The following is a 111,213-nucleotide window of genomic DNA, read 5'->3' on the forward strand; positions in this document are numbered from 1 at the left end:
GGTCACATCGGCACCGGAATCGAGTTCAGCGGCCACCGCTGGGAGGTCAAGGACTCCGGCGGGCAGCGGATCGGCCCGGGCGGCAACGCCTTCGCCGCGGCCGGCGTCCGGGTGGCCGGGGACGGACTGCGCCTCGCCGTGGCGGCCGACGATCGGGTCTGGCGATGCGCGGAGGTGCGGCTTGCCGAGCCGCTCGGCGCCGGCCGACACACGTCGATGTCGTGGGCCGGCTCGACCGGCCCGACCCGAACGTCGTGCTGGGCCTGTTCCTCTACGACGGGGACTCCCCGGAGGCCGCGCACCACGAGGTCGACATCGAGTTCTCCCGGTGGGGCGATCCCGGCGGCCGGGCCGGTTGATTCACCGTCCACCCCGGGGCGTCGCCCCCGCCGAGCCGGCCGAGATCATGGTCTCAGGTGTCCGGTTCGTCCCGTACGGAAGGTGCGGGGCCGCGCGAAGTCGGACATATTTGAGCTCATACGTCCGAACGGAGGAACCATGCCCACGGTTCTGGTGGCGGGCGACGACCGGGACGTGCGCGAGGTCGCCGTGTTCAAGTTGGAGCAGTCGGGCTATGAGGTCATCCTCGCCGAGGACGCGGCGACCGCCCTGGCGCAGGCCCGCAGCCGGCGGCCCGACCTGGCGGTCCTCGACGTGATGATGCCGCGGATGACGGGTCTGGACGTGTGCCGGGCACCGCGCGCCGAACCCGAGACCGCAGGCATCCGGGTCATCCTGCTCGCCGCCCGCGCCCAGGAGAGCGACGTGGAGGACGGCTTCACCGGGGGTGCCGACGACTACCTGACGAAGCCGTTCAGCCCACGGGAGCTGGGCCTGCCGGGTCCGGGCGGTACTCGCCGGGGCGAGCAGCTGACGGTTCCCGAGGCCGTCGTCGTCGACCGGTCGATGCTGGTCGTCGGCGTGACCGGCTCAGCGCCCCGGTCCGTCCGCTGCTGCTCGATCTGGTGGCGGCCGACGAACCGGATCCGCCCGTGATCGACCGGCTCGCGGCGCCGGACGACCGCACCTGGCGCGCCCTGGAACCGGCGGTGGCGTCGTTGCTCGGCGCACTACTGTCCCCGACCGTGGACTGGACCTTCGCCGTGCTGTTCCTGCTCGTCGCCGTCGGGTACGGGCTGGTGCTGTCGCTGGCGGCGCTGGCCGTGGAGGAGTTCTCGTTCCACCGCTACCGCCGCCCCCGCGACCTCATGACCGCGTTCGCCGCGGCGGTCGCGGAGAACCTCGGCCACCGGCAGCTCACCGCGCTGTGGCCGGTGCGCGGCATCCGCGACGCCGTCCGCGGCGGGAAGGCGACCTGGGGTGAGATGACGCGCGTCGGTTTCGGCACCACGCCCGATCACGGGGCGGGCGCAGTGGGGCCGGCGCCCCTCACCGGTTCGATCAGCGGAGCCGCGGAGGTGTGGACCGATGCAGCCCGACGCTGAGCGCCGCGTGCCGGTCGGCGACCGGGACGCGCTACTGGCGGAGTACGGCCTCTCCGAGCTGGCCGGCGAGCCGGACCTGCAGGCACTGGCGGACCTGGCGACACAGATCTGCGCGGTGCCCAACGCCGTGGTCAACCTGATCAGCGAGAGGTGGCAGCACCAGATCGGCGCCGTCGGGTTCACCCCGTCGATCTGCTCGCGCGAGGACTCGATGTGTGCGGTGAGCATGGTGGAGCCCGGCCTGGTCGCGGTTCCCGACGCGCGCCGCGATCCCCGGTTCGCCCGCAGCCCGTTCGTCACCGGCGATGTCGCGAACGTCCGGTTCTATGCAGCCAGCCAGCTCCGCGCCCCGTCCGGGCAGGTGCTGGGAACGCTGTGCGTGTTCGACGACGTCGTCCGCGGCCTCACCGACCAGCAGGCCCGCGGCCTCACCCAGCTCGCGCACCAGGTCGTCGACGTCCTCGAGCTGCGCCGGCGCACCCGGCTGCTGACCGCGGCCGTCGATGAGCTGACCAGGGCCCGCGCCGAGCTGCTGCGGTCCAACGCCGAGCTCACCGCATTCGCGGGGCAGGTCAGCCACGACCTGCGCAACCCGCTGGCCGGCCTGGCCGGGTTCCTCGAGCTGCTGGCCGATCATCCGGCGGTACGCGACGACCCGACCGCCTCCAACCACGTGAAGCGGGCGCTGGCCTCGTCCGGCCGGATGCACGAGCTGGTGGACGAGCTGCTCGCCTACGCCCGGCTGGGCGGCGGGTTGCGGCGGGTGCCGGTCGATCTGCGCGCGCTGCTGGCCGACATGGGCCAGGACTTTGCGGCCACCGGTCTCGCCGAGGGACTCGAGTCCGACGTCGGCCCGCTGCCGACCGTGCTCGCCGACCCCGTCCAGGTGCGTGCTCTCATGCAGAACCTGCTGGTCAACACGGTGCGGTTCCGGCGTCCGGACCGCACGCCCATGCTGCGCATCCGCGCGGAACGGGAGGGCGACCTCTGGCGGATCGAAGTGGCCGACAACGGCGTCGGGGTGCCGCCCGATCGGCGCGAGGACGCGTTCACACTGCTGACGCAGGTGCACGAGCTGGGCGCCGTGCCGGGCGGCAACGGGATCGGTCTGGCCACGTGCCGGCGGATCGTCAACGCCCACGGCGGCAGCATCGGCATCACCGACGGGATCGACGGTGGGGCCGCGGTGTGGTTCACGCTCCCCGACGGCGGCGAGGCCCTCAATGGTGCCCTCAATGGTGCGGCAGGGCCTGCAGGGCGATCATGACCACGCCGAGCGCGGCGGTCACGACGGCCGGGCCGAGCCTCCGCGGACGGGGGCCGGCCGGGTCACGTCGTCGGGGCCGCCTGCTGATCCGCCTGGGGCGTCGCGGCGACCGACCGCCCATGGCCGAGCACCTTCGCCTTGGCCAGCTCGTAGTCGTCCGCCGAGATCGCCCCGCGGTCACGCAGGTCGGCGAGCTTCGAGAGCTCGTCAGCGGTGCTGGCCGTTCCGGCCGACTCCCGGATGTAGCTGCGGAACGCCTGGTCGTTGCGCTCGGCCTGGGCCCGCGCGCGCTCGTTCATCGACCGGCCGCGCGCGATCAGATAGACCAGCGCACCCAGCCACGGGAACACGATGATGAACAGGGTCCACAAGGCCTTTCCCCAGCCGGACAGGTCGTGGTCCCGGAAGAGGTCGCTCAGGATCGCGATGAGCAGCCAGATCCAGGCGAACAGCAGCATGAACCAGAAGATCGACACCAGTACGTCCCACAGCGACATCGCCCACTCCTCCCACTGCAGGGGAGCCCGGAGGGCCCGCAGCCCGGGGGCAGCGTGCGCTCCCGGGCGGGACTATGCCTCACCCGCAACGGGTGACCGCCGGTTGCGCGAAGGCGCAGGCCGACCTCACCGCGACGCGGCCGGTAGACCGTGAGCGCGCGGCGTAGTTCGCCGGAGTCGATCCGGGTCCCACCCGGCCCCACCGCGGCGGGCCACGACGCTCAGTCGCCGCGTTCGCGGTGGTAGGCCTCCCACATGTGCTCGGCGAACCAGACGATCGCCGGGCCGTTGGCGTCGAGCCCGGGAAGCAGCCGGATCGACTCGTACGCGTCTTCCACACAGCGCACCAGCAGGTCGCGTTCCTGGTCCACGGTCGACTTCGTCTGCGTCGTTGTCGACATCCCACGCTCCTCAGGCTCGATCGCACGGTTGCGGTGGGAAGCCTGCCGGGCGGCCCGGACGCCGGGCGTCGGCCCGACGAGGCCAGAACGGCGCCGTGACTCGACCTGCGGAGTCGAGACGCCGGCCCCGTTCGTACCCATTTCCGGGTAGGCGGATCGCGCTGTCGCCCCCGTCGACACCAGCAGCGGCGCCCCCGTGGTGCACCCCGGCTCGTTCTGCGCGGGCGCCGGCACGGTCGGCGTCACCAGGAAGGAGACCGCGATGCGGTGCCAGACCGCCGAGGACGGGCGGTTGCGCCGGGCGAGCGGCTGATTGCGCGCGCTCGCGGCCTCAGCGGGCGCGGGCGCCGGCGGGCGGGAGCCGCCCGGCGCCGAACCAGTTCGCGGGCCGCGGGCCGCCCGGCCGCCCGCCCCGGGCCTCCAGCCGCCGGGTGACCTCGCGGCCGCCCTCGCCGGTCCGGGCCAGCGCAGACAGCGCCAGGTCGCGGTGCTTCGGCTCGTCGGTGCGCCGGAGGAAGCGCGACAGCTCGTGCGCCGCGGTCCGCGAGTCGCGCGCCGCGACCCACGCGGCCAGCTCGGCTTCGGCGACCTCCGCGCGCACCGCGGCCATCCGCACGCACACGTACTCGATGTCCTCGTCGGCGAGCTCGCCGACCAGCGGGGCGTGCACGCCCTGCTCGGTGAGCATCTGGTGGCAGGCCCACAGCCCGATCGGGGTCAACGACACCACCGTCGGGTCCGGGTCGTCGCGCTCGGCGAGCTCGGCGAGGTGGGCGTGGTCGAAGCTCTCCTCGAGCTCGACGGCGCCGAGCAGCTCCAGGGCGTCGAGCAGCGCGGTGACGTCGCGGCGCCACAGTCGCTGCTCGACGTCGCCGGCGAGGTCGTCGACCACGCAGCCGAACTGCTCGTTGACCGCCTCGCGGACCAGCCGGTGGAACAGCTCGACGGGCACCGGGCCGCCGGCTGCGGAGTACAGGTTCAGCCACAGCATCGGGAACGCGTCGCCCAGCGACATGCTGAACAGCGACGGCGACCCGAACACGTTGCTGCCGCCGAAGTGCTCGCCGAGACTGCCGAGGGCCTCGAACGCGCGGCGCCACAGCTCGATCGGGCGGTGCAGCAGGGGGGTGGCGCTCTTCACCGGCACGAGCCGGCGATGGACGATCCGGACGAGCCGGGCCTGCCGTGCCCAGTGCATCAACAGGGAGATCTCGGGCAGGTCGTCGGCCGTGCGGGCGCTGTCGCGGTAGAACTGGTCCAGACCCAGCGAGTCGGCGAGCGCGAGTGCGTCACGCAACCACAGCCGGCCGTCCTTCGTGAGCCGGCGCCCGGCACGGACCCAGCGGGTGAACGCGCGCAACTGGTCGAGCGCGACGCTGCCCTCCGCCGCGGCGACCAGCTCCGCGGCCGTCGGCAGCAGCACCGGTCCGAGCCCCGGGAACGTGTCGCGCTCCGCCTCGGCCCGCCGGGCCGCCTCCTCCCGCGTGATGAAGTCCAGGACGTCGCGGTCGATGTCCAGCTCGCCGGACCGGGCCTGCTCCAGGAACCGCTGCACGGCCAGCACGTCGCCCTTGTCGACGCCGTGGCGCATCATCTGCACGCCCCAGAACTTGCCGAGGTCGTAGTTGCGCTCGTCGGCCAGGGCGTCGAACAGCGCGGGCGTGCTGTCGTCGACCTGGGCGTGCAGCTCGACGACCGGCGCGGAGCGTGAGTCGAGGTGGTCGCGCTCGACCAGCAGGCCGATCAGCGCGTGTAGCGCGGCGGGGATCTCCGCCCAATCGGAGTCGGCCACGGCCACCGCCCGCGGGAACCAGACAGCCAGTGCGTCGGCGATGTGGGCTCGTGTCCAGTGTCCGAGCCGGCCGTCGACGCCGTGCTTGTAGTCGAGGGCGGCAGCGACGAGCGCGGGATCGACCTCGCGCCCGCGGCGCCGGGAACGGGCCAGCACGGCGTTCAGCAGTCGATCCCGGACGACGCTGTACTCCTCATGTTCATGAGGCGCGAAGACCAGGCGCATTCGTTCCACCTTGGCAGTCCGAAGATCGCGACTCGCACGCGGGGGCGGGTGAACCCCTTCCCAGGAGGGGACTGATCGTTCTAGCGTGCGTGTGTCCGTAGTCACATCGACGGGGCCGGCGCCGGTCGGCCACCACCGAGGAGGCCACCGTGCACCCGCACCGTCTGGAACAGCTCGTCGCATCGGTGCCCGCCACGATCGGCCGGGAGCAACGCGCGCGTCTCACGGCACATGCCGACGCGTCCGACAGCTGCCGGTGCCGCATCCAGGCCCTGCGCACGGAGCTGGAGCTGGCGCTCGACGGGCGCGAGGGCTCCGCGTCCGCGCTCGACCTGGCCTGCGAGCTCGACAAGCTCGAGCGCGTGCAACAGCGCGTCGACGGCTGGCTGACCGCGCTGGTCGAGGAGCTCACGCGCACCCCCTACGCCGTGGACTACGGCGACGGCGTCCCCGCCTGAGCTCCCCGTCACAGGCGCACGCCTGCCTCTGCACTCGATCGCGGTCGTCCCGGATTCTCCGAAGATCGCGCGCCTCGCCCGGCCGGGCCGGCCGGCGTCCACGCGCTGACCTGCACCGGCTTCCAGCGGCCGGCGGCCCACCCCGCCGGTGCCCGCTGAACTGGTCCAGGATGGGGGCGGCCGACGGACAGGCCGACATCGACGGAGGGGTCGCGCGTGCGCGCAGTGCAGGTGGTGCGGTTGGACGGGCCGGCGGCGGTCGAGGTGCACGACGTGCCCGAACCGGCCCGGGGTGAGAACGACGTGCTGATCGACGTCCGCGCAGCCGGGGCCAACTTCCCCGACGTGCTGCTGACCAAGGGCCTGTACCAGTACAAGCCCGAGCTGCCGTTCGTGCTGGGCTCCGAGCTGGCCGGAGTCGTCCGCGAGGCACCCGACGGTTCGGCGCTGCGCCCCGGCGACCGGGTCGCGGCCTTCTCGACCTACGGCGGGTACGCCGAGGTGGCCGCCGTGGACTCCGATCGGGTGCTGCCGCTGCCCGACCAGGTGTCGTTCACCGCGGGCGCATGCCTGCCGATGAACTACCTCACTGCCCACTTCGCGCTGCTGGTCCGGGGGCAGCTACGTGACGGGCAGACCGTCCTGGTGCAGGGAGCCGCTGGTGGCGTGGGAACGGCCGTCACCCAGCTCGCCCGGGCGCTCGGCGCCAGGGTGATCGCGGTGGTGTCCTCCGACGCCAAGGCGGAGGTGGCGAAGGCCGCCGGGGCACACGAGACCGTGGCCGTGGACGGCTTCAAGGACGCCGTCACGGAGCTCACCGGCGGCCGCGGGGTGGACCTCGTGGTGGATCCGGTCGGCGGTGATCGCTTCACCGACTCGCTGCGCAGCCTCGCCCCGTTCGGCCGGCTCCTCGTCGTCGGGTTCACCGCCGGGGACATCCCGACGGTGCGGGTGAACCGGCTACTCCTGGGCAACATCGACGTCGTCGGTGTGGCATGGGGTGGCTACGCGCTGGCGCGCCCGGGGTACGTGGCCCAGCAGTGGAACGAACTGCTGCCGCACCTGAGCGCCGGCAGACTCGATCCGCTGATCTCCGAGACGTTCCCGCTGGAGAAGGCCGCCGAGGCCCTCGCGCGGATCGACGAGCGCCGGGTCACCGGGAAGGTCGTGCTGGAGCCCTGAGCCCCGGCCAGGGGTGGTTTCCGGCTGTTTCCGCGCCGCCGGGGCGCGGGTACGGGCACGTAGCGGTGTCGCTCACCGATGACACCGCGCAGGATTTCTCCGGGACGGGAACACGGTGATCGCCTTCTTCTCCAGCCGGTCGGGCCGGCTCCTCGCGCTGCTCGTGGCCGCGCTGCTGGCGGGTGTCCTGATCCTGGGAACGGTCGTGTAGTCCCCACGCCGAAGGAGTGCCATGGATCCGACGACAGAGCCATCAACCGCCCGGGACCAGTCGGCGGGGCCGGACGCCGAGGCGTCGACGGCTACGGCCGCACCGTCCCCGACGGCGCAGCCGGACGCGCCTGGCGGAGAGGGCTCCGGGGGTGCTCGGAAGTCCAAGGGCGATCGGGGAGCCCGCGGGAAGCCGGGTGCGCGGAAGGCACAGGGAGAGCCGGACGCCAAGAGGGCCAAGGGCGCTCGCGGGGACCAGGGGGCCAGGAGCGGGCCGGGGTCGCGAGGCGGGCAGGACGCCGTAGAGGACCGGGGCGCACGTGGCGAGCGGGGTGACCCGGGTGAACCCGGCGCACGGGGCGAGCAAGGGCCACCGGGGGAACGCGGCCCCGCAGGGGAGCGCGGGCCGGCCGGGCCCGGCGGCGAGGCCGGACCGCCGGGAGCGCGTGGAGAGACAGGGCCGCGTGGAGCCGCCGGACTCACAGGGCTGCCCGGCGAGACCGGGCCGCGTGGTGAACCGGGCCTGCGTGGTGAACCGGGCCTGCGTGGCGAGCCGGGTCCGCCCGGTGAGCCGGGGCCGCGTGGTGAACGGGGTCCGCGCGGTGAACCGGGGCCGCCTGGTGAACCGGGGCCGCCTGGTGAACCGGGGCCGCGTGGTGAGCCCGGTCCGCGTGGTGAGCCCGGTCCCGCTGGTGGGCCGGGTCTACGTGGTGAGCCTGGCCCGGCTGGTGAGCCTGGCCCGCGTGGTGAGCCCGGGCCGGCGGGGCCGCCCGGCCCGGCCGGGCGACTGCTCGACGCCGGGGTGATCCTCGCCCCGTTGGTGTCCCTGCCCGCCACGCTCGTCAACACCGCGGTCAGCGTCGCCGACGCCGGGCTCGCCCTGCAGCGAAAGCTGTGGAGGATGGTGCTCCCCGGCTTCGGGTCGGGGGAGGCGGACCGGCGGAGCTGACCGGGCTCCGCAGCGTGCCGTCACCGACCCGTGTCGGTCGGTGACGGTGTTCGGCCGGTGCCGGCGCGGGTAATCGCTTTCGTGATCGCCTTCTTCTCCAGCCGGCTGGGCTGCCTGGGTTCGCTGCTCGTGTCGCTGCTGCTCACGGGTCTGCTGATCCTGCTGCTGTACCTGCTCTGACCGACGCCGGGGCCCGGTCCGGCCCGGGCCCCGGACAGCTCACGGTGACCGGGTTCGCTCGGCGTCGGCCGGTGTGCGTCGCGCGGCCCCGTTCGCCGCCGCCCCGCCCGGACGCGCGGCGACGTCGTCGGCGGACGCCGGCACCTCCTCCTCGGACAACGGCTTGACGTTGAGGAAGAAGTCGTCGCCGTACTTCTGCGTGCCGTAGTCGATGGCCTGCTCCACGGCCTGGACCTGGCGGTTCTCCCGATGCATGAGCGGGTCGTGGCGCAGATCCCTGGTCAAGGCGATGCACAGCAGCACCATGACCAATGCGAACGGAACCGCGGTGATGATCGTCAGGTTCTGGATGCCGGTGAGAGCTGTTCCCTGGCCCTCGCCGACCAGCAGCATGACGGCCGCGATCGCGCCCATCACCGTGCCCCAGAAGACCACGACACGGCGCGAGGGGTGGATCGAGCCGCGTTCGGAGAGCGTGCCCATGACCACCGACGCGGCGTCCGCACCGGACACGAAGAAGATCGCGATGAGCAGCATGGCGACGATCCCGAGGGCCGCTCCGATCGGGTAGGACTGCAGCACCCCGAACAGCTGGGCCTCGGTCGACTGCGACGCGAGGTCGGTGCCGCCGCGCTGGATGTTGATCGCCGCGCCACCGAAGATCGCGAACCAGATCAGGCTGACCGTGCTGGGGATGAGGATGACGCCGGCGACGAACTGCTTGATCGAGCGCCCTCGGCTGATCCGGGCGATGAACATCCCGACGAACGGCGTCCAGGAGATCCACCACGCCCAGTAGAAGACGGTCCAGCTCGACAGCCACGCCGCCATGGCGTCTCCACCGGTGGCAGCGGTCCGTCCGGCCATCTCCGCGAGGTCGGCGAGGTAGTCACCGATGGCCTTGGGCACCAGGTTGAGGATGAGGATCGTCGGCCCGGCCACGAAGACGAAGAAGGCGAGCAGCGCGGCCAACACCATGTTGATGTTCGACAGCCACTGGATGCCCTTGGCGACCCCGCTGACCGCGGACGCCACGAACGCGATGGTCAGCACCACGATGATGCTCACGAGGAGCATCGTCCCGGCCGTCTCGAGGAAGCCGCCCGCGACCAGCCCACCACCGATCTGCAGCGCGCCCAGGCCGAGGGACGCCGCCGATCCGAACAACGTCGCGAAGATCGCCATGATGTCGATGGCCCGGCCCAGCGGGCCCTCGGTGCGCCGCTCGCCGAACAGCGGCGTGAAGGCGGAGCTGATCAGCTGACGGCGACCGCGGCGGAAGGTGCTGTACGCGATCGCCAGCCCGACGACCGCGTAGATCGCCCACGGGTGCAGCGTCCAGTGGAACAGGGTGGTGGCCATCGCGGTGTCGAGCGCCGCATCCGACCCGGGCGGCACGGTGCCGGGGGGCGGACTCGTGAAGTGCGACAACGGTTCGGCGACACCGTAGAACATGAGCCCGATGCCCATGCCCGCGCTGAACATCATCGCGATCCAGGAGATGGTGCGGAACTCCGGCTGCTCCTCGTCGCGGCCCAGCGGGATCTTGCCGTAGCGGCTCAACGCCAGCCAGAGCGCGAACACGACGAAGCCGCTGGCGGCCAGCACGAAGAACCACCCGCCGGCGTTCATCACTCCGTTCAGCACGGCGGTGGAGACGGAGCTGAGCGAATCGGTCGCCAGGACACCCCAGGCGATGAACGCCACGACCAACGCCGCGGAGACGCCGAAGATCCAGCGGTCCACCGGGTTGCGCTGTTCGGCTGCTACGGGACCGGTCGTCCGTAGTTCCGGGCCCTCCGCCGGGTCCGGCCCGGCGGCGTCATGTCCCATTGAGTCGCGCATCGTCATCGCTGGCGGCATCCGGTGGGGTACGGAGCCTTCCTCCTCATCGGTCCCCGGGCGGGAAGCCGGAGCTGCCCGACCGATAGGTGTTCCCCTGGCGAGGCAACGATGCGCCGATGGGGGAAGCGGGTCAACCGGAAGCGACGAGGTCGGTACGGGTCGGTGACCTCGAGCTCAGATGGAGTGGGTCGACACCTGGATGGCGCGGGGTGGCCTCGATGCCGGCGCATGCCGTCCGCCCTCGCCTCCTCTACCCGGCCGGCATCCGACGCAGCTCAGGGAGCGTGCCAGCCCGCGTCGTCGACCCCGCCCGGGACCGGTGCCGCCGGGTCGTACGGGATCCGGGTGAAGACGAACGTCGCGAGGTTGAGCGCGACCGGGTCCAGCCGCAGCGTCTCGCCGGCGAAGTAGCCGTCGAGCCCGATCCAGGTGCCGTCCGGAGCGGGGCGGAAGCGGCTCGATCGGCCGGGGCGGCCGAGCCCGCCGAGGTGCAGCAGGCCGCCGGGGATCGCGCGCAGGACATAGGGCGACGGGCCCCAGAACCAGGGGCCGAGCACCTCCAGCGGTACCGGGGACGCGCTCGGCGCCCACGCGTCGACGACGCGCGGCTCGGCGGCGCGCAGATCGGCGAGCAGGCCCGCCGCCAGTCCACCGTCCAGGCCGCTGGTGGTGTTGGCCAGTGCCAGCGCACCCGTTCCCTCCTCCCGGTCGACCCAGAGCAGGGCGAGAAAGCCGGGCATCGAGCCACCGTGGCCGACGAGGACGGAGCCCTGGTCCGTGCGTTGCACCTGGACGCCGAGCCCGTAGGACACCCATCCGGGCTGGGCCGAGTCGATCCCGGCCGGGACCGTCATCTCCTCGACCGTGGCGGGCGAGAGCACCTCCCCGGTGTCCCCGAGGAGGAAGGCGGCGAGCCGGGCGAGATCGTCCGCCGTCGCCCACAGCTGCCCGGCCGGAGCCATCGCGACCGCGTCGTGCTCGGGTTCGACGTGGAGCACGTCGGCCCACGGATGCACCGCGAAGCCCTGCGCGGCCGCCCCGGACGGCCGGGTCGTGGTCCGGTGCATGCCCAGCGGGCCGAGCACCTCCTCGGTGACGACAGCGCCCCAGGAACGTCCGCGGGCCCGCGCGACCAGCTCCCCGAGCAGACCGAAGCCCAGGTTCGAGTAGTGGAACCGGCGCGCGGCGGGCAGCACGACATCGGACCGGGACAGCTCCAGGCCCGCCAGCGTCGTGCCGGGGGTGCGCTCCCACCACTGACCGGGGCTCTCCGCCCCGGCGCCGGCCAGGTGGGCGAGCAGCTGCCCGATCGTCCGGTCGCCCAGCGGGGTGCCCGGCAGGTGCTTGTCCAGCATGTCGTCGAGGTCGAGCAGGCCTTCGTCGCGCAGCCGCAGCACGGCGATCGCGGTGATCGTCTTGGTGATGGAGCCGATCCGGTACTGCACGTCACGATGGGGTTCGCAGACCTCGCCCCGCGCGGCCGACCACACCAGCTCGTCGTCCCGGACGACTCCGGCCACCAGCGACGGCACCCGCCCGTCGCGCTGCGCACGGGCGGTACGGGCGAGCAGGGTGCGGGCCGTGGCGGGGAGCAGCTCTGTCACGGGCCCCACGCTATCGCCGGGGTCCCGGCCCGGGTGCCCGCAGTCAGAACCTCGGCGGCGAGATGGTCTGCGGCCGCCCCACGAACGCCCCGCGCAGCTCGTTGAGCCAGTGCTCGAGCGGCCGGGCGTTCTCCCCGGTCGACGCGGCGACGTCGTCGGTCACCGTGTCGCACCCACCGTGGCGGATCCAGTCGTACAGCTCGAGCATGCCCTCGCAGTTCCACTCCGGGATGTGCTGCTCGCGCAGCGCGCGGCGGGTCTCCGCAGGAGGCTGGTCGTCGTAGTCGACCTCGCGGGCGAACACGCTCGAGATCCGGGCCGCGACCTCGTCGTAGCCGAGCGACTCCGGGCCGGTGACGACGTGGATCTCCCCGTCCTCGACGGCCGGATCCTCGGCGAGCAGGGCCCGGGCCGCCACCGCGCCGACGTCGCTGCTGGCCACGAAACCGACCCTGCCCTCACCCGCCGGGGCCGAGAGCAGACCGGCGTCGCGGATCGTGTCGGCCAGGTCCAGCAGGTTCTCCATGTACAGGTTCGGTGCGATGTAGGTGACGGGCAGCTCCGCCGCCTCGATGTGCTCGGCGATGAGCCGATGGTTGTGCATGAACCGGACCCTGCAGGACGGGTCGTCGAACCCGTCCCAGGCGAGCTTGACGATGTGCGGGCGGTGCCCGGCCGCGAGCAGCGCGTCGATGAACGTGGTCTCCAGCGCCACCTGCTCGGAGTGGGTCGGGCTCATCAGGAAGACCCGGTCGAACTGCTGCAGCACGACGGCGGGGGGCGGGTCGTCGAGCGTGCCGGTGATGTAGTCGGTGATCGACGGGAGCCCCTGTGCGCGGGCCGGGACCCGGACCATCGCGGTGCTCGGCGCACGCATGTCGGCCAGTTCCTCCACCACGTGGTGTCCGACGAACCCCGTTGCGCCGATGACCAGGATCACCGGAACCGCCCCCAGCCGTGCCAGCGTTCGATCTCCATCCAGCCGGTCACCCGCGGCCGGTCACGGATCTCGTAGACCTTGCCGGTGTAGTGCTGCGCGATCCGGTCGAGGACCGCCAGGTCCGCGTCGTCCAGCAGGGACATCGTGCCCTGCATGCTGACGTGGGTTCCCCAGTCCTGCTCGTCCAGCACGGTCAGCGAGACGCGTGGATCCCGGCGGATGTGGGACACCCGCCGGCGCTGCGCGTCCATGCTGACGACGATCCGGCCGTCGTCCCACAGGTACCAGGTGGGCACGGTGACCGGAGCGCCGTCGGACCGCACGGTCCCCATCACCGCCGGGTTGGGCCACTTGAGCATCTCGACGATCGGGTCGGGCAGCGGTGGCGGGGGCATGGGCTCAGCTCGGTACCTTCTGGCGGGCGCCCACGAACTGCTCGAGGATCGCCGCGCAGAACGCCGGCAGGTCGTAGGGCGAGCGGCTCGTGGTGAACTGGCCGTCGATGCAGACCTCCTCGTCGACGACCTCGCCGCCGGCGTTGCGGATGTCGGTCCACAGGCTCGGCCAGGAGGTCAGTCGGTGCCCGCGGACGGCCCCGACCTCGACCAGGCTCCACGGCCCGTGGCAGATCGCGGCGATCGGTTTGCCGCTCGCGACGAAGTCCCGGACGAAGCCCATGGCGTCGGTGTTGATCCGCAGCCCGTCGGGGTTCACGGTGCCGCCGGGCAGAAGCAGCGCGTCGTAGTCCTCGACGGACGCCTCCGCGACCAGCCCGTCGACCTGAAATGTGCCGGCCGGATCCTTGTCCCACTGTCGTGCCCAGATCTCGCCGGTCTGGACGGACAGCAGGTCGCTCTTCGCGCCTGCCCCGTAGAGCGCACCACGAGGCATCTCCAGTTCGACGCGCTCGACGCCGTTGGTGGCCAGAATCGCGATCCGCTTGCCTTCCAGGTCCTTCATGGTTCTCCTCCGGAGCCGGATGATCGGTCGTTCACGACCCTGGCCGGGGCTGCCCGCGCAGACGACACCCTGAGAGGTCGAACCGGTGCAGGGTGATCCGGCCCGGGGGAGCAGGGTCAGCCCTCGTCGTGGCCGCCGCGGATCGCGCGCTCCAGCAGTGGGGCCATTCGGTGCTCGACGAGCTTGCGCATGACCAGTGCGGTCGTGGTGCGTTCCACGCCCTCGGTGGCGAGCAGTTGCCCGGCGATCCGGTAGAGGTCGTCGGCGTCGCGGGCGACGACGTGCACCAGCAGGTCGGTCTGCCCGGACAGGCCGTGCACCTCGAGCACCTCCGGCACCCCGTCCAGCGCGGCGGCGACCTCGGTGAGCATCCGCTGGGTGACCTGGACGGTGACGAACGCCGTCAGCGGGTAGCCCAGCGCGGCCGGGTCGATGCGGCGCTCGAAGCTGGACAGGGCGCCGCGCTCCTCGAGCCGGGCCAGCCGGGCCTGCACCGTGTTGCGCGACAGCCCGACCCGTTCGGCGAGCGCGAGCACCGTGGCGCGGGGGCTCTCGGTGAGCGCGAGCAGTAACTGCGCGTCGACCGCGTCGACCTCACCGGTGTTGCGCACAATGCCCGTCCCTCCCGAGGTTGCCGATCGGATACTGAGCACTTTGCTCACTCTCGACGCCTCAACTTGTGCAGTGATGATCGTAATGGTGCAGTGACGCGGCAAGTTGCCAGCGTCGGTGCTTCCCGGAGGGTGATCAACATGACCAGTGCGGCCCTCGACCGCGAGAGCGCGAGGCTCGCGGTGCTGCGTGAGGTGGAGCAGCGGATCCTGTGGCTGTCCACGGCGATCATCGACCACGCCAACCGGGTGCGGCCGAACCCGACGGGGTTGAAGGTCGGCGGGCACCAGGCCTCGAGCGCGTCGATGGTGACGATCATGACCGCGTTGTGGTTCGAGCACCTGCGCGCGGGGGACCGGGTGTCGGTGAAGCCGCACGCGTCCCCGGTGCTGCACGCGATCAACTACCTGCTCGGTGAGCTGGACGAGTCGTACCTGACCACGCTGCGGTCCTTCGGCGGGCTGCAGTCCTACCCCTCACGGTCCAAGGACCCGGACCCGGTCGACTACTCGACCGGTTCGGTGGGCATCGGCGCCACCGCCCCGATCTGGGGGGCACTGGCGCGCCGCTACGTGGAGTCGACGGTCGGCGGTGCCGGCGCCGGCCGGCAGTACTCCCTGGTCGGTGACGCCGAACTGGACGAGGGCGCGTGCTGGGAGGCGATCCTCGACCCGATGGTGGGCGAGCTGGGGGAGGTCGTCTGGATCGTCGACCTCAACCGGCAGTCGCTGGACCGGGTCGTGCCCAACATCGGCGCCACCCGGCTGCAGGGCATGTTCGACGCCGCGGGCTGGCAGGTGCTCACGGTGAAGTACGGGCGGCTGTTGCGCGAGCTGTTCAGCCGGCCCGGCGGGGACGCGCTGCGCCGGCGCATCGACGACATGCAGAACCCGGAGTACCAGCGGCTGCTGCGCTGCACACCGGACCAGCTGCGGGAGCGGCTGCCGGGGGAGGACGCGTCGTTGCGGGCGCTGATCGACTCCCTCGACGACGCCACGCTGCACGGCGCCATCCGCAACCTCGGTGGGCACGACCTCGCCGCGCTCGGCGACGCGCTGCGCGCGATCGACGACACCCGGCCCACGGTGATCTTCGCCTACACGGTGAAGGGCTACGGGCTGGCCAGCGAGGGGCACCCGCAGAACCACTCGTCGCTGCTCAATGCCGACCAGTTCGCCGAGCTCGCCGCCCGGGTCGGGGCCGATGTCGGTGCCCCGTGGGCGGCCTTCCCGGCCGGCAGCGAGCCCGCCGAGCTGTGCACCGAGGTCGCGGCCCGGCTGCGCCGCGAACCGGTGACCGCGAACCCGGTGCCCGCGCTGCCCACCGACATCGGGCGTACGCCCTCGGGGAGGGCGACCACCCAGGCCGCACTCGGCCGCACTCTGCTGGACCTGACCCGGGAGGCGCCGGAGGCGGCGCGCCGGGTCGTGACGCTGTGCCCGGACGTGTCTTCGTCGACCAATCTCGGTGGCTGGGTGAACAAGGTCGGGGTGTGGTCGGCGGCGGAGCGGGTCGACTGGTTCGCCGACGACCCGGAGACGATCCTGCACTGGCGCGAGCGGCCCACCGGGCAGCATCTGGAGCTGGGGATCGCCGAGACGAACCTGGTCGGGCTGCTGGGCGAGCTCGGCGCGACCTGGAGCCGGTGGGGGCAGCCGCTGCTGCCGATCGGGGTGCTCTACGACCCGTTCGTCGAGCGCGCGCTGGAGCCCTGGTCGTTCGGGATCTACGCGGGCGGCCAGTCGATCCTGGTCGGCACCCCGTCCGGGGTCTCGCTCGCGCCCGAAGGCGGCGCGCACCAGTCGATCAGCACCCCGTCGGTCGGGCTGGAGCAGCCGGGCTGCATCAGCTACGAGCCGGCGTTCGCGATCGACGTGGAATGGACGCTGCTCGCCTCGCTCGCGCGGCTCGGCCGGCCCGACGGGTCCTCGGCCTACCTGCGGCTGTCCACCCGGCCGGTCGACCAGACCCTCGCCGCGGTGCCGGTCGATCCCGCGGCCCGGGAGCGGCGGCGCCGGCAGGTCGTGGCCGGGGCGTATCCGATCCGCCGCTGCGAGGGGCCGCCCGCGGTGACGATCGCCGCGATGGGCGCGGTGCTCCCGGAGGCGCTCGAGGCGGCCGAGCGGCTCACCGCGCTCGGCACCCCCGCGGACGTGGTGTGCGTGACCAGCGCCGGTCTGGTGTTCGAGGCGGTGCAGGCGCGGGCGGGCCGCGGGGAGGCGGACAGCTGGATCCTCGACGCCGCGTTCCCGGCCCGCCGGGCCGCGCCGATGGTCACCGTGCTCGACGGCCACCCGCACACGCTGGCGTTCCTCGCCGGGATCAACCAGGTGCGCAGCACCCACCTCGGGGTCTCCCGGTTCGGGCAGTCCGGCGATCTCGAGCAGGTCTACCGCTACCACGGCCTCGACACCGACAGCATCATCGGCGCCGCGCTGGACCTGGTCGACTAGCTAGCGGCCCCGGATGTCGCGGTTCGGGGTCGCCGTGTACACGCCGTGGCGAAGCGGCTGGTTGTTCACCTGGGTCTGGGCCGGATTCGCCGGGGACCCACCGCTGGGCGGCGGGGGATGCTCGGCCTGCACGTCCCAGGGGCTGCCGTCCGACGGCCTCGCCTCACCGGATTCGAGAGCCCTCAGTCGCTCCTGGAACACCTGGATGACGGGCAACCGGTGGGCGTGCTCCCGCTCGTACTCCAGGAGCGCGCGCAGTTGGTCGGCCGTCAGCATGCGGATCCGGTGCTTGAGGCCTTCCAGCGGCAGGTGATCGTAATCGGGAATCGGAAGCTGATCGCGGTCGATCATCCCCCGGGGTACCTCGACAGCGAGCCCCGAACCACCGGCCGGGGGACCGCCGCCCGCAGCTCCCCCGGCCGGCACGCGGGTTCAGCTCGGCGAGGCGGGCCCGCCGTTGTCCTCCCCGGGCCCGTCCTCCCCGGGCCCGTCCTCCCCGGGGTCGTTCCTGTCGTCCGCGTCGTCGTGGCCGGCGAGGAACCGCTCGACCTCCGCGGCCAGCTCCTCCGCGCTGGGCAGCTCGCCGCCGAGGCCGAGACTCGACCGCTCACCGCGACCGGCCGCGACCATGTCGTACTGGCGCTCCAGCGCCTGCACCACCTGCGCGACCTCGTCGGATCCGGCCACCTGTGCGGCGATCTCCGCCTCGGTGCGCTCGGCCGCCTGCGACAGCGACTCGGTCGGCAGGTAGAGCCCGCCCGCGAGGCCCGCGTGGTCGAGCAGGGTACGGGCGGCCTGCGGGTACTCCGCGCGGGCGAGGTAGTGCGGTACGTGCACCGCGAAGCCCATCGCGTCGTGACCGGCCTCGCCCAGCCGGAACTCCAGCACGGCCGCCGCGCTACCGGGCACCTCCGCCGTGGCGAACCACGCCTCGTGGCCCTCCGTCAGCTCCCGTCGCGTGCCGTGCGCGGTGACGCCGATCGGACGGGTGTGCGGCACCGCCATCGGGATCCCGGTCAGCGTGATCACCAGCCGGATCCCGAACCGGCGGACGATCTGCTCCAGGGCGGCCGCGAACCGTTCCCACTGGGTGTCGGGCTCCGGACCGGCCAGCAGCAGGTAGGGCGTGTCGCCGGTGTCGGTGACGGCGACGATCTCCAGCGTCGGCGCGTGGTAGGCGCCCCAGTGGTCGGACTCGAAGCGCAGCGGTGGGCGCCGGGAGCGGTAGTCGATCAGCTGGTCGGTGTCGAACCGCACGACCGGGGTCGCGTCACGACCCTCACGCAGTGCCTCCACGGCCAGCCGGCCGGCGTTGCCCGCGTCGACGAACCCGTCCAGCGCCACCAGTAGCACCGGGTCCGCCAGCTGCGGGGCGCCCGCCTCCACCCGGTAGAGCCCCTCGGGATCCAGCACCACAAACCTCCGGCCGTCGACGTTCCTCACGTGCACCCGTCCGGGCAACGTGAAACTCCACGCACAGCTTCCCGTTCCCTCCGGGAATCGCGCACCATGGTGATCCTATGGATGTGCAGCGTCGCCGGTGGGTCGTCTGGTCGGTCGGGCTGTTCGCCTACCTCATCGGCGTGATGCACCGGACCTCGTTCGGTGTGGCAGGTCTGGACGCTGCGGATCGCTTCGGCGCCGCCCCCGCGGCGCTGTCCGGCTTCGTCGTGCTGCAACTGCTGGTCTATGCCAGCCTCCAGGTGCCGGTGGGGGTGCTGCTCGATCGCTACGGTGCGCGGCGGCTGGTGATCGCCGGCGCACTGACGATGACCGCGGGACAGGTGCTGCTGGCGCTGGCCACGTCGCTGCCGCTGGCCATCGCCGCGCGGGTGCTCGTCGGCGTCGGCGATGCCCTGACCTTCATCAGCGTGCTCTCGGTGGTCACGGCGTGGTTCCCCACCCGGCAGGTGCCGCTGATGACACAGCTGACCGGCCTGCTCGGGCAGCTCGGCCAGGTGCTCAGTGCCGTCCCGCTCGCCGCGCTGCTGCACGGACCCGGTTGGACCCCGGCGTTCCTGTCGGCGGCGGGCATCGGGATCTTCGCCGCGGCCACCGTCGCCGCGGTGTTCCGCAACCGCCCACCCGGCGCCCCGGCGCCACCGCCGGCCCCGTCCCCGAGGGAGATCATCGACGGGCTGCGACTGTCCTGGTTCGAGCCCGGCACCCGGCTGGGCCTGTTCACGCACATGGGCACCCAGTTCTCGGGCATGGTGTTCGCGCTGCTCTGGGGTGTGCCGTACCTGGTCGCGGGCCAGGGGATGTCGTCCGGGGCGGCGAGCGCCCTGCTGACGTTGTTCGTCGCGGTCGGCGTGATCGCGGGGCCGCTGTTCGGGGAGTTCACCGCGCGGCACCCGATGCGCCGGTCCTGGCTGGTGATCGCGGTGATCGCGGTGACCGCGGCGTGCTGGACGTCCGTGCTGCTCATCCCGCCGCCCGCGCCGCGATGGCTGCTCGTGGTGCTCGTCGTCGTGCTCGCGCTCGGGCCGCCCGGCTCGATGATCGGCTTCGACTACGCCCGCACGTTCAACCCCGGGCACCGGCAGGGCACCGCGGTCGGCATCGTCAACGTCGGCGGGTTCACCGCCTCGCTGCTGGTCACGCTCGCGATCGGGGTGCTGCTCGGTGTCGCCGGCCCGGGTGGGGCCGGCAGCTACACCCCGGAGGCGTTCCGGGTGGCCTGGACGATCCAGTACGTGGTGTGGGCGATCGCGCTGGTCGGCGTCGTCGTCGCGCGCCGGCGGGCCCGGCGGAAGATGGCCGAGGAGGGCACGGTGGTGCCCCCGCTACGCGAGGCGCTGGCCGCCCGCCGGCGGGCCCGGCGCGACCGCGCCGGCACCGGGTCGCGCCGCCCCGGCTGACCCGGCCGGCTGCAAGTCGGGGCGGTGGGTTCGTGGACGGACCCGAACCCGGGTGGAGCAGCGGCACGCTCACGGCTCGTACCTGCGGCCCCGAGATGATCACTCGTTAGTGATAACCACTATCGTTACCGTAGTCATCAACGAGGGATCAGGGGGACCGGTGCGGATCGCGTTCGTCGGCAAGGGCGGCAGTGGCAAGACCACGATGGCGTCGCTGTTCACTCGCTACCTGGCCGAACTCGGTCACCCCGTCCTCGCGATCGACGCCGACATCAACCAGCACCTCGGCCAGGCTCTCGGCGCCGAGGGCGCGCCGCCGCGACCGCTGGGCGCGGACCTGGCCTGGCTCAAGGACCACCTGCGCGGCACCAACCCGCTCATCCCGTCGGCCGAGTCGATGATCAAGACGACGCCGCCCGGTCCCGGTTCCCGGCTCCTCGACCTCGACCCCGACGGTGAGCTGCTGCGCCGCTACGCCGGGACCGTCGGCACGATCCGCTACCTCGTCACCGGCGAGTTCGACGAGGACGACATCGGCGTGTCCTGCTACCACTCCAAGACCGGCGCGGTGGAGCTCTACCTCAACCACCTCATGGACGGCGCCGGCGAGTACGTGGTGGTCGACATGACCGCGGGCGCCGACGCGTTCGCCTCCGGGCTGTTCACCCGTTTCGACCTGACGGTGCTGGTCAGCGAGCCGACCCGGCGCGGGGTCGGCGTCTATCACCAGTACGCCGAGCACGCGGCCGGGCACGGCGTCGCGCTGCGGGTCCTCGGCAACAAGGTCTCCGACGCCGCCGACGCCGACTACCTGCGCGAGCAGGTGGGCGAGGCGCTGCTGGGCCTCCTCGGGCAGTCGGCATGGGTGCGCTCCGCCGAACGCGGCGAGCCCGCCCCGCTGTCGCGCCTGGAGCCGGAGAACCTGACCGTCCTCGGTTCCGTGCTGAGCGCCCTGGACTCCCGGCGGCGGGACTGGGCCGGCTACCACCGCAAGACCATCGAGTTCCACCTGCGCAACGCCGCCGCCTGGGGCAACCGGGCGGTGGGGGCCGATCTCGCCGCGCAGATCGCCCCCGACTTCGTGCCTGGTCCGGGCGTCCTCGCCCGCTGACCCGAATCCCAGCAAGATCGCAGGAGGTTCCATGTCCCTCGACGTCCCCACCGATGTCCTGGTCGCCGCCGAGCGCGGCGAGCTGGACGACGCGCAGTTCGTCGCCGTCGTCCGTGACTCGCTGCCCTACGCCTGGCAGGTGATCGGCGCCGCCGCCGAGGACCTGTCCGAGCGGCCGGCTGCCCCGTTCGGCGAGCACGAGGTCCCGCCGCCGGACGAGCAGGCCCGCGGGCAGCTGCTGCGCGCGCTGGCCAGCAACGCCATCCGTGGTGCGCTGGAGCGGCACTTCGGCGTGGTGCTGGCGTTCCAGAACTGCCACCGGGTCGCGGCGTTCAAGCCCGAGGCGGTCGACTCGACGATCTACCGCGAGTTCATCTCGCCGCGGGGTCAGGTCCTGAACCAGTCCCCGGAGCTGCGCGACTGCTGAGCTCGAGCTGACGGCGGCCCCGGTGCACGGCACCGGGGCCGCCGTCGTTCCCGCGGCTCGTGAGCGGCGGGGTGCTACTCGGCGAGCAGGCGGTAGATCGACTTACGGGCGTCGGCGAGGGTGGCGGTGGCCGCCTCGACCTGCGCGGGGGTGCCGGTGGCCATCACCTGCATCACCGCGGCGTGCAGCTGGCCCAGCTGCTCCCACAGCTCGGTGGCGTCGTCGTCGGCATCGCGGCCGACCGAGGCCCAGACCCGGTCCAGCTCGTCACGGTGTTCGGCGACGTAGCGCGTGCCCTCCTCGGTCAGGTGCACGATCCGGCGGCCGTCGCTCTGCTCGATGCGCACCAGGCCCTCGTCCTCGAGCTGGGAGAGCGTCGGGTACACCGAGCCCGGGCTGGGCCGCCACGCGCCACCGGAGCGCTCGGTGATCTCCTGGATGATCTCGTATCCGTGCCGCGGCTGCTCGGCGACCAGTGCCAGCACGGCCAGCCGGACGTCCCCGCGGGACGTGCGGCGGCCACGCCGGCTGCGGGGGCCGCCGAAGCCGCGGGGTGGGAACGGAGGCGGGAAGACGGGCCCGAAGCCCGGGCCGAAGCGGGGTCCGCGACGGCCGCGGCGGCCGGGGCCGCCGCGGGGGCCCGCATGCTCCTCGGGGCCGTTCTCCTCGCCCGCGGGCGGCCCGTCCGCCATCGCGGCGTGGGCGGCGGCATGCGGGCCCCGGTGGTGGCGGTGTCCGTGGTGGCCGCCGAAAGGCCGTCCGCCGAAGGCGGACCATCGCAGGTCCCATGCGGGATTCATGGCGTTCATGGTGGGTCTCCTTGACCGTCGTCTCGTGACGAGCCCCTTTCTCGATCGGCTCGCGTACCATCACGATATATCGGTAACGAGCGAACGCCAAGGGTCGGCGCAGCGGCGCCCGGACTCAGTTCTCGTGCCAGCGAGGGGAGGTGGTGCGGGGCGGGAGCAACCGGGCCGGCACCCGGACCAGGTGCGGCCCCCCTGACCGCAGCGCGCCGGCGAGCACCTCGGACAGTCCCTCGGTGATCGCCGGGACACCGGTCGCCGGCAGCCCGAACGACGCGGCGAGCGCCAGGAAGTCGGGCGTCACCAGGTCGACCCCGGCGCGCCGGGTCCCCGCCTGGTCCTGGTCGTAGCGCAGCATCCCGTAGCCGGCGTCGTCGACGACGAGCACGGTGACCGGCAGCCGTTCCTGCACCAGCGTGGCCAGCTCACCGAGCCCCATCATCAGCCCGCCGTCGCCGCACACCGCCAGCACCGGAGCCCCGGTCGCGGCCGCGCCGAGGGCGGCGGGCAGCCCGAACCCCAGGGTGCCCCAGCCGACCGGGTAGGCCAGCCCGCGCGGCACCGGGACCTCGGCGTATCCGCCGACCCAGTAACCGGCCACGGCCATGTCGCAGACGAGCATCGTGTCGCGGGTGCGGGCCGCCGCGACGGCGTCGAGCAGGCCGACGGCCTCGCCGGTCGCCCGGTCCGCCCGCAGCCGATCGAGGACCTGCGTGCGCAACCCCGGCCGGGCCCAGCCGGCCTGCTCGGGGACCCGGTCGAGCAGGCCGGCCAGGGCCTGGTCGAGCCCGCCGGTCACCGCGACGTCGGCGGTCCACTCCGGCGGATCGGCGGGCGCGACCGGGTCGACGGTCACGAGCCGGGGCGGGCGCGGCATCGTCCAGTTCCGGGTGTTCATGCCGTCGAGGTCGCCCCCGACGGCGAGCAGCACGTCCGCCGAGCCGATCAGCGCGGCGACCTCCGGCTCGTGCGGGGGGACGCCGAGTGCACCGGGGCAACCGCGGGCCTGATAGCTCGTCACCAGCGGCGCCCCCAGCCGGTCCGCCAGCGCGGCGAGCGGTCCGGCGGCGTCGACGGCCGCCCCACCCGCCCACGCCACGACGCGGGACCCGGCCAGGAGCGCGGCGGCGGCGTCGAGGTCGGCGGGCTCCGGGTCCACGCCGGCGGGCGTGGACGCGACGAACGTCCCCGGCGCGGTGTCCACCACGGCCAGGTGGCCGGGCCTGGAAACGGCCGGCGTCCCGGGACCGTCCTCCTCGCCGGGCCCGTGGGCGGGTGGGGACATGACGGCTTCCGCGCCGAGCACGTCGGCGGGCACGTCGACGTACACCGGCCCCCGCGGCTCCCTCAGCGCGCAGGCCGCCGCCGCCGCGACATCGCGCAGCGCCTCGGCCGGCGTGCGCGGGGTGAACACCGCCTTGGCCAGCGGGGTGAACAGCGCGGCCTGGTCGCGGGACTCGTGCAGCACGCCGCGCAGCCGCCCGGGCCGGCGCAGCGCCTGCGGAATCTCCGAGGCCACCAGCACGACGGGGGAGTGCGCGGCGGCGGCCTCGCCGAACGCGGCGACGGTGTTGGCGGCACCGGGCCCGGTGGTGACCACCGCGGCGCCGAGCCGCCCGGTGCGCCGCGCCCACCCGTCCGCGGCGTACACGGCGGCCTGCTCGTGGCGCACCACGACGGGCACCCGCTCCGGTTCGTGCCAGAACGCGAGGTTGTGCACGCCCGGCAGCCCGAACACGGTCGACGCGCCGTGCGCCGCGAGGGCATCGAGGACCTGTCCCGCCACGTTGCGTTCCGCCACGCCCGGAGACCCTACGGGCCGCTGGGCCGGTCCCGGCTGCGCAGCACGCGGGAGATTCCGAGCGCGGCGGTGCGCACGGCCGGCGCCAGTCGCGCGGTGTCCATCCGGTTGGCCCAGCCGGTGATCGACACGGCCGCGACGGCGAGCCCGTCGGCGTCGAGCACCGGGGCGGCCACGCACGCGATTCCGACCGCCGACTCCTCGTGCTCCTCGGCCACCCCGTTGCGGCGCACCGCGGCCAGTTCCTGGTCGAACAGCCCCGGGGCCACGACGGTCCGGGGCGTGCGCCGACGCAGCCCGGCCGCCAGCACCGCGGCCAGCCGCTCCGGCGGGCCGAACGCGAGCAGCGCCTTGCCGACCCCGGTGCAGTGGGCCGGCATCCGCCCGCCGATCCGGGACGCCACCGGTGGGCCGCGCCGGCCGTCCAGTTTCTGCAGGTAGACCACGTCGATGCCGTCGGGAACGGCGAGATGGACGGTCTCCAGGGTGGCTTCGAACAGGTCGGCGAGGAACGGCGCGGCGGCCTCGCGCAGTCCGCGTTGCAGCGGCGCGAGGGTACCGAGCTCGAACAGCCGCATGCCGAGCCGAACGCCCGTCGGAGTGCGCTCCACGACGTCCCACACGGCGAGCTCGCCGAGCAGCCGGTGCGCGGTCGCCTTCGGGATCCCGGTGCGCCGGCACAGTTCGGCGAGGCTCAGCTCCGCGTCGCCGGGCCGGAACGCGGTCAGCAGGGTCAGTGCTCGGCCGAGCACCGAGTTCGGGACGGTGTCCCGTTCAGTGGAACGCACGCGACCATCTTGGCGAGGTCGCGGAAGCGCCGTCCACTCCGGTCCCTGGCTCTCCCGCCACCGCGCTGGCAGGGTGGGCGATCATGCATCCGAACCGCGCCCGAGTCCTCGCCGCCGAGATCGACGCCGCACATCTCCGGCGCCGGCTCCTCGACGCCGATGCCGACGGTCGGGACCTTCCCGATCTCGCCGCGGCCTATGCCGTGCAACGCGAGCTGACCGCGCTGCGCACCGCCCGGGGTGCCCGCCGGATCGGCTGGAAGCTGGGCTACACCTCGGCGGCGATGCGCGAGCAGATGCGCGTCGACGCGCCGAACCTCGGGCCGCTGCTCGACTCCATGCTCGTCCCCGACGGCGGCGCGGTCCCGGCCCACCTCGTGCACCCGCGGGCGGAGCCGGAGATCGCGGTCCGGATCGGGGCCGACGGCGAGCCGGTCGAGGTGCGTGCCGCGCTGGAGATCGTCGACTCGGTCTGGCGGGACTACTGGTTCACCCTCGAGGCCAACACCGCCGACGGATCGTCGGCGGCCGGGGTGGTGCTCGGTCCGGTGCTGCCCGCCGACGGTCTCGATGTGCTGGCGGTGCAGGTGCGGCGCAACGGGGAGCCGGCCGGCCGGGGCAGCGGCGCGGCCGCGATGGGCCATCCGTTCACCGCGCTGCGCTGGCTGGCCGGCGAGCTGCCCCGGCGCGGTGAGCGGCTGTGTCCCGGCGACCTGGTGATCACCGGCGGGCTGACGGCGGCCGTCCCGATCGAGCCGGGTGACGAGATCGCGGCCGTGTTCGGTGACGGCACGGAGGTGCGGGTCCGCCGCCCGTGAGCGGGCACGCCGTTCGACAGCGCGGTCCGCCCACGGGTGGGGATCACGTACGTTTCGCTGGTCGGAACATCAGGGTTCCCCGCTGCCGTGGCGGCTGCCAGCCTCGATGACCATGAGCACCGTCGCCGCCATCGTCGGGCCGGGCAACATCGGCACCGACCTGCTGGCCAAGCTGCAGCGCAGCAGCGCGATCGAAGTCGCCTACATGGTGGGCGTCGTCGAGTCCGACGGCCTGGCCCGCGCCCGGGAACAGGGCATCGCCGCCAGCGCCGAGGGTGTGGACTGGCTGCTGCGCCAGGACCCGCTTCCGGAGATCGTCTTCGAGGCCACCTCGGCCAAGGCGCACCAGGCCAACGCGCCCCGCTACGCCGAGGCGGGCATCCAGGCCGTCGACCTGACCCCGGCCCATCTGGGCCCGATGGTCTGCCCGCCGGTGAACCTGCGCGACCACATCGCCGCCCCCAACGTCTCGATGATCACCTGTGGGGGGCAGGCCACCATCCCGATGGTGCACGCGGTCTCGCGGGTCACCCCGGTGCCCTACGCGGAGATCGTCGCCTCGGTGTCCAGCCGGTCCGCCGGACCGGGCACCCGCGCCAACATCGACGAGTTCACCCACACCACCGGCCAGGCCGTCGCCGAGGTCGGTGGCGCCGAGCGCGGCAAGGCGATCATCATCCTGAACCCGGTCGAGCCGCCGATGATCATGCGGGACACGGTGTTCTGCATGATCGGCCCGGACGCCGACCACGGCGCGATCACCCGCTCGATCCACGAGATGGTGGCCGAGGTGCAGCAGTACGTGCCCGGTTACACGCTGCGCGCCGAGCCGCAGTTCGACGATCCGCAGCCCTCGTGGGGCGGCAACGGCCGGGTTGCGGTGTTCCTGGAGGTCAAGGGCAACGGCGACTACCTGCCGGAGTACGCCGGCAACCTCGACATCATGACGGCCGCGGCCGCCCGCGTGGGCGAGCTGATGGCCCACGCCAAGCAGGGGGTCACGGCATGAGCGAGCGGATCATCAGCACCGGCAGGCCGGAGCTGCGCCACGACGTCCGGATCACCGACACGACGCTGCGCGACGGCAGCCACGCGATGGCGCACCAGTTCACCGAACAGCAGGTGCGCGACACCGTGCGGGCGCTGGACCAGGCCGGTGTCGAGGTCATCGAGGTGACCCACGGCGACGGCCTCGGCGGCTCGTCGTTCAACTACGGGTTCTCCCACACCGACGAGATGACGCTCATCGCCGCGGCCCGTGAGGAGGCCCGGCAGGCCAAGATCGCGGTGCTGCTGGTGCCGGGCATCGGCACGGTGGAGGATCTCAAGCGGGCCCGCGACGCCGGCGCGGACATGGTCCGGGTGGCCACGCACTGCACCGAGGCCGACGTCTCCCCGCAGCACTTCGCGGCTGCCCGCGAGCTGGGCATGGAGACCGTCGGGTTTCTCATGATGGCCCACCGCACGCCGCCGGAGAACCTCGCCAAGCAGGCCAGGATCATGGTCGACGCCGGCTGCCAGGCCCCGTACGTCACCGACTCCGCGGGCGCGCTGCTCATGCACGAGGCCAAGGCCCGGTTCGAGGCGCTGGTCGCCGAGGTCGGCGACGAGGCCTGGGTCGGCTACCACGGCCACCAGAACATGAGCATGGGTGTGGCGAACTCGGTGCTCGCCTACGAGGCGGGCGTGCGCTACATCGACGGGTCGCTGTGCGCGCTGGGCGCCGGGTCGGGCAACTCGCCGACCGAGGTGCTCGCCGCGGTGTTCGACCGGTTGAACATCGACACCGGCCTCGACGTGCTCGGGCTGCTCACCGCGGCCGAGGAGGTCGTCCGGCCGTACCTGCACCGCTGGCCGAAGATGGACCGCAACGCGATCGTCCAGGGCTGGGCCGGGGTCTACTCGAGCTTCCTGCTGCACGCCGAGCGGGCCGCCGAGCGGTACAAGGTGCCCGCCCACGAGATCCTCGCCCGCTGCGGCGAACTCGGCCTCGTCGGCGGGCAGGAAGACATGATCATCGATGTCGCGATCCAGCTCGCGGCGGAGCGGGAGCAGGGATCGTGAGCCGGCCGTTCTTCGGACACATCATCGACGGCGAGGAGGTCGAGTCGGCCGACGGTGCGCGGTTCGACTCGATCGACCCGTGGACCCGGGAGCCGTGGGCCGAGGTGGCCCTCGGTGGTGCGGCGGAGGCCGACCGCGCCGTCACCGCGGCGCGCCGCGCCTTCGACGAGGGCCCCTGGCCGCGGATGGGCTTCGCCGAGCGCGGGGCGCTGATCCACAGGCTGGCCGACCTCATCGAGGCGCACGCCGCCGAGCTCGCCCTGGCCGACTCCCGTGACATGGGCAAGCCGGTGGCCGACGCGAAGGGCAAGGACGTTCCGCGCACCGCGCAGAACTTCCGGTTCTTCGCCGACCACGCCCGGCTCGCGATGGCCGAGACGCTGCCGATGGACACCGGTCACCACGCCTACACCCGCTACGAGCCGGCCGGGGTGGTCGCGGCGATCGCACCGTGGAACTTCCCGCTGATGCTGGAGTCCTGGAAGGTCGCGCCCGCGCTGGCCTGGGGCAACACCGTCGTGCTCAAGCCGGCCGAGGACAGCCCGGCGAGCGCGACGATCCTGGCCCGGCTCGCGCTCGAGGCCGGCATCCCGCCCGGGGTGTTCAACGTGCTGCACGGCTACGGCCCCGAGTCCGCCGGCGCGGCACTGACCACCGACCCGCGGGTCGACCGGATCACGTTCACCGGCGAGTCCGGCACCGGTCGGATCATCACCGGCGAGGCGGCGAAGAACCTCACCCCGGTCAGCCTGGAGCTGGGCGGCAAGGGCGCCAACCTGGTGTTCGCCGACGCCGACCTGGACATCGCCGTCGACTGGTCGATCAAGGCGATCTTCACCAACGCCGGGCAGGTCTGTCTGGCGGGCAGCCGGCTCTACGTAGAGCGCACCGTCCTCGAGGAGTTCCTCGACCGGTTCGTCGCCGCGGCGGAGAAGCTGGTGATCGGTGACCCGCGCGATCCGGCCACCCAGATCGGCCCGCTCGCGTCGCAGACGCACTACGAGAAGGTGCGCGGCTACGTCGAGAACGCCGCGGGGAAGATGCTCACCGGCGGCCTGGGCGACGGGTGGGTGGTCAAGCCGACGGTGATCGTCGACGCTCCCGCCGACTCCGCCGTCCAGTGCGAGGAGATCTTCGGCCCGGTCGTCACCGTGACCCCGTTCGACACCGAGGCCGAAGCCGTGGCCGCGGCCAACGACTCGCCCTACGGGCTCAACGCGATGGTGTTCACCGAGAACCTGTCGCGGGCGCACCGGGTCGCGGCGCAGTTGCGGGCCGGCACGATCTGGACCAACTGCTTCTTCATCCGCGACCTGCGGGCGCCGTTCGGCGGGTTCGCCGACTCCGGGTGGGGCCGCGAGGGCGGCAACTTCAGCCGGGAGTTCTTCACCGAGCCCAAGGCCGTGGTGATGGCCATCGCGACGTGAGTCGTGCGCGGCCGGTGGTGCCGGCGGTACCACCGGCCGCGACCGGCCCATCGGCGTCCGGGGTCAGCGCGGGGCCCCGGAATTGATGCCGCAGCGCTGCTGGAGCTGCCCCGGCAGCCGCTGGCCGATCTCGATCAGCGCGGGCTCCTGGAGCCGCTGCGTGTACTCCTGGCTGCGGCCCAGCGAGGCCGGGTCGCCGCCGTTCGCCTCGAGGATCTCGAGCTGCAGGTCCGCGAGGCCGCTCAGCGTCTCGAAGTCGGCCCGCAGGTCCGTCGGCGCGGCGCCGACGACCTCCTGGTTGGTCCGGCGCACCGTGTCCGCGACGTTGCCGAACTCCTCGGCCGGCGCGCCACCGCTCTGGGCGAGGGTGGCCAGCACCTGCCCCGCATCCATGTTGGCCTTCACCGCCACGCAGAACGGGCTGCCCGCATCCGAGGCCGCGGACGTCGCGGCCGTGTCGGCCGACGGGTCGTCACTCTCGGTGGTCGATCCGCCGCACCCGGTCGCCGAGGCGAGCACGGCGGCGAGCAGTACGGCGCGCAGCTGCAGGCGCATCGGCGGATCTCCAGGTCATCGGGGGAGAGCGGACAGCTGAGGACCCTAGGGCAGCCCCCTGAGAGAGCTCCGCCACAGGTCCGGGAACAACCCGAGGCGCCGGTTCGTCCTATCGGTGAAGTCTGGGGCCGTGGACGAGACCGGAGGAGAGGACGGACATGCTGAAGGTGCTGGGAGTCCTGCTCGTCGTGTGGATCGCGTTCTCACTGATCGGCGCGGTCTTCGAGTTCCTGGCCTGGGCGGTGGTCGTCGGCGGGGTCGTGTTCCTCGGGGCGGCCGCCTACTCCGCGCTGACCAGCAGGTCCGGCCGGCGGGCGATCCGCTGAGCGGGAACGCGGGCGCCTGCGCCCGGGGTGAGGAGTGACGTGGCAGTGACGTTCAGCCCCCGCCGGCTCGCGGCGTTCCGCGCGCTGTGGCGGGCGATCATGCAGAGCCGCCGTCCCGGCGCGCCCGGTCTCGGGGACCGGCTGCGGGCACTGCCCCGGATGCTCGGCGGCGCGGTCAGCGGTCGCTACCCGGAGATGACCCGGGGGCGGCTGGCCCTGTTCGTGCTCGCCGTCGCCTACCTCGTCTCGCCGGTCGACATCGTGCCGGAGGCGGTGCTCGCCCTGCTCGGGCTGGCCGACGACGCCGTCGTCGCGCTCTGGCTCGGTGGCGCGTTCCTGGGCGAGACGCAGCGCTTCCTGGACTGGGAGCGGTCCCGGGCGATGATCGTCGAGCAGGCGCCACCGCTCTGACCCGGTTCTCCCTGCGGCGAACGCGTCGGTTGGCGGCTGCGGCCTCGCTGCCTAGCGTGGCCGCATGCCCATCGTCACCGTCCACCTCGTCGAGGGTCAGCACACCCTGGCACAGCACGAGCGGTTGCTGACCGAGCTCAGTGCCCGCTACGCACAGGTGCTCGACTCCCCGATCGAGCGGGTGCGGGCGCTGATCACGTTGCACGGGCCGCAGGAGTGGGCCACCGCGGGCGTGCCGGCGGCCGCCACGCCGGCCCCGGCGCCGTACTTCACCGCGTTGGTGCTGGAGGGCCGGCCGGTGGAGCAGCGGCAGCGGCTACTGGCGGAGTTCACCGACATCATCGTCGAGGTGCTGGGCGTCGAGCGGGGTGCCGTGCGGGGGCGGATCATCCGGATCGACCCGGAGGACTGGGGGATCGGCGGGGTGCCGGCCGGCGCGGCCCGACGGGCGGAGATCGAGGCCCGCGCGGGTCGTTCTGCGGGGGAGTCTCGCGTGCCATCATGAGGGGACCGGACCCGGGGGGTGGGGATGGTGCCCGACGCGGTCGCTCCGCGCTCGTCGTCCCCCCTCGAGGTGCGCGTGGGCCGACAGCGCTGGGTGGTGGCCCCCGGAGAGTCGGTCACGATCGGTCGCGACGCCGCGGACGGTGTGCAGATCGCGGACGAGCAGGTCTCCTGCCGGCACGCCGTCGTCGAGCCCACCGCCGCAGGGTGGCTGCTCGTCGACCACAGCCGCGGTGGGTTGTTCCTGGACGGGCGGCGGATGCAGCGGGTGCTCGTCACCGGGCCCACTGCCGTCTGCCTGGGCGATCCGGTGGAGGGTGTCCAGGTGTCGATGGCGCCGGTCCGGTTCCCGGGAACGGCCTCGCCGTCCCCGGCGGCGCCTCCGACCCACGCCCGCATGTCGGGGGTGCACCACCTCCCCGCGGCCCGCACGACGATCGGACGGCTGGCCGACAACGACGTCGTCGTCGACGACCTGCTCGTCTCCCGCCGGCACGCCCTCCTGTACCGCGGCGCCGCGGGTTGGCGGGTCCGGGACCTGGGCAGCGCCAACGGCACCTACGTCGGCGGGCGGGCCGTCACCGACGCCGCGATCGCCGACGGCGACCTGATCGGTATCGGGCACGCGCTGTTCCAGCTCACCGGCGATCGGCTCGTGGAGTACGTCGACAGCGGCGAGGTCGACATCGTGGCCCGCGACCTGGTCGTGACCCGCGGGGGCCGGCGGCTGCTCGACGCCGTCGGATTCCACCTGCCGGGCGGCTGGCTGCTGGCGGTGCTCGGCCCGAGCGGCTCGGGCAAGTCGACGCTGCTCGGCGCGCTGAGCGGGACCCGGCCGGCCGACTCGGGCGAGGTCCGCTACGGCGGGCGAGACCTCTGTGCCGACTACGACGAGCTGCGGCAGCGGATCGGGCTGGTGCCGCAGGACGACATCCTGCATCCGCAGCTGAGGGTGCGCCGCGCGCTGTCGCACGCGGCCCGGTTGCGTTTCCCCGCGGACGTCCCGGCCGCCGACCGGGATCGGCGCATCGAGGAGGTCCTCGCCGAGATCGGGCTGACCGAGCAGGCCCACCAGCGCATCGACAGCCTGTCGGGAGGCCAGCGCAAGCGGACGAGCGTGGCCCTCGAGCTGCTGACCCGGCCGTCGCTGCTGTTCCTCGACGAACCGACCTCCGGCCTCGACCCCGGCCTGGACAAGCAGGTGATGCAGAACCTGCGGGCACTCGCCGACGGCGGACGGACCGTCGTGGTCGTCACGCACAGCATCGCCAACCTCGACGTGTGCCACCGGTTGCTGGTCCTCGCCTCCGGCGGGCGGGTGGCCTACGACGGGCCCCCGGACGGCGCGCTGGGGTACTTCCAGGTGACCGACCTCGCCGACGTGTTCCTGCTCTTCGACCGCGAGGAGTCGGTCGACTGGACCGCCCGCTTCCGGAGATCGGAATTCCATCGGCGCGACCACCGCCGCGCCCCGCTGCGAGCGGTGCGGCCCGGGCCGGCGCGGTCGCCACCGAGGACCGGTTCGGCACTGACCCAGTACCGCGTCCTGTGCCGGCGGACGCTGGACGTCATGGTCGCGGACCGGGCGTACCTGGTCTTCCTCGCGCTCCTGCCGGTGCTGCTCAGCGGTCTGGCCCGTGCGGTGCCGAGCCCGACGGGGCTCTCCGCCCAGTCGGGCAGCCCCAAGCCGGGCCAGTTGCTGCTCGTGCTGGTCGTCGGCGGGGCGCTGATGGGGACGGCCAGCTCGATCCGGGAGCTGGTCAAGGAGCGGGCGATCTACCAGCGGGAGCGGGCGATCGGGCTGTCCGGTATCGCGTACCTCGGTGCGAAGCTCACCGTGCTGGGGCTCCTCACCGCCGTCCAGGCGGCCGTGTTCGCAGCGCTGGCCATGCTGGGCAGGCCGGGTCCCGACGACCCGGTGCTCCTCGCGTCGGGGAAACTGGAGGTCGCGGCGGCGGTGATCGCGGTGACCTGCTCGTCCATGGTGCTCGGGCTGGTCATCTCCGCCGCGATCAGCAACGCGGACCGGGGGATGCCGCTGCTCGTGCTGGTGGTCATGCTGCAGCTGGTCGTGTCGGGCGGGCTCTTTCCGCTCGAGGGCCGAGCAGGACTGGAGCAGCTGGCCTGGGCGGTGCCGGCCCGCTGGGCGTACGGGATGGGCACGGTCACCATCGGCCAGGTCCGGCTGCCGCCTTCCGACACCGACCCGTTGCTGCGGCACGAGCCGGTGACCCTGGTCGCGGATGCACTGGTGCTCGGCGGCCTGACACTCCTGCTGGTCCTGCTCGTCGGTCTGCTGCTGCGCCGCTTCGATCCGCCCCGGCGCCGCGCGGCCCGCTGAGCCCGGGTGTGGCGGTGAGGGGTGACCGGCGACGACCCCGCCCGGGAACCCGGACCCTCCGGCCCGCCGCCGATCACGTGGTCGGCGGCGCCGCCCTGCCGGGGCCCGCCGGCTGCCGCGATCCGTCAGGCGCGGGGGACGGCCGCCCCGGCCCGGCGCCCTGCGACGTGGTCTGCCGAGGAGCCCCGGCGGCGGTCGACGGGGGCGAAGGGGACTGCGGGTACATCCCCAGCACGTCGGCCGTCGCGGCCGGGCCGGGCGCGTGGTCCTGCTCGCCGGCGGTGGCCCTGGGCCGGGCGAGGACCTCGTTCGTGACCGGCCGGACGATCAGGAACTCCTGGACCGCGGCCGCAGCGGGCGCGACGACCGTGACCGCGCGGTCCGAGAACCCCGGCCACGTGGAACCCGTGTAGCGCGCCGACGGCCGTGGTGCCGGAGGACTCAGGGGGTTGCCGCAGGTGCATCGCACCCGCGGCATTCCGCGGTCGTCGATCAGCACGGCCGTGCCGGCCTGCAGCACCGACTGGGACTGCGTCGCGCGGCCGTCGGCGAATCCGTGGTTGGTGACGGCCGTGTCGGTGCGCAGGGCCACGGGGGTGAGGGTCCCGAGGAACTGCGGGATCCGAGAGGGCCCGATACCCGGCACCGCGGCCCACGCCGCGGCCCGGTCCGGATGCCGCTGCAGGAACATCGCCATGGCCGCGGTATCACAGGTGCTGGTCTGCGCACCGCTGTACAGACCTGCGGTGTCGCCGGTGACGGTCCCGCCCGGCGGTGTCGCCGGCGGGGACCGGGGCGCGCCGGTGCCGGTCGGACCGAAGGGGTTCTCCCCCGCGGCCTCGGCGGGTTCGGCGGTGACCGATGTCGCGCCGGCCGGGGCGGAGTGCAGGAGCAACGCGCCCATGGTGAGGCCGGTCCCGGCGAGGACGAGCAGCACGATGGCGAGCAGCGCCGGGCCCAGCCGGGCCCGGCGCCGCGACCCCGACGGTGCGACGGGCCGGGGCGGCTGCGCGGTGGCCGCGGCGGCCGCGGCGGCGAGCGCCCGGGAGACCATCGTCGGAGGGGCCTCGGTGGCCGCGGCCACCGCCCCGGGCAGCAGCGCGGTGCGGGCGGCCGCGGCCATCGCCCCCGCGCTGGGGTAGCGGGCCGCGGGATCCTTGGCCATGCCGCGCGCGACGACGGCGTCGAGGCTCTCCGGTAGGCCCGCGACCAGGGCGGACGGCCGTGGTGGGGCCAGGTTGAGGTGGGCGTGGATCATGGCCGGCAGCTCGTCGCCGTGGAACGGGGGGCTCCCGGTCAGCGCCTCGTGCAGCAGGCACGCCAGCGAGTACACGTCGACCCGGTGGTCGGACCGCGCGCCGAGGAGCCGCTCGGGCGCGAGGTAGTCCAGCGAGCCGATCATCGTGCCGGTGGCGGTCAGCGAGCCCCTGCCGTGGCCCACCGCGCCGGCGACGCCGAAGTCGACGAGGTAGCAGGGCCCGCTCGCCGCGTCACCGTCGAGCAGGACGTTGGACGGCTTGACGTCGCGATGGACCAGTCCCGCCGCGTGCGCGGCGTCCAACGCGGCCGCCACCTGGGAGACGACCTCGACCGCACGCTCCGGCGGGAGCGGCCCGCTCGCCGCCAGGACGGCGGCCAGGTCGGCGCCCTCGACGACTCGCATGTCCAGGTAGAGCCGTCCGTCGATCTCACCGAAGTCGTGGATCGGGATGACGTGGGCCTCGGTGAGCCGCGCCGTGAGCCGGCATTCCCGGAGGAACCGGGCCCGGAACCGGTCGTCGGTGACGAGTTCGGGCCGGAGCCGCTTCAGGGCGACGGTGCGCCGGTGGACCGTGTCGACGGCCCGGTACACCTCGCCCATGCCACCCCGGCCGATCAGCTCCTGCAGCTGGTACGGGCCGAAGACCTCTGGCGCCATGTAGTTGCCCCTCCAGACGGGACCGGCGCTCAGGGCGCCGACCAGTCGTGGACGGGGCAAGTCTGGTGCAGCCTTTCCGGTGGTGTCCAGGCTCGTGGCGAGGGCCGCGGGGCGGGTCGCCCCGCGGCCGATCCGCAGGCGTCCGGTCGGCCGAGGGTGCCGGCCGCGGAGTGGGCGAGCCCGCGCCCGTCACCAGGTGACGTCGAGGGTCTCCAGCCCGCGGAAGAAGTAGCTCGCGATGTAGGACGGCCGGTAGTCGTCGGTGAGCCGCAGCCCGGGCAGCCGTTGCACGAGCGTCTCGATGGCCACCCGGATCTCGGCGCGGGCCAGCGGCGCGCCCGGGCACACGTGCACGCCGGTGCCGAAGGCGAGGTGCTCGCGCACGTTGGGCCGGTCCAGGTCGACGGCGTCGGGGTCGGGGAAGACCGTCTCGTCACGGTTGCCGGAGCCGAACAGCAGCAGCAACGGGGCTCCGGCCGGGAGCGTGGTGTCCCCGAGCACGGTCTCCCGCGTGGTGATCCGGAACAGGCCGCGGTGCGGGGCGTCCCGGCGCAGGGCCTCCTCGGTGACCCGCGGGATCACCCGCGTCGGGTCGGCGACCACCCGGTCCCGGATGGCCTGGTCCTGCAGCATGACGAGCAAGGTGGAGGTGATCGCGTCGCGGGTGGTGTCGTAGCCGGCCACCCGGGCGGCACCGCGGATGACGTCGTGCGCGTAGGCATCGTCGTAGGCCGGGAACCCGTTGGCCCCGTGCACCAGGTCGGAGATCAGGTCGTCGCGCCGCTCGGCCCGGCGGGCGTCGATCAGGGCCTGGATGTAGTCGGTGTAGTCGCGCAGCCGGCGGGCGGCCTGGACCTTCGGTTCGACCGGGGCGAGCGGGTTCCACAGCAGCACGAAGTCGTTCGTCCAGGCCTGGATCCGCGCGGCGTCCTCCGCCGGGAAGCCGATGACGGCGTTGATCACGGTCTGGACGAACGGGTCGGCGTACTCCGAGACCAGATCCGCGGTACCGCCGGTGAACGCATCGATCAACTCGCCGGCCCGATGGCGCATCCGGGGCACCATCGCCCGCACCCGCGCCCCGGTGAACCCGGCGTCGAAGACCCGGCGCACCGGGGTGTGCGCCGGCTCGTCCTCGTTCACCAGGTATCCGGTCTCGGGGACGTGGCCTTCCAGTTCCGCGACGACCTCGGGCGGGTTGTCGTAGATCCTGGGCACGGCGATCGCGGAGGAGTAGGTCTCCGGGTCGTTGATCACCGTCAGCAGGTCCGCGTGCCGGGTGATCATGTACGCGCCGATCGACGGGCTGAGCGCGACCGGACGGCCGCGGGCCGCCCGGTAGAACAGGTGCGGGTCCTCCCGGTGAGGGGAGATCATCGGGTTGAAGTCGTGGTCCGGGTCGGCGGTGTCGACGGTGGTGTCGACGGTGGTGTCGACGGTGGTGTCCTCGACGGTCATGGGTCCTCCTCGGGCCGGTTCCCGTCGACGCTAGAAGTGATGCCGATCACGGTCGATCCGCTCCGCGCGGCCCGTTCGTCCGATTGGCGCGGACGCCCCCCGGGCTCAGTCCACGCTGCGCAGCGTCTCCGACGGGCTGGTCCCGTAGTGCTGCCGGTACGTGGCGGCGAACCGGCCCAGGTGCGTGAAGCCCCACCGGGCGGCCACCTCGGCGACCCCGCACCGTGCCGGGTCGGCCGCGACGAGATCGGCGTGCGCCCGGCGCAGCCGCACCTGGCGCAGGTAGGTCATCGGCGGCACCCCGACGTGGCGGGCGAAGCCCTCCTGCAGCGACCGCGCGCTCAACCCGACGCTGCGCGCGATGTCCACGACCGTGAACGGCGTCTGCGGCTCACCCTCCAGCAGGTCGACCGCCTTCCGGATCGCCGCCGGGGGAGGGCTCGGCGGGTCCGCGGCGAGCGTTGCCCGGTAGGGATGGTCGACCGCGTGGAGCAGCCCGGAGATCACCGCCTGGGCGAGCGGCCGCGCGACCAGGGGCCGAGCGAGGGGGCCGTCCGGGTCGCCGATCAGGGTCAGCAGTGAGCGCGCGAGGGTCCACCACTGCCGGCCGGCCCCGCGGCCGACGTCGAGGACCGGGGACAGCGCGACCGGGCCACGGACCGGGGCGTCGATCAGGTCGGCGAGCCCGGTCTCCACCGCCCGCCGGTCGATCTTCAGCCCGACGAGCTCGCCGCCGCCGGACCAGCCCTGCAGCGTCGAGCACCCGTCGGGCCGGTAGACCGCGGCGGTATCCGGGCACGCCAGTACCCGCTCCGAGCCGGTCCAGGTGTGCACCCGGCCGGCGAGCGGCACGTTGATCTCGTAGCTGGTCGCCAGCTCACCGGTCTCGATGCGTACCTCGCCGGCGTAGCCGAGGACCCCGATCGCGACCGGACCGAGTCCCGCTGCCGTCAGCGACATCCGGAACCGGCGGCGATCGTGCAGCACCGTCAGCCGGTGCGGGAAGTAGACCTCGCCGCAGAGCGCCCCGGCCTCCTCGGGGTCGCGGGTCTCGATCGAGATCCCCGGCATGCGGGTCCTCCCTGTCTGCGCGCGTGGCTAGAAGATGCCCCGCCGGGCGCCGACGTCAAGGGCCAGCGTGGAACCGTGCAGCGCGCCGGCCTGCGGGTCGAGCAGCAGCGTGACCGCCCAGGCGACCTCGGCCGGGGTGACGAGGCGGCCCAGCGGCGACTCGGCCGCGCGCTCGGCGAGGACCTGGTCGACCGGTATCCCGCGGCGCGCCGCGGCCTGCTCGGACAGGGCACGCAGCCGGGGCGTGTCGGCCGGTCCGGGGGCCACCAGGTGCGCGGTGATCCCGCGCGGCCCGTAGGCCACCGCGAGCTGGCGGACCAAGTTGGCCAGCCCGGCGTTCGTCACCCCGGCCGCACACGCGTACGGCGCGGGCTCCGAGCCGTAGTGCCCGCCGAGCGCGACGATCCGCGAGCCCGCGACCAGCCGGTCGTCCACCGCCCGGATCAGCCGCAGCAGCCCGCCGGCCTTGAGCGCGACGGCCCGGCCGAGGGCGTCGGGCTCGATCGACTCGACCGGGCCGGCGGCCGGGAGCCCGGCGGCCTGGACGACCATCCGGACCGGGCCGCCCCCGGCCCGGTCGACCGCCGCGGCGATCGCGGTCACCGCGTCGTCGGAGCCGATGTCGGCGGCGCAACCGGTGATCCCGGCGCCGCAGAGCGCGGGATCCTTCCGGGCCACCGCGACCACGCCCAGCCCGGCCGCCCGCAGCCGCGTGACGATCGCCGAACCCAGCGCCCCGGTCGCCCCGACGACGACGGCCAGCCCGGACCCGTTCGCCGAACCGGTCACGCGGCCTCCCGGTCCAGCTCCAGATGCTCGCGCACCGCGTCGAAGACCAGCTCCGGCCGGGCCAGGTCGAGCTGCAGGGCGATCATGCCCGCCTTCGCGGCGCCGGCGACGTTCCACGGCATGTCGTCGACGAACACGATCTCCGAGGGCGGCCGGTCGAGCTGCTCCAGGGCCATCTCGTAGGCCCGCGGGTCGGGCTTGAGGATGCCGGTCACCGAACCGTCGACGAGCACGTCGAGCTGACCGATGAACGGGTCCTGCGACATCGACCCGTCGCCGTGGAAGGCCTTCAGGTCGTTGGTCAGCGCGCCGATGCGCACCCCGGCGGCCTGGGCGTCGGAGATCAACGCCGCGGCCTCGGGCCGCATCATCGGCTCGCCCGGCAGGGTGTAGAGCGTGTGCATGAACTCCTGGATGGTCCAGTCCCGGCCGAGCGCGGCACCGATCTCGTCCGACCGCCGCGCCCAGTACTCGCGCTCGGTGATCTCCTCGCGGAGCATGGCGTCCCACAGCTCGTCCGGCTCCGGACCCAGGGGTCCGCGCCGTGCCACCACCGACCGCACGGCCGGCTCGAGCTCACCGTAGATCCCCATCATCTCCGAGCCGGAACGGAAGACCGTTCCGCCGAGGTCCAGCAGCAGCGCGCGTCGCATCGGTCTCCTGTGCTCTCGTCGTCGGCCCGGGCCGGCCGGCCCGGTGCCGTCTGCCGGCGGACCTCAGTGCTCGGGTTCGTGGGACACCAGCTGTGCAGCGATGACCACCGTGCACAGCAGCTCGCACCGGACGCACCAGCACAGGAAGTGCCGGTCGGCGCCCACCCAGAATTCCTGCACGAACGCGGCGGGATCGTCCAGCGCCGCGCCGCAGCCCGGGCAGAACGCCGCGCCGATCGGACCGGCCCGCCTGCTCACACCCACGACGGCACGGGGTCGCCGAACAACGCGAAGATCTCGTCCTTGATCGGGCTGTAGCGGATCGAGCTCTCCCGGGTCCACAGCTGCCGGAACTCCACCGCGGAGCCGAACTTGTCCTTCTCCATCGGTAGGTCGATCACGTCGTGCGGCTCGCGGAAGGTGCAGAGCGGGTCCTCGCCGTCCTCGACCCGGTCGATCTGCTCGGCGTAGAGCTTGCGCAGCAGCATCACCCCGAGATCGGACTTGCCGAGGTGCTCCTTGCTGCGGTCGGCGACGGCACCCTGGGTCACCCAGGCGACGATGTCCTGGCCGTCGACGTAGTCGCGCAGCCACTCGCCCTTCTCGTCGTAGAGCGGCACCTCGTAGACGGGGATCTCCGGCTGCGGCGGGGCGCCGCCCTCGGGTCGGTAGGTCTGGTACCAGACGTGCCAGGTGTTCTCGTCGTCCATCGGGACCCGGATCTGGAACGTCGCCAGCCCGGCCGCACCCACCCGGAGCATGTGCGGAAAGACCAGCGGGTGGCCGACCTTCCAGTCCTCGTCCTCCTCGGTGTGGCCCTCCAGCACGCGGCGCTTGAGGATGCCGTGCTCGAACACCTCGAAGGCCACCTTGACGTGCTTCTTGGTCACGACCGGGAGCGGCGTGTCCTTGCCGCCCAGCTCGCGCAGGAATGTCCCGTACCGCCCGTGCAGCCACTCGACGTGGTACGGGTCGACCGAGTTCTCCATGATCTGCAGGAAGTTGCAGGGCAGCTCGGCGTGCCCGATGTCGCGCCACGCGTCGTCCCAGACGAACAGGTCGTAGCGCGGCAGTTCCGGCGCGGGGGAGGGGCCGAGGTAGGCGAAGATCAGCCCGCCCAGCTCCTGCACCGGGTACGCGGTCGCCTTGATCCGGTCCTTGAAGGTGGAGTCGGCCGGCTCACCGGGCTGCTCGAGGCAGTTGCCCTCGGCGTCGAAGCGCCAGCCGTGGTACCCGCAGCGCAGGCCCTCCTGTTCGGTGCACCCCAGCCACAGCGCGGCCCGGCGGTGCGGGCACTGTTCGGCGAGCAGGCCGACGGTGCCGCTGCCGTCGCGGTAGAGCACCAGGTTCTCGCCGAGCAGCTTGCGCTTGACCGGGACCCGGGTGGCCATGTCGTGGGTGGCGATGGGCCACCAGTACCGGCGGAGCAGCTCACCCATGGGGGTGCCCGGGCCGACCTGGGTGAGGCGGCGGTTCTTCTCCACACTCAGCATGGCGCAGACGGTAGGAATACCGCAGCGGGGCGAGGAAGCGTGCTGTTCTCTCTGGCGAAACGGCCCACGCCGGTGGTCCACAGGACGCGTCCGCCTGGCCGGTGTGTTCGGCAGGGCGGAACGGTCCGCTTGCCGCCTGTGTGTGGCCGCTGTCACGGTCCCGTGAGCTGATCAGACCTGAGGAGGTCGCATGGCCACCGTCGTCCCTGTCGACGATTTCACCGGCGAGTGGTATCCGGGCTTCAAGCCCGAGCACATCGCCTCCCCCTACATCGTGGACGGCACCGGGCCCTTCACGAAGGAGGACGAGGACAAGTTCTGGTACCTCGACTTCCACTGGTCGCGCGGACTGACCCCGCTCGCCGCGTTCGCGTGGGGCCATGACGGCTACTGCTGGGGCACCCAGCACGCGGCCGAGGCCCTTCCACTGCCGCCCGGGCGCGGCATCACCTCGCGCTTCGCCGGCACCCACCTCTACGGCTCGGCGATCCCGGAGTCCGACCCGCGCGAGATCGGCGCCCGGGCGAACCGGTTGGGCACGAACCTGCCCCACTTCCTGCAGAACTACCAGCAGATCTGGGCGGCCGGGCGCGACGAGCTCGAGGCGACCTGGACCTACTTCCGCGGCATCGACCTCACCCAGGAGCCCACCAGCCGGCTCCCCGAGCTGCTCACGCAGGCGCGGCGCTACCACCAGCGCTCGATGGAGATCCACTTCGGGGTGATGTACCCGCTGCTGGTGAACTTCCTGGGCTTCTACGGGGCCTGCGCCGAGATGGGCATCGACACCAACCAGATCGGCAAGTTCCTCCAGGGTGAGGACACCAAGATCATGGAGACCGACCGCGAGCTGTACAAGCTCGCGATCAAGGCCCGCCAGGCCGGGCTGTCCGACGTGTTCGCCGACAACGAGCCCCCGCAGCTGCGGGAGGCGCTGTCGCGGCACGGCGGCTCGGCGTCGCAGTGGCTGACCGATTTCGACGACTTCCTGCAGATCTACGGTTACCGGCAGGAGGCGACCTGCGACGTCGGGCTGCCCAGCTGGATCGAGGACAACCAGATCCCGCTCGGCCTGATCAAGACGTTCCTGCTCAAGAAGGAGGACCACGACTTCGAGGCCGCCGCCCGCAACGCCATCGCCGAGCGGGAGGCCGCGATCGATGCGGCCCGCACCGGGCTGACCAAGGAGGAGCAGGCCGTCTTCGACGCCGGCCTCGCGTCCAACCAGGCCGCGAACTTCCCGTGGTGGCAGGACGACCACAACTACTACATCGACCTCAAGGTCATGCTCCCGCTGCGGTGGACCTGCCAGGAGCTGGCGAATCGCGTCGGGGCGGACCACAAGGACGACATGCTGTACCTGTTCTGGCCCGAGCTGCTCGACGTCGCGAACGGCAAGCCCTACAAGGGTGAGCTGTCCGGACTGGTGAAGGACCGCCGCCAGTACTTCGACCACTGGCAGGCCAAGCGCTCCGCGATGCCCAAGGTGATGGGCACGATCCCGGACGCGGTCGAGGACCCGGTGCTGATCGAGATCTTCGGGCTCAACCCGCAGGCGATCAAGGCGGTGCAGAACCCGGACGCGGCCAACGCGACCACGCTGTCCGGCGTCCCCGCGGCCAAGGGCGTCGCGACCGGCATCGCGCGGGTGCTGCAGAGCAGCGACGAGCTGCACCGGCTGGAGCCCGGCTCGATCCTGGTCTGCGAGTCCACCTCGCCGAACTGGACCCCGGCCTTCGGCAAGATCGCGGGCGCGGTGTGCGACGGTGGCGGCATGCTGTCGCACGCGGCCATCGTCGGCCGGGAGTACGGCATCCCGACGGTGACCGCCGTCGGCGTCGCCACGCTGGCCATCGCCGACGGCGACGAGATCGAGGTCGACGGCACCAACGGCAAGGTGACCATCCTGAAGAAGGCCGCCGAGCTGGCCGAAGCGGAGGCGGCCGCCCGGTGACCGGGCTTGTGAGGTCACCGTTCAACACGGCACGGCGCGGCGCGGAGGCGCCGAGCGTCAGCGAGGGGCTGAAGTGACGGGAGTACTGGTGGGAACCGACTCGATCGTCTGGGTTGACGAGGTCGATCCGGCCGCGGCGATGGCGGCGGCCGGATCCAAGATGGGCCGGCTCACCGAGCTGCACCGCGCCGGCGTCTCGGTGCCGCAGGGCTTCGCCGTGACGGTGGACGCCTACCGGCGCCACTGCACGGAGTCGGGCCTGGACGAGCGCATCGAGGAGGTGATCTCGTGGCTCGGCACCGACCCGTCCGACGCGGCCGTGGAGGACGCGTCGGTGAAGATCCGCGGGCTGTTCGAGACCACCCCGATGTCCGAGGCGCTGGCCGCGGAGATCACCGAGGCCTACGAGGAGCTGTGCCTGCGCTGTGTGGACGTCAACGTGCCCACCGCGGTGCGCTCGTCGGCCACCGGTGAGGACGCGGCCGACGCCAGCTTCGCCGGCATCTTCGACACCTATCTCGGGGTCTCGGGCGCAAACCGGGTGCTCGACGCCGTGCGGTCCTGCTGGGGGTCGCTGTTCACCGGCCGGGCGCTCGCGTACCGGCTGCGCAAGGGGATCAGCCACCACGCCATGCCGATCGCGGTGGGCGTCATCGAGCTCATCCACGCCCGGGCCTCCGGGGTGGCGTTCTCGGTGCACCCGGTGACCGGTAAGCCCGACCGGATCGTCATCGAGACGAGCTGGGGCTGGGGCGAGGCGATCGTGCAGGGCCTGGTCAACCCCGACCACGTCGAGGTGGGCAAGGCCGATGGACGGCTGCTCAAGTACGACGTCGCGCACAAGTCGGTGGTCTCGGCCTTCGACTTCGCCGACGGCCGGGTCACCGAGATCGAGATGCCGGCCAAGCTCGCCGACCGGCAGGTGCTCGACGAGGAGCAGGTCTCGGCGATCGCGGCGGCGGTGAAGGCGATCGAGGAGCACTACGGCTACCCGGTCGACGTGGAGTGGGTCATCTCCCGGCACCGCCGGGCCGGGGACCCGGTCTGCATCGTGCAGTCCCGCCCGGTGACGGTGACCGCCGACGAGTCGGAGAGGACCCCGGCGGCCTACGACCCGGTGGCGCTGGCGCAGAAGTTCGTGTTCAGCGGCAAACCGCTTCCCGGCCGGTAGCCCCCGTGCGTGGCGATGGCCGCTCGGGCGGCCATCGCCACGACCGGGTCAGTGGGTGGCCCAGGGGCCGACCCCGCGTACCCGGTCCACGGTGACCCGCACCACGTATCCCCCGGGCGCGTCGGGTGGCACCGGGAACTTCGCGTCGGGCCCGCCGTAGACCTTCGCCAGCCGCCGGAGCACGTCGGCGGCTCCGCCCTCCGTGACCGTGGCGCGGCCGTACAGGACCAGGTTGACCTGCATCCCGATGTCGTTGCGCGCCTCACCGTCGAGTGACAGTGCGATGCGCGGGTCGCGGCGCAGGTTCTCGGTCCGCCGGTCGTGCCCCAGGTGCGCCATGATCACGTCGTCGCCGTCCAGGCCGATCCACGTGGCACCGACCTGTGGGCTGCCGTCGGCGTTCAGGGTCGTGCAGTGCGCGAGCCTGCCCGAGTCGATGAGCTCTCGTGCAGTCTCCGGCAGGAGTCCCATCGGGACACGGTACGGCGGTCGCGAACTCGTTCCATCGGCCTTCCAGGGCGTCCCGGCCCACTGGCGGCCGTTCCTGGTAGACACGTCCCATGCGCGCGATCGTCCAGAATTCCGTCGGCGGGCCCGAGGTGCTGGAGCTCGGCGAGCGCCCGCTGCCGGAGCCGCTGCCCACCGAGGTCCGGGTGCGGGTCACCGCCGCGGGGGTGAACCCCGTGGACTGGAAGACCCGTTCCGGGGCCGGGATGGCCAAGGTGCTCGGCGGTCCACCGTTCACGGTCGGCTGGGACGTCGCCGGTGTCGTCGACGCGGTCGGGCCCGGGGTCACCCGCTTCGACGTCGGCGACCAGGTGTTCGGCATGCCGTGGTTCCCGCGGGAGGCGGCCGCCTACGCCGAGTACGTCACCGCGCCGTCGCGGCACTTCGCGCTCCGCCCGCCCGGCCTCGGTGACGTCGAGGCCGGCGCTCTGCCGCTGGCCGGACTGACGGCGTGGCAGTGCCTGGTCGACATCGCCGACGTGCAGCCGGGGCAGCGGGTGCTCATCCATGCGGCCGCGGGCGGGGTCGGGCACCTCGCCGTGCAGATCGCCAAGGCCCGGGGCGCGCACGTGATCGGAACGGCGTCGGCCGCCAAGCACGACCTGCTGGCCGGTCTCGGGGTCGACGAGGCCGTGGACTACCGCTCCACACCGTTCGAGAAGGCCGTCGGTCCGGTCGACGTCGTCTACGACCTGATCGGCGGTGACACCGCGCTGCGCTCGCTGGACCTGCTGCACCCGGACGGGCTGATGATCTGCCTGCCCTCGGCGGCGGCCGCCGACGCGATGGCGGCGGCGCGGGACCGGGGGCTGCACGCCACCGGGATGCTCGTGGAGCCGGACGGAGACGGGCTGGAGGACCTCGCCCGGCTGGTCACCGAGGGCCGGCTGAAGGTCCTGGTGGCCGAGACGTTCCCGCTGGAACGGGCCGCCGACGCGCACCGGGCCGGTGAGCAGGGGCGCACCAGCGGGAAGCTGGTCCTGACCGTCTGAACGCGAGTTTCCCGCATACCGGGAACATCGTTGTGGCGTCCACCACGCGTCCCTAGCGTCGCCGCGTGACCTACGCGGTGTGGTTCGACGACTACCGGCCCGCATTCGCGGGCCGGGTCGGGGGCAAGTGCGCGAGCCTGGGCGAGATGACCGGGGCCGGGCTGCCGGTCCCGCCCGGGTTCGCGATCACGACCGACGCCCACCGGGCGGCGTGCGCCGGCATGGAGCCGCGGCTGCGCGCCCTGTTGGCCGGTTGCGACCCGCAGGACACGGCCGGGCTGGCCGCCGCGAGTGCGCAGGCGCGGGCGCTGGTGGAGGAGTGCGGAGTGCCCGCCGACGTCCGCGCGCAGGTGCTGGCGGCCTACGCGGAGCTGGGGCGGCGGTGCGGGACGCCCGACGTGCCCGTGGCCGTGCGCTCGTCGGCGACCTGCGAGGACTCCCCGGAGGCCAGCTTCGCCGGTGAGCACGACACGTACCTGTGGGTCTGTGGCGCCGACGACGTGCTGACGGCGGTCTCGCGGTGCTGGTCGAGCCTGTTCACCGAGCGGGCGATCGCCTACCGGCAACGGATGGGGCTGGCCGAGGACGGCGCGGCGATGAGCGTCGCTGTCCAGAAGATGGTGCGGCCCACCGCGGCGGGTGTGGCCTTCACGCTCAACCCGCACGACGGCGACCGCAGCCAGATCGCGATCGACGCGTCCTGGGGCTTCGGCGAGGCGGTCGTCGCCGGTGAGGTCACGCCGGACAACTACCTGGTCGACAAGGTGCTCTTCGAGATCACTCGCCGCACCGTCTCGGACAAGACGACGGAGTATCGGCTCGCCGCGAACGGGCGGGGCGTCGAGCGGTGCCCGGTGCCCGACGAGCGGCGTACCGTGCCCTGCCTCGACGACGAGGAGATCACGGCCGTCGCCCGGCTGGCCCGGCGTGCGGAGAAGCACTACGGCCACCCGCAGGACGTCGAGTGGGCGGTCGACGCCGACCTGCCCGCGGGCGAGCGGGTGCTGATGCTGCAGAGCCGGCCCGAGACGGTCTGGAGCAAGCGCAGGCCCGCGTCCATCAGCGCCGGTGCCGCGTCCGGTTACGCGAGCATCGTGTCCACACTGGTCTCCCCGCTGCACGGCAGACGAACCTGAGCGGGCTGTCCCACGAGGAGGTGGGTATGAGCGAGGCACGCTTTCCCGGCCCGTTCGAGATCGAGACGCCCCCGGGCGCCGAGGGCTGGCAGGAGCTCTACGGCTACTCCGCGGTCTTCTCCGAGGATCGGCGCGAGTACGAGGACTCCATGTTCTGGTTCCACGACGGCGTGCACTGGCCCACCGTGCTCACCCCGTGGGACGCCACGTTCTTCGAGTACGCGATCGCGACGCTGTCGCAGTACAACACCCGGCACTACCTGATCCCGCCCGCGCTGGGCATCGACGCCCGGATCGTCAACGGCTACGGCTACCTCTCACCCGTCGGCGTCACCGACCCCGCCGAGATCGAGGCGCGCGTCCCGCACTTCCTGGAGCGCGCCGGGCACTACTTCTCCAACTGGGACGACCTCTACGACAAGTGGCTGGTCAAGATGCGCGCCCTGGTCGGGGAGATGGAGTCGATCCGCTTCGAGGCGCTGCCGGAGAAGGAGGAACTGGAGGTCATCACGGAGGGTCACGGCACCGGTGCCGGGCTGACCCTGATGACCTCGTACCACAAGGTCGTCGACCTCGGGTTCAAGCTCTGGCAGTACCACTTCGAGTTCCTCAACCTCGGCTACGCCGCGTACCTCGACTTCTTCGGCTTCTGCAAGCAGGCGTTCCCCTCCATCCCGGACCTGGCCATCGCGAAGATGGTCGCCGGCGTCGAGGTCGACCTGTTCCGGCCCGACGACGAGCTGAAGAAGCTGGCCCGCCTCGCCGTCGAGCTCGGTCTCGACGACGCGTTCGCCGATGCCGATCGTCCGGACGTGCTGGAGGAGCGGCTGCGCGGCTCGGACGAGGGCCGGCGGTGGCTGGCGGCCTGGGGCGAGGCGGCCGAGCCGTGGTTCAACTTCTCCACCGGATCCGGCTTCTACCACTCCGACCGCATCTGGATCGAGCACCGCGACATCCCGTTCGGCTTCATCCGCGACTACGCCGCGAAGCTGCGCGAGGGTGCCGACCTGGCCCGCCCGCTCGAGGAGATCCGCGCCGAGCGCGACCGGATCGTCTCGGAGTACTCCGAGCTGCTGGCCAGCGACGAGGACCGGGCGGCGTTCGCGGAGAAGATCGGTCTGGCCCGGGTGGTGTTCCCCTACGTGGAGAACCACAACTTCTACGTCGAACACTGGGCGCACTCGATCCTGTGGCGCAAGATGCGCCAGCTCGGGCGCGTGCTGGTGAAGGAGGGCTTCTGCGAGGCGGAGGACGACGTCTTCTACTTCAAACGCAACGAGATCCCGGACGCGCTGTGGGACATGTACCAGGCCTGGGCGGTGGGGGTGACGCCGCGCGGCCCGGCGTACTGGCCGAAGGAGATCGAGCGGCGTAGGGGGATCGTCGCGGCGCTCGAGCAGTGGTCGCCGCCGCCCGCGCTGGGTACACCGCCGGAGACGATCACCGAGCCGTTCACGATCATGCTCTGGGGCATCACGACCGAGAGCGTGGCCGGCTGGCTGTCGGCGGGGGAGACCGGCGACACCGGCGAGCTGACGGGCATGGCGGCCTCCCCCGGGGTGGTGGAGGGCCCGGCCCGGGTGATCTTCAGCCCGGCGCAGATCAACGAGGTGCAGGACGGAGAGGTCCTGGTCGCGCCGCTGACCGCGCCGAGCTGGGCGCCGATCTTCGGCAAGATCGGCGCGACGGTCACCGACGTGGGCGGGATGATGAGCCACGCGGCGATCGTGTGCCGCGAGTACGGGCTGCCCGCCGTCACGGGCACCGCGTTCGGCACGAAGCGGATCAAGACGGGACAGCGCATCCGGGTGGACGGCAACACCGGAACCGTCACCGTGCTGGACTGACCGCCCGACCGCCTGACCGGCCGGATCACGGGTGACGCCGTGTTCGCCGGCCGGATCGGCGGTGCCCGCCATGATCGCTAGTTCAGGGCCATGAGCCGCACATGTGCCGCTCATGTCCCTGAACCGATGAACACCCCGGTGGTGCCGTGGTGCCGTGGTGACGGTCATGTCCGGGCCCGGGCGGCGTGGCCGAGCCGCCGCGAGATCACCGTCGCCGCGTCGATCACCAGCGTGGTGTGCCGGCGGCGGGCGCCCTCGTCCTTGCGGCCGGTGGGCCAGGCGATGCTCAGGGCGGCGATGACCGTGCCGGTCGCGTCCCGGATGGGCGCGCCGACCGAGGTCAGGCCGCGACGGCTCTCCTCGTCGTTGCCCGCCCATCCGCGGGCCGCGACCTCGCGAAGCTGGGCGATCAGGACCTCGGGGTCGATCAGGGTCTGGCTGGTCAGCCGGACCAGTTCGCGCTGCTCGATCCGCGACCGCAGCTCGCTCTCCGGCAGGGCAGCGAGCAGCACCTTGCCGGTGGAGGTGCTGTGCGCGGGCAGCCGGGTGCCGACACGGGTGAAGATGCGCACGGTCTCCAGGCCCTCGAGGCGCTCGACGAAGACCACCTCGAGCCCGTCGAGGACGGCGATGTGGACGGTCTCGCGGGTGCTGTGCCGCAGCGAGGCCATCACCGGCAGCGCCGCCTCGTGCAGGTCCAGGTGCGGGGAGACGGCGGCGCCGAGCTCGTAGACCGCGAGGCCCAGCCGGTATCGGCCCCCGGTGGCCCCGCGGTCGAGCAACCGTTCGTCGGCGAGGGTGGCGAGCAGCCGGTGGACCGTGGACGTGCCCAGGCCCAGCCGCCGTGCCAGCTCGCTCACCCCCAGCTCCCGGTCGGTGTGCGAGAACTCCTTCAACAACCGCGCGGCGTTGCGCACCGAGGTCAACCGCTCACGGCGCCGGTCCGGGCTTCCCGTCATGCGGGAAGCATCTCTTGTTCCCGGTGACCGGCGCTACATACCGTCAGAGGGCCGCCGAGTGAGGAGACCACCACATGCTGACTGCCGAGCAGAACGACGAGCTCACCCAGGTCGAGGCCGGAACGCCGATGGGCGAGGTGCTGCGTCGCTACTGGTACCCGGTCGCGTTCACCCGCGAGCTGAACGAGTTCCCGGTCAAGCGCGTCGAGTTGCTCGGCGAGTTCTTCGCGCTGTGGCGCAGCCCGAGTGGTCGCCTCGGGATCGTCCCCGAGGCCTGCCCGCACCGGAAGGCGTCGCTGGCCTACGGCGTCGTCGAGGCCGACGGCATCCGCTGCCCGTACCACGGATGGGTCTTCGACGCCGACGGCGAGTGCACCGAGCAGCCGGCCGAGCGGGAGAACACCGCGTTCCAGAACCGGGTCAAGGCCCAGGCCGGCAAGGTCGAGGAGATGGGCGGTTTGATCTGGGCCTACATCGGCCCGATGCCCGCACCGGAGCTGCCGCGCTTCGACACCTACGTGATGGAGGGTTTCCGCGACATCGGCTGGGCGGACCTGCCCTGCAACTACGTGCAGATCATGGAGAACGCGGTCGACCCGCACCACGTCGAGTTCCTGCACGGCCGCTACTTCGAGTTCGTCGGCCGGCACGAGGGCTTCACCGCGCCCGCGTCGTTCGGCAAGGAGCACGTCAAGATCGGCTTCACCCCGTTCGAGTGGGGGATCATCAAGCGCCGGGTCCTCAAGGGGGCCTCGGAGGAGAACGACGACTGGAAGGTCGGCCACCCGCTCGTCTTCCCGTACAACATGCGCGTCGGCGGCGGCGGCATCCACCAGATGCAGATCCGGGTGCCGATCAATCGGACCACGACCCGGTTCATTCTCTACACCGTGCACTCGCCCGACGGCTACGAGCACGTCGAGCAGCCGGTGATCCCGGACTACGAGATCCCCGTGTACGACAAGGACGGCCGGCACGTCACCAACTACGTCGAGGGTCAGGACATCATGGCCTGGGTGACGCAGGGTGCGATCACCGACCGGACCACCGAGCACCTGGGCCGCTCCGACATCGGCATCGCGATGCTGCGGAAGATGTTCCGCGAGCAGATGGACGTCGTCGCCGACGGCGGCGACCCGCTCGGCACGATCCGCGAGCCGCACGAGCGCATCGACCTGCCGTGCGAGAAGGACAAGTTCCACGCGGGCGGCGCCCAGTTCGCGCTCGACTTCTGCGACATGGGCTCCACCCGGTTCTCGCCGATGCTGGACACCATCAAGAAGATCCACATCAGCGCGGCCGACAAGATCGCGGTCGAGAAGGCTGCGGCGGACTCGTGATCGGCCGGACCGCGGGGCCCGCGATGGTGGACCGGCGCTTCGCCGCCGACGCCGAGGCGCACCGTCGCGATGCCCCGCGGTTCTGCCCGCGCTGCGGGGGCGGCCTGGGGGGCGCCGGGATCGTGACGGAGTTCTGGGAGGCCGACGACCGGCGGTTCTACTGCTGGTGCGGCGGCTGCGGCTGGGCCGGCGAGGTCACGCCGTCCGGTCCGGGTGTGGTCGGGCACGAGCCGGAGCACTGAGGACGCAGGTGTCCGCTAGCCTCCGCGGCGTGGACGCCGAGGTCGCACTCCCGTGGGACGGCCTCATCGCCGTCGTCAAGCGGGACTGCCCGACGTGCCGGCTCGTCGAACCTGTGCTCGCGCAGCTCGGCCCGGGGCTCACCGTCTTCACCCAGGACGACCCGGCGTTCCCCGCCGGGATCGGCGACGTCCGCGACGACACGGCGCTCGACGTGAGCCTCGCCCTCGACATCGAGACGGTGCCGACGCTGCTCCGGTTCGTCGACGGGGTCGAGGCGGGCCGCACCGAGGGCTGGCTGCGCGGTGCGTGGGAGGAGCTCGCGGGCGTCGACGGGCTCGGCCCCGAGCTGCCCGAGTACCGGCCGGGCTGCGGTTCGCGCATCCATGACCCGGAGCTGGCCGACGAGCTGCTCGTCCGGGCGCGGGGCGGCACGCTGTCCTCGCGGCGGCTGGAGATCGCGGTACTCGAGGACGAGGCCGAGGCCATGTTCGACCGCGGCTGGTCCGACGGGCTCCCGGTCGTCGCCCCGACCCCGGCCCGGGTGCTGCGGATGCTCGAGGGCACCACCCGCGCACCCGACGAGGTGGTGGCCGTGGTGCCGCCCAACCTGGTCGAGGCGACCGTCGAGAAGGTCGCGATCAACGCCGTGCTGGCCGGTTGCCGCCCGGAGTACCTGCCCGTCGTACTGGCCGCCGTCGAGGCGGCGTGCACCGACGAGTTCAACGCGCACGGCCTGCTCGCGACGACCTGGGGCGCGGGTCCGGCGATCGTCGTGAACGGGCCGATCGCGCGTGAGATCGGGATGAACGCCGGCGGCAACGCGCTCGGCCAGGGCAACCGGGCCAACGCGACCATCGGTCGGGCCCTGCAACTGGTGATCCGCAACGTCGGCGGCGGGCGGCCCGGCGAGGTCGACCGCGCGACGACGGGCCACCCCGGGAAGATCGGCTTCTGCTTCGCCGAGGACGAGGCCGGCTCGCCGTGGGAGCCGCTGTCGGTGTCGCGGGGGGTCGCGCCCGGCACCTCCGCGGTGACGGTGTTCGCCGCCGAGGGCCCGCGCGGGCTCGCCGACCAGATCTCCCGGACTCCGGAGTCGCTCGCCCGGTCGCTCGCGGCGGGGCTGCGGTCGGTCGCGCACCCCAAGCTCCCGATGGCCTTCGACGCGACGCTCGTCGTCTGCCCGGAGCACGGCCGGGTGTTCGCCGAGGCCGGCTGGTCGCGCGACCGGCTCGCGTCCGAGCTCGCCGACCTGCTGGCCCTCGACCCGGCCGAGATCGAGCGCGGTGCCGGGGGCATCGAGGAGGGCCTGCCGGCCGGGGCGGCCACCGGCCCGGTGCCGAAGTTCCGGCCGGGCGGGCTCATGATCGTCTACGCGGGCGGTGGCGCCGGTATGTTCTCGACGGTGATCGGCGGCTGGGTCGGCGGGCCCGGCGGCAGCCAGCCGGTGACGAGGGAGATCCGACGATGACCCTGATCGTGCTCGACCCGACCGACGAGCGCGCCCCCGCGCAGCGCGAGCCGCTGCCGCGCCGGGAGTCGCTGGACGGCGCGCGGGTCGGTCTGCTCGACATCTCGAAGGCCCGCGGCGACGTCTTCCTCGACCGCCTGGCCGAGTTGCTCGCCGAGCGCGGGGTCCCGGTGCGCCGCTACGCCAAGCCGACGTTCGCCAAGCCGATGCCACCGGACCTGCGCAAGGAGATCGCCGCCGAGTGCGACGTGGTGATCGAGGCCCTCGCCGATTGAGGCTCGTGCACGTCGTGCAGTGTGCACGACTTCGTCACCCTCGAGGGCCAGGACGTGCGCGCCGTGTTCGTCGCCTCGTCGGAGTTCGTCGCGGCGACCGGGGCGCAGGCCCGCGCGCTGGGCTACGCGCGCGTTCCTGCGGTGTTCGTACCGCATCCGATCCAGGACCGAACCGACGACGAGATGCGGGCACTGGCCGAGCAGGCGCTGGACGATATCCTCGCCGCACTGACGTCCGGGCGGCCACCGCGGTGACCTCCGGTCACCACAGGCCGAACACCGCGGGGTTGCCCTCGTGATCGTGGCCGTGCCGGCCTGAGCCGTGCCGGCCTGAGCCGGGCCGGCTCAGGCCTCCCCGCGGGCGTGCGCGCGCAGCCGCTCCGCCCACGAGCGCGGTGCCGCCGGTTCGCCCACGTCGGTGAACCAGCGGCCGTCGCGCTCCAGCACCGGGTACACGCCGAGCCGGTACTGCGGGGCGGTGTCGCACGCGCCGGTCTCGACGTCGAAGCGGTACCAGTGCCACGGGCAGACGATCATCCGCCCGTCGCGGAGCCAGCCCTGCTCCATCGGCCCGCGGTTGTGCGGGCACACGGCGTCGGTGACCCGGTAGCCGCTGTCATCGTCGGTGCGGAACACGGCGAAGCGACGGCCGTCGGGGGCGCTCACCACCCACGAGCGAGCGTCTGCCTCCGTGTCGGCCGGGGCGTCGAGGGGGACCAGGCTCACCGCCGGCCGGAGGCCCGCAGCTCCGCCAGCGTCTCACCGCCGACGAACCAGTGCTCCGGCTCGCACTCGGTCAGCACGACGCGGATCGACTCCCGCTTCGCCCCGATCGACGACTCCACCGCGTCGGTGATGGCCTGCCCCAGCGCGGCGAGCTGTTCCGGGCTGCGTCCACGCCCGATCGTGACCTGGACCAGCGGCATCCTCGTCCTCCTTCGTCGTCCGTGGGCGGCGACGGCGGCCCTGACCGCCGCCGCCGCTCGCGGGGTGTCAGCGGCAGCCGAGCTCGACGGTGCCGAGCCGGTCGATCGAGGCGACGACCACGTCGCCGGGTGCGACCGGGACGGCCGCGGTGAGCCCGCCGGAGAGCACGACGTCCCCGGCGCGCAGGCCTTCGCCGTCGGCGGCCATGGTGCGCACCATCCAGGCGACGGCGGCGGCCGGGTGACCCAGCGACGCGGCGCCGGACGCGGTCGCCACGACCTTGCCGTTCTTCTCCAGCACCACGCCGATCAGCCGCAGGTCGATGCCGGCGGGCGGCACGGGGTTACCCACCACGAACCGGCCCGCCGAGGTGTTGTCGGCGACGACGTCGGCCATCGTGAACCGGTAGTCGCGGTAGCGGGAGTCGAGCACCTCGATGCCGACGGCGACCCCGGACGACGCGGCGACGACGTCGGCGGCGGTGACGTGCGGCCCGGCCAGGTCGCGACCCAGGATGAAGACGATCTCCGGTTCGCAGCGCGGCTGGATGAGCTCGCCGGTGACGAGCGGTTCGCCCAGGTCGAGGGCGTTCGCCCCCGCGAGGAACCCGAACACCGGGGCGCTGACCCCGACCTGGGCCTGCTTGGCCCGCGAGGTGACGCCGAGCTTCCACCCGACCAGCGGGCCCGCGGCCGCGCGCAGCTCGCGCTGCACGGCGTAGCCGGTGGCGAGGTCGAGGTCCGCGACGTCGTCGGACAGCTGGTCGATCGCGGTCCGGTCGGCGACGGCCTTGCTCAGCCGCGCGGCGAGCTCAGCGGTGTCGACAGCCATCAGGAAGCCTCCTCGGTGCCCGCGGACACGCGGACCGTCACCGGGCCGAGCCGGTCGAACTCGGCGCGGAACACGTCGCCCGGAGTCATCGGCACGGCCGCGTGCAGCGCTCCGGTCATGATCAGGTGCCCGGGTTCGAGCGCGATGCCGTTCTCGCCCAGGACGTTGGCCAGCCATGCCACGACCGCCACCGGGTCGCCCAGCGCGGCCGCACCGGCGCCGGTGTCGATCAGCTCGCCGTTGCGGGTCAACGTCATGCCGATCAGCCGGGTGTCCAGGTCCGTCAGCGGCACGATCCGGCTGGACGTGGCCATCGCCCCGTTGGAGGCGAGGTCGGCCACGGTGTCGGCGAGCTTGATCCGCCAGTCGGCGATGCGCGAGTCGACGATCTCCATGCCCGCGACGGCGCCGGCGACGGCGCGACGGGCGTCGGTGACCGTGACGCCCGGCCCCTGCAGCCGCTCGCCGAGCACGAAGACGATCTCCGCCTCGATCTTGGGCTGGATGAACCGGTCGAGCGGAACGGTGTCGCCGTCGCGGTAGACCGTGGAGGCGAGTACCGGGCCGTAGTCGGGGGAGTCGACGCCGATCATCTTCTGCATCGGCTCCGAGGTCAGGCCGACCTTGTATCCGATGATCCGGTCGCCGTCGGCGACCAGCAGCTTGACCAGTTCCTGCTGCACGGCGTAGCCGTCGGCCATGCCCAGCGACGGGTCGTCGTCGGTGAACGGCGCGATCGGCACCCGGCTCCGGCGGGCGTCGTAGAGCGCCTGCGCCTTCGCGGGCGCGTCGGTCACGGGCATGGGTGGGTTCTCCTCGTGGTGGGGGTCGTTCGTGATCGTGTCGGGTCGGCGGCGGCGGCGTCACCACTGCTGTTCCGCTCGGCGGAACGCAGGCCGGGTGCCGGGCGGATCACGCCTCCCGGCCTCGCGGAAGCGTCGCCGTGCTCTCGGGTGACCAGCCGAGCCGACGCGAGACCGCCTCGCCTGCCTCGACCAGCGCGCGGGCGTGCCGGCGACGCGGCACGGCGCCGAACCGGGCCACGGGCGCGCCGATGCTCAGCGCGGCGACGACGTCGCCGCGGATGTCCCGGATCGGGGCCGCGATCGACGCCACCCCGACCTCGCGCTCGTTGATCGCCTCCGCCCAGCCCCGGGCCCGCACGGTGACGAGCTCGTCGCGCAGCACGGCCGGGTCGGTGATCGTGTGCGGTGTGAGGCGGGTCAGGGCACCGCGGGCGAGGTAGGCCTCCCGCTCGGCGTCGGAACGGTGGGCCAGCAGCACCTTGCCCGAGCTGGTGCAGTGTGCGGGCACGCGGCGTCCGGTCTCGGTGAACAGCCGCAGTGAGTGCGCGCTCTCCAACCGGTCGACGTAGACGACCTCGTCACCGTCGAGGACACCGACCTGAGAGGACTCCCCGGTCTGCTCGCGCAGGTGGGCCAGCACCGGTCCGGCCGCGGCGTGCAGGTCCAGGTGCACCTTCACCGCCTCGCCCAGCTCGAACATGACGATGCCGAGCCGGTAGCCGCCGGTGCGAGCGTCCTGTTCCACCAGCCCCTCGGCGACCAGTGTCGACAGCAGCCGGTGCACGTTGGACTTCCCCAGCCCGAGCCGGCGCGCGAGCTCGGAGACGCCCAGCGACTCCTCGCGGGTGAGGAACGCCTTGAGCAGCCGGGCCGCGTTGCGGACGGTGGACAGCGTCGCGTCGGTCATCGCGGCCGCTCCGCAGGCGGTCGCGGGGTCCAGTCCCGGCGCCCGCCGAGCGATGCGAGCAGCGCCTTGCGGACCGCGTCGGGGTCGGGATCGGGGGAGTCGGCGAGGGCGGCGACGGCCTCGTCGCGCGGCGCGATCGCCCGCGCCAGCAGCGCTTGGGCGCGGGGCAGCCCGGCCGTCGCGGCGCCGACCAGTTCGTCGACGAGCCGTTCGCGACCGCGGACCCGGCTGCGGATGGTGTCGAAGTCCCGCGCCGCCGACGAGTGCCCGCTGGCCAGCCCGGACCCGACGTGTCCGGCGTGGTGCGGCGTCAGCCCCGAGCCCGGCTGGGCGACGACGTGGTAGATCACGGTGCTCAGCCCGAGCGCGTGTTTGACCTCGCCGTATCCCGGTGCCACCGACTCGTCGATCAGGCCGAGCGCGGGCACCACGACCGGGTCGTAGAAGCGCAGCGTCCAGCTCAGCCCGGGCAGCTCGCCGGTGAGCTCGACCTCCTGGCCCCGCAGCGGGCCGAGGTCCTCGCGGGTGGCGAGCAGGTGCAGGTTGCGCACCCCCACCGCGGCGACCCGCACCGCGGCGCCGGTGGCGAGCAGCGGCATCCGGCCGCGCACCGCCGGCGGGAAGGTGTCGGCCTGCGCGACGTACGCGCGGTGCAGTGCGGTCACGTAGTTCGCGACGGCTGCGCGCATGCCCTCGGGCCCCGGCGGGCCGGACGGCTCGCGTGTGTCCTGCGGTTCGGGCATCGGCGCCCTCCTGCCGTTCTGATATCTGGAACAGCCGCTCTTCCTTCCGGAACGCTAGGCGGGTTAGCGTCGCAGCGTCAAGGCGCACGTCACACCATCACCTCTTGCGCGCCCGCACCCGACACGACATCTGCCACGCGACACCGGGAGCTGATTGCCGTGGGGATTCTCCGGCTGGCCCACATCGACGTCCGAACACCGGACCTCGACCTCGCCACCGCCTACTACACCGAGGTCATGGGCCTGCAGACGGTGCAGCGGAGCGAGGACACCGTCTACTTCAAGTGCTGGGACGAGGAGGACCATCACTCGCTGCGCATGCGGTACCACCCGCGTACGGGCATGGACTCCTTCACCTTCCGCGTCGAGGCCGAGGACGACCTGCACGAGTTCGAGAAGAAGGTCGAGGCCTACGGCTGCCCGACGACACGGGTGTCGAAGGGCGAGGCCGTCGGCCAGGGCGAGTCGATCCGCTTCGAGGTCCCCTCCGGCCAGATCATGGAGCTGGTCTGGGACATCGAGAAGACCGGCAACATGCTCGGCAAGCGCAACCCGTCACCGGTGCCCCCGCCGGACCTGCCCGGCATCGCCCCGCCCCGGATGGACCACATGCTGGTCAACGCCGAGGAGGTCGCCGAGTCGGCGAAGTTCTTCATCGACGTGCTCGGTATGCGGATGACCGAGCAGGTGCTCGACGGCAACGGCCACCAGCTCGGTGTCTGGCTCGCCGGCCGCACGAACTCCCCGCACGACATCGCGATCGTCAACGGGCCGAACGGCGCGCTGCACCACTGGGCGTACTGGCTCGACGACTGGGACCACATCCGCAAGGCCGCGGACACACTCGCCTACAACGGCGTCCAGATCGACCAGGGCCCGACCCGCCACGGGGTGACCCGGGGCAACACCATCTACTTCTTCGACCCGCTGGGCATCCGCAACGAGGTCTTCACCGGCGGCTACTGGGTGGACCCGGACACCGAGATCATCACCTGGACCGAGGACAACTTCGGCAAGGGCCTCTTCTACTACGAGAACGTCGTCAGCCAGCGCTTCCTGCGGATGCACACGTGAGACCTGCTTGCAGGGTCGAACCATCAGCGCTGAGACCTGCTTGCAGGGTCGAACCATCAGCGCTGAGACCTGCTTGCAGGGTCGAACCATCAGCGCTGAGACCTGCTTGCAGGGTCGAACCATCAACACTGTGAAGGGACACCCCGTAATGCCGGATCGGATCCTGCGGCTGCAACACGTCGAGGTGCGCGTCCCCGACCTCGAGCTGTGCACCGCCTACTACACCGAGGTCCTGGGCCTCATCGAGACCGCGCGCGACGTCAAGGACGGCGTCGACCGGGTGTTCCTCAAGTGCTGGGACGAGCGCGAGCACCACTCGGTCATCCTGCGCGAGGCCCCCACCTACGGCCTGGACCACATGTCGTTCAAAGTCGCCGCGGCCACCGACCTCGACTACTTCACCGACAAGCTCGAGGCCGCCGGGGTCGCGGTCAAGCGCTACGCCGCCCGTGAGCTGGGCCCGGGCTGGGGCGAGGCGATCCGTTTCGACTCGCCGTCCGGTCACCTCGTCGAGCTGGTTCACGGCATGGAGCGGGTCGGCAACATGCTGCCGATGACCAACCCGCCGCCCCGTCCGCAGGACCTGGTCGGCATCGCGCCGCCCCGGCTGGACCACGTGTTCGTGATGGCCGAGGACGTCGAGGAGTTCACCCGGTTCTTCACCGAGCTCCTGGAGTTCCGGCTCACCGAGCAGATCCTGGCCAACGACGGCCACCAGCTCGCGACGTTCCTCGAGCACAGCCACACCCCGCACGACATCGCCGTCATCACCGGCCCGAACGGCGGGCTGCACCACTTCGCGTTCTGGATGGACGACTGGAACGGTATCCGGGACGCGGCCGACACGCTGGCCTACCACGGCGTGACGATCGACGTCGCGCCCACCCGGCACGGCGTCACCCGCGGCTACACGACCTACTTCTTCGACCCGGTCGGCAACCGCAACGAGCTGTTCACCGGCGGGTACTGGGTGGACCCGGACTTCGAGCCGATTACCTGGACCGAGGAGGAGATGGGACGCGCCATCTTCTACTACCACCGCCAGGTCAACGAGCGTTTCTTCACGGTGCACTCGTGAGCCCCGCCGACGTCCTTCTTCCCGCGGAGGCGCAGTCATGACAGCCACCGAGCGCCCCGACGCGCGCAAGATCGACCGCTACGAGGCACCCAACTACCTGGCCCGCTACCGGGAACGGCAGGGGAACCGGGCGAACGGGTCCGCGACCGGCAACGGCGCCGTCGCGGACCCCGAGGCCCCGGCCACCAAGGCGGACTCCACGCCGCTGTACCTGCGCCGGTTCCGGGAACGTGCCGCGACCGCCGCGCCGCCGGCGCCGCGCGTCGAGTACGGCGGTGCGACCTTCACCCCCGAGCTGGCCGAGGCCACCCGGGGCAAGGAGATCGCGGCGCCGATGGAGCGCCGGGCGTCCGAGAAGATCATCTGCGAGATCTCGATCATTCGGCACGGCATCACCCAGGGTTACTCGACCGACGCCGGGCTGACCCCGATGGGCGGCTGGCAGGCGCACCGCCGCGGTCACGAGCTGGCCCGGCGCTGGGACTCCGGGGACAAGGTCCGGCTGGTCTGTGCGGACACCAACCGGGCCCGGCAGACCGCCGAGCAGATCTACCGCGGTGCGACCGACGGTCTGCAGATGTGGGGCCACGACGTCGAGCTGTCCGAGCCCGAGCCGATCCCCGAGCTGCGCAACTTCGGCGTCTGGACCCCGGACGGCCTGCGCGACGTGACCTCGGCGTTCCGGCAGTACCAGTCGACGATGGAGAAGCTGGAGCGGATGGCGGCCGGCGACCGGCCGCGCTGGCTCGTCGAGATCGACCGGTTCTACCGCACCCAGCTGGGCGGTGCCGACCCGATCGAGATGTGGCTGACCATCCCGCTGATGTACTTCGAGCCGCCCGCGCTGTGCGTGCGCCGGTTCTGGCGCGGGTTCCACCGGCTCATCGCCGAGTCCCCGGATCACCGCCGTATCGTCGCGGCCACGCACTCCGGGCCGATGCGGGCGTTCGCCACCTGGGCGCACGGATACGACCCGGGCGAGCCCCTGAACACCGAGGAGATCCGGGTGAAGCTGCGCGAGGGTGGCCAGACCGCCTTCGTCTCGTACCGCAACCGGGTCACCGAGGTGAACGTGCCGCCGCCGGACGAGTTCCCGGCCTGGGAGTCATGAGGCGACCATGAGCTTGACGATCGACGATCTCAACGGGGCGATCCTCGATCCCGCGCGTCTCGCCCCGGACGTTCCGGCGCTGGTGCCGGACCGTCCGGGGCAGAGGCCGGACAGCGGGGTCGATCCCGACGCCGGCTCCGATGCCGGGGACGGCCCCCTGCGGTCGGTCTCGATCGCCATGGCGGTGCTCGACTGCTTCGGCACCGAGACCGAGCTGGGCGCGACCAAGGTGGCACAGCGGCTCGGGGTCGCGAAGAGCACCGCCTGCCGGATGCTCGCCGCGCTGGCCTCCGGCGGTCTCCTCGAACGCAGCCGGTCCGGTCGCTACCGGCTCGGCCTGCGGCTGTTCGAGATGGGGCAGCTCGCGGTCGACCGGCTGATGCTGCGCGAGCTGGCGCTGCCGGTCCTCGGCGAGCTGCGCGAGGTGCTGCGCGAGACCGTGCAGCTGGCCGTGCCGATGGGTGCGGACGTGCTGTTCGTCGACCGGCTCGACGGGTCGACCGCCGGCACCCGGTTCCACACCGAGCTCTACCGGCGCGGACCGGGCCACTCGTCCAGCGCGGGCAAGGCCATTGCCGCGTACAACCCGGCGATGGAGCGGGCGATCCTGGAACGCGGGTTCGTCCGGCGCACCCCCTTCACCATCGTCGACCCGGCGCGCTACCGGCAGGTGCTCCGCCAGGTCCGCACCGACGGCTACGCCGCGTCCCGGGAGGAGTACGAGCTCGGGACGTCCTCGGTCGGCGCGCCGATCGTGCTCACCCGGGGTGAGCGCCGTATCGCCGTGGCCGCGATCTCCGTGGTCGGGGCGACGCCGCGGGTCCTGGGGGCGCGGAAGGTCGCCGTGGTGCAGAGTGTCCGTCGGGCCGCCGCCACGGTCTCGGCGACGCTGGAGCGGTCCTAGGAGTAGTGCCTGTCCGTGCGCGGTGGGTGGGTCTCACTGACCGGTGGGGCACCACCCACCACACACGACCCCCACCACCACGTGAGGCATCGATGACGCTGCAGGACGACCGAACCGATCCCGTCGATTTCGACCTCGGGGACCGCTATCGCGCCGGTGCCGGTCCGGTGCTGCTGACCGGCGTGCAGGCGATCGCGCGGATGCTCGTCGAGCAGCACGCGGCCGATGCCGCCGCGGGGCTGCGTACGGCGTCGTTCGTCTCCGGCTACCAGGGCAGCCCGCTGGGCGGGCTGGACAAGACGCTGGCCGCCGCCCCCGAGCTTGTCGAGGCCGCCGGGCTGAGGTTCGTCCCCGGCGTCAACGAGGAGCTCGCCGCGACCGCGATCTGGGGTAGCCAGGTCGAGGTGCCCGGGCACGGGCGGACCGTCGACGGCGCCGTGGGGGTCTGGTACGGCAAGGGCCCGGGCGTCGACCGGGCCGGCGACCCGATGCGGCACGGCAACATGTGCGGGGCGCACCCGGCAGGCGGTGTGCTGGTCCTGGCCGGTGACGACCCGAGCTGCAAGTCCTCGACGATCCCGTGCATCAGCGAGCGGACGCTGGCCGGCTACGGGCTGCCGGTGCTCTACCCGGGCAGCGCCGAGGAGATCGTCCGGCTGGGCCGCTACGGCGTCGCCCTGTCCCGGGCGTCCGGCATGTGGGTCGGCATGAAGATCACCGCCGACGTCGCCGACGGCGTCTACACCGTCGACGGCGACTGCGGCGAGGTGGACATCACCGTCCCGGAGCTCGAGTGGGAGGGTCGGCCGTTCGAGTACCGGCAGATCCCGATGCTCGTCCCGCCGGCCTCGCTGGAGGCCGAGGCCCAGATGTACGGGCCGCGGTGGGCGATGGTGCGGGCGTTCCTGGCCGCGAACCCGATCAACACCGTCGAGGTCGACGCGCCCGACGCGTGGCTGGGCATCGTCGCCGGCGGCAAGGCGTTCACCGACGTCCGGCAGGCGCTGCGCGACCTGGGCCTGGACGACGACGGGCTGCGCCGGGCGGGCATCAAGCTGCTGCGCCTGGGCATGATCCACCCCATCGAGCGGGACCTGCTGCGCGAGTTCGCCGCGGGACTGGACACAGTGCTGGTCGTGGAGGAGAAGTCCCCGTTCGTCGAGGCGGGCGTGCGGGACGTGCTGTACGGATTGGCGGACGCGCCGGCGGTCATCGGCTCGGCCGACGCCCAGGGCGCCCCGCTGGTCCCGGTGGCCGGTGAACTCACCGCCGGGCTGCTCGCCGGGCCGCTGCGCCGGGTGCTGCGCGGCCGCGTCGACCTGGAGCCCGTTCGCCGCGAGCCCCCGAAGCTGGAGCTGCTGCCCGTCGCGCGCACGCCGTACTTCTGCTCGGGGTGCCCGCACAACCGATCCACCGTCGTCCCCGAGGGCGCCGTCGCCGGTGGGGGGATCGGTTGCCATGCGATGGTCGCACTCACCCACCGGCCGTCCAGCGAGGTCTCCTCGATCACGCAGATGGGTGGCGAGGGCGCGCAGTGGATCGGCCAGGCGCCGTTCACCGAGGCCGGGCACATGTACCAGAACATGGGTGACGGCACGTTCGCCCACTCCGGGCAGCTCGCCGTGCAGGCCTGTATCGCCGCCGGGGTGTCGATCACCTACAAGCTGCTCTACAACCGGGCCGTCGCCATGACCGGCGGCCAGGACGCCGAGGCCGGCCTCGAGGTCCCCGAGCTGACCCGCAAGCTGCTGGCCGAGGGCGTCGCGAAGATCATCGTGTGCGCCGACGAGCCCGAGCGCTACCGGCAGCTGAGTCCGCTGCCGTCCGGGGTGACACTGTGGCACCGCGACCGTGTCGACGAGGCGCAGAAGGTGCTGGGGGAGACGAAGGGCGTCACCGTGCTGGTCTACGACCAGCGCTGCGCCGCCGAGTCCCGGCGGCTGCGCAAGCGCGGCACGCTGCCGATCCGGCCCACCCGGGTGGTGATCAACGAGGCGGTCTGCGAGGGCTGTGGCGACTGCGGTGTGAAGAGCAACTGCCTGTCCGTGCAACCGACCGAGACCGAGTTCGGCCGCAAGACCCGGATCGACCAGACCTCCTGCAACACCGACTACAGCTGCCTCGACGGCGACTGCCCGTCGTTCGTCACGGTGCAGGTCCCGGCAGGCGCGAAGTCCCCGGCGCGTCCGGCCGCGGAGCGCCCCGAGCCGCCGGGCGTTCCCGACGTGCCGCGTCCGGTGTTCACCGGCACCCGAGACATCTTCCTCGCCGGCATCGGCGGCACCGGCATCGTCACCGTCAACCAGGTGCTCGGATCGGCGGCGGTCCGCGACGGCCTGGCCGTGCACGGCGTGGACCAGACCGGGCTGTCGCAGAAGGCCGGCCCGGTGGTGTCGCACCTGCGCGTCGCCGCCGACGAGGCCACGCTCGGCCCGGCCAACCGGGTCGGCACCGGGCAGGCCGGCTGTTACCTGGCCTTCGACGTTCTCGTCGGTTCCGACGCCAAGAACCTCGGCTACGCCTCGCCGGACCACACCGTCGCCGTGGTGTCGACCAGCCCGATCCCGACCGGGGCCATGGTGCGCGACGCATCGGTCGGCGGCCCCGACGCGGGTGCGCTGGTCGAGCGCATCCGAGGGGTGAGCCGCGAGGTCCTCGAGATCGACGCGCAGGCCGCCGCCCAGGCGCTGTTCGGCGACACCATGCCGGCCAACCTGCTGCTCGTCGGTGCGGCGTACCAGGCCGGAGCACTGCCGCTGTCCGCCGACGCGATCGAGTGGGCCATCGAGCTCAACGGCGTCGCCGTCGCGGCGAACACCGCGGCCTTCCGCTGGGGCCGGGCGGCCGTGGCCGATCCCGAGGCCTTCGCGGCGGCCACACAGCGGCGGGCGGCCCCGGCCGCGTTGGCGCCCGCGCTGCCGGCGGGCGTCGACCTCGGCGAGCTGGCGGGGGAGACGCGGCGGCTGGTGGAGATCCGGGCGGCACAGCTCGTGGGGTTCCAGAACGAGCGCACCGCGCGGGCCTACGTCACGGATGTGCTGGCGGTCTGGCGGGCCGAACGCCGCGTCGGTGACGAGACCGCGTTCAGCGAGGCGGTCGCCCGTGGTCTGCACAAGCTCACCGCCTACAAGGACGAGTACGAGGTGGCCCGGCTGCTGACCGATCCGGCCTTCGAGGCGAAGCTGGCCGTGGAGGTGCCGGGCGGGGTGAAGATGCGTTACCGGCTGCACCCGCCGGTGCTCCGTTCGATGGGCCGCGACAAGAAGATCGCGTTCGGGCCGTGGATGCGTCCGGTGCTCAAGACCCTCGCCCGCGGCAAGGCCCTGCGGGGGACCCCGCTGGACCCGTTCGGTCGTACGGAGGTCCGCCGGCTGGAGCGGGCGCTGCGCGACGAGTACCGGACCATGGTGGTGCGGCTGGCCTCCGGCCTGACGGCCGGGAACTACCCGACGGCGGTGGCGGCGGCCGAGGCCGCCGACCTGATCCGTGGCTACGAGGACGTCAAGCTCGCGGGCGTCGCGCGCTATCGCGCCCGGCTCGCCGAGCTCGGCATCGGTTAGGGGCGGCACCCAGCAGGAGCTCCACCTTCGGGCCCCTCGATCTCGATCAACCTTTCCTGCACGTTCGTCGTGCATCGATCAAGGAATGCTGCGGTGACCGGTTACCGTTCGTGACCACAACGACTCTGGGCAACATTCTGACTACACAGCGCTGACGATGGTGGTGGAACGGCACCCCTGATGCGGTGGACGGGGTGTGGCCTGTACCGGCGTGTCGCGGCGACACGCTGACAAAGCCGCTCGTCTCTTCACCTGGTCCAGTGACCTGTCCCAAGGCTCACGGAGGGTGGCTGCCGCGGACTCGGTCGCTAACGTCGCGGCAGATCGCATAACGGCTCGGTCACGAACCGGACTCAGGTCGGACCCCCGATCGACCTGCCCGCTCCCCGTCGGGACGTCCAACCGAGCCGAGGTCTGAAAGGAACAACGTGTCACGGCACCGCTCCCCCAGTGGCCGTAGCGCGTACCAGGGGCCCCCGCCGTCGACGGAGTCGGCGGCGGGGGCCGGTGGCGCGCACCGGTCCCCGGCCACACTGGCCGCACTACTGCCCACCTCGCTGTCCGCCCGTGTGGTGGCCACCGTCGTCGCCGGCGGCACACTCGCCACCACGGGTGCCGCCGTCACCGGCGCGCTGCCCTCGGTGCAGGACGGCACGAACGTCCTGCGCCTCGGCCTCGAGCAGAGCAGCGACACGACGACCGCCGCCGCCCAGAGCGCCGGCGCCGACGCCGATGCTGTGGTCACCGGCGCCGACGTCGCCCAGCTCGCCGCGCTGCCCCCCATCGGGGCCGAAGCGCTGGCGCCGGGCGCCACCCCTGCGGACGCGCCGAGCGCCGCCGCTGCGCAGGCGCCGCGGACGATCACCGCGGACAGCCTGATCAAGGCGGCGGACCTGCCCCAGCAGGCCGCCGACGTGGCAGGGAAGGCCACCGCCGCCGCGAAGGCCGTGGAGGCCGCTCGCGCGGCCGAGGCGGCCAAGGCTGCTCAGGCATCGCAGGCCGCGCAGACCAGCTCGGGAGCCGTCGTCGTCCCGGTGGCCGCGCGCAGTGGCGTGCAGATGGTCGTCGGCCGGATCAGCTCCGGTTTCGGCGCGCGCGGTGGCGCCCAGCACATGGGCTTGGACATCGCCGCACCGATCGGGACCCCGATCCGCGTGCCGATGAACGGCAGCGTGATCAGCTCCGGCCCGGCCAGCGGCTTCGGTCTCTGGGTGCGGGTCAAGCACGACGACGGCACCATCACCACCTACGGCCACATCAACAGGTCGTTGGTCAAGGTCGGTCAGCGGGTCACCGCCGGCCAGCAGATCGCCGAGGTCGGCAACCGCGGCCAGTCCACGGGTCCGCACCTGCACCTCGAGGTCACGACGCCGGGCGGGCAGAAGATCAACCCGAAGCCGTGGCTGGACTCGAAGGGTATCCGCGTCAGCTGACCGCCGAACGCCTCCAGCGCGCGGGACCTGCCGGTCACCGGCAGCGTGGGGTGGCCGAGCACGGTGTCCACGAGGTGGTCGACGGTCCCACCGCAGCCGATGATCGCCTGCCCACTGCGGACCAGGTCGGTGTCGGTGCGGAGGTCGTGCACGCCGAACGGCGTGTCGTCCCCGGTCGGCACCAGCAGCTCGGGGATCCCGTAGGAGTCCCCGACGACCGCGCCGCGGGAAGCTCGCGGTAGCGCGGTAGCAAGACCTCCTCGGGCACAGCCGTCGTGGCCGGCTCGGCCTCGGCCGCCCGCAACAGGTGCTCTCCGGCACCGTGTGGATGCCGATGGGTTCCAACCCGTGCCGTTCCAGGGCCGGCCCGCCGAACGCGTGATGTGTGGCGAGCCGGCCCTGGTCCATGCTCGTCTTGGCGAGTGCGGGAAGCCGATCACGCCGATCACATCGCCCACCGCACGGATGGGCTCGGCCTCGTCGCTGCCGCCGCCGGGCTCGGTCGGCCGGTGGGGAGCTCGTGACGGTCCCGCGCTGGGTCACCGTCCGTCTCGGCGACTCCTCGCCGAGACGGACGGTGACGGCCGGGTCGCGCAGACCCGCCCGTCGTGTAGCGGCGTTCGGCCACCGCCACACCCATGCCCGGCTCGGCCGCGGTGCTCGCGGCCCGCCGGCCGCCCCGAGCCCGGTCCGATGACCAGCGGGTCCTGCTCGTACACCGACCGCCCCCCGGCCGTCCGGGGCGCGGCCTTGCCGGTCAGCGTCCCGCCCGGCGCTCGGCAAGCCGGGCACGTTAGCAATCGGGGACGACATGTCGCGGCGGCATCCGAGACTGCGTCCACAGCCGGGCGGATCGGAGCCGCGCGGGCGGCTGCGGGCGACGGTTGTCCACAGGCCGCGCCCGTGGCCTCGCCCCGCCCACCGCCGATCCGCACGCTCTGGGGCATGGCATCTCGCGGAACCCCTGATCCCTCGTCCACCCGGCCCGTCGCCGGCCCGCTGACCGCCCGCGTGCGCGATCCCGGTGAGCTGGTGGCCGTCGTGCCCGTGCTGCTCGGCTTCCATCCGCGCGACTCGCTGGTGGTGATCGGGACCGGGGGCACCTCCGGTCGCCGGGTCGGGCTGACCCTGCGGGTCGACCTGCCCCCGCCGGACGACGCTGCGCTGGTGTGCCGGGCCGCGGCCGACAGCATCCTCGCGGGCGAGCCCCGCGGCGCCGCGGTGATCGTGCTGGGCGGCGGACCGGGCGGGGGGCCGGGCCTCCCGAGATCCGATGTCGCTGCTGCCATGAGCGCGGCGATCGCCGGAGTCGGGGTCGGGGTGCATTCGGCTGTCTGGGCGCGCGATACCTCGGAGGGCGCCCCGTGGGCGTGTTACGACGCCTGTGGGTGCACCGGATCGCTGCCCGATCCGGCGTGCACCCCGGTGGCCGCGGCGGCGGTCTCCGCCGGCCAGGTGATCTACCCCGACCGGTCGGAGCTGACGCGGCAGGTCGCGCCGGCCGATCCGCAGCGGCTGCGGCGGCGCGACGCCCTGCTCGACCGGGCGCTCGACGCCGCGCTCGAGGACGCCGACCCGGGCGCGCTGCCGGGTCCGGATCAGCCGGCAGCGCATGTGACCGCGCTGGAGCGCGCTCTCGAGGCCACGGCGGCCGGCCGGCTCGTGGTGGACGACGACATGGTCCTCGCGCTGACCGCGGCGTTGCGCGTGCCGGCCGTCCGGGACCTCGCCCTGGCGGGGTGCGACGGCCCGCGAGCGGCGGCGGCCGAGCAACTGTGGGCGGCGCTGACCCGCGAGACTCCGGATCCCGAGGCCGCCGAGCCGGCCACCCTGCTGGCGGTGGCCGCGCTGCTACGGGGCGACGGCGCGCTGGCCAACGTCGCGCTCGACCGGGCCCAGCAGGCCTGGCCCGGGCATCGGTTCAGCGAGATGCTCGGGGAGGCCGTCGCCAGGGGGCTTGGTCCGGAGCAGCTGCGCTGCTGGCTGCGCGAGGGCGCCGCCCCCGGGCCTGCGGGGTTCACACGACTGGCCCGGGGCCGGCAGGCCGCGCGACGGCGGGCGGTGTCGGCGCGGCGGCGAGGGGCGAGATGATCTCGGTGCCGGGATCAGACCGGCAGCCGGTCCTGGGTGAACCGCCAGGCGTCACCGACGATCGTCGCCAGTTCGGTCCGTTCCGGCCGCCAGCCCAGCTCGGACCGAGCCCGCTCACTGGAGGCGACCAGCACCGCCGGATCGCCGGCCCGGCGGGGCGCGGTGACCGCGGGGATCGGGTGACCGGTCACCGCACGGCACGCCTCGATGACCTCGTGGACCGTGAAGCCCTGGCCGCTGCCGAGGTTGTAGACGGCGTGCCGGCCGGGCTCGGCGTGGGAGAGCGCGAGCTGGTGGGCGTCGGCGAGGTCATCGACGTGGATGTAGTCGCGGATGCAGGTGCCGTCCGGGGTGTCCCAGTCGTCGCCGAACACCTGTACCGAGTCCCGCTGCCCGGAGGCGACCTGCAGCACGATCGGGATGAGGTGGGTCTCCACTGCATGCCGCTCGCCGAAGCGGTCGTGCGCCCCGGCCACGTTGAAGTAGCGCAGGCTGACCGCCGCGAGGCCGTGGGCGGCGGCGTAGGAGCTGATCATATGGTCGATGGCCAGCTTGCTCGCGCCGTACGGGTTCGTCGGACGAGTGGGGGCGTCCTCGGTGATCGGGATCTGCTCGGGCTCGCCGTAGGTGGCGGCGGTGGAGGAGAACACCAGGCGTGGTGTGCCGTGGGCCCGCATCGCCTCGAGCAGCCGCAGCGAGGCGACCACGTTGCCGTTCCAGTACAGCTCGGGGCGCTGTACCGACTCGCCGACGAGGGAGCGCGCGGCGAAGTGCAGCACGCCGTCGAAGCCCTCGGCGAGCAGTGTGCCGGCGGCCTCGGCGAGGTCGCCCTCCACGAATCGGCAGCCGTCGGGCACGGCATCGCGATGCCCGGTCGAGAGGTCGTCGAGCACGACGACCTCGTGCCCGGCCTCCGTCAGGTGTGCCGCGCACACGCTGCCGACGTACCCTGCCCCGCCTGTGACGAGCAGCTTCACGTGCTCCTCCTCGCGCGGCGTCTTCGCGATCCGCCACGTGTCGGTGATTCAGCACCCGAACGCTCTCACGCGGCGCCCCGAGCGTCGTGGTGGGGGAGCTGTCGTCATCGCTCAGGGCCGAGCGAGCGGGATTCCGCGCCTGCTGCGCCGAGCCCGACGGAGGCTTCGTTGCTCTCCCGTCGGACCCCGGAGGGCGGCAGCGGTGACGGGCCCGATGCGGCCTCGCGGCGGCTCCGGCCGGATGAGCGCTCGCGCCGGCGGCGACCGGGCCGGCGCGGTCTAGCGGGCGCGGACCAGCACGGCGTGCGCGATGAGCGGGGCGACGGTCGCCTCGGCCCCATCGGCGCTCACCGGCACCGGGTCGCCGAAGCGGGGAATGGCGCGCACCTCGACATCACGGCCGGGCACGATGCCGGCGCCCTTCAGCTCGGCCATCAGCTCCGCGTCGACCTGCACGTGCTCGGCGATCCGACGCACCTCGACCGTGCCACCGCCGCGGCGGGCGAACTCGTCCAGGCGCTGCAGGCCGACCTCGAGGGTCGGCGGTGCGGAGACCGCGGTGCCCGTGGCACCGGCTGCGCTCGGGCTCGTCCTGAGCTCGTTGAGCCCCGGGATCGGGTTGCCGTAGGGGGAGATCGTCGGGTTGTCGAGCAGCTCCACGAGCTTGCGCTCCACGGCGTCGCTCATGACGTGCTCCCAGCGGCACGCCTCGGCGTGCACCAGCTCCCACTCCAGGCCGATCACGTCGATCAGCAGCCGCTCGGCGAGGCGGTGCTTGCGCATCACCGCGACAGCACGGGAGCGCCCGGCGTCGGTCAGCTCGAGGTGCCGGTCGCCGGCGACGACGACCAGACCGTCGCGCTCCATACGCGCTACGGTCTGGCTCACGGTGGGACCACTCTGCCCGAGGCGTTCGGCGATGCGGGCGCGCAGCGGGACGACGCCTTCTTCCTCGAGTTCGTAGATGGTCCGGAGGTACATCTCGGTAGTATCGATGAGCTCGTTCACGGCCGGCCCCTTCGGTCTCGTTCCAGTCTAGCCGTGCAACGCCCCGGCCACCGATCAGCATCCCAGGGCAGGATGGCGGCGTGCCTGCTTTGCTCACACCCACTGACCTGGCCCTCGAGCTCACCGGACCGGATCCCGGCCGCCGCCCCGTCGTGCTGGACGTGCGCTGGCGCCTGGGAGGTCCGCCCGGACGGGCCGATCACGCCCAAGGCCACGTGCCCGGTGCGGTCTACGTCGACCTGGACACCGAGCTGGCCGGTCCGCCCGGCCCCGAGGGTCGCCACCCACTGCCGACGCCGGAGCAGCTGCAGGCGATGCTGCGACGCGCCGGCGTCTCCGGAGACTCGCGGGTGGTGGCCTACGACGACGGTAACGGATCGGTCGCCGCCCGTGCCTGGTGGCTGCTGCGCTGGGCCGGGCTCCCGCCCGAGCAGGTTGCGGTGCTCGACGGCGGCTACGCGGCCTGGGTGGCCGAGGGGCACCCCGTATCCGACTCCCCGGTCGAACCCACTCCCGGTGACGTCGTCGTGCGCCCCGGTTCCATGCCGGTCCTGGACGCCGACGCCGCGGCCGGGCTGGCCCGCACCGGTGTGCTGCTCGACGCCCGGGCCGGTGCCCGCTACCGCGGGGAGACCGAACCCGTCGATCCCCGGGCCGGCCACATCCCCGGCGCCCGCAACGCTCCGGCCACCGACAACGCCGGGCCGGACGGCCGCTGGCTCGGACCCGCGGAGCTGGCGGCGCGGTTCGGCGAGCTGGGGGTCGGCGGGGAGGTCCCCGTCGGGGCCTACTGCGGATCGGGGGTCAACGCGGCCGCGCTCGTCCTGGCCCTGGAGTACGCGGGTCTCACCCCGGTCGAGCGGCCGGCCGCGCTGTACGTCGGCTCCTGGTCGAACTGGAGTGCCGACCCGGCCCGTCCGGCGGCCACCGGAGCGCAGCCCTGACGGGCCCTGGCTGCCATTCACCGGACGGGAACAGGACGTGCGGCGCCCGATCCCTTACGGTCGGCGGTCATGAGTCCCAGCACGGCAGTCGTCTGGACCCCGGACTTCCTGAGCTACCAGCTCTCGGACGACCATCCGCTCAATCCCGTGCGGCTCGATCTCACGATGCGCCTGGCCGGGGAACTGGGCGTGCTCGACGAGATCAAGACGCTCGTGCCGGACCCGGCCTCGGACGATGAGCTGATGCGGGTCCACGCCCCCTCGTACCTGACGGCGGTCAAGTCGGCCCCCGAGGTCCCGTTCGGGGTCGGCCACGGGCTGGGCACCGAGGACAACCCGATCTTCTTCGGGATGCACGAGGCCAGCGCCCTGGTCGCCGGGGGCTCGCTGCTGGCGGCGCAGACCATCGCCGAGGGCCGGGCCGACCGCGCGGTCAACATCGCCGGTGGGTTGCACCACGCGATGCGCGACCGGGCCGCGGGCTTCTGCGTCTACAACGACTGCTCGGTGGCGATCGCCTGGCTGCTCGCCCAGGGCTACGAGCGCATCGCCTACGTCGACGTCGACGTGCACCACGGTGACGGGGTGCAGGCTTCCTTCTACGACGACCCGCGGGTGCTCACGATCTCCGTGCACCAGCACCCGCTGACGCTGTGGCCGGGCACGGGTTGGCCGGGGGAGTACGGTTCGGGCGACGGCGCGGGATATGCGGTGAACGTGCCGCTGCCCCCGGGCACCGGGGACGCGGGCTGGCTGCGGGCCTTCCACGCGGTCGTGCCGTCGCTGCTGGACTCGTTCCGGCCGCAGGTCCTGGTGACCGAGTGTGGCGCCGACACCCACTCCGAGGACCCGTTGGCCAACCTCGAGCTCTCGATCGACGGTCAGCGCGAGATCTACCGGACGCTGCGCGACCTCGCCGAGCGCACGGCCGGTGGAAAGTGGCTGGCGCTCGGCGGCGGCGGGTACTCGCTGTTCCGGGTCGTGCCGCGGTCGTGGACCCACCTGCTGGCGACCGTCCTCGACCGTGACGTCGCGCCCGAGCGGCCGCTGCCTGCAGACTGGGTGGCCCACACCGCGAAGCTGACCGGGCAGCCCCTGCCGGTCGCGATGACGGACGGGCAGGCCGTGTCCTACGAGCCGTGGACCGAGGGTGCCGACCGGGTCGACATCGCTGTCCTCGACGTCCGGCGTGCGGTGTTCCCCCTGCACGGCCTCGACCCCGACGACCCACGGGACTGAAGGAGTCCATCCGATGGAGCGGCCCCCCGCCCCGAGCGCGACCCCGACGGACGGCGTGCCGGACCAGGCGCCCCCCGCCCTGGCGACCCCCGGCTACCCGCGGCACTGGGAGGCCGACGTCGTGGCCTCCGACGGCGGCATCGTGCACCTGCGCCCGATCCTGCCCAGCGACGCCGACGCCCTGCTGGACTTCCACCAGCGGCTCTCCGACCGCACCCGCTACCTGCGCTACTTCGGGCCCTACCCCCGCATCCCCCCGCGAGACCTGGAGCGATTCACCAACGTCGACCACTGCAATCGGGTCGCGCTCATCGGGCTGCTCGGCGACGAGATCATCGCCGTCGGCCGCTACGAGGGACTGAACGGCCAGGGCGACGGGCAGGGCGGCACCGGCGGCAACGGGACAGCCGGAGACGCGGTCAAGGAGTCGGCCGAGGTCGCGTTCGTGGTGCGCGACGACCACCAGGGTCGCGGCCTGGGCTCGATATTGCTCGAGCACCTCGCGGCCGCGGCACGGGAGAAGGGGCTGCGCCGCTTCGAGGCTGAGGTCCTGGTGGAGAACCACCAGATGGTGCGGGTCTTCCGCGAGGCGGGATACCAGGTCAGCCGCGCATTCGCCGACGGCGTGCTGCACCTGGAGTTCGACATCGACCTCACGGAGCGGTCCCTCGCGGTGCGCGACTCCCGGGAGCAGGCGGCCGAGGCGCGCAGCGTCCACAACCTGCTGCACCCGAGCTCGGTCGCGGTCATCGGCGCGTCCACCGACCCGTCCAAGATCGGGCACGCGGTGCTTGCCAACCTGTTGCGCGGCAACTTCACCGGCCCGGTCTTCCCCGTCAACTCCGGAGGCAGCGGGGCCCGCTCGGTACGCGGCGTCCGGGCCTACGCCTCGGTCCTCGACATCCCCGACGAGGTCGACCTCGCCGTCGTCGCGGTGCCTGCCGCGGGGATCGACGAGGTGATGGACTCCTGCCTCGCCAAGGGCGTCAAGGCGTTGATCGTGATCAGCTCCGGGTTCGCCGACGCCGGCTCGGACGGGTCCGGGGCCGAGCGGCGGATGGTCGAGGCGGCCCGCGCGCACGGCATGCGCGTGGTCGGGCCCAACGCGCTGGGGGTGGCCAACACCGCCGCCGACGTCCGGCTCAACGCGACGCTGGCCCCGCATCTGCCCGGCGCCGGGCGGGTGGGCTTCTTCTCCCAGTCCGGGGCGCTGGGCACCGCGCTGCTGGCCGCGGCCACGGAGCGCGGACTGGGCCTGTCGACGTTCGTCTCTGCGGGCAACCGGGCCGACGTGTCCGGCAACGACCTGCTGCAGTACTGGCAGACCGACCAGGACACCGACGTCGTCCTGCTGTACCTGGAGAGCTTCGGCAACCCGCGCAAGTTCGGCCGGCTGGCGCGGCGGCTGGCGCGGCGCAAGCCCATCGTCGCGGTGAAGAGCGGTCGGCACGCCGACCCGCGGCGCAGGCTCGCGAGCGCGGTGTCGATCGACGATGCGAGCGTGCAGGCACTGTTCGAGCAGTCCGGGGTGATCCGGGTCGGCACGGTGCCGCAGATGTTCGACACGGCGCTGCTGCTGGCCTACCAGCCGCTGCCGGCCGGCCCGCGGGTCGCGGTCGTGGGCAACTCGACGGCGCTCGGCGTGCTCGTCACCGACGGCCTGCTCGACGAGGGCCTGGAACTGGCCGGGGACCCGGTCGACGTGGGGGCCGGTGCCACACCCGAGGAGTTCGCGGCCGCGGTGGAGCGTGCCGTGTCCTCCGAGGACACCGATGCCCTGGTCGCGGTGTTCGTCCCGCCGGTGGCGACGCCCGGTACGGCCTACGCCCGCGCGCTTCGGGAGGCGGTGGCGGGCTCGAAGAAGCCGGTCGTCAGCACGTTCCTCGCCGTCGAGGGGGTGCCCGACGAGCTGGCCGTGCCGCGGCCCGACGGGACGCCCGGGCCCGGTTCGGTACCCAGCTACCCGAGCCCCGAGCGGGCGGTCGCGGCGCTCAGCCGGGTGGTGCGCTACGCACGCTGGCGCGCCACACCGGTCGGGGAGTTCATCACGCCGGAGGGCACCGACACCGAGCGGGCCCGCGAGCTCGTCGCCCGCTTCTGCACCGACCAGACCCACGCCCTGTCCGACGAGGACGCGGTGGCTCTGCTGGAGTGCTACGGCATCGAGGTGACGCCGTTCCGGCGCGTGTCCGGTGCCGACGCGGCGGTGGCTGCCGCGAACGAACTGGGCTATCCGGTGGCGCTCAAGGCGGTCGGGGAGCGCTGGCGGCACCGCACCGACCTGGTCGGGGTCCGGCTCGATCTGGGGGCGCCGCCCGCGGTGGCCCGCGCGCACGGGGCGCTGGCCGCGATCACCGGCTCGGACGAGGTGTACGTGCAGAGGATGGCGCCGAAGGGGCTGTCGTGCGTGCTCGAGGTGGTCGAGGACCCGTCGTTCGGCTCGTTGCTGTCGTTCGGGCTCTCCGGCATCGCGACCGAACTGCTCGGGGACCGCGCCTACCGGGTGGTCCCGGTCTCGACGACCGACGCCTCGTCGCTGGTCCGCGCCCCCCGGGCGGCGCCGCTGCTGTCGGGGTATCGCGGCGGCGAGCCGGCGCGGCTCGACGCGCTCGAGGACCTCGTGCTGCGCGTCGGGAAGATCGCCGAGGAGTTGCCCGAGGTGCGGTCGCTGGCGCTGGACCCGGTGCTGGCATCGGCCGAGGGCGCGTTCGTCACCGGCGCCCGCGTCGTGCTCGGCCCACCGCCCACCCGTGACGACTTCGGTCCGCGCAGGCTGCGCTGACCGCGCTGCTGACCGCGCTGCTGACCGCGCTGCTGACCGCGCTGCTGACCGCGCTGCTGACCGCGCTGCTGACCGCGCTGCTGACCGCGCTGCTGACCGCGCTGCTGACCGCGCTGCTGACCGCGCTGCTGACCGCGCTGACCGCGCTGACCGCGCCGTTGGAGGGGCCGGGCGCTCGTGGCCGACGACGAGCGCCCGCCGATGGGCCGAAAGGCACCCGTGAGGCTCCCGTCGCGGCACGACGGGAGCCCCACGAGCGCCGGCCCCGGCCGATCACCGGCGGAACGACACCTGCAGCGTCGGCCGGCTGGTCTCGGCGAAGAAGTCGTTGCCCTTGTCGTCGACCACGACGAACGCCGGGAAGTCCTCCACCTCGATCTTCCAGACCGCTTCCATGCCCAGCTCCGGGTACTCCAGGACTTCCACCTTGCGGATGCAGTCCTGGGCGAGCCGCGCGGCCGGCCCGCCGATCGAACCCAGGTAGAACCCGCCGTTCGCGGCGCACGACTCGGTCACCTGCTTCGACCGGTTGCCCTTCGCCAGCATGACCAGCGACCCGCCGGCGGCCTGGAACTGCGCGACGTAGGAATCCATCCGTCCGGCGGTGGTGGGCCCGAACGACCCCGACGCGTAGCCCTCCGGGGTCTTGGCCGGGCCGGCGTAGTAGACGGGGTGGTCGCGCAGGTAGTCGGGCATGCCCTCGCCGGCCTCCAACCGTTCGGCGATCTTGGCGTGCGCGATGTCGCGGGCCACCACGAGCGGGCCGGTCAGCGAGACGCGGGTCTTCACGGGCAGCTGCGAGAGCTGCGCGCGGATCTCCGACATCGGCCGGTTGAGGTCGACGCGCACGACGTCGGCGGAGGAGTCGAGATCCGACTCCAGCTGCTCCGACGTGACGTCCGGCAGGAACCGCGCCGGGTCGCGCTCGAGCTGCTCCAGGAACACGCCCTCGGGCGTGATCTTCGCGCGGGCCTGCCGGTCGGCCGAGCAGGACACCGCGATCCCGACGGGTAGCGACGCACCGTGCCGGGGCAGCCGGATCACCCGCACGTCGTGGCAGAAGTACTTGCCGCCGAACTGCGCGCCGATTCCGAACTGCCGGGTCAGCTCCAGGACCTGCTGCTCGAGGTCACGGTCACGGAACGCGTGCCCGAGTTCCGAGCCCGAGGTCGGCAGGGTGTCGAGGTAGCGCGCGGATGCCAGCTTGGCCGCCTTGAGCGTGAACTCCGCCGACATCCCGCCGACGACGATCGCGAGGTGGTACGGCGGGCACGCCGCGGTGCCCAGCGAGCGCAGCTTCTCGTCCAGGAACGCCGCGAGCCGCTTGGGGTTCAGCAGCGCCTTGGTCTCCTGGTAGAGGAAGGTCTTGTTGGCCGAGCCGCCGCCCTTGGCCAGGACCAGGAACTCGTACTTCGGGGTCTGCCCGGGGGCGGAGTACAGCTCCACCTGTGCCGGCAGGTTCGTGCCGGTGTTCTTCTCGTCCCAGAACGACACCGGCGCCATCTGCGAGTAGCGCAGGTTCAGCTCGTCATAGGCCTGGAAGATGCCGCGGGAGATCGCGCGCTCGTCATCGCCGCCGGTCAGCACGGTCTCGGTGCGCTTGCCGATGACGATCGCGGTGCCGGTGTCCTGGCACATCGGCAGCACCCCGCCCGCCGACACGCAGGCGTTGCGCAGCAGGTCGGTGGCCACGAAGCGGTCGTTCGGGGATGCCTCCGGGTCGTCCACGATCGAGCGCAGCTGGGCCAGGTGCGACGGACGCAGCAGGTGCTGGATGTCCTTGACCGCCTCCCGCACCAGTCCGGTGATGGTGTCGGGGTCGATCTCGAGGAAGGTCCGGCCGGCCGCTTCGACGACCTTGCCGGGCTGCAGGTCGAGCTCGCGGTACTCGGTCTCGTCGGGGCCGAGCGGGAGTACGTCGGTGTGGTGGAACTCGGGCATGCCCGGAAACGTACCCCGAGGGTGCCTGCTGGTCGGGAGGTCGGACCGGCCCCCGGCCGGTCCGACCTCCCGGGGATGGCTCCGTCCGGGTCCGGGTCCGGGTCCGGGTCCGGGTCCGGGTCCGGGTCCGGTCCGGGACGGTGCGTGGCCTGCGCTGGACCTTTCCCGGCCGGTCGCGAACCGTCAACCCCGCCCACGACGCCGAACGTGACCCGTTCACGGACACTCCGGTCGGCTACCGGGCCGTAATGTCCCTCACATGGCTGGATCCATTCTCGGTACCGCGGTGCGCAGGGTCGAGGACCCCGACCTGCTGACCGGCGCGAGCACCTACGTGGGCAACCTGCGGCTCGACGGCGTGCTGCACGTCGCGTTCGTCCGGTCCCCGCTGGCGCACGCCCTCATCACCGGGATCGACACGACCGAAGCGGCCGCGGCGCCCGGGGTGGTCGCGGTGTTCACCGCCGCCGACCTGGACCTGCCGCCCCACCACGGCCTGCTGATGGTCAACGAGCGGACGCCGCGGCCGCCGCTGGCCACCGACCGGGTCCGCTTCGTCGGCGAGGCGGTGGCCATGGTGGTGGCCGAGAGCAAGGCCGCCGCGGTGGACGCGGTCGAGCTCGTCGAGGTCGACTTCGACCCGCTGCCGGCCGTGATCGACCCCGAGCGCGCCTTCGATCCCGACGCCGAGCTGCAGTTCCCCGAACTCGGGTCCAACGTGGCGGCCGGAGCGCGGTCCCCGTCCGATCCCGACCCGTTGGCCGACGCCGAGGTCGTGGTGCGCGCCCGGATGGTCAACCAGCGGCTGGCGGTGATGTCGATGGAGGGCAATGCGATCGCGGTCCAGCCCGCGGGCGACGCGGACCACGATCTGGTCGTCTGGGTCTCCACCCAGATGCCGCACGGGTTCCGGGCCCAGACGGCCCGGTTGTTCGGGCTGGACGCCGACCGGGTCCGGGTGATCGCCCCGCACGTCGGCGGCGCGTTCGGCGGCAAGGCGGGCATGCTCGCCGAGCACACCGCGGTGATCGGCGCGGCGCGCACCCTGGGACGACCGCTGACGTGGGTGGACACCCGCTCGGAGAACCTGGTCTCGATGCCGCACGGCCGGGCCCAGATCGCCTACTACGAGCTCGGCCTGACCCGCGACGGCGTGATCACCGGGCTGCGCGCCCGGGTCGTGGCCGATTCGGGGGCCTACGCCGGGTTCGGCGGTGGGCTCGTGCTCAACCAGACCTACACGATGGCCCAGGGCGTCTACGACATCCCGAAGATCGGGTTCGACGCCGTGGTGGCGTTCACCAACACCACCCCCGTCGGGGCGTTCCGCGGCGCCGGCCGCCCGGAGGCCACCGCACACCTCGAACGGATCATGGACCTCGCGGCCGCCGAGCTGGACATCGATCCGGTCGAGCTGCGCCGGCGCAACCTCCTCGACCCGACCGCCTTCCCGCTCACCACCGTCGTGGGGGCGCAGTACGACGTCGGGGACTACGACCTGCCGCTGCGTGAGGCGCTGCGGTTGGCCGACTACGACAAGCTGCGCGAGGAGCAGGCGGCCCGCCGGGAGGCGAACGACCCCGTCCAGCTCGGCATCGGGGTCTGTGTCTACGTCGAGATCACCGCGGGCGGGGGCGGCAGCGAGTTCGGGTCGGTGCAGGTGCATGCCGACGGCTCGGCGACCGTCTCGGCAGGCACGTCCGGGCACGGACAGGGCCATCCCACCTCGTTCGCCATGCTGGCCTCGCACACCCTCGGCATCCCGCTGGAGAAGATCACCTTCGTGCAGTCGGACACGGCGGCCGTCCCGCGGGGCAGCGGCACCGGCGGATCACGATCACTGCAGATGGGCGGCAGCGCGGTGCACGCCGCGGCCGGAAACGTGCTGGAGCAGGCGCGGCGGCGCGCGGCGGCGATGCTGGAGGCCGCGGTCGACGACGTCGAGCTCACCGAGGCGGGCGAGTTCGGTGTGGCCGGGGTGCCCGGTTCCACGCTGACCTGGGCGCAGGTCGCGGCGGCCGCGGTGGAGGCCGGGGAGGAGCTGTCCGCCGGGCTCGACGCCCGCCAGGAGGGCCCGACGTTCCCCTTCGGCGCCCACGTGTCCGTCGTCGAGGTCGACACCGAGACGGGCTGGGTGCGCCCACGCCGGCACATCGCCGTCGACGACTGCGGGCGGATCCTCAACCCGTTGCTCGTGGAGGGCCAGCAGCACGGAGGGCTGGCCCAGGGCATCGCGCAGGCGCTGTACGAGGAGGTCGTGTTCGATCCCGAGGGGCAGCCGCTGACCGCGACGCTGGCCGACTACCGGATGCCCACGGCGGCGGATCTCCTCTCCTTCGAGGTGTCGACCACCGAGACTCCGACCCACATGAACCCGTTGGGAGCCAAGGGGATCGGCGAATCGGCGACGATCGGGTCGACGCCGGCGGTGCAGAACGCGGTGATCGACGCGTTGCGCCCGTTCGGCGTCCGGCACCTCGATCTGCCGTGCACCCCGCAGCGGGTGTGGTCGGCGATCCGCGACGCCCGGGCCGATCGGCTCGCGGATCCGTGGCGGGAGCCGCCCGCCGTGTTCGGGACGCTTCCCGTCCGCGGCGGCGGCGCGGACGACGCCGGGGCCATCTGATGACCCGGACCGGGTGTCCGGCCTGTCCCGACGGGCAGGTTTCGCGGCCCGACGTCCCCCGTCGTGTCGACTGTCGTTGACGCGTGGAGAAGGCGCCCGCGAGGCTGTGCGGCGACGCACACCCCGGAGGCGAGGAGGCCCCGTTGAGCTCGAGCATCGACCAGGTACTGCAGAACGCCGTGGACAGCGGTGCAGTGCCCAACGCGGTGGCCGTCGCGGCCGACCGCGACGGCGTGATCTACGAGGGCGCCGCCGGCCCACGAGAGGCCGGGGGCGGCGAGCCGGTCACCGCGGACTCACACTTCCGGATCATGTCGATGACCAAGATGGTCGCGACCGCAGCGGCGCTGCAGCAGATGGAGAAGGGCAACCTCGACCTCGACGCGCCGATCGACACCTACTGCCCCGAGTTCGCCGACATCCAGGTGCTGGAGGGCTTCGACGGCGACACCCCGAAGCTGCGGCCGCCGGCCAGCCGCGCGACCGTCAAGCAACTGGTCACGCACACCGCCGGGCTGGGCTACTGGTTCTGGAACGAGAACCTGGTCCGCTGGGAGGCCGCCACCGGCACGCCGAACGTCCTGTCCGGCTCCAACGTGATCTTCACGGCCCCGCTGGTGGCCGACCCGGGCACGCGGTACATCTACGGGATCAACACGGACTGGCTGGGCAAGGTCGTCGAGGCGGCCAGCGGTACGACCCTCGACGTCGCGATCAAGGAGGGCATCACCGGCCCGCTCGGGATGGATCAGACGGCCTTCCTGATGAACGCCGAGCAGCGGGCGAACTCCGTGCCCGTGCACCTCAAGGGTGAGGACGGCACCTGGTCGCCCAGCGAGATCGACCTCAACCAGGACCCGGAGTACTTCGCCGGTGGGCACGGTCTGTACTCGACGCCGCGGGACTACCTGAAGTTCCAGCGCGCGCTGCTGGGCGGGGGCACCCTGGACGGGACGCAGATCCTGCAGAGGTCCACGGTCGACGCGGCGTTCACCAACCAGATCGGCGACCTGGACTTCCCGGCCGAGATCCCCACCGCCGACCCCACGGCCACCCACGACTTCAACGCGGGGCCCGGCTACAAGTGGGGCTACGGCCTGCTGCTCAACACCCAGGACGTCCCGGGCATGCGCAAGGCCGGCAGCGGTGCCTGGGCCGGGCTGTGCAACACCCACTTCTGGGTCGACCCGACGACGGGCGTCACCGGCGCCATCTACACGCAGTTCCTGCCGTTCGTCCCGCAGGAGGCGCTCGACGTGTACGCCGACTTCGAGCGGGCGCTGTACGCCTCGCTCTAGGCCGACCGGCCCGTGCACGTTCGGTGGTGACCGACACCACGGTGCGTGCACGGGCCACCCGGGGGTGTGCTCCGCGGTCGACAGGCGCAGACTCACCGGCGTGAGTACGGAGGAGACGCGATGAGGCTGGCCACCATCCGGACCGCGAGCGGGACCCGAGCGGTCCGGATCGACGCGGGAACCGCCGTGGAGACGGGGGAGTCGGACCTGCGGGGCCTGCTCGAGCGCCCCGACTGGGCCGCGCACGCGGCCAACGCGGCCGGGCCGGTGCACCCGCTCGACGGTCTGGACTACGCGCCCCTGGTGCCGTCGCCCGAGAAGATCATCTGCGTCGGCCTCAACTACCGCGACCACATCCTGGAGATGGGCAACCAGCCGCCGTCCTACCCGACGGTGTTCGCCAAGTTCCCGCCGGCACTGGTGGGGGCCTACGACGACATCGAACTGCCCGCCGTCTCCGAGCAGATCGACTACGAGGCCGAGCTGACCGTCGTGATCGGCCGCCCGGTACGGCACGCGAACGTGGAGGAGGCCGCCGCGGCGATCGCCGGCTACACGATCCTCAACGACGTCAGCGTCCGGGACTGGCAGACCCGCACCAAGCAGTTCCTGCAGGGCAAGACCTTCCAGCACTCCACCCCGCTCGGCCCGGTCCTGGTGACCCCCGACGAGCTGCCCGCGGGTGGCCTCGCCATCTCCACCGCCCTGGACGGCGAGGTCATGCAGCAGTCGACCACCGCCGAGCTCGTCTTCGGCCCCGTCGACCTCGTTCGCTACCTGTCGACGATCCTGACCCTGAACCCCGGTGACGTGATCGCCACCGGCACCCCCGGGGGCGTCGGCCACGCCCGCAAGCCCCCGCGCTACCTGACCGACGGCGCGACGCTGGTGACCGCGATCGCGGGCATCGGCGAATGCCGCAACGTCTGCCGCGCCGAGACGATCGACCCGGAAAAGCTCGAGACCGTGCTGACCAACGGAAAGCCCGCGTGACCCGCACACTCGCCGACACGCTCGCCTGGGCCGGGGACGGCGCGGCCCACCTGCGCGGGCTGATGGTCCGGCTCGGTGACGACGCCTTCGCCGCCCCGTCCGCGCTGCCGGGATGGAGCCGGGCGCACGTGCTCACGCACATCGCGCGCAACGCCGACGGCATGATCAACCTGCTGAACTGGGCCCGCACCGGGGTCGTCACCCCCGCCTACGTGAGCCGGGAGCAGCGCGACGCCGACATCGAGGCCGGCGCCGCACGACCGCCCGCTGCGATCCGGGCCGACGTCGAGACGACCTCGGACAAGCTGGCCCAGGTCGTGAAGGCGATGCCGGAGTCGGCCTGGTCGGCGACCGTGCGCAACGTGCAGGGCGCGGAGATCGCCGCTCACGACATCCCCTGGTTGCGGGCCCGGGAGATGTGGATCCACGCGGTGGACCTCGACGCCGGGGCGTCCTTCGCGGATCTGCCGGCGCCGATGCTGCGCGAGCTGTTGACCGACGTGACCGCGGCGCTCGGGGCCCGGGAGGGCTGCCCGGCGGTCCGGCTGGTCGCCACCGACCACCAACAGACCTGGTCGATGGGGCCGAGCGGCGGGGCCGTGTCGGTGCTCGGGACCGGTGCCGATCTGCTCGCCTGGGTGCTGGGCCGCACGCAGGGACGCCCCAGCCGGCAACTGCGCACCGACGACGGCCGGTCGCTGCCCGAGCTGCCCGCATGGCTGTGAGCCCGCCAACGCTGCGCTGAACGACCGCTGAACGACCGAGACCCGGCCCCGCGCCGGCTCTGTCGATCGGTGCTGGGCGGCCGCCCCTCCCTCAGCTCTCGTCGTGGCGGGTGAGCCGATCGAGCCGCGTCTGCAGCTCGTCGAGACGCGCCTGCAGCAGCGCGACCTCCGCGGTCAGCAGGGCGACGGCCCCGGACTCGGCCGCGGCGTCGTCCGTCACCGGGGCCGTCCCGGTCGCCGCCAGCGGAGCGACCGGGCCGGTGGCCGGCCCGTCCGCCCGGACGGTGATCCCCCCGGCCAGCCGCCCGAACGCGGCGGGTGCGAGGACGGGCTGCGCCCCGGAGCACGTGGCGCAGACGGGGACGAGCCGCCGCCAGCCCACGCTCCCGGCTCCGGAGTCGGCGAGCAGCCCGGCCGGGCGGCCGCAGTCGCAGCGCCCGATGCGGACCACGCAGACCCGCTGCCGGGCGTAGCGCAGCCCGCGTTCGTAGCGGCGATAGCGCCCCGACACCGCGACCTCGAGCAGCACCGCACCCCGATACTCCGGCTCGCACGCGAGGTCGCGCGCGGCCGAGAGCTGGTGGAAGCAGTAGAACCCGCAGTCGCACCAGCGCGACGGACAGGCGTGCCGGGACCCGTGAACGCAGATGGCGTCGTCGACGGTGCGGTAGACGTGGGCGCGGCCCAACGTCACGCCGCAGAACCCCGTGGCCGTGCCGTCGGCCGACAGCATCGGGTAGGCGAGCTTGAACCCCGGCAGCGGCCGGTCGGAGTATTCGCGCGGGGCGCGGGCAACCGGCCAGCCCACGGGTCTCAGACCCCGGCGTGCCGTTCGACCGGCGCCGGCTCGGTGACGGGCTCGGCGACGGCGTGTGTGTTCTCTCGGACCGCAGGCTCGGTGTCGGCGGGGGGAGCGATGCGCTCAGCCCGATCGGCGACCGGATCGGCTGCGAACCCCTCGGCCAGCTTCCTGCCCAGTCTCATGGCGCCTCCCTCGACGCGAACTCCCGTGTGACCAGGCTGACCCGCGCGGGCCCCGATGTCCAGGGGTCGGATGTCCTTCCTGCGCTGCAGCGGGCCGTGGTCGCCGGATCACCGCCCGATCAGCTGCCCGCCGTCCGGGTGCAGCGGCCCGGCGGGAGGCTCGGGGGCGGCGCCGTGGCCGGGGCGCCGCGGCGTGACACCCTTCCGTGGACGTGCGAGGCTCGCCGCCGTGCAGCCGCAGGCGGGGCAGGCTCCGACGGACGCGGACCGTGCGCGGTCGCGCCCGGACTTCGACGCGGTGCGCGCCGAGTTCGGGCTTCCGGCGGACTTCCCTTCCGCGGTGCTCGCCGAGGCCGCTCGCGCCGCGGCCGTACGCCCGGGCCCGGGCCCGGACCGGGTGGACGCCACCCACCTGCCCCTCGTGACCATCGACCCGCCCGGGGCGAAGGACCTGGACCAGGCGCTGGGCGTGCAGCGCCACGGCGAGGGATTCCGGGTGCACTACGCCATCGCCGATCTCGGGGCGGTCGTCGAGCCGCACGGCGCGATCGACACCGAGGTGCGCCGCCGCGGCCAGACCGCCTACCTGCCGGACGGCTCCGTGCCCCTGCACCCGCCGGTGCTGTCCGAGGACGTGTCGAGCCTGCTGCCCGACGGCCCGCGGGCGGCGGTGCTGTGGCGGATCGACCTCGACGGCGGGGGCGAGCTCACGGCGGTGCACGTCGAGCGCGCCGTGGTGCGCTCGCAGGCCCGGCTGGACTATGCGGGAGTGCAGGCCGATGTCGACAGCGGCGACCCGGAGCGACTGCACCCCGCACTGGCCGGTTTGCCCGAACTGGGGCCGCTGCGCCGGGTGCTGGCCGTCCGTCGCGGCGCCATCGAGCTGGAACTGCCCGAGCACGAGGTGCACCCGGACGGCAACGGCGGCTGGACGGTGCGGGTGCGACGGCGCTGCGACGTCGAGATCTGGAACGCGGAGATCTCGCTGCTCACCGGCATGGCGGCGGCCCGGATGATGCTCGACGCGGGTATCGGGCTGCTGCGCACCCTGCCCGTCCCCGAGCCCGATGCCGTCGCGGCGCTGCGCGAGATCGCCGGGGATCTCGGCGTCGACTGGCCGGAGGGCGCGACGCCCGCCGAGGTGCTGGCCGAGCTGCCCCTGGACACGCCGTACGGGCTGGCCCTGCGCCGGGCGGCGACCCCGTTGCTACGGGGCGCGGGGTATGCCGCGTTCGATGTCGCTCCGGGCGCACCCGGGGGCGGCGTCGCGCCGCCCGACGACCCGGGGCACGGCGGGATCGGCGCCCCCTACTCCCACGTCACCGCGCCGCTGCGGCGGCTGGTTGACCGGTTCGGCGCGGAGCTCTGCCTGGCGCTGAGCACGGGTGCCGAGGTCCCGGACTGGCTGCGGGCCGCGTTGCCGACGCTGCCGGGGATCATGGCCACCTCCGACGCGCTGGTCGGCAAGGTCGAGCGCGCCTGCGTCGACCGCACCGAGGCCACGCTGCTCGCCGGCCGGGTGGGGGAGGAGCTCGAGGTCGTGGTGCTGCGGTCCGACCCGGGCGAGGTCTACCTCGTGGACCCGCCGGTGCTCGCCCGGTGCAGCGGGCCGCTGCGGGCCGGGGAGCTGGCGCGGGCACGGCTCGTGGCGGCCGATCCGGCGGCGGGCCGGGTCGAGTTCAGCACGGAGCCCGGCGGCCCGGAGGCCGCCGCGGGGATCAACCCAGCCAGCTGACGGGGAGTTCGGAGAGGGTGCGCGCCGGCGGCGGGGAGCCGGCCGGGGTACCGAGGTAGATCCAGCCGGTGACCTCCTCGCCCTCGGCGAGCCCGAGGTGGGCCCGGACCTTCGGCGCGTCGCCGAACCAGCCGGTCCGCCACATCGAGCCGTACCCGCGGGCGTCGGCGGCCAGCACCAGGCCGTGGGCCACGCACGCCGCGGACGCCCGCTGCTCCCACAGCGGGATGGTGGGGTGCGGGCGGGGGGCACCGACGACCACGACGATCAGCGGAGCGCGCAGTGCCTTGGCGCGGGCGCGATCGAGTTCGGCCGGGCTCGCGGCCGGGTCCCGTTCGGCGTGCGCGGCGGCGAAGGCGTCACCGAGCGGGCCGCGTGCGGCCTCGTCGACGACGATGAACCGCCATGGCCGCAGCCGACCGTGATCGGGTGCGGAGCAGGCTGCGATGAGCAGCTCGCGGAGCTCGTCGTGGCCGGGTGCGGGAGCGGTGAGCAGAGGCCGGGATCGCCGGTCTCGCAGCGCTGCCAGCACGTCGGCCGGACGGCCCGCATGCGGTCTCGACATGGATCGGTCAACCCCCGTTCCGGTGTCCGCTGCGACACGCTCCCGCGTGGATCGGATGAGGCTACCCTCATCGGCGCGGGGCTACCGGTCAGGTCTTGGGGTACCCGCTCCCACATCCGATCAAGCGGCCGGAGGTCGAGTCGTGCCCACGCGCGTGTTCCGTTACGGGATCGAGCACGAGTGCGCTCTGCTACGTCTCGACGGTTCGTTCGCCGACTTCACCGGCACGGGGTTCGACGAGCTGCAGGCGATCGTCGACGCGCTCCCGGAGGACCCCGACGACTACCCGGACCTGCGCGTCGGCGATCAGGGCATCAAGCTCAAGCGCTGGTACATCGAGGGCTTCGAGCGGTTCGACGAGGCGGGCGGCCTGCTGCGCTGCGACCCGAAGGGGATCGAGATCCGGACCCGGATCCACGACTCGATCGACGAGGCCGTCGACGCACTGCGGGCCGACCAGGCGCTGCTCGAGGCGGAGGCGCTCGCTCGCGGGCTCCGCACGACGGCGATCGGTTTCAACCCGATGCGCTCCGAATACCCGATCGTGCCACCCCTGAACGGGTGGGAGCGGGCGCACCGCACCGCGTCTCCGGAGGAGCGCACGGCGCACCTGCACATGGTCACCTACGGGCCCGACCTCAACCTGTCCTGTCCCGGGATGGGCGTCGACGAGCTGATCGACGTCGGCGCGAAGCTGACCTTTTACAGCCCGTACCTGGTGCCCCTGTCGTTCTCCTCGCCGTTCCGTGACGGCGGTCCGTGGGGCGGCCTGTCGGCGCGCACGCAGCTGCGCACCGGGGCCCGGCCGGCGGTGATGGTGTTCCTGCCGGACGCGAGCCGCATGATCATGGCCGACCCGTCGCTGACCCAGGTCGCGCGGCTGCCCGCCGAGGTCGGACGCATCGAGTTCAAGGCGTTCGATGCCTGCCCCGACGTGGCGCTCTACGGCGAGCTGCTGAGCCTGCTCACCGGGCTCGTCCTGGACACCACGCTGCCCGGCCGCCGGATCACGCCGGACGCGGAACTGCACCGGCGCTGCGCCTGCGAAGGGCTGGCCGACCCGATGATCCACGACGGTGCGGTGGCGGCAGTGGAAGCCGCGACGGCCGCGTTGGCCGGCCGACCCGCCGACCTGGCCCGAATGGCGGCGCTGCGGGGCCGGCTGGACCGGGGGGAGTCCCCGGCGCAGGACATGCTGGCCCGCTACGCGGCGGGGGAGACGGTCGCGGGGATGCGCCGGGACCAGGCCCCGCTACCCGGCTGAGCCGTTCCGATCGCACCGGGTGTCGCGGTCGTGGTCGAAACCGCACTCGACCCCCGCACGTGGCGTTTCCACACCTCACGGGCACCTGGCGGGCCCGGCGTAGGCGCCCGTTCCGGTCGCGTCGCAGCCGCCGGTCGACTCCTACGTGCAGCTGGTCGTCGGTTGACCGTCGCTGTGGGGCTCACCTGCGAGGGGTGAGGCGCCGCGTGGCCGGGGCAACGACCATGAGGCTGCGGGAGGAGACCGGCCGCGGGCGAAGGCCGGGGAGGGACCTCGACGATGCGCGACGACGCAGAGCGGGAAGTGAGCGCCCGAGCCGACACCGGCGCGGGGCTCCGGCCGGGGTGGGGCGTGATGACCGTCGCGTGCGTGTCGACGCTGGTGGTGAACGCGAACACCTCGGCGGTGAGCATCCTGCTGCCCTCGATCGGGGTGGACCTGCAGGCCTCGATGGACGTCCTTCAGTGGGCGGTGACCGGGTACATGCTCGTCGGGGCGGCGGTGATCGTCACCTCCGGCGCGATGGGAGACGTCTTCGGTCGGCGACGCATGTTCGTGGCCGGGTTGGTGCTGTTCGTGGTCTCGTGCGTGCTGATCGCGCTCGCCCAGGCGGGCTGGATGGTGGTGGTCGGCCGTCTGATCCAGGGGGCCGCGGGGGCCACGATCCTTGCTTGTGGGTTGAGCCTGCTCTCGGTCGCCTCGTCCGGGCCGGCGCAGATGCGCGCGGTTTCCCTGTGGGGCGCCGGCGCGGCAGCGGGTGCAGCGGCCGGGCCGGTGATCGGTGGTGTCCTCAACGAGGCGACCGGATGGCAGGGCCTGTTCTGGATCGACGCGGCGATCGCGGCGGCCTGCATCCCGCTCGCGCTGCTCACGGTGGCCGAGTCACGCGACCCGAACCGCCCACGCACGATCGACTTCGCGGGGACCGTCCTGATCGCCGGTGTCCTGGTCCCGTTCGTGTTCGCCATGACCGAAGGGTCGAGCTGGGGATGGCTCTCGGTCCCCACCCTGGCCTGCTTGATCCTGACGGTGGTGGCGGCGGTCGGCTTCGTCGCCGTCGAGCGGCGGGTGTCATCTCCGCTGGTCGACCTGCGGCTGCTGCGCAACAAGCAGCTTGTCGCCTCCACGTGGGTGATCTTCGTCGGGGCCGGGGCGATAGCCGCGCTCAGCTTCATACTCAGCCTGTACTTCCAGGACCCGGACACGCTCGGTTTCTCGAGCCTGCTCGCGGGCCTCGCCGTGCTGCCCCTGGCCGCTGTCGTGATCATCTTGGCTCCGCTGGTCGCCCCGCTGGCCCACCACTTCGGCGCCCGATCCGTGGTTCTCGCAGGCTTTGTCATCCTGACCGCGGGATTCTTCCTGCTCGCTGCCGTCGATCCATCCTGGGAGTACGGCAGGTTCGTGCTGCCGCTGCTGTGCATCGCTGCGGGACTCTCCCTGACGAACGGGCCCGCGTCCTCGATCGCCACCTCCTGCGTCACCCGCGAGCAGGTCGGCCAGGCCTCCGGCATCTCCAACATGGCCCGTTACGTCGGCGGCGCCGTGATGACCGCCGTCGTTGCCGGCATCTACAGCAACGTGATCACAGCCCGCTTGATGGAGGGCGCACCACGCGCCGACGCCCTCGCCGCCGGGTTCTCCCGAGGATGCATCGCGCTCGCGATCTTCTCGGCCTCCACCATCGTGTTCGCCGTATTCGCTGCCCATCGACCGAAACGGCTGCAGACCATCGACTACGCGGCCGCGGCCGCGGCGACGTCCCACACCCTCCCGGTAGCGGAGGTCGGCAGCGCGCGTTGACGGAAGCGCCTCGGAGTTCTTGTCGGCGGGGGCAACGCCGCGCCGACCGCGTGCGACCCTCTGCCGACGTCGCGGGATGCGCCTGTGAAGCCGCCCACTCGCGCACGCCGTGGCCGCAGAGGGAGGCCCCGGCGCCGGGGTACCGATGGGAACGGTGCGGCAACTGATCACCGGGTGTGTGGTGGCAGCGTGCTCGGGGGTCGCGGTGGGCCTGGCCGCCGTGGCGTCCGTGGTGCCTGCGGCGGCCGTGCCGATGCCGAGCGACCGCCCATCGACCGCCTGGGTACACCGCACGGGCGCGGCTCGGGAGTCCGTGCCCGTGCGGGTGGACCTCAGGAGTAGGAGTGCTCCGCGTCGGGGTACTCCCCGCCGCGGACCTCCGCGCCGAAGCGGCGTGCCGCGTCCAGCAGCACCCCGCCGAGGTCGGCGTACTGCTTGACGAACCGGGGCTTGCGACCGCGGTTCATCCCGGCCATGTCGGACCAGACCAGCACCTGGGCGTCGGTGTCCGGACCGGCGCCGATGCCGATGGTGGGGATCGTGAGCTCGGCGGTGACCCGCTTCGCCACGTCTGCGGGCACCATCTCGAGCACCACGGAGAACGCGCCCGCGGCCTGCAGGGCCAGCGCGTCCTCGACCAGCCGCTCGCCCGCGTCACCGCGGCCCTGGATGCGGAACCCGCCGAGGGCGTGCTCGCTCTGGGGGGTGAAGCCGAGGTGCGCCATCACCGGGATCCCTGATCCGGAGAGCGCTTCGACCTGGGGGGCGAACCGCGCGCCGCCCTCGAGCTTGATGGCGTGCGCGCCGCCCTCCTTCATGAACCGGAAGGCGGTGGCCAGCGCCTGCTCCGCGGAGACCTGGTAGCTGCCGAAGGGCAGGTCGGCCACGACGAGGGCGCGCTTGGTGCCCCGAACCACGGCCTTGACCAGCGGCATCAGCTCGTCGACCGTCACCGGCAGGGTGTTGTCGTAGCCGTAGACGTTGTTCGCGGCGGAGTCCCCGACGAGCAGCACCGGGATACCGGCCTCGTCGAAGATCTCCGCGGAGTACATGTCGTAGGCGGTGAGCATCGGCCACCGCTCACCGCGCTCCTTGAGCTCGCGCAGGTGGTGGATGCGGGTTCGCTTGGGCCGGGCCGGCGCCCGATAGGGCGACTGCTCCTCGGCGGCGGGTGCCGGGGTCCCCGCAGCGGCGTTGGTCTCGGCAGCAGACATCGTCGTCCGTCCTCCCTCGAGGCCCGCGTCACGGGTCCCCGGGTCGTCAGGGGCTGAGGACCGAAGCCTGACACCCCGATGGGCCGCCGCGCAGCGACGAGCGACGCAGTTCACACGCCTAGGGCGGCCGACTCCGGTCGATCGCGAGGATCCCGCGACTCGCGCACCGGGATCCGGCGACTCGCGGGCGGGGGTACCCCGACTCGCGGGCGGGGATACCCCGACTCGCGGGGAGGGTCAGGGGCGCTTCTCGCGCCAGGAGTTGGTGATCGGCAGCCGCCGGTCCCGGCCGAACGCCTTCAGGCTGATCTTGGTGCCCGGCGGGTACTGGCGACGCTTGTACTCGGCGCGGTCGACCATCCGCACCACCTCCTCGATCAGGCCGGCGTCGAACCCGGCCGCGACCATGTCCTCGAAGCCGCGGTCGGACTCCACGTAGTCGTCCAGGATGTCGTCGAGCAACGCGTAGTCGGGCAGCGAGTCGGTGTCGAGCTGGTCGGGCCGCAGCTCCGCCGACGGCGGCTTGGTGATCGAGTCCGGGGGGATCGGCAGGGTCTCGCCACGCTGTTCGGCCTGCTCGTTGCGCCAGCGGGCGAGCTTCCAGACCAGTGTCTTCGGCACGTCCTTGATCGGTGCGAAGCCGCCGACGGCGTCGCCGTAGATCGTCGAGTAGCCGACCGCGAGCTCGGTCTTGTTCCCGGTCGCGAGCACCAGGTGCCCCTCGAGGTTCGACAGCGCCATCAACGTCACGCCGCGCGCGCGGGCCTGCACGTTCTCCTCGGCCAGCCCGGTGAGATCGAGCTGGGAGACGAACACCTCGACCATGTCGGCGATCGGCTCCACCTGGTAGTGCAGGCCGGTGCGCCGGGCCATGTCGGCGGCGTCGTCCTTGGAGTGCTCGGAGGAGTACTTCGACGGCATGGAGACGCCGTGCACCGCGTCCGGGCCCAGCGCGTCGACGGCCAGCGCGGCGACCACCGCGGAGTCGATACCACCGGACAGGCCCAGCACCACCGATCGGAAGCCGTTCTTGCGCACGTAGTCGCCCAGGCCGGTGACCAGCGCCGACCAGACCTCGGCCTCGTCGGACAGCGGCTCGGCCAGCGTCGGCCCGGCGATCGGCGCGCGGTCGGTCACCGGCGCGGCGTCCAGGGTGGAGCGGCGCACCTCGAAGCCGGCCGGGGCCGCCGCCTCGTCCCGGTCGTCGTCCCGGTCGTCGCGTCCCCCCGGCAGGTCCAGGTCGACGACCAGCAGGTGCTCGACGAACTGCGGCGCCCGCGCCAGCAGAGAGCCCGCCTCGTCCACGACCATCGAGTCGCCGTCGAAGACCAGCTCGTCCTGCCCGCCGACCAGGTTCACGTACGCCATCGGCGCACCGGCCTCGCGGGCCCGGCTCGCCACGAGCTCCCCGCGGACGTCGTCCTTGGCCCGCTCGTAGGGCGAGCCGTTGAGACACACCAGCAGGTCGACACCGACCTCGCCGTAGGCCGCGACCGGCCCGCCGTCCTGCCAGATGTCCTCGCAGATGACCAGGCCCAGGTCGACCCCGCGGTAGCGGATCACGGGCAGGTCGTCGCCGGCGTGGAAGTAGCGGAACTCGTCGAACACGCCGTAGTTGGGCAGGTGGTGCTTGAAGTAGCGGTCCACGACCCGGCCACGGTGGATGACCGCGGCGGCGTTGCGCGGGCCCACCTCGTCGGCGTCGAGGTACCCGACGATCACCAGCAGCTCGCCCAGCCCGGCGTCGGCGAGCTGTCCGGGCAGCGCGTCGAGGGCCTTGCGTGACGCGGCCGTGAACGAGTCGCGCAGGGCGAGGTCCTCAACCGGATACCCGGTGAGCACCATCTCCGGCAGCGCCACGACGTCGGCGCCGGCGGCCGCCGCGCGGGCGCACTGATCCAACACGATCCGGGTGTTGCCGGTGATGTCGCCGACGCAGGCGTTGACCTGGGCGAGCGCGATGCGCAGGGGGGTCATGACCACGATTCTGCTCCACCCTCCGGCACGGCAGGAGATGCATGGGGTCCGACCGCTGGCATGCTGACCCCGTGCAGGTTCGCCGCGATCGGTCCCATTCCCGCCCCCCGCTGCTCGCCCTGGCCCTGTCGGCTGCCGTCCTGATGACCGCCGCGTGTACCGCCGCCGCGCCGGGTTCACCGAACCCGGCCGCGGCGACGACCCCGGACCCGGCGCTGGCGCAGTTCTACGACCAGCACCTGTCCTGGGGTCCGTGCGAGCCGTTCGCGCAGACCGAGAGCGCCCGGACCGCGTTCGCCGATCCCAAGTTCGACTGCGCCAGGCTCGAGGTCCCGCTCGACTACGCCGCACCTGACGGCGAGCGGGCGGAGATCGGCGTGATCCGGCAGAAGGCGCAGGGCCCGGGCCCGAAGGTCGGTTCGCTGCTGACCAACCCGGGCGGGCCCGGGGTGTCCGGGATGAGCGCGCTGGCCAGCCTCGTCAGCTCCGGTGCCGGGAGCGGTCCGGTCGCGCAGCGGTTCGACCTGATCGGTTTCGACCCGCGTGGGGTGGGGGCGAGCACGCCCGCCATCGACTGCCTCGACGACCCGGAGTGGGACGCCGAGCGGGCCGACCTCGACGTCGACCCGTCGCCGGCCGGCGTGGCGCAGACCGAGGCGGAGAACAAGGAGTACGTCGAGCGCTGCGTCTCGCGGACCGGCGTCGATGTGCTGGCCAACGTCGGGACCCGGGACGCGGTGAAGGACATGGACGTCCTGCGCGCGGCGCTGGGCGATCCGAAGCTGAACTACCTCGGCTACTCCTACGGCACCCGGCTGGGCTCCGCCTACGCCGAGGCCTTCCCCGGCAACGTGCGGGCGCTCGTGCTCGACGGGGCGCTCGACCCGACGCAGAGCACCGTGGACCGGGTCGTCGCCCAGAACGCCGGGTTCCAGGGCGCCTTCGACGCCTTCGCCACGTGGTGCAGCCAGCAGGCCACGCCGTGCCCGCTGGGTCAGGATCCGAAGCAGGCGACCACGGTGTTCCAGGCCCTGGTCCGACCGCTGATCGACAAGCCCATCCCGACCGGTGACGGACGGCAGCTGGGCTTCGGTGACGCGCAGACCGGCGTCTCGCAGGCGCTCTACCTGTCCCAGCTCTACCCGTTGCTCAGCCAGGGCATCGCCGGGCTGGCCCGCAACGACGGCTCGATCCTGCTCCGGCTGGCCGACTTCTACTACGACCGCGAGGCCGACGGTAGGTACGCGAACACCCTCGAGGCGTTCACCGTGATCGGGTGCGTGGACGAGGAGCGGATCACCGACCGGGCGGAGGCCGCCGAGGTGAACCGGCGGGCGATCGAGGCCGCCCCGTTCCGTGACCCCGGCCGCGGTGTCGTGGCGGCGCTGGACCAGTGCGCGTTCTGGCCGGTCCCACCGACCAGCCAGCCGCACGTCCCGCAGGTCGAGGGGCTGCCGCCGACGCTCACGATCTCCGTGACCGGCGACCCGGCGACCCCGTTCCAGGCCGGGGTCGATCTCGCGAAGGCCCTCGGCGGGTCGCTGCTGAAGGTGCAGGGCAATCAGCACACCGTGGCCCTGCAGGGCGACGCGTGCGTCGACGACATCGTCAGCTCGTACCTGGTCGACCTGACCGTGCCCGCCGAAGGGGCCGAGTGCAAGCTCTCAGCCTGACCGGTGCCGTGGGCGTCGCGCCGGGCGCGGTGACCGGATTCGCACTCGTCGAGCGGGGACGAAACATTGCCGTAACAGGGCGTTCCTAGGCTCGGCGACCATGGACCGCCAGCAGGAATTCGTGCTGCGCACGCTCGAGGAACGCGACATCCGCTTCGTGCGGCTGTGGTTCACCGACGTGCTCGGCTATCTCAAGTCGGTGGCGGTGGCGCCCGCGGAGCTCGAGGGCGCCTTCGCCGAGGGGATCGGATTCGACGGGTCCGCGATCGAGGGCTTCGCGCGGGTCTACGAGTCCGACATGGTGGCCCGGCCCGACCCGTCGACGTTCCAGGTGCTGCCGTGGGAGACGGCGAGCGGTGAGCACTACTCGGCCCGGATGTTCTGCGACATCGCGATGCCCGACGGCTCGCCGTCGTGGGCCGACCCCCGGCACGTGCTCCGCCGGGCGCTGAGCAAGGCCGCCGAGGCCGGCTTCACCTGCTACGTGCACCCCGAGATCGAGTTCTACCTGCTGCGCGACCTGCCCTCGGACGGGACCTCACCGATCCCGGCCGACTCCGGCGGCTACTTCGACCAGGCCGCCCACGACGTCGCCCCGCATTTCCGGCGCAACGCGATCGAGACGCTGGAGTCGATGGGCATCTCGGTGGAGTTCAGCCACCACGAGGGCGGCCCGGGCCAGCAGGAGATCGACCTGCGCTACGCCGACGCGCTGACCATGGCCGACAACATCATGACCTTCCGGTACGTGGTGAAGGAGGTCGCGATCACCCAGGGCGTGCGGGCCTCCTTCATGCCCAAGCCGTTCTCCGAACACCCCGGCTCGGCCATGCACACGCACTTCTCGCTGTTCGAGGGCGACCGCAACGCGTTCCACGATCCGGACGACCCCTACGAGCTCTCCGAGACCGGCAAGGCCTTCGTGGCCGGTGTGCTGCGGCACGCGCGCGAGATGAGCGCGGTGACCAACCAGTGGGTCAACTCCTACAAGCGGCTGATCACCGGTGGTGAGGCGCCCACGGCCGTCTGCTGGGGTCACGCCAACCGCTCCGCGCTCGCCCGGGTCCCGATGTACTCCCCGGGCAAGTCCTCCACCCGGCGGGTGGAGATCCGCACCCTGGACACCGCGTGCAACCCGTACCTCGCGTTCGCGGTGATCCTCGGCGCCGGGCTGATGGGCGTCCAGAAGGGCTACGAGCTGCCCCCGCCCACCGAGGACGACGTCTGGTCGCTCACCGAGACCGAGCGCCGGGCGATGGGCTACGAGTCGCTGCCGCAGAACCTCACCGAGGCCCTCGCGGCGATGGAGCACTCCGAGCTGGTCGCCGAGATCCTCGGTGAGCACGTCTTCGACTTCTTCCTGCGCAACAAGCGGCAGGAGTGGGACGGCTACCGGCGCCAGGTCACCCCGTACGAGCTGGCGACCTACCTGCCGGTGCTCTGAGCCGGGGCCGCCGCGACGGCCCCGGCCGGTCGGGGAACCGGGCCGGCGGCCTACCTGCCGGCCCGGTGATGGCGCACCTGGGCGGCCAGGAACTCGACGCCGGCGCGCAGCGCGGCGACGCCGTCGGACGTCGACTCGCCCAGCGAACGGACGTCGGCGTCGGTGGTCACGGTGGCGCTGCTGCGGACGCTCGCCCGCAGCTCGGCGGCGATCTCGCAGAGCTGCTCGGTCCAGCGCTCCGCCTCCGGTAGCGCAGCCTGGACGCGCGCGCCGTCCGGATCGCGCTGCAGCCCGCGCAGATGCCCGTCGAGCGCGGTGGACAGGCGGCCGAGTTCGCGGTGTTGGTCGGCGACCGTCGCCGAGACCAGCGGTTGCACCGCCGCCGCGGCGAGTTGCCGGTCGGTCTCGGCGACCGCGGCGGTGAGCCGCTGCCGGAGCCTGGCCGCGGTCCGTTGCGGGCCCTCCGGACCGGCCAGTGCCTGGAACGACGTGCGGGCCTGCTCGATGCGGTGCGACTGCGCCCCGGCGAAGCTGCGCGCCCGCCGCCACACCCGGCGGACCACGACGATCGTGACGATCAGCAGCACGAGCGCGACCCCCCCGGCCACCGCCAGGAACGTGGGGTTCGTGAGCAGCTGGACCACCAGCTCCGCGCTGCCGTCCTGGGCCAGCACCGTCGTGTCGGTGTTGCCCGCCATCGTGCCTCCTCGTCGCGTGCGCCACTCCCGGCATCCAGATTACGGATGCGCCGGGCCGGGCGTCCCTGCCGCGCCCCGACCGAGGCGCGACCCGGGGCGGATACGGCAGGATCGACCACCGTGACGGAACGGCGCACCGGTGCATCGCTCGCCCGCCTGGGCCTCACCGAGGCATGGGCCGAGGCGACGCTGATCGAGCTCGGTTGGTGGGCCCGCGACAAACCGGTCGACGACGCGGCGCCGATCATGTGGGCGCTGGCCCGCAGCCCCGATCCGGACCTGGCGTTGCGCTCGGTCGAACGGCTGGCCCAGGCAGCACCGGACTGGCGGGACCTGGACGCGGCGCTGCGCACGGACGAGGGCCTGCGCGGCCGGCTGTTCGCCCTGCTGGGCAGCTCGACCGCCCTCGGCGACCACCTCATCACCAACCCCGAGCAGTGGCACCAGCTGACCGACGGCCCGGACCGCAGCAACCCCCCGCCCGACCTGGCCCGCCGGACCGCGAACCTGATGCGGGCCGTCGGCGCCGACCCCGACGCCCCGCCCGCGGGCTCTCCCGGCGGGGCCCGGGCCGCCCTCACCGGCGGCGAAGCCGTCACCGCCCTGCGCACGGCCTACCGCAACGAGGTGCTCGGGCTCGCCGCCGCCGACCTCGCCGCGGTGGGAGAACCGTCGCTGCCGGTGATGGAGCTCGACGACGTCGCGGCCCAACTCGCCGACCTCGCGACCGCGGCACTGCGCGCGGCGCTCGCCGTGGCGGTCGCCGAGGTCGACCCGGAGGGCGAGGCGGCCGACGCGCGGCTCGCAGTGATCGCGATGGGCAAGACCGGTGGGCACGAGCTGAACTACGTCAGCGACGTCGACGTCATCTTCGTCGCCGAACCCGCCGACGCCACCGCCACGAAGCTGGCCGGCCGGATGATGCGCATCGCGGGCGAAGCGTGCTTCGAGATCGATGCCAACCTGCGTCCGGAGGGCCGGCAGGGCGCGCTGGTCCGGACCCTGGATGCGCACCTGTCGTACTACAAGCGGTGGGCCAAGACCTGGGAGTTCCAGGCGTTGCTCAAGGCGCGGCCGGCGGCCGGCGACCCGGACCTGGGCCGGGCGTACGCCGACGCCGTCGCCCCGCTGGTGTGGAACGCCGCGGACCGCGAGGACTTCGTGGCCGACGTGCAGGCGATGCGCCGCCGGGTCGAGGACCACGTGCGGCCCGAGATCGCCGAGCGGGAGCTCAAACTCGGCCGCGGCGGGCTGCGCGACGTCGAGTTCGCGGTGCAACTGCTGCAACTGGTGCACGGGCGGACCGACGAGGCCCTGCGCTCGCCGTCCACACTGGAGGCGCTGGCTGCGCTCGCGGACCGCGGGTACGTGGCCCGGGAGGACGGCGCGAACCTGGCCGCGTCCTACCGGTTCCTGCGGCTGCTCGAACACCGGCTGCAGCTGCAGCGGATGCGCCGCACCCACCTGCTCCCGGCCGAGGACGACACCGACGCGCTGCGCTGGCTGGCCCGGGCCGCCCGGCTGCGCTCCGACGGGCGCCGCGACGTGGTCGGCGTGCTGCTCGCGGAGTGGGGCCGCAACGCCCGGCGGGTGCGCCGGCTGCACGAGAAGCTGTTCTACCGGCCGCTGCTGTCCGCGGTCTCCCGGCTGCCCGCGGACGCCGCCCGGCTCTCGGAGTCGGCGGCGAAGGCCCGGCTGGGGGCACTGGGCTGGGCCTCGCCCGAGGGCGCGCTCAACCACCTGAGGGCGTTGACCGGCGGGGTGTCGCGGGCGGCGGCGATCCAGCAGACGCTGCTGCCGGTGCTGCTCGACGAGCTCGCGAACAGCCCCGATCCGGACCGCGGCCTGCTGGCCTACCGCCGGGTGTCCGAGGCGCTGGCGAACACGCCGTGGTACCTGCGGTTGCTGCGCGACGAGGGCGCGGTGGCCCAGCGGCTGATGCGGCTGCTGGGCACCTCCGCGCTGGTCCCGGACCTGCTGGTGCGCGCCCCTGAGGTGCTCCGGATGCTGGCCTCGCCGGTCGCCGGTCAGGCCGACGAACTGACCAGGGACCCGGCCGAGGTGGCCGCGTCGTTGCGCACGACGGTGGCCCGCCAGTCCGATCTGGCCGGTGCCGCCGCCAGCGCGCGCTCGCTGCGGCGCCATGAACTGCTCCGGGTGGCCTGCGCGGATCTGCTCGGGCTGCTCCCGGTCGAGCGGGTGTGCGAGGCGCTGAGCTCGGTGTGGGTCGCGGTGCTGCAGGCCACCCTGGAGCGGGCCGAGAAGTCCCTCGCCACCGGCGGCCCCCCGCCCGCCCGGATCGCCGTGATCGGGATGGGTCGCCTCGGCGGGGCCGAGTTGGGCTACGGCAGCGACGCCGACGTGCTGTTCGTCTGCGAGCCGGCGGGGGATGCGAGCGACACCGAGGCCGTCAAGTACGCGACCATGGTCGCGGAGACCGTCCGTCGCCAGCTCGGTACCCCGAGCCCCGACCCCGCCCTGGTGGTCGACGCCGACCTGCGCCCCGAGGGGCGCTCGGGGGCGTTGGTCCGCACCTTGGGCTCCTACCGGGAGTACTACGCACGGTGGGCCGAGGTGTGGGAGGCCCAGGCCCTGCTGCGGGCCCGGCCGGTGGCCGGGGACGCCGACCTGGGCCGCCGGTTCATCGAGATGGTGGACCCGATCCGGTACCCCGCCGACGGGCTGAGCCCGGCCGCGGTGACCGAGATCCGGCGGATCAAGGCCCGGGTCGACGCCGAGCGGCTGCCCCGGGGAGCGGACCGCAGTACGCACACGAAGCTGGGCCACGGCGGGCTCGCCGACGTCGAGTGGACCGTGCAACTGCTGCAGCTCCAGCACGCCGGGGACAATCCCGAGCTGCGCACCACCTCGACGCTGGAGGGGCTGCGCGAAGCGGCCGAGGCCGGCCTGCTCAGCGCCGAAGACGCCTCCGAGTTGGCCGCCGGCTGGTCCATGGCGACCCGGGCGCGCAACGCGGTGATGCTGGTCAAGGGCAAGCCGGGGGACCAGCTGCCGCGCTCGGGTCGGGACCTGGCTGCGGTGGCGAGCGCGCTGGGCTATCCGGCCGGCGACGACCCGGGCATCTTCCTCGACGAGTACCGGCGCACCACCCGCCGCGCCCGGGCGGTCGTTGAGCGGGTCTTCTACGGCTGGTGACCCCGTGAGTGGACCGGGGTGCCGGAGCGCCCCGGACCACCCACGAGCGCCCGGCGCAGGTGATCAGTCGCAGCCACCGGCCCTCGCTGTCTCGGCGGACCGGTGGGTCCTGTCGCGGCGACACGGGCGAAGGCATGGTCGACGGCACGGCGCAGTTCGTGCACCAGCAGCCGGTAGGCCAGCCGTGGCCGGACCTGTCGCCGGACGGGCGCTGCGGGGTTAGCGTCGACCGGTGCCGACGACCGCCGCCACGCTCACCTTCCTGCTCGGTTCTGTGGCGTTCATCCTGGTGCCGGGGCCGAGCGTCTTGTTCATCGTCGGGCGGGCACTCGCGCACGGCCGCCGGGCGGCCCTGGCCAGCGTCGCCGGGAACTGCGCCGGGGTGTCCGTGCTGATCGTCGCGGTCGCGTTCGGTGCGGGGGAGGTCGCGGAGCGGTCCGTCGCCGCGTTCACGGTGCTCAAGCTCGTCGGCGCCGCGTACCTCTGTTACCTGGGCATTCACACCTTCCGCACCCGCGGTGACCTCGCCGCGGCGCTGGGGGCCGCCCCCGGTCCGGCGGCCGACCGGCGTGTCTTCGCCCAGGGGGTGCTGGTCGGCGTGACGAACCCGAAGGCGGTGGTGCTGTTCGCTGCCGTGCTGCCGCAGTTCGCCGACCCGGCGGTGGGCAACCCGGCGACCCAGATGCTCGTGCTCGGGCTGCTGTTCGTGCTGACCGCGTCGGTCCTGGACAGCGTGTGGGGCCTGGCCGCCGGCACCGCCCGGAACTGGTTCGCGACCTCGCCGCAGCGGCTGCGCCGCCTCGGCGGCGCCGGCGGGCTGATGATGATCGTGATGGGTGCCGGGCTCGCGGTGAGCGGGCGCCGGGACTGACGCCGAGGTCGCTCGGTGCGGACCGATCGGTGACCGGAGCGCTCAGCCGCCGCCGGCGGCCCCGGTGTCGACGGCCCCGGCATGGGTCGGCGCGGCGGCGGTGGTCCGGGCGCGGGACAGCCGCCGTTCGACGTACTCGGCCAGCTTGCCCAGCGAGTAGTTGATGGCGATGAAGATGATCGCGACGATGATGTAGGTCTGGATCGGGTTGCGGAGCGTCTGGATGATGATGTTCGCCGTTCGGACGAACTCCTCGTAGCTGATGATGAAGCCGAGCGAGGTGTCCTTCACGATCACGACGAGCTGGCTGATGAGGGCCGGCAACATCACGCGGAAGGCCTGCGGCAGCAGGATCGTGCTCAGCACCTGACCCCGGGTGAGCCCCAGCGAGTAGCCGGCCTCGGACTGTCCCCGCGGCAGCGACGCGATGCCGGCGCGGATGATCTCCGCGATGATCACCGAGTTGTAGGCCGTGAGCCCGATGACGAGGTACCACAGGATCGGCAGCGAGATTCCCACCTCGGGGAGCACCCGGGCCGCGAAGAAGATCGCGATCACCACGGGGACGCCACGGAGGAGTTCGATCACGCCGACGACCAGCCAGCGGTAGGAACGCGAGGCGGTCACCCTGGTCACCGCGAAGATCGTCCCGATGACGAGGGAGAACACCAGCGTGAGCCCGGCGGCCGTCAGCGTGGCTACGAGGGCCTGCCCCAGCAGGTTCCACACCGCGGCGAAGCTGGGATCGAACGGGTTGACCAGCGGTCCCCACTTCTCGCCGGAGAACTGGCCCTGTTCGGCCAACCGCAGCACGACGAGCACGATCACGACCGCGACGATGACCGCGGCGACCAGGCTGGAGATCAGGGTGCGGCGCCGGGCCTGGGGGCCAGGGATGTCGTAGAGGACGCTACTGCTCATCGCTCGACCTCGCTCCGCTCGGCCGGCCGCTTCGCGGGGGCGCTGTGCCGGGTGATGTGCCCGCTGTGCCCGCTCATCGCGCCACCGCCAGCTTGCGCTCGAGCCGGGCGAGGACGATGCCTGCGGGGATGGTCAGGATGAGGTAGCCGAGCAGGACCCCGGTGAGCACGCCCGCGGCCGCGTAGCCCTGGGCGGAGGTGAGTTGGACGCCCACCGCGAACAGGTCGCCGCCGACGCCGAACGCCCCGACGATGGCCGAGTTCTTGATCATCGCGATGATCACGCTGCCGAGCGGGGGCACCACCGTGCGGAACGCCTGCGGGAGCACGATCAGCGACAGCGACTGGGAGAACGTCAGTCCCATCGCGCGCGCGGCCTCGGCCTGCCCGGCGGACACCGAGTTGATGCCGCTGCGGACGGCCTCGCAGACGAACGCCGCGGTGTAGAGGGTCAGGCCGGCCACGCCGAACCAGAAGTACGAGCCGTTGATGCCCAGCTCGGGCAGCCCGAACGCGACGGCGAACAGGACGACCGCGAGCGGGGTGTTCCGGAACACCGTCACCCACGCGGCACCGACCGCGCGCAGGGGAGGCACCGGCGAGACGCGGAACGCGGCCAGGATCGTCCCCAGTATCAGCGAACCGACCGCGGCGAGGATGCAGATCCGCACGGTCTGCAGGAAGCCCTGCACATACAGTGGGAACTGCTCGACGATGACTCCCACGGCACCCCTTCCAGGCGAACGGCCGAAGGGGGAGCGGCCTCCGCGGAGTCGTCCGCGGAGCCGCTCCCCCCGGCGGCGACGGTGGTCAGCTACAGGCGTCGGCGGGCGGCAGCGACGGCGCCTGCGGCGAGACCTTGCCGGCGGTGTTCTTCCACGCCGCCTCGTAGGAGCCGTCGGCCGCGGCCTCCTGGAGCGTGGTGTTGATGAACTCGCAGAACTTCACGTCACCCTTGGGGATGCCGATGCCGTAGGGCTCCTGGGTGAACTGCTGGCCGACGAGCTTGAAAGCACCCTGGCTGGAGTCGACCAGGCCGAGCAGGATGACGTTGTCGGTGGTGACGGCCTGGACCTGGCCGGTGCGGAGGGCGTCGGCGCACTTGGAGTACACGTCGAACAGCACGAGGTTCGCCGGGTCGATGTACTCCTTGATCTTCTCCGAGGGCGTCGAGCCGGCGACGGAGCAGACCTTCGCGTTGGCCGCACGCAGGGACTCCGGGCCCGTGATGGTCGTGTCGTCCTTGGCGACCATCAGGTCCTGGCCGGCGATGTAGTACGGGCCGGCGAAGCTGATCCGTTCCTTGCGCTTGGCATTGATCGTGTAGGTGGCGACGACCATGTCGACACGGCCCTGCTCGATGACCTCCTCGCGGACGGCCGACGGCGCCTCCGTGTAGGTGATCTTGTCGGCGGGGATGCCCAGCTTGGCCCCGATGATCTTCGCGATCTCCACGTCGAAGCCCGCGGGGTTGCCGTCGAGGCCCTTGAGGCCGAACAGCGGCTGGTCGAACTTCGTGCCCACTCGCAGCGCCTGCGCTTTGTTGAGCTTGTCCATCGTGGTCCCGGCCTCGAACGAGACGTTCTCGGCGGCCGGCGGAGCACCGCCCGTGGAGCCCAGTGACGAGGACTGGTTCCCGCACGCTGTCGCGGTGAGCACCAGCGCCGCCGCTACTGCGGCGACCTTGGTGAGGTGGGAAAGGCGCATGGGGGTGCGTGTCCTTTCGTGCTGGCCCAGGACGCGGGATGCGTCATGGAGGTGATCGACCCGGTCGGTGCGGGAAGTCAGTGGGTCAGGATCTTGCCGAGGAAGTCCTTGGCGCGATCCGAGGTCGGGTTGGAGAAGAAGTCGTCAGGGGTGGAGTCCTCGACGATCTCGCCGTCGGACATGAAGATCACCCGGTTCGCCGCGCGGCGGGCGAAGCCCATCTCGTGGGTCACGACGAGCATGGTCATGCCCTCCTTTGCCAGCCCGGTCATGACGTCGAGAACCTCGTTGACCATCTCCGGGTCGAGCGCCGAGGTGGGCTCGTCGAAGAGCATGACCTTGGGACGCATGGCGAGCGCCCGCGCGATCGCGGCGCGCTGCTGCTGGCCGCCGGAGAGCTGCGCGGGGTACTTGTCGCGCTGGTTGGCGATGCCGACCCGCTCGAGCAGTTCCAGGGCGCGCTTCTCGGCGTCGGCCTTGCCGGTCCTGCGGACCTTGATGGGCGCGAGCGTGACGTTCTCGAGGATCGTCTTGTGTGCGAAGAGGTTGAAGCTCTGGAACACCATGCCGACGTCGGCCCGCAGCTTCGCGAGGTCCTTGCCCTCGGCGGGCAGGGCCTTGCCGTCGACCTCGATGACCCCGTTGTCGACCGGCTCCAGCCGGTTGATGGTGCGGCAGAGGGTGGACTTGCCGGAGCCCGACGGCCCGAGGACCACGACCACCTGACCGGGCGCGACCTCCAGGTCGATGTCGCGCAGCACGTGCAGTTCACCGAAGTGCTTGTCGACCCCGGCCATTCGGATCATGGGCGTGCCGGTGCCGCCACTGTCACTGGTCATGGGAACCTCCGTGCATGGCGGGACGCTAGGGCGAATCGGACACCACAGTCCAGCACCTTGAGTAAGCCATAGGGTTTCCTTCCGATAACGCTGGGGGTCTGCGGAAGGCGGACGGGTGCACATCCTGCTCGTAGAGGACGATGACCGCATCGCGGCGGCGCTGCGCCCCGCACTGCACCGGCACGGGATGACCACCACCCGGCTCGCCCGGGGCCGGGGCGCGGTCGACCACCTGGCGGACGTCGACGTCGTGCTCCTCGATCTCGGCCTGCCCGACATCGACGGCGTGGACGTGTGCCGGGCGATCCGTGCGGTCAGCGAGGTGCCCGTGATCGTCGTGTCGGCGCGTGGGGAGATCGATGACCGCATCCTCGGCCTGCACTCCGGTGCCGACGACTACCTCGTCAAGCCCTACGACATCGGAGAGCTGGTCGCCCGGGTGCACCGGCGGCGCCGCGGACCGGCCGCGTCGCCGGTGGGGGAGGTGGTCGTCGTCGACGAGGTCAGCGTCGACCTGAACCGGCACGCCGTCACGGTGGCGGGCCGGGAGGTCACGTTGACCCGCAAGGAGTTCCAGGTGCTCGCTCTGCTGGCGAGCGCGGGTGGAGCGGTGTGTACCCGCAGCCGGATCGTGGCCGAGGTGTGGGGGCGCAGCTGGCCCGGCGCGAACCGGACGCTGGACGTGCACGTGGCGACCCTGCGCACGAAGCTGGGCCGCCCGGACCTGGTGCAGACCGTGCGCGGGGTGGGGTACCGGCTGGGGCAGCCCGGCGGCAGCGACCCCGGCGCGGGTTCCGGCGCCCCGGCCCCCCGGTAGCGCGCGGTGCGGGCCCGGCTGCTGGTCATCGCGCTGTTCCTCGTCGGGCTGCTCGCGGTCGGGCTGGGGGTGCCGCTCGCGCTGGCCGACGCCCGGAGCGCCCAGCAGGAGCTGTTCACCGACCGGCTGACGGACACGATCTTCTTCGCCTCGATCGCGCAGCGGCCGATCACCGAGGCCAGCCCCACCGGCCTCGCGGGCGAGCTCGCCCGCTACGAGGAGGTCTACGGCGTGGCGGTGACCGTGCTCGGCCGTGCCGGGCAGCTGATCGCCTCGTCGCGGGACGTCCCGCCGGAGCTCGACGACGACGGCCAGGAGCGGGTGCGGCTCGCGCTGGCGAACCGCCGGTCCGAGCCCTACCCGCTGCTCATGCCGTGGGACCCGCGACCGGTGGTGCTCGCCGAGCCGGTGCTGGTGGACGGCGAGGTGCACGGTGCCGCGGTCACGGTGTCCCCGACCGACGAGCTGCGGGCCGACGAGCTGCGGGTGTGGTCGACCGTGGCGGCGGCCGCGCTGCTCGCGCTCGCGCTCGGCGTCGTGGTCGCGCTGCCCGTGGTCCGCTGGATCCTGCGCCCGGTGCGCCGCCTCGACGAGGGCACCGGCCGGGTGGCTGCGGCGGTGCTGGCCGGGGGAGCGGCCGCCCCGGTGTCCGACGGCAGCGGGCCGCCCGAGCTGCGCCGGCTCTCGGCCTCGTTCGACCGGATGGCGGACACCGTCACCCAGACCCTGGCCGCGCAGCGGGCTTTCGTCGCCGACGCCAGTCATCAGCTGCGCAACCCGCTGACGGCGCTGCGCCTGCGCCTGTCCAACCTGGACGGGCACGTCGACGCGGCCGCGGCGGAGGACCATCTGGCGGCGCTCGAGGAGGCGGAGCGGCTCTCCGCCGTGCTCGACGGCCTGCTCGCGCTCGCCCGGGCGGAGCGGGCGACCGGCAGCGGGACCGTCGACGTCGACGCCGCGGTGGACGACCGGTTGGAGGCGTGGCGGCCGCTGGCCGAGCACATGGGGCTACGCCTGATCCGCGAGGGCGCCCGCGGGCTGAAGGCCTCCGCGACCGACGGCGGGATCGAGACGATGCTCGATGCGGTCCTGGACAACGCGGTCAAGTTCACCCCCGCGGGCGGCTCGATCACGGTCGCCGCCCGGCCCTGGCCGGACCGGGTCGAGATCTCCGTGCGCGACACCGGGCCCGGGATGGCTCCCGAGGAGTTGGAGCGGGCCACCGACCGGTTCTGGCGGGCCCCGGACCAGAGCAATGTGGAGGGGTCGGGGCTGGGCCTGGCCATCGCGGCACGGACCGCGGAGCTCGCGGCCGGTGCACTGCGCCTCGAACTGCCGACCGGCGGCGGGCTGCGGGTCGTCGTGTGGCTGCCGGTGCCCGCCCCGCCCACGCCCGAGCACCTCTCGTGAACGCAGGTGGCCGGGGCCGGTAGGGGAGCGGCCCGGTAACGGCAGCCGGCGATCTCGCGCTACGAGCGTGGTCGTTGTGATCGTCGATGTTCACGAACGAGGGACGAGATGCCCGCGCACCCGCGGGCGGCGGTCCGGTGGCCCCGCCGTCCGGGGAGGAGCGATCGACGTGCGGCCCGGGTCAGGCGATCGCGTGGGCGGCGGTCGCCCGCCGGCGGGTCCCGGCGAGCACCGCCGCCGCCCCGGCCGCGACGCCGGCGACGAGCAGCCCGGCGGCGGCGAGGGTCGTGGTGTCGGGGGCGAGCAGCGGCTGCCCGCGCAACGCCTGCCAGGTCAGCAGCAGCGTCGTTGCGGTGTAGCCGGCGGCGGCCACCCCGATCAGCCCGGTCCGGGCGCCGTCGTCGAGCAGCCGGCGCGGGACGGCGGTCAGCGCGGCGGCGAGCAGCGGCAGCACCTGCAGGGCGTGCATGCCGACGAAGTGCCCGATCCGCAGGTCGCCGCCCAGGCTGCTCCAGCCCACGAACGCCAGCCCGGGGGAGTCCTCCAGGGCACCCACGACATGCCCGCCCGCGCCGACGATCATGAAGCCCACCGCCATGCCGAGCAGCGACACCGCGATGCCCGACCGGACGGCCCGGGCCGTCACCGGATCCGGCCCCGGTCGGCGCAGGAAGCGCAGCGCGATGCTCAGCGTCGCGAGCCAGAGCACCACGATCGTCGCGCCCATCAGGGCGAACAGCGCGATGTCGAACGCGGTGGAGTCGTTGAAATGGCTGCGCACGCCGCGCGCCGCCTGCCCCACGATGATCACCATCTCGACCGCGGCCGCCACGCTGATCACCCAGCCGCTGCGCTGCGCGGAGCGGCCGGGCAGGTCCATGCGGGCCAGCATCCAGGACAGTGCCGCGGCGTAGAGGGAGATCGACAGCGCGAACTTGAGCGGCTTGAGCCAGACCGGCGCGCCCATCACGACCCGGCCGTCCAGTGGCAGCAGCACGGCCAGGACGGCGGCCAGGCCGGCCATCGCGACCGCGAGGGCGAAGAGGCCGGGGTGGCCGCGTCGAGCGTCGGCCAGAACGGAGCGGATCGGCATGGCGACTCCTCGGACACGCATCTGAAACGCTGTTACTGTAACAGTGTTTCAGTGTCGCTCGTCAAGGGGTCAGATGGACTTCGTGGACCGGTAGAACCTCGCGGCGCCGGGGTGCAGTGAGACCGGCTGGGTGCCGATCGCCGCCCTCGAGTCGATGGTCAACGCAGCAGCGCTCGCGGCCGCCAGCCGGGGTCGCTCCACGAACAGGGCACTGACCAGGGCATCCGCCACATCGTCCGGCATCACGGCGGGGACCAGCAGGAAGTTGCGCACCAGCAGCGTGGCCACCGGCGTCGCGATGCCGTAACTGGCGGCCGGCACCGTGCCCGAGGAGTAGACGGGGTGTCTCGCGCGCATCGCCGGCAGGACGTCCTCGAGGTCGAGCAGCCGGATCGGGAGCGTCGCGGCGAGCTCGCTCACCCCGGCCGTCGGCAGGCCTCCCGACCAGAAGAACGCGTCGATGCTGCCCTCGCGCATCGCGGCCACCGACTCGTTGATGCCCAGCTGGGCGGGCCGCAGATCGCGTTCCGGGACGAGCCCGGCCACCATGAGCAGCCGCTGCGCGATCACGGTGACCCCGGAGTCGGGTGCGCCGACCGACACCCGGGCGCCGCGCAGGTCGGCCAGCCGCGCGAACGGGGCGTCGCCCCGGACCACCACGTGCACCGCGTCGTCGTAGATCCGGGCCAGCGCCCGCAACGAGCGCGGGTCGTCCGGCGCGGTCGTGGAGAGCTGGTCGGCCGCTGTGTCGACCTGGCTGAAGGCGACGTCGGCCTGCCCACCCGCGAGCAGCGCCAGGTTCTGCACCGATCCCGCGGTCGGGAGTACCTGTGGGCGGGTGACCAGTTCGAGGTGCTGTTGCCAGGCGTCGGCGAGCGCCCCGCCCAACGCGTAGTAGACCCCCTGGGTACCGCCGGTCGCGACGCTGAGGCGGAGGTCGGTGAACGGCGAGGAGCAGCCGGACAGGGTCCCGGCGAGGCCCGCCGCCAGCCCGGCGGCGCCGAGCGCGCGCAGTGCCTGCCGCCTGCTCAGCCCCCGCCGCATGCGCGCATCCTGCCGCGCCGCCCGCGCGCGGTCGAGCCGGCCCGGGAACGAGACCGGTGCGGTCACCGTCGGCCGGACGGCTACCCTCGGATCGTGACCCGCAGTTACGCCATCCGCACCTATGGGTGCCAGATGAACGTGCACGACTCCGAGCGGATGGCCGGCCTGCTCGAGTCGGCCGGATACGAACGGGCGGCGGATCCCGAGGCCGCCGACGTCGTCGTCTTCAACACCTGCGCGGTGCGTGAGAACGCCGACAACAAGCTCTACGGCAACCTCGGGCGGCTGCGTCCGGTGAAGACTGCGCGCCCCGGGATGCAGATCGCGGTGGGCGGGTGCCTCGCGCAGAAGGACCGCGACACGATCGTCAAGAAGGCCCCGTGGGTCGACGTCGTGTTCGGCACCCACAACGTGCACGCGCTGCCGACCCTGCTCGAACGGGCCCGGCACAACGAGACCGCCGAGGTCGAGATCCTCGAGTCGCTCGAGGTGTTCCCGTCGACCCTCCCGGCCCGGAGGGAGTCGGCCTACGCCGGCTGGGTGTCGATCTCGGTCGGCTGCAACAACACCTGCACGTTCTGCATCGTCCCGTCCCTGCGCGGCAAGGAGAAGGACCGCCGCCCCGGCGACGTGCTCGCCGAGGTCTCCGCCCTGGCTGCCGACGGCGTGCTCGAGGTGACCCTGCTCGGGCAGAACGTCAACTCCTACGGCGCCGAGTTCGGTGACCGCGGCGCGTTCGCCAAACTGCTGCGCGCGTGCGGGGAGGTCGACGGACTCGAGCGGCTGCGGTTCACCTCGCCGCACCCGCGCGACTTCACCTCCGACGTCATCGCCGCCATGGCGGAGACGCCGGTGGTCTGCCCGCAGCTGCACATGCCGCTGCAGTCCGGCTCGGACGCGGTGCTCAAGGCGATGCGCCGGTCCTACCGGTCGGCCCGCTTCCTCGCGATCCTCGACGAGGTCCGGGAGTCCATCCCCGACGCCGCGATCAGCACCGACATCATCGTCGGGTTCCCGGGGGAGACCGAGGAGGACTTCCAGGCCACCCTCGACGTCGTCCGCCGGGCCCGGTTCGCGCAGGCCTTCACCTTCCAGTACTCGCCCCGCCCGGGGACCCCGGCCGCGTCGATGCCCGACCAGCTGCCCAAGGCGGTGGTCCAGGAACGCTACGACCGGCTGATCGAGTTGCAGGAACAGATCTCCTGGGAGCAGAACCGGGCGTTGGTCGGCCGGGAGGTCGAGGTGCTCGTCTCCACCGGTGAGGGGCGCAAGGACACCGCCACCCGGCGGATGAGCGGCCGGGCCCGCGACGGCAGGCTGGTGCACTTCTCCCCGGGCGAGGACAGTGAGGGCGCGGGAAACCCGGTACGGCCGGGGGACCTCGTCGTCGTGACGATCGGCTACGGCGCACCGCACCACCTCGTCGCCGACGGCGGGCTGGTCGCCCACCGGCGGACCCGGGCCGGGGACGCGTACGAGGCCGGTACCCGCCCCGGCGGCGCACCCACCGGCCTCGGACTGCCGGGGTTCGGGGCGCCGCCACCGGTTGCGGCCGACGCCGGGTGCTCGGTGGCTCCGGCCGCCGCGGTCGTGATGGAAGGTGTGCGATGAGCGAATCCCAGACCCCCGACGAGCTGAGCCGGCTCGACGCCGAGCTCGCCGGCATCGCCCGCCGCGTCGAGCGGCGAATCGATCCGGGCGTGACGGCGATGGTCGTCTCGGTCGCGGTGCTGGTGCTGATCGGGGCGATGATGTTGTCCTGGACCGGGTCCGCGCGAGGCTGGGAGATCCTCGTCGGTGCCGTGGAGCTGGGGCTGCTGCCCCAGCTGTTCACCGTCACCGCAGTCGGCTTCGGCGTGGTCGGTTCCGCCCTCGCGCTCGTCACCCGGCGCTGGGGCGTGGCCTGGTTGTGCGCGGTCGGCTGCGGGATCTCGGTGGTCAACGGCGTCTGGGCGATCTGGTCGCGGCAGATCGGAGTACCCGAGGGTGCATCCGGCCCGGGCCCGGGGCTGATCCTGGCCGTGTTCGCGGTGCTGACACTGGCGGTGTCCTGGGCGCGGATCGCGCTGCACCGGTGAGGCGGGCGGCCGCTCGCCGGAGCGGACCGCTCAGGGTCGTCGCCGGGACGGCCCCGAGCGAAGGATGCCGTGGATGACGATCGGCTAACGCCCCTGGACGGCCTGCTCGGCGGTCGTCAGCCACTCGCGCCACTGGTCGGCCTGGCCCTGGGCCTGCTCGGCGCGACGGATGTCGCCGGCCGCGCGGGCCTTCTCCGCCTGGGCCTCGAACTGGGCCACCCGGTCGCGGAACTGCGCGACCCGGGCCTCGGCCTCCGGGTCGGTGCGGCGCCACTGGCGGTCGGCCGCCTCGCGGACCTTCTCCTCGACCGCGCGCAGCCGGGCCTCCAGCGGACGGACGTCGTCGCGCGGGACCTTGCCGATCTCCTCCCAGCGCTCCTGGATGCTGCGAAGTGCCGCTCGGGCGGCGTCCGGGTCGGCCACGTCGATCTTCTCGGCCTCGTTGAGCAGCGCCTTCTTGGCCTCGGCGTTGGCGACGAACTCGGCGTCGCGCTCGGCGAAGGTCTCCGCACGCCGGGCGAAGAACGCGTCCTGCGCGGTCCGGAAGCGCTGCCACAGCGCGTCGTCGGCGTCCTTCTGCGCGCGGCCGGCGGCCTTCCACTCGGCCATCAGGTCGCGGTAGCGCGCGGCGGCGGGGCCCCAGTCCGTGGAGTCGGCCAGCGCCTCCGCCTCCAGTACCAGTTCCTCCTTGCGGGCCTTCGCCCCGGCGCGCTGGCGGTCGAGGTCGGCGAAGTGCGAGCCGCGGCGACGGTTGAACGCCTCGCGGGCCTTGGAGAAGCGCTTCCACAGCGCCTCGTCGGTCTTGCGGTCGATCCCACGGATCGTCCGCCACTCGTCGAGGATCGCCTTGAACCGGTCGCCGGCCTGCTTCCACTGGGTGGCCTCGGCGGCGAGCTGCTCGGCCTCGTCGGCCAGGGCCTCCTTGCGCGCCACCGCGGCGGCGCGCTGCGCGTCGCGGGCCGAGCGGGCGGCACCGACCGACACCTCGGCCTGGGCGACCAGCTCGTCCAGTCGGCGCCGCAGTCCGTCGACGTCGCCGACCACGGCGGCATCGGCCAGCCCGTCGCGCAGGGTGCGCGCGCTGGTCAGGGCGTGCTTCGGGTCGCCGCCGCCGGCTGTGAGGCGGGCGGCCAGCAGTTCGACCTCGGTCAGCAGGTCGTCGAAGCGGCGGGCGAAGTGTGCGAGGCCCTCCTCCGGCGCCCCGGCCTGCCAGGACCCGACGACCCGCTCGCCGTCGGCGGTGCGCAGGTAGATCGTGCCCTCGGCGTCGACGCGGCCCCAGCGCGCGGGGTCGGCGCTCGCGGCGGCGACGGGCGAGGCCCCCGCCGCGGGGGGCGCCGTGGCGGGCGCGGGCGCCGGGCCGGGGGCGGGGCGCGACGCTGAGCCCGCGGG

The 111,213-nt window shown here is 72.9% G+C and carries 101 protein-coding genes and 1 pseudogene; 55 read left to right on the forward strand and 47 right to left on the reverse strand.

Annotated features, from left to right (window positions below):
- The coding region (locus tag HF519_RS30175) for a hypothetical protein (RefSeq protein ID WP_211169373.1) at nt 1–210 on the reverse strand (210 nt) is incomplete at its 3' end.
- 11 nt (nt 211–221) lie between these two features.
- On the opposite strand from HF519_RS30175, the gene HF519_RS01355 reads away from it, so the two are divergent.
- From HF519_RS01355 to HF519_RS01370, 4 genes are all read left to right on the forward strand, one after another.
- A complete protein-coding gene (locus HF519_RS01355) occupies nt 222–359 on the forward strand; it encodes a hypothetical protein (RefSeq protein ID WP_169409765.1) in 138 nt (45 codons plus the stop codon).
- A 139-nt stretch (nt 360–498) separates the two neighbouring features.
- Complete coding sequence (locus HF519_RS01360; RefSeq protein ID WP_211169374.1) at nt 499–996, forward strand: response regulator transcription factor; 498 nt, start codon at nt 499–501, stop codon at nt 994–996.
- A complete protein-coding gene (locus HF519_RS01365) occupies nt 993–1,445 on the forward strand; it encodes a hypothetical protein (RefSeq protein WP_211169375.1) in 453 nt (150 codons plus the stop codon). Before HF519_RS01360 ends, HF519_RS01365 begins: the two co-directional genes overlap by 4 nt.
- Nucleotides 1,429–2,712, forward strand: a complete 1,284-nt coding sequence (locus HF519_RS01370) for a sensor histidine kinase (RefSeq protein ID WP_169409767.1) — start codon at nt 1,429–1,431, stop codon at nt 2,710–2,712. Before HF519_RS01365 ends, HF519_RS01370 begins: the two co-directional genes overlap by 17 nt.
- Nucleotides 2,713–2,774: 62 nt before the next feature.
- Here the strand turns inward: HF519_RS01370 and HF519_RS01375 are convergent, their stop codons facing one another.
- The 3 genes from HF519_RS01375 to HF519_RS01385 form a co-directional block, all read right to left on the reverse strand.
- Nucleotides 2,775–3,209: an SHOCT domain-containing protein gene (locus HF519_RS01375; protein WP_169409768.1), complete on the reverse strand. Its 435-nt coding sequence runs from the start codon at nt 3,207–3,209 to the stop codon at nt 2,775–2,777.
- Nucleotides 3,210–3,430: 221 nt separating this feature from the next.
- The gene (locus HF519_RS01380; RefSeq protein ID WP_169409769.1) at nt 3,431–3,610 is read right to left on the reverse strand and encodes a hypothetical protein; all 180 of its coding nucleotides are present in this window, start codon (nt 3,608–3,610) and stop codon (nt 3,431–3,433) included.
- A gap of 331 nt (nt 3,611–3,941) precedes the next feature.
- Entirely contained in the window at nt 3,942–5,627 is a 1,686-nt protein-coding gene (locus HF519_RS01385; RefSeq protein ID WP_169409770.1) for a hypothetical protein, read from the reverse strand.
- A gap of 149 nt (nt 5,628–5,776) precedes the next feature.
- Here HF519_RS01385 and HF519_RS01390 point away from each other — a divergent pair, with 149 nt between their 5' ends.
- The 5 genes from HF519_RS01390 to HF519_RS32120 all read left to right on the forward strand — a co-directional run bounded on the left by HF519_RS01390 (nt 5,777) and on the right by HF519_RS32120 (nt 8,606).
- Nucleotides 5,777–6,085, forward strand: a complete 309-nt coding sequence (locus tag HF519_RS01390) for a hypothetical protein (protein ID WP_169409771.1) — start codon at nt 5,777–5,779, stop codon at nt 6,083–6,085.
- A gap of 216 nt (nt 6,086–6,301) precedes the next feature.
- On the forward strand, nt 6,302–7,267 hold the full coding sequence (locus tag HF519_RS01395) for an NADPH:quinone oxidoreductase family protein (protein WP_169409772.1): 966 nt from the start codon (nt 6,302–6,304) through the stop codon (nt 7,265–7,267).
- 719 nt (nt 7,268–7,986) lie between these two features.
- Nucleotides 7,987–8,283 (forward strand): hypothetical protein, encoded by a 297-nt coding sequence (locus HF519_RS30805; protein WP_246242134.1) that lies wholly within the window; start codon nt 7,987–7,989, stop codon nt 8,281–8,283.
- Between the two features lie 11 nt (nt 8,284–8,294).
- Nucleotides 8,295–8,426 (forward strand): hypothetical protein, encoded by a 132-nt coding sequence (locus HF519_RS32115; protein WP_281358375.1) that lies wholly within the window; start codon nt 8,295–8,297, stop codon nt 8,424–8,426.
- A gap of 57 nt (nt 8,427–8,483) precedes the next feature.
- Entirely contained in the window at nt 8,484–8,606 is a 123-nt protein-coding gene (locus HF519_RS32120; protein WP_281358376.1) for a hypothetical protein, read from the forward strand.
- Nucleotides 8,607–8,645: 39 nt separating this feature from the next.
- On the opposite strand, the gene HF519_RS01405 is transcribed toward HF519_RS32120, so the two are convergent.
- The 6 genes from HF519_RS01405 to HF519_RS01430 form a co-directional block, all read right to left on the reverse strand.
- Entirely contained in the window at nt 8,646–10,439 is a 1,794-nt protein-coding gene (locus HF519_RS01405) for a BCCT family transporter (RefSeq protein ID WP_169409773.1), read from the reverse strand.
- 287 nt (nt 10,440–10,726) lie between these two features.
- Entirely contained in the window at nt 10,727–12,055 is a 1,329-nt protein-coding gene (locus HF519_RS01410) for a serine hydrolase domain-containing protein (protein ID WP_169409774.1), read from the reverse strand.
- 43 nt (nt 12,056–12,098) lie between these two features.
- Nucleotides 12,099–12,995 (reverse strand): NmrA family NAD(P)-binding protein, encoded by an 897-nt coding sequence (locus HF519_RS01415; RefSeq protein ID WP_169409775.1) that lies wholly within the window; start codon nt 12,993–12,995, stop codon nt 12,099–12,101.
- Complete coding sequence (locus HF519_RS01420; RefSeq protein ID WP_169409776.1) at nt 12,992–13,390, reverse strand: PPOX class F420-dependent oxidoreductase; 399 nt, start codon at nt 13,388–13,390, stop codon at nt 12,992–12,994. Before HF519_RS01420 ends, HF519_RS01415 begins: the two co-directional genes overlap by 4 nt.
- A gap of 4 nt (nt 13,391–13,394) precedes the next feature.
- Complete coding sequence (locus HF519_RS01425; protein WP_169409777.1) at nt 13,395–13,955, reverse strand: type 1 glutamine amidotransferase domain-containing protein; 561 nt, start codon at nt 13,953–13,955, stop codon at nt 13,395–13,397.
- A 116-nt stretch (nt 13,956–14,071) separates the two neighbouring features.
- Nucleotides 14,072–14,566 carry an Lrp/AsnC family transcriptional regulator gene (locus tag HF519_RS01430; protein ID WP_169409778.1) on the reverse strand — a complete coding sequence of 165 codons (495 nt, stop codon included), beginning with the start codon at nt 14,564–14,566 and terminating at the stop codon, nt 14,072–14,074.
- Between the two features lie 141 nt (nt 14,567–14,707).
- Here HF519_RS01430 and HF519_RS01435 point away from each other — a divergent pair, with 141 nt between their 5' ends.
- On the forward strand, nt 14,708–17,020 hold the full coding sequence (locus HF519_RS01435) for a thiamine pyrophosphate-binding protein (RefSeq protein ID WP_169409779.1): 2,313 nt from the start codon (nt 14,708–14,710) through the stop codon (nt 17,018–17,020).
- Here the strand turns inward: HF519_RS01435 and HF519_RS01440 are convergent, their stop codons facing one another.
- Both HF519_RS01440 and HF519_RS01445 read right to left on the reverse strand, forming a co-directional pair.
- The gene (locus HF519_RS01440) at nt 17,021–17,371 is read right to left on the reverse strand and encodes a DUF8129 domain-containing protein (RefSeq protein ID WP_211169378.1); all 351 of its coding nucleotides are present in this window, start codon (nt 17,369–17,371) and stop codon (nt 17,021–17,023) included.
- 81 nt (nt 17,372–17,452) lie between these two features.
- Nucleotides 17,453–18,436, reverse strand: coding sequence for a PAC2 family protein (locus tag HF519_RS01445; protein ID WP_312859841.1), 984 nt, complete (start codon nt 18,434–18,436; stop codon nt 17,453–17,455).
- A gap of 104 nt (nt 18,437–18,540) precedes the next feature.
- On the opposite strand from HF519_RS01445, the gene HF519_RS01450 reads away from it, so the two are divergent.
- The 3 genes from HF519_RS01450 (at nt 18,541) to HF519_RS01460 (ending at nt 21,419) form a co-directional block, all read left to right on the forward strand.
- On the forward strand, nt 18,541–19,881 hold the full coding sequence (locus tag HF519_RS01450; RefSeq protein WP_169409781.1) for an MFS transporter: 1,341 nt from the start codon (nt 18,541–18,543) through the stop codon (nt 19,879–19,881).
- A gap of 160 nt (nt 19,882–20,041) precedes the next feature.
- Nucleotides 20,042–20,992 (forward strand): ATP-binding protein, encoded by a 951-nt coding sequence (locus HF519_RS01455; RefSeq protein WP_169409782.1) that lies wholly within the window; start codon nt 20,042–20,044, stop codon nt 20,990–20,992.
- 31 nt (nt 20,993–21,023) lie between these two features.
- Nucleotides 21,024–21,419 (forward strand): SCO5389 family protein, encoded by a 396-nt coding sequence (locus HF519_RS01460; protein WP_169409783.1) that lies wholly within the window; start codon nt 21,024–21,026, stop codon nt 21,417–21,419.
- 74 nt (nt 21,420–21,493) lie between these two features.
- On the opposite strand, the gene HF519_RS01465 is transcribed toward HF519_RS01460, so the two are convergent.
- The 3 genes from HF519_RS01465 to HF519_RS01475 form a co-directional block, all read right to left on the reverse strand.
- Nucleotides 21,494–22,228 carry a PadR family transcriptional regulator gene (locus tag HF519_RS01465; RefSeq protein WP_169409784.1) on the reverse strand — a complete coding sequence of 245 codons (735 nt, stop codon included), beginning with the start codon at nt 22,226–22,228 and terminating at the stop codon, nt 21,494–21,496.
- A 115-nt stretch (nt 22,229–22,343) separates the two neighbouring features.
- On the reverse strand, nt 22,344–24,026 hold the full coding sequence (locus HF519_RS01470; RefSeq protein ID WP_312859830.1) for a thiamine pyrophosphate-binding protein: 1,683 nt from the start codon (nt 24,024–24,026) through the stop codon (nt 22,344–22,346).
- 11 nt (nt 24,027–24,037) lie between these two features.
- Nucleotides 24,038–24,814, reverse strand: a complete 777-nt coding sequence (locus tag HF519_RS01475) for an IclR family transcriptional regulator (protein WP_169409785.1) — start codon at nt 24,812–24,814, stop codon at nt 24,038–24,040.
- Nucleotides 24,815–24,897: 83 nt separating this feature from the next.
- Between HF519_RS01475 and HF519_RS01480 the strand changes: the two genes are divergently transcribed.
- From HF519_RS01480 to HF519_RS01495, 4 genes are all read left to right on the forward strand, one after another.
- Nucleotides 24,898–25,632: a 2-keto-4-pentenoate hydratase gene (locus tag HF519_RS01480; RefSeq protein ID WP_169409786.1), complete on the forward strand. Its 735-nt coding sequence runs from the start codon at nt 24,898–24,900 to the stop codon at nt 25,630–25,632.
- Nucleotides 25,633–25,738: 106 nt separating this feature from the next.
- Complete coding sequence (locus HF519_RS01485) at nt 25,739–26,641, forward strand: acetaldehyde dehydrogenase (acetylating) (RefSeq protein ID WP_169409787.1); 903 nt, start codon at nt 25,739–25,741, stop codon at nt 26,639–26,641.
- Nucleotides 26,638–27,696, forward strand: coding sequence for a 4-hydroxy-2-oxovalerate aldolase (gene dmpG / locus HF519_RS01490; protein ID WP_169409788.1), 1,059 nt, complete (start codon nt 26,638–26,640; stop codon nt 27,694–27,696). The genes HF519_RS01485 and dmpG overlap by 4 nt, the downstream gene beginning before the upstream one ends.
- Entirely contained in the window at nt 27,693–29,123 is a 1,431-nt protein-coding gene (locus tag HF519_RS01495) for an aldehyde dehydrogenase (protein WP_312859831.1), read from the forward strand. The genes dmpG and HF519_RS01495 overlap by 4 nt, the downstream gene beginning before the upstream one ends.
- A gap of 63 nt (nt 29,124–29,186) precedes the next feature.
- Here HF519_RS01495 and HF519_RS01500 read toward each other — a convergent pair whose 3' ends face one another.
- Complete coding sequence (locus HF519_RS01500) at nt 29,187–29,678, reverse strand: hypothetical protein (RefSeq protein ID WP_169409789.1); 492 nt, start codon at nt 29,676–29,678, stop codon at nt 29,187–29,189.
- Between the two features lie 158 nt (nt 29,679–29,836).
- Here HF519_RS01500 and HF519_RS01505 point away from each other — a divergent pair, with 158 nt between their 5' ends.
- The 4 genes from HF519_RS01505 to HF519_RS01520 all read left to right on the forward strand — a co-directional run bounded on the left by HF519_RS01505 (nt 29,837) and on the right by HF519_RS01520 (nt 33,260).
- Nucleotides 29,837–30,004 (forward strand): hypothetical protein, encoded by a 168-nt coding sequence (locus tag HF519_RS01505; protein ID WP_169409790.1) that lies wholly within the window; start codon nt 29,837–29,839, stop codon nt 30,002–30,004.
- 39 nt (nt 30,005–30,043) lie between these two features.
- A complete protein-coding gene (locus HF519_RS32640; RefSeq protein WP_211169380.1) occupies nt 30,044–30,415 on the forward strand; it encodes a YkvA family protein in 372 nt (123 codons plus the stop codon).
- A 64-nt stretch (nt 30,416–30,479) separates the two neighbouring features.
- Complete coding sequence (locus tag HF519_RS01515; RefSeq protein ID WP_169409791.1) at nt 30,480–30,920, forward strand: tautomerase family protein; 441 nt, start codon at nt 30,480–30,482, stop codon at nt 30,918–30,920.
- A 75-nt stretch (nt 30,921–30,995) separates the two neighbouring features.
- The gene (locus HF519_RS01520) at nt 30,996–33,260 is read left to right on the forward strand and encodes an ATP-binding cassette domain-containing protein (RefSeq protein WP_211169381.1); all 2,265 of its coding nucleotides are present in this window, start codon (nt 30,996–30,998) and stop codon (nt 33,258–33,260) included.
- A 73-nt stretch (nt 33,261–33,333) separates the two neighbouring features.
- Here the strand turns inward: HF519_RS01520 and HF519_RS30815 are convergent, their stop codons facing one another.
- From HF519_RS30815 to HF519_RS01555, 7 genes are all read right to left on the reverse strand, one after another.
- On the reverse strand, nt 33,334–35,178 hold the full coding sequence (locus HF519_RS30815; RefSeq protein ID WP_246242136.1) for a serine/threonine-protein kinase: 1,845 nt from the start codon (nt 35,176–35,178) through the stop codon (nt 33,334–33,336).
- A gap of 189 nt (nt 35,179–35,367) precedes the next feature.
- The gene (locus tag HF519_RS01530; RefSeq protein ID WP_169409793.1) at nt 35,368–36,636 is read right to left on the reverse strand and encodes a cytochrome P450; all 1,269 of its coding nucleotides are present in this window, start codon (nt 36,634–36,636) and stop codon (nt 35,368–35,370) included.
- 105 nt (nt 36,637–36,741) lie between these two features.
- Nucleotides 36,742–37,707 carry an AraC family transcriptional regulator gene (locus HF519_RS01535; protein ID WP_169409794.1) on the reverse strand — a complete coding sequence of 322 codons (966 nt, stop codon included), beginning with the start codon at nt 37,705–37,707 and terminating at the stop codon, nt 36,742–36,744.
- A 27-nt stretch (nt 37,708–37,734) separates the two neighbouring features.
- Nucleotides 37,735–38,496, reverse strand: coding sequence for an SDR family NAD(P)-dependent oxidoreductase (locus HF519_RS01540; RefSeq protein ID WP_169409795.1), 762 nt, complete (start codon nt 38,494–38,496; stop codon nt 37,735–37,737).
- Nucleotides 38,493–39,149, reverse strand: coding sequence for an HAD family hydrolase (locus HF519_RS01545; RefSeq protein WP_169409796.1), 657 nt, complete (start codon nt 39,147–39,149; stop codon nt 38,493–38,495). Before HF519_RS01545 ends, HF519_RS01540 begins: the two co-directional genes overlap by 4 nt.
- Before the next feature lie 63 nt (nt 39,150–39,212).
- Nucleotides 39,213–39,407, reverse strand: a complete 195-nt coding sequence (locus tag HF519_RS01550; protein WP_169409797.1) for a hypothetical protein — start codon at nt 39,405–39,407, stop codon at nt 39,213–39,215.
- Nucleotides 39,404–40,642 (reverse strand): Rieske 2Fe-2S domain-containing protein, encoded by a 1,239-nt coding sequence (locus HF519_RS01555; RefSeq protein ID WP_211169382.1) that lies wholly within the window; start codon nt 40,640–40,642, stop codon nt 39,404–39,406. Before HF519_RS01555 ends, HF519_RS01550 begins: the two co-directional genes overlap by 4 nt.
- Nucleotides 40,643–40,832: 190 nt before the next feature.
- On the opposite strand from HF519_RS01555, the gene HF519_RS01560 reads away from it, so the two are divergent.
- Both HF519_RS01560 and HF519_RS01565 read left to right on the forward strand, forming a co-directional pair.
- Nucleotides 40,833–42,596 (forward strand): PEP-utilizing enzyme, encoded by a 1,764-nt coding sequence (locus tag HF519_RS01560; protein WP_169409798.1) that lies wholly within the window; start codon nt 40,833–40,835, stop codon nt 42,594–42,596.
- A gap of 88 nt (nt 42,597–42,684) precedes the next feature.
- Nucleotides 42,685–43,767 (forward strand): PEP/pyruvate-binding domain-containing protein, encoded by a 1,083-nt coding sequence (locus HF519_RS01565; RefSeq protein ID WP_312859832.1) that lies wholly within the window; start codon nt 42,685–42,687, stop codon nt 43,765–43,767.
- A 48-nt stretch (nt 43,768–43,815) separates the two neighbouring features.
- On the opposite strand, the gene HF519_RS01570 is transcribed toward HF519_RS01565, so the two are convergent.
- Nucleotides 43,816–44,238 (reverse strand): TIGR03618 family F420-dependent PPOX class oxidoreductase, encoded by a 423-nt coding sequence (locus HF519_RS01570; protein WP_169409800.1) that lies wholly within the window; start codon nt 44,236–44,238, stop codon nt 43,816–43,818.
- Between the two features lie 89 nt (nt 44,239–44,327).
- On the opposite strand from HF519_RS01570, the gene HF519_RS01575 reads away from it, so the two are divergent.
- The 3 genes from HF519_RS01575 (at nt 44,328) to HF519_RS01585 (ending at nt 48,249) form a co-directional block, all read left to right on the forward strand.
- Nucleotides 44,328–45,266, forward strand: coding sequence for an NADP-dependent oxidoreductase (locus tag HF519_RS01575; protein ID WP_169409801.1), 939 nt, complete (start codon nt 44,328–44,330; stop codon nt 45,264–45,266).
- A 65-nt stretch (nt 45,267–45,331) separates the two neighbouring features.
- Entirely contained in the window at nt 45,332–46,402 is a 1,071-nt protein-coding gene (locus HF519_RS01580) for a PEP/pyruvate-binding domain-containing protein (RefSeq protein WP_211169383.1), read from the forward strand.
- Between the two features lie 26 nt (nt 46,403–46,428).
- Nucleotides 46,429–48,249 (forward strand): PEP-utilizing enzyme, encoded by a 1,821-nt coding sequence (locus HF519_RS01585; RefSeq protein WP_169409802.1) that lies wholly within the window; start codon nt 46,429–46,431, stop codon nt 48,247–48,249.
- 164 nt (nt 48,250–48,413) lie between these two features.
- On the opposite strand, the gene HF519_RS01590 is transcribed toward HF519_RS01585, so the two are convergent.
- Nucleotides 48,414–49,208: an IclR family transcriptional regulator gene (locus tag HF519_RS01590; protein ID WP_169409803.1), complete on the reverse strand. Its 795-nt coding sequence runs from the start codon at nt 49,206–49,208 to the stop codon at nt 48,414–48,416.
- 74 nt (nt 49,209–49,282) lie between these two features.
- Here HF519_RS01590 and HF519_RS01595 point away from each other — a divergent pair, with 74 nt between their 5' ends.
- Genes HF519_RS01595 through HF519_RS32125 form a run of 4 tightly spaced genes read left to right on the forward strand, consistent with a single transcriptional unit; the run spans nt 49,283 to nt 52,789 of the window.
- The gene (locus tag HF519_RS01595) at nt 49,283–50,548 is read left to right on the forward strand and encodes a Rieske 2Fe-2S domain-containing protein (protein WP_169409804.1); all 1,266 of its coding nucleotides are present in this window, start codon (nt 49,283–49,285) and stop codon (nt 50,546–50,548) included.
- The gene (locus tag HF519_RS01600) at nt 50,545–50,790 is read left to right on the forward strand and encodes a hypothetical protein (protein WP_312859833.1); all 246 of its coding nucleotides are present in this window, start codon (nt 50,545–50,547) and stop codon (nt 50,788–50,790) included. The genes HF519_RS01595 and HF519_RS01600 overlap by 4 nt, the downstream gene beginning before the upstream one ends.
- Nucleotides 50,791–50,819: 29 nt before the next feature.
- Nucleotides 50,820–52,259 (forward strand): thioredoxin family protein, encoded by a 1,440-nt coding sequence (locus tag HF519_RS01605; protein ID WP_211169384.1) that lies wholly within the window; start codon nt 50,820–50,822, stop codon nt 52,257–52,259.
- A gap of 2 nt (nt 52,260–52,261) precedes the next feature.
- The gene (locus HF519_RS32125) at nt 52,262–52,789 is read left to right on the forward strand and encodes a UGSC family (seleno)protein (RefSeq protein ID WP_498072978.1); all 528 of its coding nucleotides are present in this window, start codon (nt 52,262–52,264) and stop codon (nt 52,787–52,789) included.
- 90 nt (nt 52,790–52,879) lie between these two features.
- Here HF519_RS32125 and HF519_RS01620 read toward each other — a convergent pair whose 3' ends face one another.
- From HF519_RS01620 to HF519_RS01645, 6 genes and pseudogenes are all read right to left on the reverse strand, one after another.
- Nucleotides 52,880–53,200 (reverse strand): Rieske (2Fe-2S) protein, encoded by a 321-nt coding sequence (locus HF519_RS01620; protein WP_312859834.1) that lies wholly within the window; start codon nt 53,198–53,200, stop codon nt 52,880–52,882.
- Between the two features lie 56 nt (nt 53,201–53,256).
- Nucleotides 53,257–53,469 (reverse strand): annotated as a pseudogene (gene thmT / locus HF519_RS01625) (2-hydroxymuconate tautomerase); the annotation flags it as partial.
- 58 nt (nt 53,470–53,527) lie between these two features.
- Nucleotides 53,528–54,292 carry a 2-keto-4-pentenoate hydratase gene (locus HF519_RS01630; protein ID WP_169409808.1) on the reverse strand — a complete coding sequence of 255 codons (765 nt, stop codon included), beginning with the start codon at nt 54,290–54,292 and terminating at the stop codon, nt 53,528–53,530.
- Nucleotides 54,292–55,095 (reverse strand): 2-keto-4-pentenoate hydratase, encoded by an 804-nt coding sequence (locus HF519_RS01635; protein WP_169409809.1) that lies wholly within the window; start codon nt 55,093–55,095, stop codon nt 54,292–54,294. Before HF519_RS01635 ends, HF519_RS01630 begins: the two co-directional genes overlap by 1 nt.
- 109 nt (nt 55,096–55,204) lie before the next feature.
- Complete coding sequence (locus tag HF519_RS01640; RefSeq protein WP_169409810.1) at nt 55,205–56,005, reverse strand: IclR family transcriptional regulator; 801 nt, start codon at nt 56,003–56,005, stop codon at nt 55,205–55,207.
- Nucleotides 56,002–56,748, reverse strand: coding sequence for a hypothetical protein (locus tag HF519_RS01645; protein ID WP_169409811.1), 747 nt, complete (start codon nt 56,746–56,748; stop codon nt 56,002–56,004). Before HF519_RS01645 ends, HF519_RS01640 begins: the two co-directional genes overlap by 4 nt.
- 159 nt (nt 56,749–56,907) lie before the next feature.
- Between HF519_RS01645 and HF519_RS01650 the strand changes: the two genes are divergently transcribed.
- The 7 genes from HF519_RS01650 (at nt 56,908) to HF519_RS01680 (ending at nt 67,999) form a co-directional block, all read left to right on the forward strand.
- On the forward strand, nt 56,908–57,822 hold the full coding sequence (locus HF519_RS01650; RefSeq protein WP_169409812.1) for a catechol 2,3-dioxygenase: 915 nt from the start codon (nt 56,908–56,910) through the stop codon (nt 57,820–57,822).
- Nucleotides 57,823–57,970: 148 nt separating this feature from the next.
- Nucleotides 57,971–58,900 carry a catechol 2,3-dioxygenase gene (locus HF519_RS01655; protein ID WP_169409813.1) on the forward strand — a complete coding sequence of 310 codons (930 nt, stop codon included), beginning with the start codon at nt 57,971–57,973 and terminating at the stop codon, nt 58,898–58,900.
- A gap of 37 nt (nt 58,901–58,937) precedes the next feature.
- Nucleotides 58,938–60,011, forward strand: coding sequence for a histidine phosphatase family protein (locus HF519_RS01660; RefSeq protein ID WP_169409814.1), 1,074 nt, complete (start codon nt 58,938–58,940; stop codon nt 60,009–60,011).
- Nucleotides 60,012–60,018: 7 nt separating this feature from the next.
- Nucleotides 60,019–60,915 (forward strand): IclR family transcriptional regulator, encoded by an 897-nt coding sequence (locus HF519_RS01665; protein WP_169409815.1) that lies wholly within the window; start codon nt 60,019–60,021, stop codon nt 60,913–60,915.
- A 92-nt stretch (nt 60,916–61,007) separates the two neighbouring features.
- A complete protein-coding gene (locus tag HF519_RS01670) occupies nt 61,008–64,475 on the forward strand; it encodes an indolepyruvate ferredoxin oxidoreductase family protein (RefSeq protein ID WP_169409816.1) in 3,468 nt (1,155 codons plus the stop codon).
- A 428-nt stretch (nt 64,476–64,903) separates the two neighbouring features.
- Nucleotides 64,904–65,908 (forward strand): M23 family metallopeptidase, encoded by a 1,005-nt coding sequence (locus tag HF519_RS30820; protein ID WP_312859835.1) that lies wholly within the window; start codon nt 64,904–64,906, stop codon nt 65,906–65,908.
- Nucleotides 65,909–66,853: 945 nt separating this feature from the next.
- Complete coding sequence (locus tag HF519_RS01680) at nt 66,854–67,999, forward strand: DUF4192 domain-containing protein (RefSeq protein ID WP_169409817.1); 1,146 nt, start codon at nt 66,854–66,856, stop codon at nt 67,997–67,999.
- A 14-nt stretch (nt 68,000–68,013) separates the two neighbouring features.
- On the opposite strand, the gene galE is transcribed toward HF519_RS01680, so the two are convergent.
- Both galE and HF519_RS01690 read right to left on the reverse strand, forming a co-directional pair.
- Nucleotides 68,014–68,976 carry a UDP-glucose 4-epimerase GalE gene (galE, locus tag HF519_RS01685; RefSeq protein WP_169409818.1) on the reverse strand — a complete coding sequence of 321 codons (963 nt, stop codon included), beginning with the start codon at nt 68,974–68,976 and terminating at the stop codon, nt 68,014–68,016.
- Between the two features lie 279 nt (nt 68,977–69,255).
- On the reverse strand, nt 69,256–69,984 hold the full coding sequence (locus tag HF519_RS01690; RefSeq protein WP_169409819.1) for an iron-dependent transcriptional repressor DtxR: 729 nt from the start codon (nt 69,982–69,984) through the stop codon (nt 69,256–69,258).
- Between the two features lie 80 nt (nt 69,985–70,064).
- Between HF519_RS01690 and HF519_RS01695 the strand changes: the two genes are divergently transcribed.
- From HF519_RS01695 to HF519_RS01705, 3 genes are all read left to right on the forward strand, one after another.
- The gene (locus tag HF519_RS01695) at nt 70,065–70,928 is read left to right on the forward strand and encodes a sulfurtransferase (protein ID WP_169409820.1); all 864 of its coding nucleotides are present in this window, start codon (nt 70,065–70,067) and stop codon (nt 70,926–70,928) included.
- A gap of 69 nt (nt 70,929–70,997) precedes the next feature.
- The gene (locus HF519_RS01700; RefSeq protein WP_169409821.1) at nt 70,998–72,167 is read left to right on the forward strand and encodes an acetoin utilization protein AcuC; all 1,170 of its coding nucleotides are present in this window, start codon (nt 70,998–71,000) and stop codon (nt 72,165–72,167) included.
- Nucleotides 72,168–72,180: 13 nt separating this feature from the next.
- A complete protein-coding gene (locus HF519_RS01705; RefSeq protein ID WP_169409822.1) occupies nt 72,181–74,949 on the forward strand; it encodes a bifunctional acetate--CoA ligase family protein/GNAT family N-acetyltransferase in 2,769 nt (922 codons plus the stop codon).
- A gap of 273 nt (nt 74,950–75,222) precedes the next feature.
- Here HF519_RS01705 and HF519_RS01710 read toward each other — a convergent pair whose 3' ends face one another.
- A complete protein-coding gene (locus HF519_RS01710; RefSeq protein ID WP_169409823.1) occupies nt 75,223–76,890 on the reverse strand; it encodes a fumarate hydratase in 1,668 nt (555 codons plus the stop codon).
- Nucleotides 76,891–77,149: 259 nt separating this feature from the next.
- Between HF519_RS01710 and HF519_RS01715 the strand changes: the two genes are divergently transcribed.
- From HF519_RS01715 to HF519_RS01730, 4 genes are all read left to right on the forward strand, one after another.
- Nucleotides 77,150–79,516, forward strand: a complete 2,367-nt coding sequence (locus HF519_RS01715; RefSeq protein WP_169409824.1) for a xanthine dehydrogenase family protein molybdopterin-binding subunit — start codon at nt 77,150–77,152, stop codon at nt 79,514–79,516.
- 143 nt (nt 79,517–79,659) lie between these two features.
- Entirely contained in the window at nt 79,660–80,814 is a 1,155-nt protein-coding gene (locus HF519_RS01720; RefSeq protein WP_169409825.1) for a serine hydrolase domain-containing protein, read from the forward strand.
- Nucleotides 80,815–80,934: 120 nt separating this feature from the next.
- Nucleotides 80,935–81,807: a fumarylacetoacetate hydrolase family protein gene (locus tag HF519_RS01725; RefSeq protein WP_169409826.1), complete on the forward strand. Its 873-nt coding sequence runs from the start codon at nt 80,935–80,937 to the stop codon at nt 81,805–81,807.
- Nucleotides 81,804–82,532: a maleylpyruvate isomerase family mycothiol-dependent enzyme gene (locus tag HF519_RS01730; RefSeq protein WP_312859836.1), complete on the forward strand. Its 729-nt coding sequence runs from the start codon at nt 81,804–81,806 to the stop codon at nt 82,530–82,532. Before HF519_RS01725 ends, HF519_RS01730 begins: the two co-directional genes overlap by 4 nt.
- A gap of 91 nt (nt 82,533–82,623) precedes the next feature.
- On the opposite strand, the gene HF519_RS01735 is transcribed toward HF519_RS01730, so the two are convergent.
- A complete protein-coding gene (locus HF519_RS01735; RefSeq protein ID WP_169409828.1) occupies nt 82,624–83,340 on the reverse strand; it encodes a hypothetical protein in 717 nt (238 codons plus the stop codon).
- A 5-nt stretch (nt 83,341–83,345) separates the two neighbouring features.
- On the reverse strand, nt 83,346–83,516 hold the full coding sequence (locus tag HF519_RS01740; RefSeq protein ID WP_169409829.1) for a hypothetical protein: 171 nt from the start codon (nt 83,514–83,516) through the stop codon (nt 83,346–83,348).
- A gap of 229 nt (nt 83,517–83,745) precedes the next feature.
- Between HF519_RS01740 and HF519_RS01745 the strand changes: the two genes are divergently transcribed.
- On the forward strand, nt 83,746–85,251 hold the full coding sequence (locus tag HF519_RS01745; RefSeq protein WP_312859837.1) for an RNB domain-containing ribonuclease: 1,506 nt from the start codon (nt 83,746–83,748) through the stop codon (nt 85,249–85,251).
- Here HF519_RS01745 and HF519_RS01750 read toward each other — a convergent pair.
- Nucleotides 85,235–85,816 (reverse strand): nitroreductase family protein, encoded by a 582-nt coding sequence (locus tag HF519_RS01750; RefSeq protein WP_169409831.1) that lies wholly within the window; start codon nt 85,814–85,816, stop codon nt 85,235–85,237. The two genes, HF519_RS01745 and HF519_RS01750, sit on opposite strands and share 17 nt — an antisense overlap.
- A gap of 142 nt (nt 85,817–85,958) precedes the next feature.
- Between HF519_RS01750 and HF519_RS01755 the strand changes: the two genes are divergently transcribed.
- Complete coding sequence (locus HF519_RS01755; RefSeq protein ID WP_312859838.1) at nt 85,959–87,080, forward strand: glutamate-cysteine ligase family protein; 1,122 nt, start codon at nt 85,959–85,961, stop codon at nt 87,078–87,080.
- A 279-nt stretch (nt 87,081–87,359) separates the two neighbouring features.
- The gene (locus HF519_RS01760) at nt 87,360–88,880 is read left to right on the forward strand and encodes an MFS transporter (protein ID WP_169409833.1); all 1,521 of its coding nucleotides are present in this window, start codon (nt 87,360–87,362) and stop codon (nt 88,878–88,880) included.
- Nucleotides 88,881–89,212: 332 nt separating this feature from the next.
- Here HF519_RS01760 and panB read toward each other — a convergent pair whose 3' ends face one another.
- Together panB and HF519_RS01770 are read right to left on the reverse strand one after the other, a co-directional pair.
- On the reverse strand, nt 89,213–90,094 hold the full coding sequence (gene panB / locus HF519_RS01765) for a 3-methyl-2-oxobutanoate hydroxymethyltransferase (RefSeq protein WP_169409834.1): 882 nt from the start codon (nt 90,092–90,094) through the stop codon (nt 89,213–89,215).
- Between the two features lie 237 nt (nt 90,095–90,331).
- Nucleotides 90,332–92,071, reverse strand: coding sequence for an NAD+ synthase (locus HF519_RS01770; protein ID WP_169409835.1), 1,740 nt, complete (start codon nt 92,069–92,071; stop codon nt 90,332–90,334).
- A gap of 143 nt (nt 92,072–92,214) precedes the next feature.
- Here HF519_RS01770 and HF519_RS01775 point away from each other — a divergent pair, with 143 nt between their 5' ends.
- Nucleotides 92,215–93,744 carry an alpha/beta hydrolase gene (locus tag HF519_RS01775; protein WP_246242178.1) on the forward strand — a complete coding sequence of 510 codons (1,530 nt, stop codon included), beginning with the start codon at nt 92,215–92,217 and terminating at the stop codon, nt 93,742–93,744.
- A gap of 100 nt (nt 93,745–93,844) precedes the next feature.
- Entirely contained in the window at nt 93,845–95,188 is a 1,344-nt protein-coding gene (gene glnA / locus HF519_RS01780; RefSeq protein ID WP_169409837.1) for a type I glutamate--ammonia ligase, read from the forward strand.
- Nucleotides 95,189–95,238: 50 nt separating this feature from the next.
- Here the strand turns inward: glnA and HF519_RS01785 are convergent, their stop codons facing one another.
- Nucleotides 95,239–95,886: a hypothetical protein gene (locus HF519_RS01785; protein ID WP_169409838.1), complete on the reverse strand. Its 648-nt coding sequence runs from the start codon at nt 95,884–95,886 to the stop codon at nt 95,239–95,241.
- 120 nt (nt 95,887–96,006) lie between these two features.
- Here HF519_RS01785 and HF519_RS01790 point away from each other — a divergent pair, with 120 nt between their 5' ends.
- The gene (locus HF519_RS01790; protein ID WP_312859840.1) at nt 96,007–99,042 is read left to right on the forward strand and encodes a bifunctional [glutamine synthetase] adenylyltransferase/[glutamine synthetase]-adenylyl-L-tyrosine phosphorylase; all 3,036 of its coding nucleotides are present in this window, start codon (nt 96,007–96,009) and stop codon (nt 99,040–99,042) included.
- 232 nt (nt 99,043–99,274) lie between these two features.
- Complete coding sequence (locus tag HF519_RS01795; protein WP_169409840.1) at nt 99,275–99,913, forward strand: LysE family translocator; 639 nt, start codon at nt 99,275–99,277, stop codon at nt 99,911–99,913.
- 42 nt (nt 99,914–99,955) lie between these two features.
- On the opposite strand, the gene HF519_RS01800 is transcribed toward HF519_RS01795, so the two are convergent.
- The 4 genes from HF519_RS01800 to HF519_RS01815 all read right to left on the reverse strand — a co-directional run bounded on the left by HF519_RS01800 (nt 99,956) and on the right by HF519_RS01815 (nt 103,346).
- Nucleotides 99,956–100,834: an amino acid ABC transporter permease gene (locus HF519_RS01800; protein ID WP_169409841.1), complete on the reverse strand. Its 879-nt coding sequence runs from the start codon at nt 100,832–100,834 to the stop codon at nt 99,956–99,958.
- 73 nt (nt 100,835–100,907) lie between these two features.
- Entirely contained in the window at nt 100,908–101,558 is a 651-nt protein-coding gene (locus HF519_RS01805; RefSeq protein WP_169409842.1) for an amino acid ABC transporter permease, read from the reverse strand.
- An 85-nt stretch (nt 101,559–101,643) separates the two neighbouring features.
- Complete coding sequence (locus tag HF519_RS01810; protein ID WP_169409843.1) at nt 101,644–102,540, reverse strand: glutamate ABC transporter substrate-binding protein; 897 nt, start codon at nt 102,538–102,540, stop codon at nt 101,644–101,646.
- A gap of 77 nt (nt 102,541–102,617) precedes the next feature.
- Nucleotides 102,618–103,346, reverse strand: a complete 729-nt coding sequence (locus HF519_RS01815; protein WP_211169402.1) for an amino acid ABC transporter ATP-binding protein — start codon at nt 103,344–103,346, stop codon at nt 102,618–102,620.
- Between the two features lie 148 nt (nt 103,347–103,494).
- On the opposite strand from HF519_RS01815, the gene HF519_RS01820 reads away from it, so the two are divergent.
- Nucleotides 103,495–104,196, forward strand: coding sequence for a response regulator transcription factor (locus HF519_RS01820; protein WP_169409845.1), 702 nt, complete (start codon nt 103,495–103,497; stop codon nt 104,194–104,196).
- Between the two features lie 6 nt (nt 104,197–104,202).
- The gene (locus HF519_RS01825) at nt 104,203–105,606 is read left to right on the forward strand and encodes a sensor histidine kinase (RefSeq protein WP_169409846.1); all 1,404 of its coding nucleotides are present in this window, start codon (nt 104,203–104,205) and stop codon (nt 105,604–105,606) included.
- 181 nt (nt 105,607–105,787) lie between these two features.
- Here HF519_RS01825 and HF519_RS01830 read toward each other — a convergent pair whose 3' ends face one another.
- Nucleotides 105,788–106,699: a hypothetical protein gene (locus HF519_RS01830; RefSeq protein ID WP_211169385.1), complete on the reverse strand. Its 912-nt coding sequence runs from the start codon at nt 106,697–106,699 to the stop codon at nt 105,788–105,790.
- A gap of 69 nt (nt 106,700–106,768) precedes the next feature.
- On the reverse strand, nt 106,769–107,743 hold the full coding sequence (locus HF519_RS01835) for a TAXI family TRAP transporter solute-binding subunit (RefSeq protein ID WP_169409847.1): 975 nt from the start codon (nt 107,741–107,743) through the stop codon (nt 106,769–106,771).
- Nucleotides 107,744–107,836: 93 nt separating this feature from the next.
- On the opposite strand from HF519_RS01835, the gene miaB reads away from it, so the two are divergent.
- Both miaB and HF519_RS01845 read left to right on the forward strand, forming a co-directional pair.
- Nucleotides 107,837–109,354, forward strand: coding sequence for a tRNA (N6-isopentenyl adenosine(37)-C2)-methylthiotransferase MiaB (miaB, locus tag HF519_RS01840; protein WP_169409848.1), 1,518 nt, complete (start codon nt 107,837–107,839; stop codon nt 109,352–109,354).
- Complete coding sequence (locus tag HF519_RS01845) at nt 109,351–109,821, forward strand: Rv2732c family membrane protein (RefSeq protein ID WP_169409849.1); 471 nt, start codon at nt 109,351–109,353, stop codon at nt 109,819–109,821. The genes miaB and HF519_RS01845 overlap by 4 nt, the downstream gene beginning before the upstream one ends.
- Nucleotides 109,822–109,905: 84 nt before the next feature.
- Here the strand turns inward: HF519_RS01845 and HF519_RS01850 are convergent.
- On the reverse strand, nt 109,906–111,213 hold a 1,308-nt coding region (locus HF519_RS01850; RefSeq protein WP_169409850.1), incomplete at its 5' end, for a DUF349 domain-containing protein.

The organism is Pseudonocardia bannensis, from assembly GCF_012911875.1.
GTDB classification, from domain to species: domain Bacteria; phylum Actinomycetota; class Actinomycetes; order Mycobacteriales; family Pseudonocardiaceae; genus Pseudonocardia; species Pseudonocardia bannensis.

Excerpts from the sequence above, each read along its gene's own strand:
- HF519_RS01360 (WP_211169374.1), top strand. The coding sequence starts at position 499 with ATGCCCACGGTTCTGGTGGCGGGCGACGACCGGGACGTGCGCGAGGTC.
- HF519_RS01370 (WP_169409767.1), top strand. The coding sequence starts at position 1,429 with ATGCAGCCCGACGCTGAGCGCCGCGTGCCGGTCGGCGACCGGGACGCG.
- HF519_RS01375 (WP_169409768.1), bottom strand. The coding sequence starts at position 3,209 with ATGTCGCTGTGGGACGTACTGGTGTCGATCTTCTGGTTCATGCTGCTG.
- HF519_RS01380 (WP_169409769.1), bottom strand. The coding sequence starts at position 3,610 with ATGTCGACAACGACGCAGACGAAGTCGACCGTGGACCAGGAACGCGAC.
- HF519_RS01385 (WP_169409770.1), bottom strand. The coding sequence starts at position 5,627 with ATGCGCCTGGTCTTCGCGCCTCATGAACATGAGGAGTACAGCGTCGTC.
- HF519_RS01405 (WP_169409773.1), bottom strand. The coding sequence starts at position 10,439 with ATGGGACATGACGCCGCCGGGCCGGACCCGGCGGAGGGCCCGGAACTA.
- HF519_RS01420 (WP_169409776.1), bottom strand. The coding sequence starts at position 13,390 with ATGCCCCCGCCACCGCTGCCCGACCCGATCGTCGAGATGCTCAAGTGG.
- HF519_RS01425 (WP_169409777.1), bottom strand. The coding sequence starts at position 13,955 with ATGAAGGACCTGGAAGGCAAGCGGATCGCGATTCTGGCCACCAACGGC.
- HF519_RS01435 (WP_169409779.1), top strand. The coding sequence starts at position 14,708 with ATGACCAGTGCGGCCCTCGACCGCGAGAGCGCGAGGCTCGCGGTGCTG.
- HF519_RS01440 (WP_211169378.1), bottom strand. The coding sequence starts at position 17,371 with ATGATCGACCGCGATCAGCTTCCGATTCCCGATTACGATCACCTGCCG.
- HF519_RS01450 (WP_169409781.1), top strand. The coding sequence starts at position 18,541 with ATGGATGTGCAGCGTCGCCGGTGGGTCGTCTGGTCGGTCGGGCTGTTC.
- HF519_RS01460 (WP_169409783.1), top strand. The coding sequence starts at position 21,024 with ATGTCCCTCGACGTCCCCACCGATGTCCTGGTCGCCGCCGAGCGCGGC.
- HF519_RS01465 (WP_169409784.1), bottom strand. The coding sequence starts at position 22,228 with ATGAACGCCATGAATCCCGCATGGGACCTGCGATGGTCCGCCTTCGGC.
- HF519_RS01480 (WP_169409786.1), top strand. The coding sequence starts at position 24,898 with ATGCATCCGAACCGCGCCCGAGTCCTCGCCGCCGAGATCGACGCCGCA.
- HF519_RS01485 (WP_169409787.1), top strand. The coding sequence starts at position 25,739 with ATGACCATGAGCACCGTCGCCGCCATCGTCGGGCCGGGCAACATCGGC.
- dmpG (WP_169409788.1), top strand. The coding sequence starts at position 26,638 with ATGAGCGAGCGGATCATCAGCACCGGCAGGCCGGAGCTGCGCCACGAC.
- HF519_RS01500 (WP_169409789.1), bottom strand. The coding sequence starts at position 29,678 with ATGCGCCTGCAGCTGCGCGCCGTACTGCTCGCCGCCGTGCTCGCCTCG.
- HF519_RS01505 (WP_169409790.1), top strand. The coding sequence starts at position 29,837 with ATGCTGAAGGTGCTGGGAGTCCTGCTCGTCGTGTGGATCGCGTTCTCA.
- HF519_RS01515 (WP_169409791.1), top strand. The coding sequence starts at position 30,480 with ATGCCCATCGTCACCGTCCACCTCGTCGAGGGTCAGCACACCCTGGCA.
- HF519_RS30815 (WP_246242136.1), bottom strand. The coding sequence starts at position 35,178 with ATGGCGCCAGAGGTCTTCGGCCCGTACCAGCTGCAGGAGCTGATCGGC.
- HF519_RS01530 (WP_169409793.1), bottom strand. The coding sequence starts at position 36,636 with ATGACCGTCGAGGACACCACCGTCGACACCACCGTCGACACCACCGTC.
- HF519_RS01535 (WP_169409794.1), bottom strand. The coding sequence starts at position 37,707 with ATGCCGGGGATCTCGATCGAGACCCGCGACCCCGAGGAGGCCGGGGCG.
- HF519_RS01545 (WP_169409796.1), bottom strand. The coding sequence starts at position 39,149 with ATGCGACGCGCGCTGCTGCTGGACCTCGGCGGAACGGTCTTCCGTTCC.
- HF519_RS01555 (WP_211169382.1), bottom strand. The coding sequence starts at position 40,642 with ATGCTGAGTGTGGAGAAGAACCGCCGCCTCACCCAGGTCGGCCCGGGC.
- HF519_RS01560 (WP_169409798.1), top strand. The coding sequence starts at position 40,833 with ATGGCCACCGTCGTCCCTGTCGACGATTTCACCGGCGAGTGGTATCCG.
- HF519_RS01570 (WP_169409800.1), bottom strand. The coding sequence starts at position 44,238 with ATGGGACTCCTGCCGGAGACTGCACGAGAGCTCATCGACTCGGGCAGG.
- HF519_RS01575 (WP_169409801.1), top strand. The coding sequence starts at position 44,328 with ATGCGCGCGATCGTCCAGAATTCCGTCGGCGGGCCCGAGGTGCTGGAG.
- HF519_RS01585 (WP_169409802.1), top strand. The coding sequence starts at position 46,429 with ATGAGCGAGGCACGCTTTCCCGGCCCGTTCGAGATCGAGACGCCCCCG.
- HF519_RS01590 (WP_169409803.1), bottom strand. The coding sequence starts at position 49,208 with ATGACGGGAAGCCCGGACCGGCGCCGTGAGCGGTTGACCTCGGTGCGC.
- HF519_RS01595 (WP_169409804.1), top strand. The coding sequence starts at position 49,283 with ATGCTGACTGCCGAGCAGAACGACGAGCTCACCCAGGTCGAGGCCGGA.
- HF519_RS01630 (WP_169409808.1), bottom strand. The coding sequence starts at position 54,292 with ATGGCTGTCGACACCGCTGAGCTCGCCGCGCGGCTGAGCAAGGCCGTC.
- HF519_RS01635 (WP_169409809.1), bottom strand. The coding sequence starts at position 55,095 with ATGCCCGTGACCGACGCGCCCGCGAAGGCGCAGGCGCTCTACGACGCC.
- HF519_RS01640 (WP_169409810.1), bottom strand. The coding sequence starts at position 56,005 with ATGACCGACGCGACGCTGTCCACCGTCCGCAACGCGGCCCGGCTGCTC.
- HF519_RS01645 (WP_169409811.1), bottom strand. The coding sequence starts at position 56,748 with ATGCCCGAACCGCAGGACACACGCGAGCCGTCCGGCCCGCCGGGGCCC.
- HF519_RS01655 (WP_169409813.1), top strand. The coding sequence starts at position 57,971 with ATGCCGGATCGGATCCTGCGGCTGCAACACGTCGAGGTGCGCGTCCCC.
- HF519_RS01660 (WP_169409814.1), top strand. The coding sequence starts at position 58,938 with ATGACAGCCACCGAGCGCCCCGACGCGCGCAAGATCGACCGCTACGAG.
- HF519_RS01665 (WP_169409815.1), top strand. The coding sequence starts at position 60,019 with ATGAGCTTGACGATCGACGATCTCAACGGGGCGATCCTCGATCCCGCG.
- HF519_RS01670 (WP_169409816.1), top strand. The coding sequence starts at position 61,008 with ATGACGCTGCAGGACGACCGAACCGATCCCGTCGATTTCGACCTCGGG.
- HF519_RS01680 (WP_169409817.1), top strand. The coding sequence starts at position 66,854 with ATGGCATCTCGCGGAACCCCTGATCCCTCGTCCACCCGGCCCGTCGCC.
- HF519_RS01700 (WP_169409821.1), top strand. The coding sequence starts at position 70,998 with ATGAGTCCCAGCACGGCAGTCGTCTGGACCCCGGACTTCCTGAGCTAC.
- HF519_RS01705 (WP_169409822.1), top strand. The coding sequence starts at position 72,181 with ATGGAGCGGCCCCCCGCCCCGAGCGCGACCCCGACGGACGGCGTGCCG.
- HF519_RS01710 (WP_169409823.1), bottom strand. The coding sequence starts at position 76,890 with ATGCCCGAGTTCCACCACACCGACGTACTCCCGCTCGGCCCCGACGAG.
- HF519_RS01715 (WP_169409824.1), top strand. The coding sequence starts at position 77,150 with ATGGCTGGATCCATTCTCGGTACCGCGGTGCGCAGGGTCGAGGACCCC.
- HF519_RS01725 (WP_169409826.1), top strand. The coding sequence starts at position 80,935 with ATGAGGCTGGCCACCATCCGGACCGCGAGCGGGACCCGAGCGGTCCGG.
- HF519_RS01740 (WP_169409829.1), bottom strand. The coding sequence starts at position 83,516 with ATGAGACTGGGCAGGAAGCTGGCCGAGGGGTTCGCAGCCGATCCGGTC.
- HF519_RS01750 (WP_169409831.1), bottom strand. The coding sequence starts at position 85,816 with ATGTCGAGACCGCATGCGGGCCGTCCGGCCGACGTGCTGGCAGCGCTG.
- HF519_RS01760 (WP_169409833.1), top strand. The coding sequence starts at position 87,360 with ATGCGCGACGACGCAGAGCGGGAAGTGAGCGCCCGAGCCGACACCGGC.
- panB (WP_169409834.1), bottom strand. The coding sequence starts at position 90,094 with ATGTCTGCTGCCGAGACCAACGCCGCTGCGGGGACCCCGGCACCCGCC.
- HF519_RS01770 (WP_169409835.1), bottom strand. The coding sequence starts at position 92,071 with ATGACCCCCCTGCGCATCGCGCTCGCCCAGGTCAACGCCTGCGTCGGC.
- HF519_RS01775 (WP_246242178.1), top strand. The coding sequence starts at position 92,215 with ATGACCGCCGCGTGTACCGCCGCCGCGCCGGGTTCACCGAACCCGGCC.
- glnA (WP_169409837.1), top strand. The coding sequence starts at position 93,845 with ATGGACCGCCAGCAGGAATTCGTGCTGCGCACGCTCGAGGAACGCGAC.
- HF519_RS01785 (WP_169409838.1), bottom strand. The coding sequence starts at position 95,886 with ATGGCGGGCAACACCGACACGACGGTGCTGGCCCAGGACGGCAGCGCG.
- HF519_RS01800 (WP_169409841.1), bottom strand. The coding sequence starts at position 100,834 with ATGAGCAGTAGCGTCCTCTACGACATCCCTGGCCCCCAGGCCCGGCGC.
- HF519_RS01810 (WP_169409843.1), bottom strand. The coding sequence starts at position 102,540 with ATGCGCCTTTCCCACCTCACCAAGGTCGCCGCAGTAGCGGCGGCGCTG.
- HF519_RS01815 (WP_211169402.1), bottom strand. The coding sequence starts at position 103,346 with ATGATCCGAATGGCCGGGGTCGACAAGCACTTCGGTGAACTGCACGTG.
- HF519_RS01830 (WP_211169385.1), bottom strand. The coding sequence starts at position 106,699 with ATGCCGATCCGCTCCGTTCTGGCCGACGCTCGACGCGGCCACCCCGGC.
- HF519_RS01835 (WP_169409847.1), bottom strand. The coding sequence starts at position 107,743 with ATGCGGCGGGGGCTGAGCAGGCGGCAGGCACTGCGCGCGCTCGGCGCC.
- HF519_RS01845 (WP_169409849.1), top strand. The coding sequence starts at position 109,351 with ATGAGCGAATCCCAGACCCCCGACGAGCTGAGCCGGCTCGACGCCGAG.